Source organism: Klenkia terrae (assembly GCF_900491935.1).
Lineage (GTDB): Bacteria > Actinomycetota > Actinomycetes > Mycobacteriales > Geodermatophilaceae > Klenkia > Klenkia terrae.
This window is the reverse complement of the sequence record NZ_UEXK01000004.1, coordinates 3,453,752-3,551,564: the sequence shown is the minus strand read 5'-3', so window position 1 is coordinate 3,551,564 and position 97,813 is coordinate 3,453,752. Positions and strand designations below refer to the sequence as shown.

Here is a 97,813-nt window from a genome sequence, read left to right as displayed (position 1 = left end):
CGTCGGATGTGTATAAGAGGCAGGCCGTCGACGAGGCCGTGAAGACCGCCGTCCTCGAGCTGCTGGCCGAGCGCGGCTGGGACGGCATCTCCATGGACGCCGTGGCCGCCCGCGCCAAGGTGGGCAAGGCGAGCATCTACCGGCGGTGGTCCTCCCGGGTGCAGATGGTCGCCGAGACCATCGGGGAGCTCAACCGCGGCGAGGCCGCCGCACCGGACACCGGCACCCTCCGCGGCGACCTGCTCGAGGTGGTCGGGGCCATGGTCCTCACGCTGCGCGGACCGCTCGGGGACGCCTCGCGGGCACTGATCGGCGTGCTGCCGCACGAGCCGGACCTGGCCGCGGCCTTCCAGGAGGGTTCGCTGGGGGTCTGGCGGGACACCTTCCGCCAGGTCTTCGGCGCCGCGGTCGCCCGCGGCGAGCTCGACCCCACGCGCCTCGGCACGGCCGCGGCCGAGGCCGGGCCGGCCGTGGTGATGCAGCGCTGGCTGGTCCTCGGTCGACCGCTGGACGACGACCTGGCCCAGGAGGTCGTCGACGACGTCATGCTCCCGCTGCTGACCCGCTGATCCCCCGGGACCGGGCCGCCGCCACGACGAGGTCGACGACCAGGTCGTGGTCGAGCACCGTGGAGTCCAGCACCAGGTGGTAGTGCCGGGCCTCCGCGGGGTCGCAGCGGTGGAAGTGCCGCACGTAGGCCGTGCGGGCCCGGTCGGCGGCCACCAGCTCCCGCCGGACCTGGTCCTCGGGACGGCCCAGGTGGGCCACCGCGGCCCGCAGCCGGCGGCGCTCCGGGCCGTCGAGGCGGACGTGCAGCGCGTCGGGGCGGTCCCCGAGCACCAGCGCGGCGGCCCGGCCCAGCACCACTCCCCCGGCGCCGTCGGCGATGTCGGTGACCACCTGGTCGGTCTGCTCCCGGTAGCTGCGCTCGTCGGGCACCGCGGAGGCCGGCAGCACGCCGCCGACCGGGTCGGGCATGGTGCCCAGCGAGGCCACCACCCGCCACAGCCCGCGCACGACGCTCTCGTCGTTGGCCTCGGCCTCCTCGACCGGCACCCCCAGCCGCAGCGCGACCTGGGCCGGGATGACCCGGTCGTGGAACGGCAGCCCCAGCCGCTCCGCGATCGCCGGGGCGATCTCCGCACCACCGCAGCCGAACGTGGCCGACACCGTCACGATCCCCATCAGGACCCCTCCTCCAGGTTTTTGCCCAGGAACACCGCGCCCGGCGCGTCGGCGTAGACCCCGTACCCGGCGACCGGTGTGTACCCGGCACGGGCGTAGAGCGCCAGCGCCTCGGGTTGCCGGTCACCGCTGTTGAGCACCACCCGCCGGTGGCCCGCCGCCGCCGCGGTGGCCTCCAGGCGGGTGAGCAAGGCGTCGGCGACGCCGCGACGGCGGGCCTCCGGTGCCACGTACATCCGCTTGACCTCGACGGTCCCGGCGTCGTGCACCCGCCAGGCCCCGCACCCGACCGCGCGGCCGTCGACCTCGGCGACCAGCAGCAGCCCGGCCGGCGGCAGCACCTCGGCGGGGTCGACCTCCATGGCGTCGCGGCCGCCGTACCGGACGACGTACTCCTGCTGGACCGCCTCGACCATCTGCTGCACCTGCGGGTCGTCGTAGCCGGCGGCGCGCAGCACCAGCCCCTCAGAAGGAGACATGCCCGGTGCCCTCCCCCAGCCCCTCGGCGACGTCGGCCCCGTCGATGCCGTCGACCCGGACGCCGGGCGGCCCGGCCTCCACGACACCGATCCGGACGAACCCGGCCGGCAGGTCGGCGGCCGCCGGGAAGGTGGCCAGCAGGGCGTGGTCCTCCCCGCCGGTCAGCACCCAGCCCAACGGGTTCACCCCCGTCGCGGCCGCCACCTGGGCCAGCTGCCCGGCCGGGTCCACGAAGGACTCCAGGGTGCCGCGGTCCAGGTCCAGCAGCACCCCCGACGCCGCGGCCAGGTGCCCGGCGTCGGCCAGCAGGCCGTCGCTCACGTCGCACATCGCGGTGGCGCCGGCGTCGGCGGCCGCCGGCCCGGCGGCGTAGGGCGGGGTCGGACGGCGGTGCGCGGTGACCGGCCCGTGCGGTGAGGTGAACCCGCGGCGGAGCACCGCCCCCCCGCACGCCGACCAGCCCAGCCGACCGGCGACGGCCACGACGTCCCCCGGCCGGGCGCCGTCCCGGGTGACCGGGGCGCGACCCTGCAGGTCGCCGAGCACGGTCACCGACAGCACGACCGACGCGCTGTCCGGGGCGCTGGCCACGGTGTCCCCGCCGACGACGGCGGCGCCGTGCGGTGCGCACTCGGCGGCCATCCCGGTGGCCACGCCCTCCAGCCAGCTCGTCGGCGTGCCGGCCGGGCAGGCCAGCCCGACCAGCAGCGCGGTGGGCACCGCACCCATCGCGGCGACGTCGGCGAGGTTGGCGGCCGCGGCCTTGTGCCCGACGTCCTCCGCCGAGGACCAGTCCCGGCGGAAGTGCCGGCCCTCCACCAGGACGTCGGTGCTGGCCACCACGCGGCCGTCCGGGGTGCGGACGACGGCGGCGTCGTCCCCGGGCCCGACGTCGGCCAGCGCGGCCGTCCCGGCCCGGGCCACGACCCGGTCGACGACGGCGAACTCCCCCACCTCGCCGACGGTGTCCGCGGTGCCCGCCGGGGGGCGAGGGCGCGTCACCGGGCGCTCCCGGTCGCTGGGGTACGTTGCCGTCCAGGCCGCCGTCCGGCGGCAGCGCCGCCCTGCCCGAGGAGGGTTCTCCAGTGGTCCACGCCTACATCCTGATCCAGACCGAGGTCGGCAAGGCCGCCGCGGTCGCCCAGACCATCAGCGGGATCGACGGCGTCACCAAGGCCGAGGACGTCACCGGCCCCTACGACGTGATCGTGCGCGCCGAGGCCGGCTCGGTCGACGAGCTCGGTCGCCTGGTCGTCGCGCGGGTGCAGTCGGTCGACGGGATCACCCGCACGCTGACCTGCCCCGTCGTCAACCTCTGAGGCCGGTCCGCTGAGCGACCAGCCCGACCCGGGCACCACCGAGCCCGACAGCGCCGACAGCACCGACACCGTCGAGGCCGAGAGCATCGACGCCCCGGCCCCGCCGGACCCGGTCCGGCGGGCGGCGATCGTGGCCACCGCGGTCGCCGTGCCGGTGGTCATCGTGCTGCTGGTGCTGATCCGGGTCCTCGGCCCGGGCAGCTCGGACGACGATGCCGCGGCCGACGTCTCGGGGGCCACCCCGACCCAGCGCGATGAGAGCCCGGTCGAGGTGGAGACCCCGCCGATCACGCCCGAGGCCGACGCCGCCTGCCCCGCGCTGATGAGCCAGCTCCCCTTGGAGCTGGCCGGGTCGACGAGTCGACGTGTCGACTCGGACTCGCCCTACGCCCACGCCTGGGGCGACCCGGCGCAGGTGCTGATCTGCGGCGCCGACGCCCCGGCCGGGTTCGTCGTGGGTGGGCCCCAGCTGATCCAGGTCAACGGCGTCCAGTGGTTCGTCGACACCACCGACCCCACGGTCAACGTGTGGACCGCGGTCGACCGCACGGTCCCGGTGGAGATCTCGGTGCCGGCCAGCCAGGACGGGTCCATCCCCACCCTGCTGAGCCCGGTCATCGCCGGGGCGATCCCGTACGCCGAGCCGCAGCCCCGGTGACCCAGCGCTGTCCCTGCGGGACCGGGCTCACCTACGGCGAGTGCTGCGGCCGGCTGCACGACGGGACCGCCGCGGCGGGCACCGCCGAGCAGCTCATGCGCTCGCGCTACAGCGCCTTCGTCGTCGGCGACGCTGCGTACCTGCTGGCGACCTGGCACCCCGACACCCGACCGCCGTCGCTGGACCTCGACGGGGACACCCGCTGGCTGGGCCTGGACGTGCTGGCCGTCGAGGGCGGCGGCCTGCTGGCGGCCGAGGGCACCGTGGAGTTCCGCGCCTCCTACCGCGCCGACGGGGGGCGGGACGCCCAGCACGAGCACAGCCGGTTCACCAAGGTGGCCGGTCGCTGGCACTACCTGGACGGGGTCTCGCTGGGCTGACCGTTCCGCCCCGCTCAGCCGCGGGGCAGCCGGTCCAGCTGCTCGTCGACCAGGTCCTCCACCTCGGCGAGCGCGGCGTCGGAGGTGTCGCCGACGACCGCGACCGACACGGTGAACGGGCCGTGTGCGCACCAGGCGAAGGCGGCCGGCCCGGTCAGCCCGCTCTCCTCGGCCGGCTCGTCCACCGACAGGGTGGCGCAGCCGTCGGGGAGCTGCGCGGGGGTGCGGTCGGGGTTGCCGCCGTAGTAGTCGGTGTCGTTGCGGGCGAGGTCGGCGGCGTAGGAGGCCGCGCCCGTCGTCCCGTCGAACTGGTCGAGGAAGACCGAGGTGAGGCCGCCCTCCTCGCGCCAGAACCGCTCCCAGCCCCAGCGGTAGCCGTAGTCGGTGAGCACGTCGGCCTCGCGCTGCGCGTCGTCGGCGTAGCCGGCCACGTCGTCCAGCGTCTTGGGCCCGGCGGGCGGGTCCAGCTCGTCGTCGGGGACCCGCGGCAGGCCGGACGGGACGTCGGTGAGCACCAGGTCGCCGAGCCCGGCCGCGTCGCCGGGCAGGCCCCCCACGCTGGCGGTGGCCACCGGCGTGGCCGTGCCCGGGACCGCTGCAGAGCACCCGGTGGCCAGCAGCCCGACCAGCACGAGACCGAGCCGGCGGGTCACCCCTGGGCGAGGGCGCCGGCGACGAGCCGGTCGACCAGCTCGGGGTAGGTGACGCCGGAGGCCGCCCACATGCGCGGGAACATCGAGATGGGCGTGAAGCCGGGCATGGTGTTGACCTCGTTGACCACCAGCTGGTCGGCGCCGGTGACCGGGTCGGTGCCGAGGAAGAAGTCCACCCGGGCCAGGCCGCGGCAGTCCAGCGCGAGGTAGGCCCGGCGGGAGACCTCCTGCACGGCGGCGGTCTGCTCGGGCGTCAGGTCGGCGGGCACGTCGAAGTCGACGGCGTCGTCGAGGTACTTGGCGTCGAAGTCGTACCAGTCGACGCCGGCCTTGAGCCGGATCTCCGCGGGCAGGCTGGTGTCGGGCAACCCGCCCCCGACGGCGGCGAGGACGCCGCACTCCACCTCGCGGCCGGGGACGGCGGCCTCCACGACGACCTTGGTGTCCACGGCGGCGGCGGTGGCCACGGCGGCGTCGAAGTCCGCCCAGTCCGAGACCTTGGTGATGCCGATGCTGGACCCGGCCCGCGAGGGCTTGACGAACACCGGCAGCCCCAGCCGCTCGCGCTGGCTGGCCGACAGCGCCGACGGGTCGGTGGTGAGCGCCCCCGCGGCGTCGCGCAGCACGACGTGGTCGCCCTGGGTGATGCCGGCCGCGGTGAGCAGCTTCTTGGTGAACTCCTTGTCCATGGACGCCGCCGAGGCGAAGACGCCGGAGCCCACGTAGGGCAGCCCGCTCATCTCCAGCAGGCCCTGGATGGTGCCGTCCTCGCCGTAGGCGCCGTGCAGCACCGGGAACACCACGTCGACGTCGGTCAGCCGGCCGAACGCCTCGCCCGGCTCCAGCACCGACAGCCCGCGGCCGGCCGGGTCGCCGACCAGGGACACCGCCGTCCCGCCGGTGACCTCGGGCAGCCGGCCGCCGGAGATGGCCAGCGGGGAGCCGTCGTGCAGCACCCAGCCGCCCTCGCGGGTGATCCCGACCGGGACCACCTCGTAGCGCTCGGGGTCGAGCGCGGCCATCACGCTGCCGGCGGAGACGCAGGAGATCGCGTGCTCCGCGCTGCGCCCGCCGAAGACGACGGCGACCCTGGTCCTGCGTGTCTCGGTCATCGCCCCGGACCCTATCGGCCGGGGTCAGACCAGGGCGTCCAAGGCGGTGGTCAGGTCGGCAACCAGGTCGGCGGTGTCCTCGATGCCGCAGGAGAACCGCACGAACCCGTCGGCGACGGCGTCCCCGCCCCACTGCGCGCGGCGGTCGACGGTGGAGTGCACGCCGCCGAAGCTGGTGGCCGCCAGCCACAGCCGGCTGTGCCGGACCAGGGCGTGCACGGCGGCCTCGTCGGCCAGGGTCGCCGACACCACGCCGTTCATCCGGAGCATCTGCCGGGCGGCGATCTCGTGGGAGGGGTCCCCCGGCCGTCCGGGCCAGCGGACCCCGGTGGCGGCCGGGTGGTCGGCCAGCAGCTCGGCGACGGCGGCCGCGGTGGTGGCCTGCCGGGTCAGCCGGAGGTCCAGGGTGCTCATCGACCGGTGGGCCAGCCAGGCGTCGAAGGCACCCGGCCCGTTGCCGGTGCGGTCCCGCCACGCCTTGAGCCGGGTCTGCAGCTCACGGCCGCGGTCGGTGCGGGCGGTGGACACGTGCCCCATCAGCAGGTCGCTGTGGCCGGTCAGCGCCTTGGTGTCCGCGCCGATGGTGAGGTCGGCGCCCAGCGCGAGCGGCCGCTGGCCCAGCGGGGTGGCGGTGGTGTTGTCCACGGCCAGGACCGCGCCGGTCGCCCGGGTCGCGGCGGCCACGGCGGCGATGTCGCAGACGTCGAGCTCGGGGTTGGACGGCGTCTCCAGCAGCACCAAGGCGGCGCCGTCCAGGTCCCCGCGGGCGGCCGCGTCGGCGATCTCCAGGGTGGGCACCTGCTCGACCACGACGCCGAACCGGGCCAGCTCGCCGTCGCCCAGGGCGCGGGTCTGGTAGTAGCCGTCGCTGGGGATGACCACCCGGTCACCGGCCCGGAGGACGGCGAACATCGCCGCGCTGATGGCGGCCATGCCGGTGGCGAAGGCCAGGCAGTCCCCGCCGTCCAGGTCGCCGACGGCCTCCTCGAACACGCGCAGCGTGGGGTGCCCGGGCCGGGCGTAGAAGTCGGCGGCGTAGGGGTCCTCGCCCAGGTGGTACGGGGCGGCGAAGACGGGGCTGGGCCGCAGCGGGGTGCCCGGGATCGGGGGCTCGTCACCACCGCGGACCACGCGGGTGCCGTCGGACCAGCTCACTCGGACTTCGCCTCCCTGCTCATGATCTCCCGGACCATCTGGGCCGGGGACTCCCCTTCGTGGCACACCCGGACGACGGCCTCGGTGATCGGCACGTCGACGCCGTGCGCCCGGGCCAGGTCCAGGACCGACCGGCAGGACTTGACGCCCTCGGCGGTCTGCCGGGTGGCCGCGATCGTCTCCTCCAGGCTCATGCCCTGGCCCAGGTGCTCGCCGAACGTGCGGTTGCGCGACAGCGGCGAGGAGCAGGTGGCCACCAGGTCGCCGAGCCCGGCCAGCCCGGAGAAGGTCAGCGGGTCCGCGCCCAGGGCCAGGCCCAGCCGCATGGTCTCGGCCAGCCCACGGGTGATCAGCGAGGCGCGGGTGTTGTCGCCGAAGCCGAGCCCCTCGGCGACGCCGGCGGCCAGGGCGATGACGTTCTTCACCGCGCCGCCCAGCTCGCAGCCCACGACGTCGGGGTTGGTGTAGGGCCGGAAGTAGCGGGTGTGGCAGGCCGCCTGCAGCGCCTCGGCGCGGTCGGTGTCCGAGCAGGCGATGACGGTGGCCGCCGGCTGCTCCTCGGCGATCTCGCGGGCCAGGTTGGGACCGCTGAGCACCGCGACCCGGTCCGCCGAGGCGCCGGTGACCTCGCAGATGACCTCGCTCATCCGCCGGGTGCTCCCCAGCTCGATGCCCTTCATGAGCGACAGCAGCGTGGCGCCGGGAGGGATCAGCGGTGCCCAGGCGGAGAGGTTCTCCCGCAGCGACTGCGACGGGATGCTGAGGACGACGACGTCGGCGCCGTCCAGGGCCTCGGCCGGGTCGTCGGTGGCGCGGAGGCGATCGGGCAGCGTGATGCCGGGCAGGTAGTCGGCGTTCACCCGGTCGGCGGTGATGGCCCGGGCGAGCTCGGGACGGCGGGCGTGCAGGGTGACGTCGGAACCGGCGTCGGCGAGCACCTTGGCGAACGTCGTCCCCCAGCTGCCCGCGCTCAGCACCGCGGCGCGGGTCACGCGGCGCCCGCCGCGCCGGGCAGGTCGCCCGGGGTGCGGCCGGGCCGCGGGTGGATCGCGACCGGGGGCGTGGTGCCGCGGATCTCGCCGAGCTGGTCGCGGACCCGGCCCATGAGCCGGTCGGTGGTCAGCTGGAGCAGCTCGGCCGACAGCGGGCGGCCGGTGCGCACCTGGTCCCGCAGGTCGGCGATCTCGACCGGCTCCCCCACCAGGTAGTCGGCGCGGGTGCGCAGCCGCAGGTGCAGCTTCTTCGCGTGGTAGTCGTGCACCCGCTGCGGGCCCCACTGGGCGAGCGGGACGACGACGGCGTCGGTGGTGAGGGCCAGACGGGCGGCGCCGGTGCGCGGCTGCATGGGCCACCAGTCGGGGTCCCGGGTGACGGAGCCCTCCGGGTAGATGATCACGACCTCGCCGGCGGCCAGGGCCTGCTCGGCGGCGCTCATCGAGGACTGCGCGGCCGAGGTGCCGCGGTAGACCGGGATCTGGCCGGCGGCGCGCAGGATGGTGCCGGCCAGGCCGGTGAACACCGCGGACTTGGCCAGGAAGCGCGGGACCCGGCCGGCATCGTAGACCAGCATCGCGCAGGCCAGCGGGTCCAGGACCGAGACGTGGTTGGCGACCAGGAGGACCCCGCCGGTGGCCGGGATGCGCTCGGCGTGCCGGAGGCGGAGGTCGTAGATCAGGCCGCAGACCGGCCACACGACGAGCAGGCACATCGTCAGCGCCCAGTCCAGCTTCGGCCGCGGCCGCCACCGTCGCCGCGGCCAGGAACTCCCCGGACCGGGGACGGCGTCAGGACTCACCCGGTCAGTTTGCCCCGTCAACCACCGGACCAGGTCGCACGGGGGTTGACGCGCGCCGGGTGGGCCAGCACGTTGTGCCCGTGACCGCCCTCCGGGAGAGCCCGGCGCCCGCCCGCACCTCCCCGCCGACGGGCCGCGGTCGCCGCCGCCGTGCTGCTGGTGCCGGCCGCGGTGTACGGGTGGGCGGTCGTGCTGCCGTGGGTGCGCGGTGAGGGGCTGCTGCAGACCGAGGGCCGGGTCCTGGACCTCGTCTCCCCCGCGCTGGCCCTGCTGGGGGCACTCGTCGCGCTGGTGCTGAGCGGGACTGCGCTGCTGTCGGCCGCGCGGCTCGGCGGCGGCTCCGTCGGGCGCGGCACGGTGGTGGTGCACGTCGTCGTGGCGGCCGTGGCGCTGGGGCTGCTGGCCTGGTTCCTGTCCCCGGCGGGTGCTGCGCTGCACGCCGCGCAGTTCGACTGACCCCGACGGTCAGCCGCCCCCGCCACCACCTCCGCCGCCGAGCATCCAGCTGCTGCGGTTGACCGCGCCGCGGGTGTCGGAGGCCGGGCCGTCGCCGTCGGCGGCGTACCAGCCCTCCCGCCGGCGCCGCACCGCCCGACGCAGGAGCAGTGCGCCGACGACCACCAGGACCAGCACGACGACGCCCGTCACGACGAGCTCCCCCACCGGGATCATGTTCCGACCCTAGGGCTGGCCGAGGTGCTCGGCAGGGAACAGCAGCACGACGAACGGTGAACGCTGCACCCGGGCCGCCGGGCCGCCGGGCCGCCGGGCCGCCGGGCCGGTCGCGGCCGATCTCGGCCCGCGCAGGTCAGAACGGCGGTGGGTCTGCGGCGGGGTCGTAGGGCGGTCGCGGCTCGTCGAGCAGGTCGAGGACCTCGCCCATCGCCGGGGGCCTGGTCGTGCGGGTGGTGCCGCCGGGGGTGGTGACGTGCAGGGTGCCGTCGGGGTCGATGGCGAACCGCCAGCCGAGCGCGTGGGTCTTGAGGCGGTGGTGCCGTCGGCAGAGCATGGCCAGGTTGCTGACGCAGGTCGGTCCACCGCGTTCGGGGTCGTGGTGGTCGTAGGGGATGACGTGGTCGGCGTCGCAGGCGCGGGCGACTTGTCGGCAGCCGGGGAAGCGGCAGTGCCGGTCGCGGGCGCGCAGGTACCGGTACTGGGCGGCGGTCGGTGTGTAGCCAGGTGCCGGTGGTGGCGGTCCGAGTCCACGCCCGCCCTTCGCAGCGGCGACCAGCTCCTCGGGGGTGGCGACGGCGAGCAGTCGGCCGCGCTCGCCGGTGATGGTGAGGTCGAGGTCTCCGCCGTCGGGGTGCGTCAGGCCGAGGGCATCGATCCGTTGCAGCAGCGACCGAACCGCGGCCGGGGTCACCGGTAGCCCGCCGACGTGCCCTACCCGACTGCCGCCGCGGGCCGGGGTGTCCTGGCGTGCCTGGTCCCCCGAGGGCCTTGGGTCCCGCGTTGCCGGCTCGGCGTCGGCGTCGGCGTCGGCCGCCTCTTCTTCGGGCGCCTCTTCTTCGGCCTCTTCGTCCTCGGCCGCTCCGTCATTGGCCGCGTCGTCGCTGGGAACGGTGCCCTCGGCTGTTGCCGAGTCGGCCTCCGCCGGGGCGTCGGGGAGGAGGTCGGCGAGGTCGGCGTTGATGGTCACGTGAGCGACCGCGGGGTCCTGGGCTTCCCAGGGGCGGGTGATGAGGGTCGCCACCAGTTCGGTCTCGATCTCCCCGGCCCGGCGGTCGTCACCGTCGGCCTTGCGCTCCCGCGCGAACGCCGCCAGTTGTGCCTTCACCAGCTTCGCGGTCGCAGCCTCCATCCCGGCCACCCGCACGTCGGCCAGGCCGTCGCCCGTCCCCTGCACCCGCCCCCCGGCCTCCCGCTTGCGCAACTCGCGCCGCCGGTCCGCCGCCGCAGGGTCAGCAGCGATCAGCGCGGCCTCGAGCCGGTCCCGCAACGTCGACGGCGCGCACCCAGCCGCGGCCCACGCCACCCCGCGCGCGGCGACGGCATCGACGATCGCGTCGTCGACCGGGCCGCCCCACGACCGGGCCTGGTAGCGCAACGCCCGCACGATCGCCTTGGCGCGGGTCTCGTCGATCCGCTGATCAGCCAACGCCTCCCAGACCGCCGGGAACTGCCGGACCAGGGTGAGGTCGTCGTCGACCAGGTACCGGGCCGACCCGACGGACATGTTCAGCAGCACCGCGACCTCATCGGGCAGGAAGTCGTCAGCGGCTTGGACCGAGGGGTCGAGGTCCGGGTCGGCGTCGGGGCGGGTGTCGGTCCGGGCGCCTGGCGCGAACGGGAGGGGCTGGCGGGCGCCCAGGGTGGCTTTGCGCTCGATCAGGCCGGCGCGGTACGCGGCCAGGGCCGACATCTGCTTCTGCACCGACGCCAGCTCCGCATCGAGCTCGGTACCGGAGAGCCCGGCGGCGGCCGCGAGCTCGGTCAGCCGCGGGACCGGCGCGGCGTCGACGGGGACGGCGGTGACGTAGGGGGTCACCTCCACCCGGAACCGTCGCGCCGTCGCTGTCATGGACCTAGTCCACCAGAGGGGTCTGACAGAAACGGGCTGCAGAACGGGCCGCTGACCAGCTAATTCTGTGTTCGGAACCCCTCACCGGGGGTGATCGAAGGGGTTCGGTGGCTCTGCGCCGAGAGTGGTTCGCGCGGAGCCTCCGCCGGGTTGAGAGGTGCAGAGCTGGCGCCGGCGCCGGTCCAGGACCTGCGACCGGCGGCAGCCCCCCGGCACGATGGCCCGGGCCAGAGAGCATCGACAAGACGGACCACGCGAGGACGGGGCACCGGGACAACGGCTCGACGGCAGCGGACTCGGGCAGGGACCCGGGGCATGAACAAGGCTGCGGGCGCCCGCAGCGACCGGGGCATGAGCAAGGCCGCGGGCATCCGCAGCGACCGGAGCATGACCAGGGCCGCTGGCTCCCTCAGCGAACGGGGCGCGACCGGGGGCGGAGTCCAGGCGAGGACGAGACCAAGGACGGAGGCCCCCGGCGGCACGGACGGGCTCGATGACCGGCGCACGGGCAAGGCCGCGGACGACCGCAGTCACCAAGACAAGGCCGAGGGACGCCCGAAGGCACCTATGAGGACCTGTACCGCGGCCCGGCCCGGCCCTCGGCCGAGCGCAGGACCCGGGCGGCCGGCGGGGCAGGGCCGCCCGCGGAGATCCGGGTCAGGCGTCGAGGTGCAGGGAGATGTGGCAGCGTTGCGCAGGTGCAGCGCTGGTCGGTCGTCGTCCCCGCGAAGCGGCTCGCGCTGGCCAAGACCCGGCTGGGGCCCACCGGCGGCCGCGCCGAGCACGAGGCGCTCGTCCTCGCCCTGCTCGGCGACACCCTCGAGGCCGCGGCGGCGGCGCCCTCGGTCGGCGCGCTCTGGGTGGTGACCGACGACCCCCGGGCAGCCGCGGTCGCCGCCCGCCTGGGCGCCCGCGTGGTGGCCGGTGAACCCGCCGGTGGCCTCAACGCCGCGCTGCGGCACGGCGCGGCCGCGACCGGCGCCGCCTGGGTCGCTGCGCTGAACTCCGACCTCCCCGCCCTGCGCCCGGCCGAGCTGGACGACGCGCTGACCCGCGCCGCCGCCGTCCCCCGCTCCTTCGTCGCCGACGCCGAGGGCACCGGCACCACCCTGCTGGCCGTCACCACCGGAGACCTCGCGCCGTCGTTCGGGCCCGGCTCGGCCGCGGCGCACGCGGCGTCCGGGGCCCTCGCGCTGGACGGCGACTGGCCCGGTCTGCGCCGCGACGTCGACACCGCCGAGCACCTCGCGGCGGCCCGGGCACTGGGCGCCGGGCCGCGCACCCGGGCGGCCGAGCACGAGGCCTGTGCGTGAACACCAGCCGTTCACCGGCGTAGGAGAAGATGTCGCGGTGTCCGAGACCCAGACCGAGACGGCCCAGCACGCCGACCGCTTCCTGAACCGCGAACTGTCCTGGCTGGACTTCAACGCCCGGGTGCTCGAGCTCGCCGAGGACCCGGACGCCCCGCTGCTCGAGCGGGTCAAGTTCCTGTCGATCTTCGCCAGCAACCTCGACGAGTTCTACATGGTCCGGATCGCCGGGCTGAAGCGCCGGCACAGCACCGGTCTCACGATGCGCTCCCCCGACGGGCTGACCATCCGCGAGCAGCTGTCCCGCATCGCCGCCCGCACCCAGGAGCTCGTCGCCCGGCACGCCGCCGTCTTCGTGCAGGACGTCGCGCCCCGCCTGGAGCAGCACGGCATCCGCATCGTGCACTGGGGCGAGGTCGCCGACGGCGAGTCGATGCGGCTGCGCGAGTACTTCCGCGACCAGGTCTTCCCGGTGCTCACCCCGCTGGCCGTGGACCCCGCGCACCCGTTCCCCTACATCTCCGGCCTGTCGCTGAACCTCGCGGTGTCCGTGCGCGACCCCGAGACCGGCGCCCCGCGGTTCGCCCGGGTCAAGGTGCCCGACAACGTCCCCCGCTTCGTGCCCGTGGTGACCGAGGACGACGAGTCGGTCTTCCTCCCCCTCGAGGACCTCATCTCCGCCCACCTCAACCAGCTCTTCCCGGGCCTGGAGGTCATCGACCACCACCTGTTCCGGGTCACCCGCAACGCCGACGTCGAGGTCGAGGAGGACCGCGACGAGGACCTGCTGCAGGCCCTGGAGCGCGAGCTTGCCCGCCGCCGGTTCGGTCCCGCCGTCCGGCTCGAGGTCACCGACTCGATGGACCCGCAGATCCTCGACGTCCTGCTGCACGAGCTGGAGGTCTCCCCCAACGACGTGCTGCACGTGCCCGGGCTGCTCGACCTCGCCGCCCTCATGGCCCTCTACGGGCTGGACCGCCCGGAGCTCAAGGACGACCCGTTCGTGCCCGGCACGCACCCCCGGCTGTCCGAGGGCGAGACGCCCAAGAGCGTCTTCGCAACACTCCGCGAGGGCGACGTGCTGGTCCACCACCCCTACGACTCCTTCGCCACCAGCGTGCAGCGGTTCATCGAGCAGGCCGCCGCCGACCCGCTGGTGCTGGCGATCAAGCAGACGCTGTACCGCACCTCCGGTGACTCCCCGATCGTGCAGGCCCTCATCGAGGCGGCCACCGCGGGCAAGCAGGTCGTGGTGCTCGTGGAGATCAAGGCCCGCTTCGACGAGGAGGCCAACATCAGCTGGGCCCGCTCGCTGGAGCGCGCCGGCTGCCACGTCGTCTACGGCCTGGTGGGCCTGAAGACGCACTGCAAGACCGCCCTGGTGGTCCGCCGGGAGAACGGGGTGCTGCGCCGGTACTGCCACATCGGCACCGGCAACTACAACCCGAAGACCGCCCGCATCTACGAGGACCTCGGCATCCTCACCGCGGACCCGCGGGTCGGCGCCGACCTCACCGACCTGTTCAACACCCTCACCGGCTACTCCCGGCAGACCACCTACCGCTCGCTGCTGGTGGCCCCGCACGGCGTCCGCGCCGGGCTGCTGGAGAAGATCCGCCGCGAGGCCCGGCACGCCGCCGAGGGCCGCCCGTCGGGCATCCGGATCAAGGTGAACTCCCTCGTGGACGAGGAGCTCATCGACGCCCTGTACGAGGCCTCGGGCGCCGATGTGCCGGTCGAGCTGTGGATCCGGGGCATCTGCGCCCTGCGGCCCCAGGTCCCCGGGCTCAGCGACAACATCCGGGTCCGGTCGATCGTGGGCCGCTTCCTCGAGCACTCCCGGGTCTGCAACTTCCTCAACGACGGGTCGCCCGAGTGGTGGCTGGGCAGCGCCGACCTCATGCACCGCAACCTGGACCGCCGGGTCGAGGTGCTGCTGCGGATCAGCGACGTGCACGCCACCGAGCAGCTGCAGCGCATGTTCGACGGCGCCATGGCCGACGACGTCCGCAGCTGGCAGCTCGGTGCCGACGGCAGCTGGACCCGGACCGGGCAGCGCGACTTCCAGGCGCGGGTGATGGCCGGTGAGCTCGCTGGCTGAGCGCGTGCAGCCCGCCGCCGGCGGTGCCGTCTGGCGGCGGGGTGCGGGCGGGGTGCTGGAGACCGCGGTCGTGCACCGGCCCAAGTACGACGACTGGTCGCTGCCCAAGGGCAAGCTCGACCAGGGCGAGCACCCGCTGCAGGCCGCGGTCCGCGAGGTCGGCGAGGAGACCGGTCTGCAGGTGGCCGTCGGACGGCGCAGCGTGCAGACCCGGTACGTCCACCGGCACGGCCCCAAGCGGGTGGACTACTGGACGATGCAGCACGTGGCCGGCGACTTCGTGGTCAACGACGAGGTCGACGAGCTGCGCTGGCTGCCGGTGCCCGCGGCGACCGAGCTGGTCACCCACCCGCACGACGCCGCGGTGCTGGCCGACCTGGCCCGCACCGACGTGCCGCGGTCGCCGACCCTGCTGCTCGTCCGGCACGCCAGCGCCGGCGAGCGCAGCGACTTCGACGGACCCGACTCCGGCCGCCCGCTGGACGGCCGCGGTCGGTCTCAGGCCGCCCGGCTCGCCTCGGTGCTGACCGCCTTTGCGCCCACCGAGGTGCTCGCCGCTCCCCCGGTCCGCTGCGTCCAGACCGTCACCCCGCTGGCGGCCGCCCTGGGCGTGCCGTTGGGCCAGGTGCCCGAGCTCGGCGAGGACGGCTTCGGCGACGACCCGCAGGCCGGCATCGACCTGGTGGAGAGCTGGCTGGAGCCGCGCCCGCAGCCCGGGGTCACCGTGGTGTGCAGCCAGGGCGGCGCGATCCCCTCGGTGCTCATGGCGCTGGGCGTCCGCTACCCGGGGACGGCGGGCGCGCTGTGGCCGCCGTCGGCCAAGGGCAGCGTCTGGGTGCTCGGCGGCCGGCCCGGGGCGCTGCTGTCCGACTACTACCGCGACTTCCCGGCCGACCCGGACGCCCCGGCCTGACCCGGGGCGCCGGCGCTCAGCCGCGCCGGCGTCGTCCGACCGCGACACCGCCGGCACCCAGGAGCACCACGGCCACCGCGACCCCGATCGCCACGCCGGAGCCGCTGCCCTCGTCCTCCGGGGTCTCCGCGGCGGCCTCGGCGGGCCGGGCCGGGACCGGCTCGGGGGTGGCAGCCGCGGGGCTCGGGGCCGCCGCGCTGCTGGGTGCCGGCTCCGGTCCGACGGGTGCGGCGACCGGGCCGGCGTGGTCGAAGGCGACCGTGCCGGTGAGGTCGTGCCCGTCGGCCGAGGTGACCGACCAGGTGATGGTGTGCGGGCCGGTCGCGGTCGGCGCCACCGGGACGGTGACCGCGCTGCCCTCGCCGGTGGCCGTCCCGGTGCTCACCACGGCGCCGTCGGGACCGGCGACCGTCACCTCCGGGCCGCGGACCGACCCGCTGAAGGTCAGCGTGACCGCCGACAGCGGCTCGGTGACGGTGCTGCCCTCGGCCGGGCTGGACGAGGTCAGCGAGGTGTGCGCCTGGGCGGTGCCGGTGGCCCCCAGCCAGCAGGCGAGCAGCAGGAGCGGGAGCAGCAGGACCCGGCGGGGTCGGGTGGTGGGCACGGAGGGCCTCTCGGTCGCGTGTCGGGGATCCACCGGGTTGGTCGTCGTCCGCACCCCGCTGGTTCCCGGCCGGGACGACCGGAGGCCGCCGTCCCGGGTCGGGACGACGGCCTCCGGGCCGGGCGCGGCGGTCAGGCCAGCGTGCGGGGCTTCCACGAGGGGCGGGCGGCCTCGAAGGCGTCGATGTCGTCCAGGTGCCGCTCGGTGAGCCCGATGTCGTCCAGGCCCTCGAGCAGCCGCCAGCGGGTGTAGTCGTCGATCTCGAAGCCGCTGACCCGGTCGGCCCAGCGGACCTCCTTGGCGACCAGGTCGACGGTCACCGGCAGGGTCGGGTCGGCCTCGCAGGCGTCCTGCAGCGCCTCGACGTCGGCCGGCGGCAGCACCACGGTCAGCAGCCCGGACTTCGTCGAGTTGTTGCGGAAGATGTCGGCGAACCGGGCGCTGATGACCACCCGGAACCCGCCGTCCAGCAGTGCCCAGTTGGCGTGCTCGCGGGAGGAGCCGGTGCCGAAGTCGGGGCCGGCCACCAGGACCGAGGCGTCGGCGTACTGCGGCTGGTTGAGCACGAAGTCGGGCTCGTTGGTGCGCCAGGCGACGAACAGGCCGTCCTCGAAGCCGGTGCGGGTGATCCGCTTGAGGTACTCGGCCGGGATGATCTGGTCGGTGTCCACGTTGCTGCGCCGCAGCGGGGCCGCGGTGCCGGTGTGGGTGGTGAAGGCGTCCATGCTCAGGCTCCTGCGGGGACGAGGTCGGCCGGGGCGGTCAGCTTCCCGGTGATGGCGGTGGCCGCGGCGACGGCGGGCGAGACCAGGTGGGTGCGCCCGCCCTTGCCCTGCCGGCCCTGGAAGTTGCGGTTGGACGTCGAGGCCGACCGCTCGCCGGGGGCCAGCTGGTCGGGGTTCATGCCCAGGCACATCGAGCACCCGGCCCCGCGCCACTCGGCGCCGGCGGCGGTGAAGACGGCGTCCAGGCCCTCCTCCTCGGCCTGCTGCTTGACGAACACCGACCCGGGGACGACGAGCATCCGGGTGTCGGCGGCGACGTGCTGGCCGCGCAGCAGCTCGGCGGCCACCCGCAGGTCCTCGATCCGGCCGTTGGTGCACGACCCCAGGAAGACGGTGTCGACGCTGATGTCGCGCAGCGGGGTGCCGGCGGTCAGGCCCATGTAGGCCAGCGCGGACTCCGCGGCCGCCCGGTCGGACTCGTCGGCGAAGGACGCCGGGTCGGGCACCGCGGCGCCGATCGGCAGGCCCTGGCCCGGGTTGGTGCCCCAGGTGACGTAGGGGGTCAGCGATGCGGCGTCGATGACGACCTCGCGGTCGAAGACGGCGTCGTCGTCGGTGCGCAGCTCGCGCCAGGCGGCGACGGCGGCGTCCCAGTCCTCGCCGGTGGGGGCGTGCTCGCGCCCGGCCAGGTAGGCGAAGGTGGTCTCGTCGGGGGCGATCAGCCCGGCGCGGGCACCGGCCTCGATCGACATGTTGCAGATCGTCATCCGCGACTCCATCGACAGGCCCTGGACGGCGCTGCCCCGGTACTCGATGACGTGGCCCTGCCCACCGCCGGTCCCGATCTCGGCGATGACGGCCAGGATGAGGTCCTTGGCGCTGACGCCCACCGGCAGCTCGCCGTCGACCCGGACCGACATCTGCTTGGCCGGCCGCTGGGTCAGCGTCTGGGTGGCCAGCACGTGCTCGACCTCGCTGGTGCCGATGCCGAAGGCCAGCGCGCCGAAGGCGCCGTGGGTGGAGGTGTGGCTGTCGCCGCAGACGATCGTCATGCCCGGCTGGGTCAGGCCCAGCTGCGGGCCGATGACGTGCACGATGCCCTGGTCGCGGGTGCCCATCGGCGCCTGCCGGATGCCGAACTCCGCGGTGTTGGTGCGCAGCGCCTCGACCTGCGCCCGGCTGACCGGGTCGGCGATGGGGGCCAGCAGGTTCGTCGTCGGGACGTTGTGGTCCTCGGTCGACATCGTCAGGTCGGGACGGCGGACCGTGCGCCCGGCGGCCCGCAGCCCGTCGAACGCCTGCGGGCTGGTGACCTCGTGGACGAGGTGCAGGTCGATGTAGAGCAGGTCCGGCTCGCCCTCGGTGCGCCGCACCACGTGCTGCTCGTAGACCTTCTGCGCCAGGGTCTGCCCCACGGCTGCGCCTCCTCAGGCTCGGTTGCATCTCATTGGATGGGATGCAAGTATCAGCTCGTGGGACAGCCTAACCCCGTCGGCGTGCTGGACAAAGCGGTCTCGATCCTGCACGCCGTGGCGGACGAGCCGGCGAGCCTCGCGGAGCTCGTCCAGCGCACCGGTCTGCCCCGTGCGACCGCCCACCGGCTGGCCGTGGCCCTGGAGGGTCACCGGCTCGTACGGCGGCTCCCGGACGGTTCCTGGGCCCCCGGCGCGGCCCTCGCCGAGCTCGGCCGCGGCGGCACCGACCTGGCCGACCGGCTGGCCGACGCCGCCGGCCGGCACCTGGTCACCCTGCGCGACGCCAGCGGCGAGAGCGCCCAGTTCTACGTGCGGGACGGCTCGGCCCGGGTCTGCGTCGCGGCCGCCGAGCGGCTCACCGGCCTGCGCGACACCGTGCCGGTCGGCGCCCGCCTGCCGATGACCGCCGGCTCCGCCGCGCACGCGCTGCTCGCCTTCTCCCCCGCCGACGAGGTCACCCCGCTGCTGTCGGCGTCCTCGTTCACCGCCCGCACGCTGCTCGACGTCCGGCGCCGCGGCTGGGCGCACAGCGTCGCCGAGCGCGAGCCCGGGGTGGCCTCGCTGTCGGCGCCGGTGCGCGACGCCGGCGGCGCGGTGCTCGGCGCGGTCTCGGTCTCCGGGCCGGTCGAGCGGCTCGGTCGCCGGCCCAGCCCGGACGTCGTCGGCGCCGTGCTGGACGCCGCCGCCGCGATCGGCCGCGCCGTCCGCTGACCGGTCAGGCCGGCCGGCGGGCCACCAGCAGCGCCTGCGGGTGCGCGGTCCACATCGGCGGGAAGCTCAGCTCCGCGACCGGCTCGAGCCCGGCGTCGGCGAGCACCGTCGCCATGGCGGCCGGCTGCCACAGGTGCGTCGTCCAGGTGATGCCGTCGACCCCGTAGGCCACGGTGCGCTCGACCTCGCCGTCCCCCACGTGGGTGCCCCACACCAGCTGGCCGCCGGGCACCAGCGCGCGGGCCAGGGTGGCCACGACCTCGGCGACCGCCGGCCGCGGCAGGTGGAACAGCGACCACCAGGCCAGCACCCCGCCCAGCGACGCCGGCGCCGGGTCCAGCTCGGTCGCCGAGCCGACCTCGAACCGCAGGTGCGGGTGCAGTCGGCGGGCGTGGGCCACCATCCCCGGCGACAGGTCGACCCCGGAGACCTCGACCCCCAGCCCGGCCAGGTGCGCCGTCACCAGGCCGGGACCGCACCCGACGTCCAGCACCGGCCCCAGGTCGCGCACGTCCTCGGCGACGGCGGCCAGCGCGGCCCGCAGCCAGGGGTGCGGCCCCAGGTCACCGGCGGCCATCTCGACGTAGGCGTCGGCCACCCGGTCGTAGGACGCCCGCAGGCCGGGGAGGTCGGTCACGGTGCTCAGCCCGGGAGGTCCGCGGCCCAGGCGAGGAAGGACGCCGCCTGCGGGCCGTCGAGCACGGCGACCGCGACCAGCGGGGCGTCGCCCAGGACCAGCGCCCAGGAGTCGGGCGGCAGGTGCCCGAGGTCGTCGTGCATCGCCGACCCGGGGCCCGCGGCGCCCGGCCGGCACAGGAAGGCCAGCGGCGGGACGGCGGACTCCGCGATGCCGGCCCGACCGCGCCCGACCGCGCGGACGTCGGAGGCGTGCAGCTGCACCCGGACCCCGCCCGCGGTCAGCACCACCGACGGGACGTCGCGACGGCGCTCGACCGGCAGCGGCGCGAACTCGGCCCGCACCGCGGCGCCCTGCCAGGGCACGACGGGGGCCGGGGGCACGGTGGGACGGCGGCGGAACCCGAACACGGAGGACCCCTCAGGCGACGCGGTGCGCGCCGGGCGAGGGGACGGCGACGAAGGTGCGGTAGCTGCCACCGGCCGGCTGGACGGCGGCGGTGACCGCGTCCAGGTCGGCGGTCTCCACCAGCACGATCGCCGAGCCGCCGAACCCGCCGCCGACCATCCGGGCACCGTGCGCCCCGGCGGCCAGCGCGGTGTCCACGACGGCGTCCAGCTCGGGCGTGGAGATCTCGAAGTCGTCGCGCAGCGAGACGTGCCCGGCGGTCAGCACCGGGCCGATCGCCCGCGGGTCGCCCCCGCCGGTGAGCATGCCGACGACCTGCAGCACCCGCTCGTCGTCGGTGACGATGTGCCGGGCCCGGCGGCGCAGCACGTCGTCGGCGAGCGCCTCGACCGCCTCCGGGGTGGCGTCGCGCAGCGCGGGGACGCCCAGCGCCTCGGCCGCCCGCTCGCACTCCCGGCGGCGGTCGCCGTAGCCGCCGTCGGCGTGGGAGTGGGTGTGCCCGGTGTCGACCACCAGCAGCGCGAGGCCGGCGGCGGCGAGGTCCAGGGGCACCTGCTGCCGGCTGCGGTCCCGGGTGTCCAGGAACAGCGCGTGGCCGGCCTCGCAGAGCAGCGACGCCGACTGGTCGAGGATCCCGGTGGGCGCGCCCACGAAGTCGTTCTCGGCCCGCCGGGCGATGTCCACCAGCGCGTCCAGCGGCAGGTCCGGCCGCAGCAGGTCGCGCAGGGCCAGGGCCACCGAGCAGGTCACCGCGGCCGAGGAGGACAGCCCGGCCCCGGCGGGGACGTCGCCGTCCACCAGGACCGAGAGGCCCCCGGGCAGCTCGAACTGCTCGGCCACGCCGGCCACGTACCCGGCCCAGCCGGCCGGGTTGCCGGCGCGGACCTCAGTCATCGGCAGCTCGACCACGGCACCGGGCTGCTGCACCGAGGCGATCCGGAGCAGGCCGTCGGTGCGGCGGGCCACCGAGGCCAGCACCCGGTGCGGCAGCGCGATGGGCAGCACGAAGCCGTCGTTGTAGTCGGTGTGCTCGCCGATCACGTTGGCCCGCCCCGGGGCCAGCCACACGCCCTCGGGGTCGGCGCCGAACACGTCCCGGAACGTCGTCGGGGAGGTCACGGCACGACCACCGCACGCAGGGCGTCGGCCGCGCCCTCGGGCGAGGTGTCGGACACGAAGGCGCCCATCCCCGACTCGGAGCCGGCCAGGTACTTCAGCTTGCCCGGGGCCCGCTGGAAGCTGAACAGCTGCAGGTGCAGCCACCACTGCTCGCGGCCGGCGTGCACGGGGGCCTGGTTCCAGGAAGAGATGTAGTTCATCGGCTCGTCGAACCGGTGCGCGAACCGGCCGAGGACGTCCAGGTACACCTCGACGAACGCATCGCGCTCGGCGTCGGTCAGGGTGGCGACGTCGGGGACCCGGCGGTGCGGGAAGAGCTGCAGCTCGTAGGGCCAGCGGGCAGCTGCCGGCACGAACGCCGTCCAGTGCTCGTTGGCCGCGACCACGCGCGGGCCGGAGCGCTCGGCGGCCAGCACGTCGGCGAACAGGTCGCCCTCGTAGGTGGCGACCTGGCCCAGGATCTTCTGCACCCGGGGGGCGAGGAACGGGTAGGCGTAGACCTGCCCGTGCGGGTGGGCGAGGGTCACCCCGATCTCCTCGCCGTGGTTCTCGAAGAGGAACACCTGCTCGACGCCGGGCAGCGCGGACAGCGCCTCCGTGCGGTGCGCCCAGGCGTCGACCACCAGCCGGGCGCGCTCGGCCCCGAGGTCGGCGAACGAGCGGTCGTGGTTGCTGGTGAACACGATGACCTCGCAGCGCCCCTCCCCCGGCCGCAGGGCGACCAGCGGGTTGCCCTCGGCGTGCGCGGGGACGTCCCGGTCGACCTCGGTGGACAGCGACGGGAACCGGTTCTCGAAGACCGCGACCTCGTAGTCGGCCTCGGGGACCTCGGTGGCCCGGGCCGGCGTCGAGGCGCACAGCGGGCACTGGTCGGCCGGCGGCAGGAAGGTGCGGGTCTGCCGGTGTGCGGCGATGACCACCCACTCCCCCAGCAGCGGGTCCCAGCGGACCTGCGAGCGGGTCGCCACCGGGGGCAGGTCGCGGGGGTCCACCGCCTCGCGCGGGGTCGGGACGCTGTCGAAGTACACGATCTCCCGGCCGTCGGCCAGGTGACGAGTGGTCGCGATCACGATTGTGAACGCTAACACCGGCCCGGCCGCACAGCGACGACCGGGCCGGGACGTCCTCAGATCGTGGCGACCGAACCGGCGTCGACGCGGTAGTTGCTGCCGTTGACGAAGCTGGCCCGCTCGGAGCACAGGAACGCGATCACCGAGGCGACCTCCTCGACCTGGCCGCGGCGGCCCAGCTCCATGCCCGGCCGCTCGTCGGCGAGGAACGACTCGACCGCCTCGTCGAACGAGGTCCCGTTCTCGTCGGCCCGCTTGGTCATCATCGCGTCGGTCATCGGCGAGGCGATGAAGGCCGGGGACACGGCGTTGACCAGCACGCCCTCGGAGCCGTAGCTCTTGGACAGGCCCTTGGTCAGGCTGAGCACGGCGGCCTTGGCGGCGCAGTAAGGCAGCTCGTCGACGTAGGGCTGGACGGCGTCCTCGCTGGCCAGCAGCACGATCCGGCCCCAGCCGGCCGAGCGCATGCCGTCGACGAAGGCCCGGACGACGCGGACCACCGAGAAGAAGTCGATCTCCAGGGTGGACCGCCAGCCCTCCTCGTCGATCTCGTGGAAGAGGCCCTGCGCACCGGTGATGCCCGCGGCGTTGACCAGGATCGCCGGGTCCCCGACGGCCTCGGTGACGGCGGCCTTCAGCCGGGCGACGTCCTCGGGGTCGGTGAGGTCGGCGGCCACCGCGGTGACGTCGCCGTCCAGCCCGGCAGCGGCCTCGTCCAGCGCCGCCTGGTCCACGTCGGTGATCACCACCCGCACGCCCTCCGCGAGCAGCAGCCGCGCGGTCTCCAGCCCGATGCCGGAGTCGGCGCCGGTGACCAGTGCCGTGCGTCCGCTGATGCCGAGGTCCATGGGTGCTCCTGTCGTGGGCACCCTCGCTGGGTGCGTCCGGGGGCTCCTGTCCCCCGGACGCACCAGGCTCAACCCAGGGCGTGACCGGGCACTCAGCCCTTGGCGGCCACCTCGGCGGCGTAGCGCTCGGTCATCGTGGCGACCGCCTGCATCTGCTGGGCGGCGTAGTCCTCCCGCTTGCCGCTGGCCCGATCCTTGGCCCCCAGGGTGGCCTCGGCGTGCGTGGTCTGTCCGCCCTGGAAGTGCGGGAAGACGTGCTGGGCGATGAGCTCGTAGGACCGCCGGGTGGCCTCGGGGTTGGCCCACTCGTGGGCCAGCAGCAGCATGGCGCCGAACCCGCCGGACTGGTCCCACAGCTTCTGCACCTGCTTGCGGGCGTCCTCGACGGTGCCGATCGCGCCGATGCCGGCGTCGTTGATGAAGTCGATCATCTCCTTGACGTCGCCGCCCTCGACCGCCATCTGCGGGAAGGCCGCGGTCTTCTGGAAGTACCGGAACCAGCTCTCGATCCCGAACTGCACGTCGGCGTAGGCCTGCTCGCGGGTCTCCGCGATGTGCATGAGCCCGACCAGCCGCCAGTCCGCGCGGGACACGGTCTGCCCGTTCGCCTCCGCCCGCTCCTCGACGACCGACCAGTGGTGGGCGAGGGCGTCGAAGCCGTCCGGCGACAGCGTCGCGCCGATCGACAGCAGCCCGATGCCGTGCGTGCCGGCCTGCCGGGGACCGGTCGGCGAGGCGACCGCGGCGACGGCCACGTCGAACAACGGGTCGCTGTAGGGCCGCAGGTGCAGCCGGGCGTCGACCAGGGTGTGCGTGCGGGTCGTCGCGGTGACCGTCTCGCCGTGCAGCAGCCGCATGATGATGTCGAGGTTCTCGGCCAGCAGCTCGCGGGTGTCGGTGGGGTTGAGCCCCAGCATCATCGAGTCCGTCGGCAAGGAGCCCGGACCGCAGCCCAGCATCACCCGGCCGCGGGTCAGGTGATCCAGCATGACCATCCGCTCGGCCACCCACAGCGGGTTGTGGTAGCTGATCGAGGTCACCCCGGTGCCCAGCTTGATGCGCTTCGTGCGCTCGGCGGCCGCGGCGATGAAGATCTCCGGCGAGGCGATGATCTCGCTGCCGGCCGAGTGGTGCTCGCCGATCCAGGCCTCGTCGTAGTCCAGCCGGTCCAGGTGGGCGACCAGCTCGAGGTCGCGCTGGATGGCCGTCGTGGGGTTCTCCCCCGCCGGGTGGAACGGGGCCAGGAAGATGCCGAACCGGAGCCTGCTCATGTGGTCCTCCGCGCTGAGGGGTTGAGACCTCGATCACAGACCACCGCCGGGCCGCCCGTCAACGGTTGCACCCTGTTGCACAGGTGGGCCCAGGAATGCCGAGAGCCCCCGACCCGGGTGGGTCGGGGGCTCTCGAGGTGTAGCCCCGAAGGGATTCGAACCCTCGCTACCGCCGTGAGAGGGCGGCGTCCTGGGCCGCTAGACGACGGGGCCAGAACTGCAGTGCTGATCGTACAGAGGAGATGGAGCGTTCCTCGCTGGGGTACCAGGACTCGAACCTAGACTAACGGAACCAGAAACCGTCGGGCTGCCAATTACCCCATACCCCATGGGCTGTGCTGTTGTGCGGGCCTTGCGGCGCCGTCGAAGACACTACCCGATGGGTCCGCGCGCCTCACGCACCCCCCTGCCGGGACCACCGCGCGTCGGGTTCGGGGCCGCCGTCGGCGGGGACCGGCGCGGGCAGCGGCGGCGCCGGCACCCAGGTGGGCGCCCAGGCCACCGGCGCCCGGCGCAGGTCGACAGCGGGGCTGAGCAGCTCCGGCGCCAGCGTGCGGCGCGCGGCGCCCACCAGGGCCACGTAGGCCCCCATGGCGACCGTGTCCAGCAGGACCACCAGCAGGAACACCCCGGCCGGCGGCGACTGCGTCGAGACCCCGCCGCCCACCGCGCCGGACAGGACGAAGACCGCCACGTTGTTCACCGCGTGCAGCACGATGGCCGCCTCCAGCCCGCCGGTCAGCCGGGTCACCCACGAGGCGGCCAGCCCGAACACGAAGCGGTCCAGGAAGGTCAGCACATCCGGCGGGGCGTGGGCGGCCGAGAACAGCGCCGCGGTGAGGACGGCGGCCACCACCGCGCCGGTGCGCTCGGTGCGGAACCAGGCCGCCACCAGCTGGCTCAGGTACCCGCGGAAGACGTACTCCTCGGCCGCGGACTGCAGCGGGGTGGTGAGCAGGACGACGACCAGCAACCAGACGTAGCCCGGTACCGGACCGGTCACCGTCGTCCCGGGCTCGAGCAGCGAGATGCCGATGGTGACCACGACGCCCACGCCGAGCGTGGCCACCGCCCGCCACGTCAGCGGCACCAGCAGCCGCCAGCGCAGCTTCCCGGTGACCGACGAGGACCAGCCACGCCCGAGCCCGTGGGCGACCGCCCAGGCCGCCCACACGATCGGGATGGCCACGATCAGCGACAGGTTGGTCAGCAGCAGCACACCCGGGTCGGTGAGCTCGAGCAGGTCGGCCACCGGCACCAGGCCGGTCAGCAGGACCGCCAGGACGACGAGCACCGACGCCACCGCGTAGAGCACGCCGAACATCAGCAGGCCCAGCAGCGGCCGCCACCAGGCCCAGTCCCGGGTGCGCATCAACCACGCGTAGGGCCGCGGGACGTCGAACGGCGGCGCCCCCGGCGGGGTGACCGGCCGCCCGGCCCGCACCGGCGCGGGCGGGACGGCGGGCGGGGGGGCCTGCACCCAGGACCGCGGCACCTGCTCGGCCGCGCCCCACGGCCGGGTGGCCGGCGGGCCGACGTAGGACCACCCCTGCTCGGTCACGCGGTCGCGACCTCCCGGGCCGCCGCCAGGCGGGCCAGGGTGACCTCGCGGCCCAGCAGCTCCATCGACTCGTACAGCGGCGGGCTGACCGTGCGGCCGCTGATCGCCACCCGCACCGGGCCGAAGGCCTGCCGGGGCTTGCGGCCCAGCTCCTCGACCAGCGCCTGCTTCAGGGCGGCCTCCAGGTCCGGCGTCGTCCACGCCGGCAGCGCCGTCAGCGCGGCCGTGGCGGCGTCCAGCACCTCGACGGCGTCCGGGCCGGTCAGCTGCTTGGCCACGGCGGCCTCGTCGAGCACGACCTGGTCCACGAACAGGAAGCCCAGCAGGCCCACCGCCTCGCTCAGCACGACCATCCGCTCCTGGGCCAGCGGGGCGATCGCGTCCAGCACCCGCTGCTGCTCGGCGGTCGGCGTGGCCTCGACCAGCCCGGCACCGGCCAGGTACGGCGTGACCCGGGTGACGAACTCCTCGACCGGCAGGGCCCGCAGGTGGGTGGCGTTGATCGCCTCGGCCTTCTTCAGGTCGAAGCGGGCCGCGTTGGGGCTGACCCGGGTGACCTCGAAGGCCTCGACCAGCTCGGCCGGCGAGAACACGTCGCGGTCCTCGGCGATGGCCCAGCCCAGCAGCGCCAGGTAGTTGACCAGGCCCTCGGGCAAGAAGCCGCGCTCGCGGTACAGGTCCAGGTTCGACGTGGGGTCGCGCTTGGAGAGCTTCTTGTTGCCCTCCCCCATGACCAGCGGCAGGTGCCCGAAGCGCGGGGTACCGGAGGCGACGCCGATGTCGGTGAGCGCGGTGTACAGCGCCAGCTGGCGCGGGGTGGAGGAGAGCAGGTCCTCCCCGCGCAGCACGTCGGTGATGCCCATCAGGGCGTCGTCCACCGGGTTGACCAGCGGGTACAGCGGCTGCCCACCGGCCCGGGCGAGGACGAAGTCCGGCACGGCGCCGGCGGCGAAGGTGACCTCGCCGCGGACCAGGTCGTGCCAGGACAGGTCGGTGTCGGGCATCCGCAGCCGCAGCACCGGGGACCGGCCCTCGGCCCGGAAGGCCGCCTTCTGCGCGTCGGTGGTCTCCCGGTCGGCGCCGTCGTAGCCCTGCTTGGGGTCCTGCCCGGCGGCGACCCGGCGGGCGGCGACCTCCTCGGGGGTGGAGAAGGACTCGTAGGCGTGCCCGGCGTCGACCAGCTTGCCCAGCACGTCGGCGTAGATCTCGCCGCGCTCGGACTGCCGGTAGGGCCCGTGCGGGCCGCCGACCTCGGGGCCCTCGTCCCACTCCAGGCCCAGCCAGCGCAGGCTGTCGAGCAGGTGGCGGTAGGACTCCTCGGTGTTGCGCGCGGCGTCGGTGTCCTCGATGCGGAAGACGAACTGCCCGCCGGTGTGCTTGGCGTAGGCCCAGTTGAACAGCGCGGCCCGCATGACGCCGACGTGCACCGTGCCGGTCGGCGAGGGGCAGAACCGGGTCCGGACCGGCGTCGTCCCTGAGCTGCTGCCGGGGGCCGTCACGAGGCGGTGGAGGCGGTGTCGGCGCCGGTGACGCTGTTGGTCAGCTCGCCCAGGCCCTCGATCGCGCAGGTGACCGAGCCACCGGCGCGCAGCGGGCCGACCCCGGCCGGGGTGCCGGTGAGCACCACGTCGCCGGGCAGCAGCGTCATGACCTGGGAGATGTAGGAGATCAGGGTGGGGATGCCGAACAGCAGCTGGCTGGTGCGGCCGTCCTGGCGCAGCTCGCCGTCCACGGTGCAGGTGACCTGCAGGTCGGCCGGGTCCTTGCCGATGCCGGCCAGGTCGGTCTCGATCCAGGGCCCGATCGGGCAGAACGAGTCGAAGCCCTTGGCGCGGGTCCACTGGTTGTCCGCGCGCTGCATGTCCCGCTCGGTGACGTCGTTGCCGATCGTGTAGCCGAAGATGCTGGCCACCGCCTGCTCCTCGGTCACGTGCCGGGCGCCGCGGGCGCCGATGACCACGGCCAGCTCGGCCTCGTGGTGCACGTTGGTGCTGCCCGGCGGGATGCGGATGGCGTCGCCGGGCCCGATCACCGAGGTGGAGGGCTTGAGGAAGAGCAGCGGCTCCTTCGGGGCATCACCGGTCTTCATCTCGGCGACGTGGTCGGCGTAGTTCTTGCCGACGCACACCACCTTGCTGGGCAGGATCGGCGAGAGCAGCCGGACGTCGGCCGCGGCGTGCCGCTGGCCGGTGAAGCTGATCTGGCCGAACGGGTGGCCCTCGATCTGGGCGACCTGGCCGTCGCCGTCGAGGACGCCGAAGGACATGCCGGTGGGTGAGGCGTAACGGACGATGCGCACGGGTCGAGGCTACTGGCGTGCGGTCGGGCCCGTGCCGGGCCAGGATCGGCGGGCATGGCAGCCCGCATCACCTCCGTCGCCGTCGACGCCGTCGACCCCGCCCGCCTGGCCCGCTTCTGGGCCGACGTCCTGGGCTGGGAGGTGACCGGCGAGGAGGACGGCGTGGTCAGCCTCGGCCCGCCCGGTCAGCCCGAGAAGGGCCCGGTGCCGGGGCTGGACTTCCTGCCCACCCCCGACCCCACCCCGGGCAAGGTGCGGCTGCACCTGGACCTCAACGCCACCGACCGGGACCAGGACGCCGAGCTGCAGCGGCTGCTGGACCTCGGCGCGACCCGGGCCGACGTCGGCCAGGGACCGCGCACCGAGGAGATGACCTGGTACGTCCTCGCCGACCCGGAGGGCAACGAGTTCTGCCTGCTGGCCTCCACGGTGAGGTGATGGAACGGCCCCGTCGCAGGGACCCGCGGCGCGCGGAGCGCGTCGTGGGGGGCGACGGGGTCCTTCTGTCAGCGCACCGTGACGGCGTAGGTGAGGGCGTCGACCATCGCCAGCCAGGAGGCCTCGACGATGTTCTCGTGCACCCCGACGGTGGTCCACTCCCCCGCCTTGTCCGCGGTGTCCACGAGCACCCGGGTGGTCGCGCTGGTGCCGCCGGTCCAGCCCAGGATGCGGACCTTGTAGTCGGCCAGCTCGACGTCGGCCAGCTGCGGCCAGCGGCCCACCAGGGCCGACCGCAGCGCGGTGTCCAAGGCGTTGACCGGCCCGTTGCCCTCGCCGACCGTGACCACCCGCTCGGTGCCGCCGAGGCCGTCGGGCAGCAGCACCTTCACCACCGCCTCGCTGACCACCTGGCCGTCGGGGCGGTGCTCGACGGTGGTGCGCCAGCTCTCCAGCTCGAACAGCCGCGCCGGGGCGTCGGGCAGCTCGCCGCGCAGCAGCAGCTCGAAGGAGGCGTCGGCGGCCTCGTAGGACCAGCCGCGGGCCTCCCGCTCCTTGACGGCAGCGACGACCCGGCCGACGGCGTCCCCCTGCCCGGCCAGGTCGACGCCGAGCTCGCGGCCCTTCAGCTCGACCGAGGCGCGGCCGGCCATCTCGGTGACCAGGATGCGCATGTCGTTGCCCACCACGACCGGGTCCAGGTGGTTGTAGAGCTCCGGGCTGACCTTGATGGCGCTGGCGTGCAGGCCGGCCTTGTGCGCGAACGCCGAGGCCCCGACGAAGGGCTGGTGGTCGTCGGGGGTGAGGTTGGCGAGCTCGGCGATCGCGTGGCTGACCCGGCTCAGCTCGGGCAGGCACTCCGCGGGGACGACCGGCAGCCCCATCTTGGTGACCAGGTTGCCGATCAGGGTGAAGGTGTCGGCGTTGCCGGCCCGCTCGCCGTACCCGTTCGCCGTCCCCTGGACCTGGGTGGCGCCGGCCTCGACGGCGGCCAGGCTGTTGGCGACGGCGCAGCCGGTGTCGTCCTGGCAGTGGATGCCCAGCTGGCCCTCGACCCGGGCCCGGACGTCGGCGACCACCCGGCCGACGCCGCTGGGCAGCATCCCGCCGTTGGTGTCGCACAGGACGCCGACCTCGGCGCCGGCGGCGAAGGCAGCCCGCAGCACGGCGACCCCGTGGTCGGGGTCGAACGCGTACCCGTCGAAGAAGTGCTCGCAGTCGACGAACACCCGCCGGCCGTGGCCGACCAGGAAGGCGACGGTGTCGGCCACCATCGCCAGGTTCTCCTCCGGCGTGGTGCGCAGGGCGTCCCGGACGTGCCGCAGGTCGGACTTGGCGACCAGGCAGACCACCGGGGCGCCGGAGTCCAGCAGCGCCCGCACCTGGGCGTCGTCCTCGACCGCCACCCCGGCCTTGCGGGTGGCCCCGAACGCGACCAGCACGGCGTGCCGCAGCTGCAGCTCGGTGCGGGCCCGGGCGAAGAACTCGGTGTCCTTGGGCAGCGCCCCGGGCCACCCGCCCTCGATGTAGGCGACCCCGACGTCGTCGAGCAGCCGGGCGACGGCGAGCTTGTCGGCCACCGAGTACGTGATGCCCTCGCGCTGGGCACCGTCGCGCAGGGTGGTGTCGAAGACCTCGACGACGGGGCGGACGGGGGTCTGCTGCTCGGTCACGGCGTGCCTCTCGGGGGGTGTGCGGGTCCGGACACGAAAAAACCCCCCGGGGTACGGAGGGTCGGCGCGCAGTCGGGGAGGTGACTGCGCGCTAGGTGATGATGATCGTGCCGGCGGTGTGCATCGCCGCAGATGGTCGCACCCGGGGTCCGCGAGGAGCAAGCGCGGGCGCGCACCCGCGGTGCGGGTGCGCGCCCGTGGAGCGGCGGTGCGGTCGGTGCGGGGTCAGCCCGAGGCGAGGGCGGCGAGGCGGTCGCCGACGTCGCTGGTGCGGATCGGCTGGGCCCTGTCCCGGGTGGACAGGTCGAAGGCGACGGCGGCGTTGACCTTGCGGGCCTGCTCGCTGCGGCCCAGGTGGTCCAGCAGCAGGCCCACCGACAGCACGGTCGCGGTCGGGTCGGCCTTGCCCTGCCCGGCGATGTCGGGCGCCGAGCCGTGCACGGGCTCGAACATCGAGGGGTTGGTGCCCGAGGCGTCCAGGTTGCCGCTGGCGGCCAGCCCGATGCCACCGGTCACCGCGGCGGCGATGTCGGTGACGATGTCACCGAAGAGGTTGTCGGTGACGATCACGTCGTACCGGCTCGGGTCGGTCACGAAGAACATCGCCGCGGCGTCCACGTGCTGGTAGGCCACCGTGATGTCGGGGAACTCCGCGGCGACCTCCTCCACCGTGCGCGACCACAGCGACCCGGCGTGGGTGAGCACGTTGGTCTTGTGGATCAGCGTCAGGTGCTTGCGCGGGCGGGCCACGGCCCGCTCGAAGGCGTACCGGACGACCCGCTCGACGCCGAAGGCGGTGTTCAGGCTGACCTCGGTGGCCACCTCGTGCGCGGTGTCCCGGCGCAGCACCCCGCCGTTGCCGACGTAGGGCCCCTCGGTGCCCTCGCGGATGCAGAGCATGTCGATGTCGCCGGGGGCTGCCAGCGGGCTGGTGACGCCGTCGTAGAGCTTCGCCGGGCGCAGGTTGACGTGGTGGTCGAGCTCGAACCGCAGCTTGAGCAGCAGCCCCCGCTCGAGGATGCCGCTGGGCACGCTGGGGTCCCCGACCGCGCCGAGCAGGATCGCGTCGTGGCCGCGCAGCTCGTCGAGCACCGTGTCGGGCAGCAGCTCCCCCGTGCGCTGCCAGCGGGCAGCTCCCAGGTCGTAGTGCGTGGTCTCGACGTCGGGGGCCACCTCGCCGAGGACCTTGAGGCCCTCGGCCACCACCTCGGGGCCGATGCCGTCTCCAGGGATCACTGCCAGGCGCATGGGGTCAGAGGCTAGTGCCCGGCCGGTCCACCGCCGTACCCGGACGCACCGACGCCCCCCGCAGGTGGCTCCTGCGGGGGGCGTCGGGTCGTGCGGTGCGGGCGTCAGCCCGCGGGCGGTACCTCGGTGGACGCCGGGGCCTCGGACGCCGGGGACTCGGTCGCCTCGGCCGCCGGCGGCTCGGTCACCTGCTCGTCCGGCGGCGTCGTCGGGTCCACCGGGGTGGAGTCCGCCGGCGGCACCGTCGTGACCGTGGCGTCCCCGGCCGACGGCGCGATGGCCACCGACTGGGTCCGGCCGACCGCGCCGCTGTTCTGGCTCAGCACGACCATCGCGCCCTTGTCCCCGCCGACCGCGGTGTCCGCGGCGTAGGAGGCGGCGTCCTGGGTGACGGCCAGCTGCGTGCCGTCGGTCGCCGGCACCATCAGCGCGGACTCGCCGTCCACGTCGAAGGACAGGCCCGGGGCGGTCGGGTCGAAGCTCATCGCCTGGGGCGCGAGCTCGGTCCCGGCCGGGGTGCTGACCGTGCCGACGTCGTCCACCGTGCCGTTGTAGCTGGCCGACTGGACGCCGAAGGTGATCCGGCCCGACACCTCGGGCAGCGCCGACAACGGCACGCCGAGGACCTGGACGTCGGAGTCGAACGCGTTGGTGTCGACGAGCCCGTCGTACAGGTTCATCGGCGCCACGTACGGCTCCCCGCCCGGGCCCACGAGGTTGTAGTCCCGGTCGGTGATGACGACCAGCGGGATGTCGTAGTCCGCGATCCGGGTCGTGGTGACCTGGTAGTCCCAGAGCCCGTCACCGGTCGCGTCGAGGTAGACGCCGTAGTTCACGGCCGTCTCCGCCGAGGTGAACCGGCCGTGCGCGGAGACCGCGAAGTACAGGCCGGCGTCGTCGCCGAACTGCTGCACGTCCGAGGCGACCCCGACCGCGGCCAGGTCGACCGAGCGCTCGAGCTCGGTCTTGTAGCAGCTGCTGGAGACCGTCGTGGTGCACTGCGCCATCTCCGGGCTGGTGCCGAGCTGCTCGAACCCGCTCACCAGGGAGGTGTAGCTGTTCGGGTCCAGCGGCTCGCCGTTGGCCACGCCCTCGCCGGCGAGGGTGATGGTGGAGCCGTCCTCGTCGGCCGACGCGGTCAGCGTGGAAGCCGGCTTCGGGTTGGCGTGCACCGGCACCCGCAGCGTCTCGCCCCGGTTGTTGTTCGGGGTGAGGACGACGCGGCCGCTGGCCTCGCCGAGGAACTGGCGGCCGTCGTCGGTGACGACCGTCGGGTCGGCGACCTTGAGCAGGTCGTCCTGGGTGGCGGTCATGGTGATCGTCACCGTGCGGCTCTGGCCCGGGGGCACGGTGAGCCGCTGGGCGGACAGCGCGTAGCGGACGCCGGGCTGCTCGACGAGCGCGTCGTAGCTGACCCGGTAGACGGCCGCCCGGGTGCCCTTGTTGGCCACGGTGATCGTCTTGGTCGCCGACACCTGCTCCTGGTCGACCTCGACGACGCCGAAGGAGGCGGTGACGACGCCGGACCCGGCCTCGGCGTAGGCCAGCACCGTGTTGTTCAGCGCGGCCTCGGCGTCGATCCGGCCGGCGCCGACCCGGTTGGGCCCGTACACGTCGCCGGTCTGGTCCGGTCCGGTGTAGAGGTCGTGGCCGGCGGTGTTCATCAGGTCGGCCTTGACCTCCTCGGTGGTCCACTCCGGGTGCGCCGCGCGGATGAGCGCGGTGACCCCGGCGGTGACCGGGGTGGCCATCGAGGTGCCCGACAGGCTCTCCCCGCCGCTGCCCTCGCCGACGCCGGCCGAGTAGAGCGTCACGCCCGGTGCGGTGACGTCGGGCTTGGCGCCGTCCTCCTGGCGCACCCCGCGGGAGCTGAACGAGGCGAGCAGGTCGACCTGCTCGGGGCTCGTGGCGGTCGCGGCGTCGCGCAGGCTCGGCCCGAAGGTCACGGTGACGGTCTGACCACCGCCGACGGCGTCGCGCAGCGCGGCCCCGTCGGTGGCCGGCACCAGGATGCCCGGGATCTGGGCGACCCCGGTGATGCCGGTCTCCAGCAGGTCGTCGTCGCCGATGATCATGAATCCGGCGGCGCCGGCGTTCACCGCGTTGGTGCCCTTGGCCACCGATCCGCAGGCGAAGCCGTCGGCCTCGATCAGCAGGATCTCCCCCGCCGCGTAGCCGGCCGGCAGCGGTGCGCAGGCCGACTCGTTGCCCGCCGGGGCGTAGACGAGGTCACCGGTGACGTCGGGCTTCGTGGCCCCGGCGTCGTCGGTGTCGCTGTAGGCCTGCGAGCGCAGCCCGGGCCGGACGCCGTCCACGACGCCGTCGGGTGCGGTGACCTGCCAGCCGTCGAAGACGCCGTAGCCGTCGTTGCTGGCGGCCACGCCGATGCCCCGGGGGGCGTTGCCGGGCGAGCCGCCGATGTCGTAGCTGTCACCGGCGTTGCCGGCGGCCAGGACGGCGAGCATGCCCAGCTGCATGGCCTGGTCGATGGCCATGGAGTCGGCGTCGTCGGCCAGGCCGTAGTCCGAGCCCAGCGACAGGTTGACGACGTCCAGGTGGTCGCTGGGGTCACCGTCCTGGTTGGGGTCCAGCGCCCACTCGATGGCCTGCATCGTCACGTCGGTGGAGCCGTCGCAGCCGAAGACCTTCAGGGCGTAGAGGTCGGCGCCGGGCGCCATGCCCGGCCCGATCCGCAGGTCGGCGGGGACGCCGCCGTCGTAGCCCGCGGTGTAGGTGCTGCCGTCGGCGTTCACGCCGTACCCGGCCGAGGTGCCGGCGACGTGGGTGCCGTGGCCGTTGCAGTCCAGCGGGTTGGGGTCGGGCATGGCGACCGGCTGGTAGGCCGGGCTGCTCGGGTCGGCGTTGTAGCTGTCGCCGACGAAGTCGTAGCCGCCGACCACCTTGGCGTTCGGGAAGATCCCGGCCGGGGCGGGCTGGGCCTCGTAGGACTGCAGGGTGTCGTACTGGTCGACGCTGCCGCTGCCGCCGAAGTCGGTGTGGGTGTAGTCGATGCCGGTGTCGATGATGCCGATCGACACCCCCTCGCCGGTGTTGCCGAGGTCCTGCCAGGCCTGCACGGCCTGCACGACCGACGCGGCGCCGGTGTTGCTGACCTGCTTGGGCGTGATCGGGTGGACCGCGACGACGTCGGGCAGCGCGGCCAGGGCCTCGTAGTCGGCGGCGTCGGCACGGACGGCCACGCCGGAGAGCACCGTCGAGGTGGTGTAGAGCACCTGGGCGTCCGGCACGGCCGCCGGCACGTCCGCGGCCACCTGGGCGGCCGCGGCCTCGGCGGCCGGCTGGGCGGCCGCGGCTGCGGCTCCCGCGGCCGCCTCGCCGGAGCCGGGCAGGACGTCGGTGAAGACCTCCGAGGTGGAGGGGGTGCTCGTCTGGACGAAGAAGGAGGCCGGACCGCTGGCGGGCAGGCCCGCCGGTCGGCCGCCGTCGAGGCGGGCGGAGAGGGAGTCCTGGACCTGCTGCAGCTGGTCCGGGGTGAGCGAGAGCCGCTCCTGCCCGGCCCGGGCCGCGATGTCGTCCGGGGAGGCCGAGGCGATGCCCGCGCCCCCCGTCATGGTGAGGGCCGCCGCGATCGCGACGATCCCGCTCCGGGCGAGGACGCGGTGGCGTCCGTCCCCGGTGGTGGTTGTCCTGGGAACCACGTGCACCCCTGTCGGCGTTGAAGGTGGGTCTGGCGGTGCCGGTGCCTGCTCCCCGCCGCTGCGGCACCGGTGTGCGTCCACGGTGGTCGTGAGCAAGGCTTCGGACCATGGCCCGTTCGGCCCACCGCCGGTGCGTGTAATTCGGCAGATGGCCCAGTGCCGTCACCGCGACGCCGGGCCACGGCAGGCGGCACCGGCCCGCCGCGCGCCGAGCGTCATCCGGCCCACCACAGTTGCGCCGTGTGCCGAGTGACGCAGCGTTCAACGACCATCGGCTGTCAGCTACCTGTCCCCCGTCTGGCCATCCCCTGGCCCGGGACGACGGACGGCGCCGACCCCCGTGGGGGGTCGGCGCCGTCGGTGCGGTGCGGTGCGGGTGGGGTCAGAGCGGGTTCAGGTCGGCCGCGCGGGCCTCGCGTGCACCGATCTGGGCGGCGATGTCGGCCAGCAGGTCACCGCTGACCTCGCTGTCGACGGTGACCGCCATGAGCGCGTCCCCGCCCTGCGTGGTCCGGCTGACCTGCGCGCCGGCGATGTTGATGCCCGCCGCGCCGAGGGCGGCACCGACCGTGCCGACCACGCCGGGCCGGTCGGCGTAGGTGAAGAACAACAGGTAGCCCTTGGCCTCCAGGTCCACCTCGAAGCCGCCGACCTCGGTCAGCTTGGGCACCTGGTTCTTCCCGTACAGCGTGCCCGAGACGGTGACGGCGGTGCCGTCGGCCATCGCGCCGCGCACGGTGATCAGGTTGCGGTAGTGCGGGCTCTCCACGTCCTGGGTCAGGGTGACGTCCAGACCGCGGGCCTCGGCCAGCAACGGGGCGTTGACATAGCTGACCTGCTCCTCGACGACGTCGCTGAACACCCCGCGCAGCACCGCCAGCTGGACGACGGACACGTCGAACTCGGCGATCTTGCCCAGCACCTCGACCGACACCGACTGGGCCAGGCCACCGGCCACGGCGGTGAAGACCCGGCCGAGCTTCTCCGCCAGCGGCAGGCCCGGACGCACGTCCTGCGCCACGATCCCGCCGGCCTGCACGTTGACCGCGTCCGGGACGAAGTCGCCCTGCAGGGCCAGCCGCACGCTGCGCGCGACCGCCGTCCCGGCCTTGTCCTGGGCCTCGGTGGTCGAGGCGCCCAGGTGCGGGGTGACCACGACGTTGGGCAGCGCGAACAGCGGGCTGTCGGTGCACGGCTCCTTGGCGTAGACGTCGATGCCGGCCGCACCGACCTGGCCCGAGCGCAGCGCGTCGGCCAGCGCCGCCTCCTCGACCAGCCCGCCGCGGGCGGCGTTGACGATGATCACGCCCTTCTTGGTCATCGCCAGCTGCTCGGCCCCGATCATCCCGAGGGTCTCGGGGGTCTTGGGCAGGTGGATGGTGATGAAGTCCGACTCCCGGAGCAGCTCCTCCAGGGACACCAGCCGGACGCCGAGCTGGGCCGCGCGGCCGGGCTGGATGTAGGGGTCGTAGGCGATGAGGGTGACGCCGAAGGCGGCCAGCCGCTGGGCGACCAGGACGCCGATGCGGCCCAGGCCGACCACGCCGACGGTCTTCTCGGTGACCTCGACGCCGCTGAACTTCGACCGCTTCCAGGTGCCCTCGCGCAGCGAGGCGTCGGCGGCCGGGATGTGCCGCGCGGCGGCCAGCAGGAGCGCGATGGCGTGCTCGGCGGCGCTGACGATGTTGGAGGTCGGCGCGTTGACGACCATGACCCCGCGGGCGGTGGCGGCCGGGACGTCGACGTTGTCCAGGCCGATGCCGGCCCGGGCGACCACCTTCAGGTGGGGCGCCGCGGCGAGCGCCTCGGCGTCGATGGTGGTCGCGCTGCGCACCATCACGGCGGCGGCGTCGGCGAGGGCGGGCAGCAGCGCCGCACGGTCGGCGCCGTCGACGTGCCGGATGTCGAACTCGGAGCCCAGCACCTCCAGCGCGCTGGGGGCGAGCTCCTCGGCGATCAGGACGACGGGCGCAGGGGTGGTCACGGGTGGACAGCCTAGGACCCGCAGGTGGGGGGCGTGCTTGCCCCTCCCTCCGGCGCCCGCCATCCTGACTGCTCACCACCGGTCGCCCCGCAGCGTGACCGGTCCCGCACGGAGGAGAGCAGTGAGCGAGCACCAGGGAGACCAGGGCCGGTCGGAGACGACCCCGTTCGGCGACGGTGGCCGGGGGCAGGACGGCCAGAGTGCTCAGCAGCAGGGCGGGTACGGGCAGAGCAGCTACGGGCAGCAGCCCGATCCCTACGCGCAGCCCCAGCCCTACGGCCAGTCGCAGCCCTACGCCGGCTACGACCAGTCGACGGCCTACCAGCCCCAGGGGTACCAGCCGCAGGGCTACCAGGCCCAGGGCTACCAGCAGCAGGGCTACCAGCCCGCCGGGTACGGCCAGCAGCCCTACGGCTACGGCCCGGCCACACCGGCCAAGCCGGGCTCGGTCGTCACCGCTGCGGTGTTCGGGTTCATCTTCGGGGCGCTCGGCGTGCTCGTCTCGGGCCTGGCCCTGATCGGGTCGGCCGTCGCCATCGGTGCCGGCGCGGGTTCCAGCGACGAGTTCGACCTGGTCCCGGGGCTCAGCAGCATCGTCGGGGCGGCCATCGGCCTCTTCGTGGTCGCCGCGCTGCTCGCCCTCGCCTGGACCGTCGTCATGATCTGGGGCTCGGTCTGGGCGTTGTCGGGCCGCAGCCGGGTCATGCTGATCGTCGGAGCGTCGATCTCGATCGTGGTCACCGGCATCGGCCTGGTCGGCAACCTGGCCAACCTCGGCGACGACTTCGGCAGCACCAGCGGCGGGGACGTCGTCCTCAGCCTGGTGTTCTTCGCGGTGGCCGTGGCCATCGTCGTGCTGCTCTGCCTGGCGCCCTCGGCCCAGTTCTTCGCCGCCCACCGCGCCCGCCGCGGTCGCTGAGGTGACCGCACCCGCCCCGTAGTTCGGCCTGCCTTCAGGGGCCCGCCGCGAGCTTGCGAGTGGTGGGTGGAAGGCAGGTCCTTCTACTGCTGCCGGGGCTGAGCGGGTTGTCCTACGGCCTGGCCGGCAGCATCGGGGCCTTCGTCGTGGGCGGGCTGTACCTCCTCCTGTCCGCGGCGACGGTCTACGGCTCGGTGCAGCTGTTCCGCGGCCGCGACGCCCGGCTGCTGCAGGTGGTCGGTCTGGTGCTGGTCGCGGTGTGGCTGGTCAACCTGGTGCTGGCCGTCGTCCTGGTCGGCACCGTCGACGTGCTGTCGGTCCTGCTGCTCGTGCTGGCCGTCGGGGTGGTCGTGACCACCCGCCGTCCCGAGGTCCGCGCCTTCGCCGCGTGAACGCACGACGGCCCCGCACCCTGGGTGCGGGGCCGTCGTGACCGGGTCAGCGCTGGGCGGTGCCGGTGTAGTCGTCCGAGGCGGAGACCCAGCTCATCAGCCCGCGCAGCTGACGGCCGGTCTCCTCGATCGGGTGCGCCTCGGCGGCGGCCCGCTTGGCCGTGAAGTCCGGGGCACCGGCGTCCTGGTCGGCGATGAAGGCCGCGGCCCAGGTGCCGTCCTGGATGTCCTTGAGGACCTGGCCCATCGTCTCCTTGACGCGCGCGTCCACCACCCGGGGGCCGGAGGTGTAGTCGCCGTACTCGGCGGTGTCGGAGACCGACCAGCGCTGCTTGGCGATGCCGCCCTCGTACATGAGGTCGACGATCAGCTTGAGCTCGTGCAGGCACTCGAAGTAGGCGATCTCGGGCTGGTAGCCGGCCTCGGTCAGGGTCTCGAACCCGGCCTGCACCAGCGCGGACATGCCACCGCAGAGGACGGCCTGCTCACCGAAGAGGTCGGTCTCGGTCTCCTCGGCGAAGGTCGTCTTGATGACACCGGCGCGGGCACCGCCGATGGCCTTGGCGTAGGACAGCGCCAGCGCCTGGGCCGAGCCGGAGGCGTCCTGCTCCACCGCGATCAGGCAGGGCACGCCCTTGCCGTCGGTGAACTCGCGGCGCACCAGGTGGCCCGGGCCCTTGGGGGCGACCATGGCGACGTCGACGCCGGCCGGGGGCTTGATGTAGCCGAAGCGGATGTTGAAGCCGTGGCCGAAGAACAGCGCGTCGCCGTCCTGCAGGTTGGGCTCGATCGACTCGGTGTACAGCTTCCGCTGCACGTGGTCCGGCGCCAGGATCATGATCAGGTCGGCCTCGGCGGCCGCCTCGGCGGGGGTGACGACCCGCAGGCCCTCGGCCTCGGCCTTGGCGCGGGACTTGCTGCCCTCGGGCAGGCCGACGCGCACGTCGACGCCGGAGTCGCGCAGCGACAGCGAGTGGGCGTGGCCCTGGCTGCCGTAGCCGATGACGGCGACGGTGCGCCCCTGGATGATCGAGAGGTCGGCGTCGTCGTCGTAGAAGATCTCGGCGGCCATGCGGTGGGGCTCCTTGTCTAGGTGGGGGTTCGAGCAGGTTCAGGAGGCGGAGCGCAACGTACCGGCGCCGCTCATCGAGCGCGGACCGCGGGCCAGGGCGACGGTCCCGGACTGGGCCATCTCCTTGATCCCGAGCGGTGCCAGGACGGCGAGCAGCGCCTGCAGCTTCTCCGGGGTGCCGGTGGACTCGACGGTCACCGTGTCGGTGTTGACGTCGATGACCTTGGCCCGGAACAGCTCGACGGTCTGCAGCACCTGGGCCCGGTCGGCCAGCGGTGCGCGGACCTTGACCATGAGCAGCTCGCGCTGCACCGAGGCGCCGTCCAGCTCGACGATCTTGATCACCTCGATCAGCTTGTTCAGCTGCTTGGTGATCTGCTCCAGCGGCTGGCTCTCCACGTCGACCACGATGGTCATCCGGGAGAGGTCGGGGTTCTCCGTCGGGCCGACGGCCAGGGACTCGATGTTGTAGCCGCGGCGGCTGAACAGCGCCGAGACGCGGGCCAGCACACCGGACTTGTTCTCGACCAGGACCGACAGGGTGTGGCGGGGCATCAGACCGGGCCTTCCGTGTAGACCGGGCGGACGTCGCGCGCGGCGAGGATGTCGTCGTTGCTGGCGCCGGCGGCGACCATCGGCCAGACCTGGGCGTCGGAGCCGACCACGAAGTCGATCACGACCGGGCGGTCGTCGATCTCCATGGCCGCGGCGATGGTGGCGTCGACGTCCTCCGGCCGCTCGCAGCGCAGCCCGACGCAGCCCAGCGCCTCCCCCAGCTTCACGAAGTCCGGGATCCGGATCGGCTCGATGTCGCCGCCGCCGGAGCCGCGGTTGTGCAGCCGGGTGTTGGAGTAGCGACCGCCGTAGAACAGGGTCTGCCACTGCCGGACCATGCCCAGGTTGCCGTTGTTGATCACGGCCACCTTGATCGGGATGCCCTCGATCGCGCAGGTGGCCAGCTCCTGGTTGGTCATCTGGAAGCAGCCGTCGCCGTCGATGGCCCACACGGTGGCCTCGGGGCGACCGGCCTTGGCACCCATGGCGGCGGGGACGGCGTAGCCCATCGTGCCCAGGCCGCCGCTGTTGAGCCAGGTGCGGGGCTTCTCGTACTTCACGAACTGGGCGGCCCACATCTGGTGCTGGCCCACACCGGCGCAGTAGACCGCGTCCGGGCCGGCGATGGCGCTGAGCCGCTCGATGACGTACTGCGGGGACAGCGCGCCGTCCTCGGGCAGGTCGTAGCCCAGCGGGTAGGTCTCGCGCCAGCGGTCGAGCTGGGCCCACCAGGCGGACAGGTCGGGCCGGCCCTGCTGCTCCTGCAGCGTGGTAAGCGCGGCGACCAGCTCGGTGATCGTCTCCTTGGCGTCGCCCACGATCGGGACGTCGGCCTTGCGGTTCTTGCCGATCTCGGCCGGGTCGATGTCGGCGTGCACCACCAGGGCATCCGGGGCGAAGCTCTCGAGCTTGCCGGTGACCCGGTCGTCGAAGCGGGCGCCCAGCGCGATGAGCACGTCGGCCTTCTGCAGCGCGGCGACCGCGGTGACGGTGCCGTGCATGCCGGGCATGCCCAGGTGCTGGGCGTGGCTGTCGGGGAACGCGCCGCGGGCCATGAGGGTGGTGACGACGGGGGCGCCGGTCAGCTCGGCGAGCTCGGCGAGCACCTCGCTGGCCTCGGCCTTGAGCACGCCACCGCCGACGTAGAGCACCGGCTGCCTCGCGGCCTGGATGACCGCGGCGGCCTCGCGGACCTGCTTGCCGTGCGGGCGGGTGGTCGGCTTGTAGCCGGGCAGGTCGATCCGCGGCGGCCAGACGAAGTCGGTGGTGGCCTGCAGGACGTCCTTGGGGACGTCGACCAGCACCGGGCCGGGCCGGCCGGTGGAGGCCAGGTGGAAGGCCTCGGCGATCCGCTGCGGGATCTCGTCGGCGCTGGCGACCAGGAAGTTGTGCTTGGTGATCGGCATCGTGATGCCGCGGATGTCGGCCTCCTGGAAGGCGTCGGTCCCGATGAAGCCGCTGGCCACCTGCCCGGTGATCGCGACCATCGGCACCGAGTCCATGTAGGCGTCGGCCAGCGGGGTCACCAGGTTGGTGGCGCCGGGGCCCGAGGTGGCGATGCAGACGCCGACCCGGCCGGTGGCCTGCGCGTACCCGGTGGCGGCGTGCCCGGCGCCCTGCTCGTGGCGGACCAGGACGTGGCGCACCGAGGAGTCGAACAGCGGGTCGTACAGCGGCAGGATGGCCCCGCCCGGCAGCCCGAACCCCAGGTCGACGCCGACGGCCTCGAGGGAGCGCACGAGGCTCTGCGCACCGGTGATGCCGGTGCTCGGCCGCGTCGGGTCGAGCACCGACCCGTCGGTGGTCTCGACCCCGACGGTCGCCTCGGCGGCAGCCTGGGTGGGGGCGTCGACCGCCGCGGGATCGGGCGCGAGGGACGTCGGTGGGCTGGTGGTGGTGCTCATGCGGGGCGGGTCTCCCTGGGCGCGGGGGTGGGTGTGCGGTCGGGCTCGGCCAACAAAAAACCCCTCGTGCCAGGAGGCACGGAGGGGTGAGCGCGTCGGTCGGTGGACCGACGCGCTAGTCGATGACTACGAGGAGGACGGGACGCAGCACGCCCGTACTGTGCGCCCGGGCAACCCCCCGCGTCAACCACCGCGTCCCACTCACCGGGACGGGGGCATCCGCTCCGTGGGACGGGCTGCGGGACCCGGGGTCACCCGGCGTCGACCCGCCCGACCTGGCCGGGGCCACAGGTGGCCCCGGCCGGCGTCCAGGCAGGCGACGAGCGCGGGCAGGGTCAGCGGCCGGGACAGCAGGAACCCCTGGGCGAAGCCGCAGCCCATCGTGCGCAGCACGGTCAGCTGGCTGGGCGTCTCGACGCCCTCGGCGACCACGTCGATGCCCAGGTCACCGCCGATGCCGATGACCGAGGCGCACAGCGCACGGGTCTGCACCTCCTTGTCCACCCGGGCCAGGAAGGAGCGGTCGAGCTTGACGACGTCGATCGGCAACCGGGTCAGGTGCGCCAGCGTGGAGGACTCCGCGCCGAAGTCGTCCAGGGCCAGGTGCACGCCCATCAGCCGCAGGGCGGCGAAGTCCGCGGAGATGGCCGGGTCCTCCAGCAGCGCGGTGCTGCCGGTCACCTCGACCACCAGCCGCTCGGCGGGGAAGCCGGTGGCGCGCAGGGCGGTGGAGACGTCGCCGACCACTGTGCCGCTGGCCAGGTGGACCGGGGAGATGTTGATGCCCAGCCGCAGCGGGGCGCCGTGCTCGGGCAGGGCCGCCGCGGCCAGGGTGGCCTCGTGCAGCACCCAGCGCTGCAGGTCCCCGACCAACCCTGCGCGCTCGGCGACCGGGATGAACTCCTCGGGCTCGAGCTCGCCGAACACCGGGTGGTCCCAGCGGACCAGTGCCTCGACGCCGGTGACCTGCTGCTCGGTGAGCGAGACGATCGGCTGCCAGACCAGGCCCAGCTCGCCGCGCGCCCGGGCACCCACCAGGTCCGCCCGCAGCCGCTCGCGGCGGTCCCGGGCCTCGCCGAGCAGCGGGTCGTAGCGCCGCACGGAACCGGGCCCGGCCTGCCGGGCGCTGCGCACGGCGAGCTCGGCGCGGTCCAGCACGGTCTCCGAGCCCAGCCCGGCGACCAGCGGCACCAGGCCGACGGCCGCGCTGAGGTCCACCAGGCCCAGCGGGGTGACGACGGGCTGCTCCACCACCGACAGGCAGCGGGAGGCCACCCGGTCGGGCTCGGTGCCCTCGCCGTGGGCGAGCACCGCGAACACCTCGGCCCCGACCCGGGCCACCAGGTCGTCGCCGCGGACGGTGGCGCGCAGCCGACGGCCGATCTCGACCAGCGACAGGTCGACCACGTCGCGGCCGACGTTCTCCCGGGCGGCGGTAAGCCCCTCGACCTCGAACAGCAGCAGGGACACCTGCGACACCTCGCCCGCGGCGGCCAGCTCCTCGGCCAGCGCGATGACGTGCGCCGCCCGGTTGGGCAGCCCGGTGACCGGGTCGGTGAAGGCCAGCGAGCGGAGCTCGTCCTCGGCGTGCAGCCGGACGGTGACGTCGCGGCAGTGCAGCACCAGGTCGCCCACCGCGGCGTCGGCCCGCAGGTCGGTGACCCCGGCCTCCCACACGCGCCAGCTGCCGTCGGCGGCGGGCAGCCGGAAGCTGCACAGCCCGCCGAGCGCGGCGGCGGGGCCGTCGGGGTCGCTGAGCCAGGCGCGGACGGTCTCGACGTCCTGCGGGTGGACCCGGTCGACGAGCAGGGCCCCCACCAGCGGTCGGCCGGCGGCCTGCGCGGGGTCGGCCAGGGCCGGCGCGGCCCAGGTGGTGACGCGCTGCTCGTCGAGCACGAGGACGGCGTCGCTGCTGGCCCGGACCACCTTGCGGAAGTAGGCCTCGCTGCGGCCCAGCCGACCGGCCCAGCGCACCTCGTCGCCGACCACGACGACCCGGTGCACCCCGGTGAGCAGCAGTCCCACCGCGACCGCGACCAGGGCGGCCGGCGTGGGGGTGGCGACGAACAGGGCCGAGGCCAGCAGCAGGACGGCGGCGACCACCATGACGCCGTGCGGCAGCAGCTGGCCGGCCAGGGTGATGCCCTGGGTGAGCTTGCGGGCCCCACCGACGCCGGGGGCCGGTCCCCCGGCGGTCCCCGGGGCGTCGCCCGGGTCGGTCGTCGCGGCCAGGACCAGCAGGACCAGCCCGAGCAGGAGGACCGCCCGGCTGGCGGTGCCGAGCAGGCCGAAGGAGCCGGTGGAGACCACGACGGCCAGGCAGTCGGCGACGGTGAGCGCAGCCAGCCCGGCCAGGGTCACCCCGGCGGTGGTGCGCCGCGCCGGACCGGCCGCGGTGACGAAGGTGAGCCCGGTGCCCAGCAGGAGGGTGGCGGCCAGGCAGCTGGCCTCCAGCGCCAGCCGGGCCGGGCCGCCGGGCGACAGCTCGCGGACGAGCGGGCCGACCACGAGCAGCTGGGCCAGGACGAAGGCGGCGGTGCAGAACAGGGCGTTCTCGACCAGCAGGCGCGCACCGCCGGCGCGCAGCCGGCCGCGGCCGAGCAGGGTGAGGACGGCGACCGCCCCGAGCAGGTGCGGGAGGACCGAGGCCGCCGTGCGGGCCGGGTCCACCGACCCGGGGGCGGGGTCCAGCAGCTCGGTGGACGCCGACACGACGACCCCGGTGAGCAGCGCGGCCGCCACCAGGCGCCACCCGCGCGCCCGGGCGCAGGTGCGCCGACCGACCCGGGCCAGCACGACGGCGGCGAGGACGGCGACGGTGACCACCACGGCGTCGGAGACCGGCCGGCGCGCCCCCGGCGGGAGCAGGAGGGCGCCGCCGAGCAGGGTCAGGAGCGCCAGACCCACCAGGGGTGCCCAGCGCCGGATGCGGTCCACATCCCGGATGTCGGCAGCGGCGGACCCGGCCCGCAGCCCTGCCGGGGTGTTCTCACCCCTTAGGGCTGCGGGCCCTCCCCCGCGTCAGCCGCAGATCGCGCCCTGCGCCGCCGACCCGACGAGCTTCGCGTACTTGGCCAGCACCCCGCGGGTGTAGCGCGGCGCCGGCGGGGCCCAGCCCTCGCGGCGACGGGCGAGCTCCTCGGCGTCCACGTGCAGGTCCAACGTGCGGGCGGCGAGGTCGAGCACGATGCGGTCGCCGTCCCGGACGAACGCGATGGGTCCGCCGTCCATGGCCTCGGGGGCGATGTGGCCCACGCACAGGCCGGTCGTCCCGCCGGAGAACCGGCCGTCGGTCAGCAGCAGCACGTCCTTGCCCAGCCCGGCGCCCTTGATCGCACCGGTGACGGCCAGCATCTCGCGCATCCCCGGGCCGCCGCGCGGGCCCTCGTAGCGGATGACGACGACGTCGCCGGACTTCAGGGTGCCCTCGGTGACGGCCTGCATCGCGCCGGCCTCGCCGTCGAACACCCGGGCGGTGCCGTCGAAGACCTCGGCGTCGAAGCCGGCGCTCTTCACCACGGCGCCCTCGGGCGACAGCGAACCGCGCAGGATGGTGAGCCCGCCGGTCTTGTGGATCGGGTTGTCCATCGCGTGGATGATCGCGCCGTCGGGGTCCTGCGGGGCGATGTGCGCCAGGTTCTCGGCCATCGTCTTGCCCGTGACGGTGAGGCAGTCGCCGTGCAGCAGGCCGGCGTCCAGCAGCGCCTTCATCACGACCGGCACGCCGCCGATGCGGTCGATGTCGGTCATGACGAACCGGCCGAAGGGCTTCACGTCGGCCAGGTGCGGGGTCTTGTCCCCGATCCGGTTGAAGTCGTCGAGGGTGAGGTCGACGTCGGCCTCGTGCGCGATGGCCAGCAGGTGCAGCACGGCGTTGGTCGAGCCGCCGAGGGCCATGACCACGGTGATGGCGTTCTCGAACGCCTCCTTGGTCATGATGTCGCGGGCGGTGATGCCCTGGCGGAGCAGCTCGACGACGGCCTTGCCCGACTCCACGGCGTAGCCGTCGCGGCGGCGGTCCGGGGCCGGCGGGGCGGCGCTGCCGGGCAGGCTCATGCCCAGGGCCTCGGCGGCGCTGGCCATCGTGTTGGCGGTGTACATGCCGCCGCAGGCACCCTCGCCTGGGCAGGTCGCCTTCTCGATCTCGGTCAGCTCGTCCCGGGTGATCTTGCCCGCGGCGCAGGCACCGACACCCTCGAAGACGTCGATGATCGTCAGGTCCCGGTCACCGAGCTTGCCGGGCATCGTGGCGCCGGCGTAGAGGAACACCGCGGCCAGGTCCAGGCGGGCGGCGGCCATGAGCATGCCGGGCAGGGACTTGTCGCAGCCGGCGAGCAGGACGGAGCCGTCCAGCCGCTCGGCGAACACGACGGTCTCGACCGAGTCGGCGATGACCTCGCGGGAGACCAGCGAGGCGCGCATGCCCTCGTGGCCCATGGAGATGCCGTCGGAGACGGAGATGGTGCCGAACTCCAGCGGGAAGCCGCCGCCCTCGTGCACGCCGGTCTTCACGGCCTTGGCCAGCCGGTCCAGCGAGAGGTTGCAGGGGGTGATCTCGTTCCAGGACGAGGCCACGCCGATCTGCGGCTTCACCCAGTCGTCGTCGCCCATGCCGACGGCGCGCAGCATGGCGCGGGCCGGGGCGCGGGAGTCGCCGTCGGTCACCTCGAAGGACCGGGGCTTCATCGAGGAGGTGCTGGCGGGCGGGTTCTCGACGGTCGTCACGACCGTGGATGGTATGCCCGGCCCGTCTGGGACGATCGGGCCGTGGCTGTCGCGCGGATGAGGATGAGCCGGGTGGCCCTGGTGCCGGTGCTGGTGCTGGCGGTCTGCACGCTGCCGGTGGCGACCGCGGCCTGGTGGGGCGCCCCGCTCCTGCTGGTGCCGCTGCTGGTCGCCGTCTGGGTGCTCCGGGTCGGGGTCGACATCGGCCCGGCCGGGATCACCCCGCGCACGCTGCTGCCCGGCGCGACGGTGCCGTGGGACGACGTCGCCGGCCTCCGGGTGGGCGAGGACCAGGAGCTGTGGCTGGTGCGCCGCACCGGCACCGAGGTCCGGCTGCCCGTCGTCCGGGCGCGGGACCTGCCCCGCCTGGCCGCCGTCTCCGACGGCCGCATCCCCGACGTCGGCTGACCGCGCTCCGGCTTCGTCGGCTTCGGCAAAGGAACCTCTGCACCCCCTGAACGGCCGGTGAGGGGGTGCAGAGGTTCCTCTGCCAGGGCCTCAGTAGGCGTCGACGACGTTCACCAGCGGCTGACCGGCGAGGACGCGCTGCAGCTGGTCGGCGACGGCGGCCGCGGCGCGGGCGTTGGTGTCGGGCACGGCACCGGCGACGTGCGGGGTGAGCAGCAGCCCGGGCGCCGACCACAGCGGGTGGCCCTCGGGGAGCGGCTCGGGCTCGGTGACGTCCAGGGCAGCCCGGAGGCGCCCGGAGGTGAGCTCGGCCAGCAGCGCATCGGTGTCGACCACGACCCCGCGGGCGGCGTTGACCAGCAGCGCGCCGTCCTTCATCGCGGCCAGGAAATCGGCGTCCACCATGCCGACGGTCTCGTCGGTGACCGGCACGATGAGGACGACGACGTCGGCCGCGGGCAGCAGCTCGGGCAGGTCGGCGGTGGCGCGGACGCCGTCCCGGGCGGTGCGGGCGACGTAGGTGAGGTCGACGTCGAAGCCGGCGAGCATGCGGCCGATCAGCTGCCCGATGTCCCCGGCCCCGACGACCAGGACCTTCGCCCCGACCATGGAGTGCTCGGTTCCGAACGACCACCGGCCGGCGTCCTGCTCGCGGGTGAAGTGCGGGATGCCGCGCTGGGCGGCGAGCGCGGCGGCCACGGCCCACTCGGCCGTCGCCGGGGTGTGCGCGCCGCGGGCGTTGCAGAGCACGACCCGCTGGGGCAGCCGGCCGGCGAACTTCTCGGCGCCGGCGCTCATCAGCTGCACCAGCTGGAGGTCGGGCAGGCCGTCCAGGAAGCCGTCGGGGATGCCGGACCCACCGGCCGGCACCCAGACCTGGGCGCGGGCGGCGTCCCCGGTCGGGGCGCCCTCGGTGGGGTCGACCCGGTGCGCCCGGACCCGGGGGTCGAGCTGCTCGAGGTGCTCGGCCAGGCCGCGGGAGGGCACCAGGACGTGCAGCTCCGCGTCGTCGGGCAGGTCGATGATCAGGCTGTCGGGCACGGGACCAGACGTTAGGGGGACCGCCCGCGGACGGCGATCCGGGACACCGCCGGTGCGTACCCTGGGCGGGGTGACCCGGGGAGCTCGCGCACTGCTGGCCGCGGGCGCCTGCCTGCTGCTGGCCGGCTGCGGCGGCGGCTACACCCCCGCCGGTCCGTTCCGCGAGGTGCAGGAGGCGCCGGGTCCGCAGGTCGGCCCGCCGTCGGACACCACGCCCGCGCCGGCCCCCGGCGACCCGTCGACCCCCGGCTCGGAGCAGGAGGAGGCCGGCGACCCGAACGTGCTGGCCACCGACCTCGCCGTCCCGACCGGGCTGGTGCTGCTGCCCGACGGCACCGGGATCGTCGCCGAGCGCGAGACCGGTCGCCTGCTGCAGGTCTTCCCCGACCGCTCCCCCGCCCGCGAGCTGATGGTCGTGGCCGGGGTGGACGCCACCGGCGACGGCGGCCTGCTGGGCCTGGCGCTGTCGCCCACCTTCGCCGAGGACGGGCTGTTCTACGCCTACCTGTCCACGGCGACGGACAACCGGGTGGTCCGCTTCCCGATGGGCGGTGCCCCGAACCCGGTCGTCACCGGCATCCCGCGGGGCGAGACCCGCAACGGCGGTGGCCTGGTGTTCGGCGTCGACGGCACGCTGTACGTAGGCACCGGCGACACCGGCAACGCCCCGCTGGCCCAGGACCCGGCGTCCCTGGCCGGCAAGGTGCTCGCCTACGACGTGTTCGGCCAGCCGGTGGGCGCCAGCGCGGTCTACAGCTCGGGGCTGTCCAACGTGCAGGGGCTGTGCCTGGACGCCGAGGGTGCCGTCTACGCCACCGACGACTCCGCCACCGGTCCCGACGAGTTCGACGCGCTCATCCCCGGCGGCGACTACGGCTCCCCGGTCGCCATCCCGGGCGCGAACCCCGCGGTGCTCACCGTCCCCGCCGAGACCGGCGGGCTGGCCGGGTGCGCGGTGTCGGGCAGCTTCGTCTTCCTCGGCGCGCTGGACGGCCGGCAGGTCGTGCTGGCCACCCTCGGGCCCGACGGCGCCCCGGTCGCTGACCCCGAGCCGTTCCTCCCCGACGAGTACGGCCGGCTCCGGACCGTGGTGCTCGCCCCCGACGGCGCGCTGTGGATCACCACCTCGAACACCGACGGGCTCGGCACCCCGGCCGAGGACGACGACAAGGTGCTGCGCATCCAGCCGCCCGCCTCGGAGCAGACCAGCCCGCTGTAACGACTGTCGCCCTCCGGGCTCCGACCGCGGTCAGGTGCCGTACCCGGCTGGTGTGGAGCGCGTCCTCGCCATCCTCGGCGCCCCTGCGGGCCACCTCGTCAGCCGGGAGCTGCGCGTCGGCTCAGCTGGTACACCACGTGGGCGCGGGTGTCGGCGGGGTTGTCCGGCTCCAGCTCGCCCTCGGCCACGCGGGTGAACCCGGCCGCCTCCAGGGCGCGCCAGGACGCGTAGTTCTCCGCGTGCACCGGGACGACGACGTCCTGGGCGTCCGGGTGGTCGGCGAAGCCCCGCTGCACCGCGGCGCGGATGAGCCCGGCGCCCAGGCCGCGACCGCGGTGGCCCGCCGTCCCGACGAGGTAGTCGATGCTCAGCGCGCCGGCCGGCACCGGGTGCACCGGCGCGAGCTCGGCGGCGTAGGACGGCTCGTGGGCGAACCGGTAGACCTGGACGAAGCCGAACGGCTCGCCGTCGGTCAGCCCGAGGTAGAGGGCCGTGGGGTCCGCGCCGTCGATGGACGGGCCGTAGCGGGCCTCGACCTCACCCGGGTCCTCGGCCCACCAGCGGGCCACCAGCGGCTCGGCCAGCCACGCAGCGAGTAGACCGAGGTCCGCTCGCTGCAGTGGCTGCAACGAGATCACCCGCCGAGCACCCGTTCCTCCAGCATCCGCCGGACGGTGGCTGCATCGGCCTTGCCGCGGGTCTCCTTCATGACGGCGCCCACCAGGGCACCCAGCGCCGCTGTCTTGCCGCCGCGCACCTTCTCCACAACGTCGGGCGCCCCGGCGATGGCGGCGTCGACGGCGGCCCCGAGCTCGTCGGACTCCCCCATCACGGCCAGGCCGCGGGAGTCCACGACCTGCTGCGGCGAGCCCTCGCCGGCGAGCACGCCGTCGAGCACCTGGCGGGCCAGCTGGTCGTTGACCGTGCCGGCCGCGACCAGTGCGGTCAGCTCGGCCACCTGCGCCGGGGTGACCGCCAGGTCGGCGAGCTCCACGCCGTCGTCCTTGGCGCGGCGGGACAGCTCGCCCAGCCACCACTTGCGGGCATCGGCCGGGTCCGCGCCGGCAGCGACGGTGTCGGTCACCAGGCCCAGCGCACCGGCGTTGACCAGCCAGGCCATCTCGGTGTCGGAGATGCCCCACTCCTCGCGCAGGCGTGCCCGGCGGGCGGCCGGCAGCTCGGGGAGGTCGGCCTGCAGCTGGGCGACCCAGTCGGCGTCGGGGGCCATCGGCACCAGGTCGGGCTCGGGGAAGTACCGGTAGTCGGTGGCCTCCTCCTTGCTCCGGCCGGCCGAGGTGGACCCGGTGTCCTCGTGGAAGTGCCGGGTCTCCTGCAGGATCCGCACGCCGTCGTCCAGCAGGGCGGCCTGGCGGCGCATCTCGTAGCGCACCGACCGCTCGACCGAGCGCAGCGAGTTGACGTTCTTGGTCTCGGTGCGGGTGCCCCACTCCAGCGACCCGGTCGGGGCCAGCGAGGTGTTCACGTCGCAGCGCAGGTTGCCCTGCTCCATGCGGACCTCGGAGACGCCCAGGGCCAGCAGGATCTCGCGCAGCTCGGCGACGTAGGCGCGGGCGACCTCGGGGGCCTTGGCGCCGACGCCGGGGACCGGCCGGGTGACGATCTCGACCAGCGGGATGCCCGCCCGGTTGAAGTCGACCAGCGAGTGGTCGGCGCCGTGGATGCGGCCGGTGGCGCCACCGACGTGCAGGTTCTTGCCGGTGTCCTCCTCGAGGTGCACCCGCTCGATCTCCACGCGGTAGGTCTCGCCGTCGACCTCGACGTCCAGGTGCCCGGCCGTGCACAGCGGCTCGTCGTACTGGCTGGTCTGGAAGCCCTTGGGGATGTCGGGGTAGAAGTAGTTCTTCCGCGCGAACCGGCACCAGGTGGCGATCCGGCAGCCCAGCGCGAGGCCGATCCGGATGGTGGCCTCGATGGCGGCGGCGTTGGCCACCGGCAGCGCGCCGGGCAGGGCCAGGCAGACCGGGCAGGTGTGCGAGTTGGGCTCGGCGCCGAAGGTCGTGGCGCACCCGCAGAACATCTTCGAGGCGGTGCCCAGCTCGACGTGGGTCTCCAGGCCGAAGACCGGCTCGTACCGGGCGACGACGTCGTCGAACTCGAGCAGACGGTCGGTGCTCACTTCTCCCCCTGCTTCCTGGCTGCTTCTCGGGTCTCGGCGCGGCCGGTGACCACGGCACCGACGGCGGTGAGCACCCCGAGGACGATGAACACGGCGAACACGGCGCGGCCGGTGGTCGCCCACAGCACGACGCCGGCGAGGACGACGAACGCGGTCAGACCCCACGCGGCCTTGAGGGCGTTGCTCACGCCGAGGCCCCCAGCTGGCTCAGGAACGTTCCCCCGCGGGCGGCGTCCTGCGCTGCCTCCAGCGCTGCGGCGACCCGGTAGCACCGGTCGTCGGCCAGCGCCGGCGCCATGACCTGCAGGCCGACCGGCAGCCCCTCGGAGAGCCCGCACGGGACCGAGATGGCCGGGGTGCCGGCCAGGCTCGCCGGCAGCGTGCACAGGTCGGCGGCGTACATCGACAGCGGGTCGTCGACCCGCTGGCCGATCGGGAAGGCCACGATCGGGGACGTCGGGCTGACCAGCACGTCCACGGCCCCGCCGTCCGCGGCGAACGCCGAGACGAAGTCCCGGCCGATCAGCGTGCGGACCTTCTGCGCCTGGCCGTAGTAGGCCTCGTAGTAGCCCGAGGACAGCGCGTAGGTGCCCAGGATGATGCGGCGCTTGACCTCGGGGCCGAAGCCCTTCGCCCGGGTGAGCGCCATGACCTCGTCGAGGTCGCGGCTGCCGTCGTCCCCGACCCGCAGGCCGTACCGGACGCCGTCGAACCGCGACAGGTTGGACGACGCCTCGGACGGCGCGATCAGGTAGTAGGCGGCCAGCGCCAGGTCGAAGCTGGGGCAGGAGATCTCGCGGACCTCGGCGCCCAGGGCCCGCAGCTGGTCCACACCCGCCTGGAACGCGGCCAGCACGCCGGCCTCGTAGCCGTCGGTGTGGCCCTCGCCGCCGAGCTCGCGGACGACGCCGACGGTGACGCCGGACAGGTCGCCGGTCGCCCCCTGCCGGGCCGCCTCGACGAACGGGGCGGCCGGGGCGTCGATGCTGGTGGAGTCGCGCGGGTCGTGGCCGCCGATGACCTCGTGCATGAGGGCGGCGTCGGCGACGGTGCGGGCCATCGGACCGGCCTGGTCCAGGCTCGAGGAGAACGCGATCAGCCCGTAGCGGGACACCGAGCCGTAGGTCGGCTTGTGACCGACCAGGCCGGTGACGGCGGCGGGCTGGCGAATCGAGCCGCCGGTGTCGGTGCCGATCGCCCACGGCGCCAGGTGGCCGGCGACAGCGGCCGAGGACCCGCCGGAGGAGCCGCCGGGGATCCGGTCGTGGTCCCACGGGTTGCGGGTCGGGCCGTAGGCGGAGTTCTCGGTGGAGGAGCCCATCGCGAACTCGTCCATGTTGGTCTTGCCCAGCAGCACGGTGCCGGCGGCCTTGAGGCGGGCGGCGACGGTGGCGTCGTAGGGCGGCGTCCAGCCCTCGAGGATCTTCGAGCCGCTGGTGGTGGGCACGCCCTCGGTGACCACGACGTCCTTGAGGGCCACCGGGATGCCGGCGAGCGGGCCGAGCTCGTCACCGGCCGCGCGGCGGCGGTCCACCTCGCCGGCGGTGGCCAGCGCGGTCTCGCCGTCGACGTGCAGGTAGGAGTTCAGCGTGCCGTCGGTGGCCGCGATGGCGTCCAGGTGGGCCTGGGTGATCTCCACGGCGCTGGCGCTGCCGTCGGCCAGGGCGGCCCGGAGCGCGGTGACGTCGAGGCGGGTCAGGTCGGTGCTCATGCTTCTTCCTGCAGGATGCGCGGCACCCGGAACCGGTCGTCCTCGGCGGCGGGCGCGCCGGAGAGCGCCTGGTCGCGGGACAGGCTCGGGGCGACGACGTCGGGGCGGTACACGTTGGTCAGCGGCACCGCGTGCGTGGTCGGCGCGACGTCGGCCGTGGGGGCGTCCTGCACCCGGGCGACGGCGCCGAGGACGACCCCGAGCTGGTCGGCGAAGAGGTCCAGCTCCTCGTCGGTGACGGCGAGCCGGGACAGCTGCGCGAGGTGCGCGACGTCGTCCCGGGAGAGGCTGCTGCTGTCCGTGCTCATGCGGTGGCGGGCCCCAAGTCGGTCGGCTGGGTGTCGGTGGACGTCGGGAGCACCGGGCTCCCGACCCTGGGAGTCTACGTGGGCGGGCCCACGGGCCCCGGCCCGCGAGCCGGGTTGGCCCTGGCGGGGGCCGATGGGGCAGGCTGACCGCTGCCCGCGATCGACGGAGATCGACACCCGGCGGTCCTGCGGAGGTGCCCGTGTCCTACCTGCTCCGTCTCGTCGTCCCCGACCGCCCCGGCATCCTGGGCGCGGTGGCCACCGCGCTGGGCCTGGCCGGCATCGACATCGTCTCGGTCGACGTGCTCGAGCGCGGCGGTGGGGTGGCCGTCGACGACATCGTGGTCGAGCTGCCCGAGGACCGGGTCGCCGACGGCCTGATCACCGCGGTGATGACCGTGCCCGGCGTGCAGGTGGAGTCGCTGCGCCCGTTCTCCGGGCAGCTGGACACCCACCGCGAGCTGGAGCTGCTGGAGTCCCTGGGCCGGGCCGGCGGCGGGACGGCGACCCTGCTCGCCGACGAGCTGCCCCGGGTGCTGCACGGCGGCTGGGCGGTCGTGCTGACCGGCACCCCGGACGACGTCACCGTGCTGGCCGCCTCCGAGGCGGCCCCCGGGCTGGCCGACCTGGTGCTTCCCTGGTTGCCGCTGCGGACGCCGGTGCTGCTGCCCAGCGAGGCCGACTGGGTGCCGGCCATGTGGCAGGACATGGCCGTGGAGATGATGGCCGCACCCTTCGACGGCGGTGCCGCGGTGCTGCTCGGCCGCTCGGGCGGGCCGGCCTTCCGCCGCTCGGAGCTGCTGCGGCTGGCCCACCTGACCGGCATCGCCGCCACCGTCGCCCAGCTGCCGCCTGCCTGAGCGGGATCCCGCCTCCGGCGGGACCTCAGGACGGGGTCGGGTCCTCGGGCACCTCGTCGACTGTCCCGGTCTCCTCGACGGGGGTCTTCTTCTTCCGGGGGGCCCGCTTCTTCGGGGCGGGCCGCTCGCCGTCCGGCTCGGGTGCGGGCTCGGGTTCGCTGCCGTCGCCGATGGTGGCCACCGCACGGGCGGCGTCCGGGCCCTGCTCGAGCAGCACGGCGAAGCCGTCGTCGTCGAGCACCGGCGCCTTCACCTGGACGGCCTTGTCGTACTTGCTGCCCGGGTCGGCCCCGACCACGACGAAGCCGGTCTTCTTGGACACCGAGCCGGTGACCTTGCCGCCCTGGCCCTGGATGGCCGCGATCGCCTCGTCCCGGCTGTGGTCGCGCAGCGACCCGGTGACCACCACGGTGACGCCGGTGAGCGGGCCGGGACCGTCGTCGGAGGCCTCGTCCTCCATCCGGACGCCGTCGCGGCGCCACTTCTCGACCACGCCGAGGTGCCAGTCGACGGCGAACCAGTCGCGGACGGCGGTGGCGATGGTCGGGCCGACGCCGTCGGCGGCGGCCAGCTCCTCCTCGGAGGCGGCCATCAGCCGGTCCATCGAGCGGAACTCCCGGGCCAGCGCCTGCGCGGCGGTGGGCCCGACGTGCCGGATCGACAGACCGACCAGCACCCGCCAGAGCGGGACGTCCTTGCGGGTCTGCAGGTTGGTCAGCAGCCGCTGACCGTTGGCTGAGAGCGTGCCGTCCTTCTTGGTGAAGAACGGCGCGGTCTGCAGCTGCTCGGCGGTGAGGGCGAAGACGTCTCCCTCGTCGGCCAGCAGCCCGCTCTCCAGCAGCGAGGTGGCGGCCTCGTAGCCGAGCACCTCGATGTCGAAGGCGCCGCGCCCGGCGACGTGGAACACCCGCTCCCGCAGCTGGGCCGGGCACGAGCGGGAGTTGGGGCAGCGGATGTCGGCGTCGCCCTCCTTCTCGTGCCGCAGCTCGGTGCCGCACTCGGGGCAGTGGGTGGGCATGACGAACGGGTGCGCGTCAGCGGGCCGGACGTCGACGACCGGGCCGAGGATCTCCGGGATGACGTCCCCGGCCTTGCGGATGACCACGGTGTCGCCGATCCAGACGCCCTTGCGCTCGACCTCGCTGGCGTTGTGCAGGGTGGCCAGCTGCACGGTGGAGCCGGCGACCTTGACCGGTTCCATGTAGCCGAAGGGGGTGACCCGGCCGGTCCGCCCCACGTTGACCCGGATGTCCAGGAGCTTCGTGGTGGCCTCCTCCGGCGGGTACTTGAACGCGATCGCCCACCGGGGCGCCCGGCTGGTGGACCCGAGCCGACGCTGCAGCGCGACCTGGTCGATCTTGACGACCACGCCGTCGATCTCGTGCTCGACGGCGTGCCGCTGCTCGCGGTAGCGCTCGATGTAGGCCCAGACCGCCTCGAGGTCGGGCACGACCTCGTAGCGCTCGCTGGTGGGCAGTCCGAAGGACTTGAGCCGCTCGTAGGCCTCGGACTGGCGCTCCACCTCGAAGCCGGTGCGGGCGCCGATGCCGTGCACCAGCAGGCGCAGCGGACGGGTGGCGGTGACGCGGGGGTCCTTCTGCCGCAGCGACCCCGCCGCGGCGTTGCGCGGGTTGGCGAACGGCGCCTTTCCGGCCTCGACCTGCGCGGCGTTGACCTCGGCGAAGGCGGCCACCGGGAAGTAGACCTCGCCGCGCACCTCGACCAGCTCGGGGACGTCGCCGGTGAGCTGCTGCGGCACGTCGGCCATGGTGGCCACGTTGGCGGTGACGTCCTCGCCGGTGACGCCGTCGCCGCGGGTGGCCGCGCGCACCAGCCGGCCGCGCTCGTAGACCAGGTCGATGGCCAGGCCGTCGATCTTGAGCTCGCAGAGGTAGCCGGCACCGGCCGCGCCGTCCCGGTCGGCGCGCGCGGCCCAGGCCGACAGCTCGTCGGAGTCGAAGGCGTTGTCCAGGCTCTGCATGCGCTCGAGGTGGGTGACCGGGGAGAACGTCGCGCCGAAGCCGCCGTTGACCTTCTGGCTGGGCGACTCCGGGGTGACCAGGGCCGGGTGCTCGGCCTCCAGGGCCTTGAGCTCGCCCATCAGCTCGTCGTACTGGCCGTCGCTGACCTGCGGGGCGTCTTTCACGTAGTACGCGAAGGCCAGCCGGTCGAGCTCCTCGGACAGCTCGATGTGCCGGTGGCGGGCGCCCTCGGGGACCTCGGTGACGTCGGCGCGCTCCTGGGCTGCACCGACCTCGGGGGTGGCGACGTCGTCCTCACTGCTCACGTCCAGGACGCTAGTCGGCACCCCCGACATCCTCAGTCCGGGAGCAGGTACTTGGCCGCCTCGCGGACGTGCGCCAGTGCTCCCCGCGCGTAGGCCGGTGTGGCGCCGGCCAGGCCGCACGCCGGGGTGAGGGTGACCGAGCGGTGCAGGTCCTCGGCCGGGAAGCCCAGCTCGTTCCACCAGGCCTGCAGGCGGGTGGCCGTGGCCTTGGGTGCCGGCAGCCCCGTGCCGGTGCCGGGGACGACGCCCAGGAACAGGTGGGTACCGGCGTCGACGGCGGTGCCGACGGCGTCGAGGTCCTGCACCAGGCCGTGGTCGAAGGAGACCGCGTCGGCGCCGGACGCCCGCAGCAGACCCAGCGGCGCGCGCGGTGCGCAGCAGTGCACGACCGTGCGGGAGCCGAGCGCGGCGAGGAACCCGGCGAGCTCCTCCTGCACGACCTGGGCCTCGACGGCGGCCAGCTTGCCGAAGCCGCTCTGGGTGGGCAGCCCGCCCATGAGCACAGCCGGCAGGGACGGCTCGTCGAACTGCACGATGACCTCCGCGCCGGGCAGCCGGGCGGCGACCTCGGCCACGTGGGCGCGCAGCCCCTCGGCCAGGGACTGCGCGATGTCCCGGCGGGCGCCGGCGTCGGTGACGGCCCGGTCGCCCCGGGTGCGCTCCAGGCCTGCGGCCAGCGTCCACGGCCCGGTGGCCTGCACCTTGAACGGCCCGGTCCAGTCGGCGGCGACGTCGTGCAGGGCGTCCAGGTCGCGGGCGAGGAACTCGACGGCCCGCTGCAGGTCCCGGCCCGGCCTCGGCACCAGGCGCCAGCCCGCCGGGGTCAGGTCGACGTAGACGTCGACGAGCAGGGCCGCGCTGCGCCCGAGCATGTCGGCGCCGGGGCCGCGCGCGGGCAGTTCGGGCAGGTGGGCGAGGTCGGGCAGCTCCCCCACCACGAGCCGGACGGCCTCGGCCGGGTCGGTGCCGGGCAGTGACCCGACGCCGGAGGCCGGCCCCCACGCTGTCGCGGGAGCCGGCCTCTGGTCGTCGGTGCTGCTGGTGCTGTCGTGCTCGGGACTACTCGGTGACGCCACGCCCGCGACGGTAGCCCGCAGCTGTGGCGACCACGCCGGCCAGCAGCAGGCCCGCGCCGAGCGCGGTCAGCTGCCCGGTGGCGGCGCCGGTGTTGGCCAGGTTGCCGGCCGCGATGCCGTTGCCGGGGTTGGCGACCGGCTGGGTGCCGGGCGTGCCGGGTGCGCCCGGCGTCGCGCCTCCTTCACCAGGGGTGCCGCCGGTCCCGCCCGGGGTGGAGGTCAGGTCGCAGGGACCCAGGCCCGACCCGTCGTCGTCGTACGTCGCCGCCGGGTTCAGCGAGTTGGCCCGGTCCACCGCCGGCGGGGTCACCGGGGAGCCCGCGAGGACGTAGGCGTTCAGCGCATCGACGTCGTTGCCGCCGGTGACGACCGTGGAGCCGGGGGCGACGTAGGTGGTGAAGGCCTTGAAGCTGTCACCACCGGTGATCAGGAACGAGTTCGCAGCGACCGTCAGCGTGCCGCTGGCCGGGAGCGGCGCACCGTCCAGGGTGATGTTGCTGACCCGCTGACCCAGCGGCAGGCGGTCGTCGAAGTCGTAGCGGAGGTTCGACGACACCGACAGCTGCAGGAAGTTCACCGTCGTCGGCCGGGCAGCCCACTGCTGCTCCAGGATGGCGTCGATGGCCGCGACGTCGAGCTCGACGGTGTTGACCGTGTTGCTGAACGGCTGGGCGGCGAAGGTCTCCGCGAAGTTGATGTTGCCGTTGGGGTCACCCGCTCCCGACGACGCGCAGTTGATGTCGGCCCTGATGCCTCCCGGGTTCATGAAGGCGACGTCCACGTCGGGGCCGCCGAGCGAGGCGACGGACCGGGCGTAGGCCAGCTGGGAGTCGGCGATGAGGTTGCCGAGCGAGGACTCCGAGTCACGGACCGCGGCACCCGCCCGGTAAGCCCGGTCGAGGTCACCGGTCTGCGACCCGACCTGCACGCTGCCTGCCTCGGACGCACGCGCCTCCCAGTAGTCGACGATCGCCTGCACCGTGGGATCCGGGGTGACGCCGGTCCGCAGCACCGGCACGTTGGTCGCGACCGAGGTCGTGCGGTCGACGTCGCCGTCGGCCCCGAGCTCGAGCCGGATGTCGCTGATCACCTTGCCGTAGAAGCCGGCCTGGGTGACCAGTCGGTTGCCGTCGGAACCGCCGGGCAGCGTGCAGTTGTAGGGCACGTGGGTATGGGCACTGACGATGAAGTCCACCGCCGCGCCGTCACCCGTATTGATCGCGGCGTTGATGCCGGCGATCGGCGTCCCGGCGAGCGCGCCCGCGCAGCCGTTGTAGGACTGCGGCGCGCTGGGCACGGACCCACCCTCGTGGATCAGGACGCCGATGGCCTCGACCGGTCCACCCGGGAAGGCCGGGTCGGTGAGCAGGTCGCTGTAGTAGTTGATCGTCTCGGCCTCGTCCAGGAACGTCAGGCCTGCGATCCCGTCGGGGCTGACGATGTTCGCGGTGTCGCTGGTGACGACGCCGATCAGGGCGACCCGCTTGTTGTCCCCTGCGTCGAGCAACTCGTACGGCGGCAGGATCGGGGCGTCCGCGATCGTCGTCCCCTCGACGACGTTGGCCGCCAGGTACGGGAACTCGGCGCCCTCGAACTCGTGGCCGTCGTCCCCGAAGCACCCGTCGACACCGGGGGTGACCCCCTCGCACGCCGTCACGTCGTCGGAGAAGTCGTCGTCGGTGGCGGCGGAGACCCGGTAGAGCTCCTCCTGCCCCCGGTCGAACTCGTGGTTGCCGACCGCCGACACGTCCAGGCCCATGGCGTTGAGGACCTCGATGGTGGGCTCGTCGCGGAAGACGCTGGAGTTGAACGGCGAGGCGCTGATCAGGTCACCGGCGCCGACGAAGTACGAGGCCCCGTTCCCGCTGGACGCGGCGAAGGCGGCCTGCCGAGCCTGGACGGCGGCGGAGATGTAGGCGGCCCCGCCCACGAGCTCGGTCCCGTCGTCCGCCGTCCCGGCGACCCCGTCCGGTCCGTTGCCCGTCCCGGTGGTGAGCAGCTGCCCGTCCCCACCGCTCTGCGGTGCGATCCGGCCGTGGAAGTCGTTCATGGCGATGAACTGGACCTGGGTGTCCCCAGGTGCAGCTGAGGCGGCCGACGGGATGCCGACGACGGCGCTCCCGGCCACGAGGGCGAGAGCGAGGGTGAGGCGCGTTCGGCGCAAGGGTCCTCCTGGGACGGGCCCGAACCGTGGGTGACGGATCGGTCACAGAGCATGACTAAGTAGCGCGGCGAACCATCTCGCCCCGCGAAACGTAGCCCGCAGCTCTGACGAACCCAAGGGCCGGCTGTGAACCGACCCCCAGCGTTCCCCGTCCGGAAACCCCCCCGCCGGCGTGGGGGCGCAGTACCGGGGCGGGCGCGCGCTCAGGCCGGGATGAGCAGCCTCAGACGGGCTGGCGCACCCTCGTGCGGTGCACGGCGGCCTGGCCCAGCACCCGGTCGCCGCGCTCGGCGTCCGGCTCGTAGAGCACCGCCGACTGCCCCGGTGCCACCCCGCGCTCGGTCGCGTGCAGCGCGATCACCAGCCCGTCCTCCCCCGCGGAGACCGTGCAGGGCACGGGCGTGCCGTGGGCACGCAGCTGCACCACGGCCTCCAGGGGCAGCACCGGCGCCGGACCGGTCCAGGAGGGCCGGCCGGTGACGACCTCGTCCACCCCGGTCTGCTCGGCGGTGCCGACGGTGACCGTTCGGGTGACCGGCTCGATGCCCAGCACGTAGCGCGGGCGCTGGTCGCCGACGGCGATGCCCAGGCCCTTGCGCTGCCCGATGGTGAACCCGTGGGTGCCCTGGTGCTCCCCCACCGTCGCCCCCGTCGCGGCGTCGACGACCGGTCCGGGCGCAGCACCGAGCCGGCGGTCCAGGAAACCCCGGGTGTCGCCGTCGGGGATGAAGCAGATGTCGTGGCTGTCGGGCTTGGTGGCCACCGCGTAGCCCCGCTGCGCGGCGATCTCGCGGACCCGCTCCTTGGTCATCGACCCCAGCGGCAGCACCGTCCCGGCCAGCTGCCGCTCGGTGAGCACGCCCAGCACGTAGCTCTGGTCCTTGGCGGCGTCGACCGAGCGGCGCAGCTCGCCGTCGGCCAGCCGCGCGTGGTGGCCGGTGACCACGGCGTCGAAGCCCAGCGCCAGCGCACGGTCCAGCACGGCGGTGAACTTGATCTTCTCGTTGCAGCGCAGGCAGGGGTTCGGCGTCCGGCCGGCGGCGTACTCGGCCACGAAGTCGTCGACGACGTCCTCGGCGAACCGGTCGGCCATGTCCCAGACGTAGAACGGGATGCCCAGCTCACCGGCGACCCGGCGCGCGTCGTCGGCGTCCTCGACGCTGCAGCACCCGCGCGACCCGCTGCGCATCTGCTGCCGGTGCTGCGACAGCGCCAGGTGCACGCCGGTCACCTCGTGCCCGGCCTCCACGGCGAGCGCGGCGGCGACGGCGGAGTCCACGCCCCCGCTCATCGCGGCGACGACCCTCATGCCGACCGCCGACCCAGCCCCGCCCGGCGCGCGCGCTCGACGACCGGACCGATGACGGCCAGGACGGCGTCCACGTCGGCGTCGGTGGAGGTGTGGCCCAGGCTGAAGCGCAGCGAGCTGCGGGCCCGGTCCGGGTCGGCACCGGTGGCCAGCAGCACGTGGCTGGGCCGGGCGACCCCGGCCGAGCAGGCCGAGCCGGTGGAGCACTCGATGCCGTTGGCGTCCAGCAGCATGAGCAGGGCGTCGCCCTCGGCGCCGGGGAAGGACAGGTGCGCGTTGCCCGGCAGCCGGCCGGGACCGCCGGCGACGACGGTGTCCAGCGCGGGTCCGTTCAGCTGGACGTCGGGCACCCGCTGCACGACACCGGCGACCAGCCGGTCGCGCAACGCGGCCACCCGGGCGGTGCGCTCGAGCCGGTCGGCGACCGCGGTCGTCGTGGCGACGGCGAGGCCGACGATCGCGGCGACGTCCAACGTGCCCGACCGGACGTCGCGCTCCTGGCCACCGCCGTGCAGCAGCGGCGTGCACTCGGCGTCCCGGCGCAGCACGAGCAGCCCGGCCCCCATCGGCCCGCCGAGCTTGTGCCCGGTCATGGTCAGCGCGTCCACCCCGCTGGCGGTGAAGTCCACCGGCACCTGGCCGACGGCCTGCACGGCGTCGGTGTGCAGCGGGACGCCGACGGCGTGGGCCACCGCGGCCAGGGTGGTGAGGTCGCTGACCGCGCCGATCTCGTTGTTGGCCCACATCACGCTGGCCACGGCGACGTCCGTGCCGTCGCCGAGGGCGGCGGCCAGGGCGTCGGCGGTGACCTCGCCGGTGGCCGAGACGTCGAGCCAGGTGACCTCGGCGCCGTCGTGCTCCACCAGCCACTCGACGCTGTCCAGCACGGCGTGGTGCTCCGCGGGGCTGACCACCACGCGGGTCCGGCGCGGGTCGGCGTCGCGGCGAGCCCAGAACAGGCCCTTGACCGCCAGGTTGTCGCTCTCGGTGCCGCCGCCGGTGAACAGCACCTCGGACGGGCGGGCGCCCAGGGCCTCGGCCAGGCGCTCGCGGGACTGCTCGGCGGTGCGCCGGGCCTCCCGGCCGCTGGCGTGCAGCGACGACGCGTTGCCCACCCGGGCCAACTGCTCGGTCATCGCCGCGACGGCCTCGGTCGTCATCGGCGTGGTCGCCGCGTGGTCGAGGTAGGTCATGACGTCGCCAGGGTAGTCGCGGCCGACGGGGCGGCCGCCCGGTCGTCCACCGGGCGGGAGCGACCGGCGACCACGCAGCCGACCGCGGCCACCGCCGTGCACCCGGCCACCCCGGCCAGCACGGCCGCGGTCAGCGGCACCGCACCGGCCGACGCGGCCGCCAGCAGCACCCCCACGCCGCCGATGCACAGCGCGCTGCCGGTGACGTCGGCGATCTGCAGCGCGGCGGAGTCCGCGCCCCGGCGGTGCTCCGGCGACTGCTCGAGCAGCAGCACGCCCAGACTGCTCATGCCCAGGCCCATGCCCAGGCCGGCCACGGCCCAGGTCACGTAGGTGGCCCAGCCGTGCAGACCGGCCACGGCGATCAGCGCCGTCCCGGCCACCCCGGTCGTGACCAGCACGAACCCGGTCTGCAGCAGCCGCACCCGGGACATGTCCGGTCGACGGCCCTGCAGCGCCGAGGCCAGCGACCACCCGAGTGCACCGGCGGTCAGCGGGATGCCGGCGGTGGTCGCCGGGTAGTCGTGCAGGGTCGTCAGCGAGAACGGGATCAGCGCCTCGACGCCGAAGAACGCCCCGGCGAGCAGGCCGCGGGAGGCCACCACCGACGGCAGTCCGCGGGCGGCCCGGCCGGTGCCGGTCGGCAGCAGCCGGCGCAGCCCGAGCACCAGGGCGACCAGCCCCAGGACGGCGACCGGGACGGCGGGGAGGTCCATCCGCTGGCCGGCGTACTGCAGCGCGCCCACCCCGGCCCCGGCCAGCACCGCCCACCACCGCCGGGAGGCCACGGCCGGTGCGCCGCCCTCGGGGACGGCCAGCCCGCGCAGCGCCGGCAGCACCAGCACCAGCCCGGCAGCGACCAGCGGCAGGATGCCGAGGAACACCAGCCGCCAGGACGCCAGCGAGGTGACCAGGCCGGACACCAGCGGCCCGACCAGCGCGGGGACCACCCAGGCCGCCGACAGCGCGCCGAACAACGCCGCGCGCAGCTGCGGGGCGTACGCGGCCCCGGCGACGACGTACAGCGAGACGGCGATCAGGCCGCCACCCAACCCCTGGACGGCGCGGCCGGCGACGAAGAGCCCCATGTCGACCGCCGACCCCGACGCCACCAACCCGGCGGCGAAGATGCCCACACCCCACAGCAGGGCCACCCGGGCGCCCCGGCGGTCGCCGACCTCACCGCCGAGCACCATGCCGACCACCTGGGCGACCAGGAACGCGGTGAACGGCCAGCCGTACCAGGCCAGCCCGTCCAGCTCGGCCACGGCGGTGGGCATCGCGGTCGCCACGGCCATCGCCTCGAACGCCACGAAGGAGACCAGCACCAGCAACCCGACGGTGGTCGACCGGTGCGCGCGGTCGAAGACGCCGATGTCGCTCACCCCGGGGGCAACCCGGGCACGGGCTCGGAGCTTCCCGGCACCGAGCTCCCCGCCAGCAGGGCACGGACCGCGTCGAGGGTGTCGGCGTCCCCCGGCTCCTTGTCCGGGCGGTAGCGCAGCACCCGGGCGAACCGCAGGGCCACCCCGCCCGGGTAGCGGGGACTGCGCTGCACGCCGTCGAGCTCGATCTCCACCACCAGCTCGGGCCGCAGCAGCACGGTGCCGCCCCGCTCCTCGCGCACGAGGTCGGGGAAGGTCGCGGTCTGCCAGGCGAGCAGCTCGTCGGTCATGCCCTTGAACGTCTTGCCGACCATGACCGGCTCACCGCCGTCGGGGTCCCGGGCGCCCAGGTGGATGTTGGACAGCGACCCGGTGCGCCGGCCGTAGCCCCACTCGGCGCCGATGACCACCAGGTCCAGGGTGTGCACCGGCTTGACCTTGCGCCAGGCGCTCCCCCGCCGTCCGGCCGCGTACGTGCTGCTCAGCGCCTTGACCACGACGCCCTCGTGCCCGGCCGCGAGCGACGCGGCGGAGAACTCGGCCGCCTGCTCGGCGCTGGGCCGGACCACCCCGGGCATGCGGTGCCCCGGCGCGACCCGGCCCAGCGCCTCCTGCCGCACCGACAGCGGCTCGTCGACCAGGTCGGTGCCGTCGACGTGCAGGCAGTCGAAGAAGAACGGCTGCAGCAGCAGCTCGCCGGCGTCGGCCCCGAAGCGGGCGGCGGTCTCCTGGAACGGCCGCGGCCGGCCGTCGTCGGTCAGCGCCAGCGTCTCGCCGTCCAGCACCAGGGTCGTCGCCGGCAGGCCGCGCACCACCTCGACCAGCTCGGGCACCCGGGCGGTGATCTCCTTGAGCGTGCGGGTCCACACCCGCACGTCGTCGCCGTCCCGGTGCACCTGGATCCGGGCGCCGTCCATCTTCTGCTCGACCACCACGTCGCCGTCGCCGAGGGCGGCGGCCAGGTCGTCGGCCGGGGAGGCCAGCATCGGGCGCAGCGGACGACCGACCTGCAGCCGGACGGCCTCCAGGGCCGGCACGCCCGCGGTCATCGCCAGCTCGGCCACCGCCGGCAGCTCGCCGGACAGGAAGAAGGCCCGCCGGACGACGGCGGACGGTGCGTCGGCGGCCGCGGCGACGGCATCCAGGACGACGCCCTCCAGCGCCCCGTGCCGCAGCTCGCCGCCCAGCAGCCGGAGCAGGAAGGACTGCTCGTCGGCGGTGGCCCGGCCGAACAGGTCGCCGAGCAGCTGCGCCCGGCGGGCGGTGGACCCGGTGCCGCCGACCCCGGCGAGCTCGTCGAGGGCCGCCTCGACCTCCGCCACCGCCAGCGAGGGCTCGGCGGCCGGTGAGGCATCGACGCCGGACAGCGTGCGCCAGCCGGCGCCGAGCTTGCCCTGCCGTGTGCTGCCGGACAGCCAGGCGGTGACCGGCCCGACCTCGTCGGGGGCGGCCGTGCGCAGCAGCTCGGCGACCGCCGCGCTCTTCGCCGTCCGGGCGCGGGTGGCGCCGACGGCGGCGGAGGTGGTCACGACGTCGGCGAGGAGCACGACCCATCCTCACGCGCCCGCCCCGTCCCCGCACGCGCGACGAGCGCCGACCCCCGTGGGGACCGGCGCTCGTCGGGGCGGTGCGGTGCTACTTGCGGGCGGTGATCTGCTGCGTCGCCGCGGGGACGACGGTGTTCAGGTCGCCCACGACGCCGAAGTCGGCGAGCTCGAAGATCGGCGCCTCGGGGTCCTTGTTGACCGCGACGATGGTCTTCGAGGTCTGCATGCCGGCCCGGTGCTGGATAGCCCCGGAGATGCCCACGGCGATGTACAGCTGCGGGGACACCGTCTTGCCGGTCTGCCCGACCTGGAAGGAGTGCGGGTAGAAGCCCGAATCCACCGCGGCGCGCGAGGCACCCACGGCCGCCCCGAGGGAGTCGGCGAGGCCCTCGATGACGGAGAAGTTCTCCGCCGAGGCCACGCCGCGGCCACCGGAGACGATGATCGCGGCCTCGGTGAGCTCGGGCCGGTCGGACTTCTGCTCCACCACCCGGTCGGTCACCCGGGTCTGCTTGGCGGCGTCGGAGATCGACACCGCGACCTGCTCCTCGGCAGCCGCGCCCGGGGCGGGCTCGGGGGTGACCGAGTTGCCGCGCAGGGTGTAGATCGGGGTGCCGGTGGTGACCTTGGAGTGCACGATCGTGCCGCCGGCGAAGGCCACCTGGGTGGCGGTGCCGTCGGCGGCGATGTCGGTGACGTCGGTCAGGAACCCCGACCCCGTCTTGATCGCCAGGCGGCCGGCGATCTCCTTGCCCTCCGGGGTGGAGGGGATGACCACGGCGGCCGGGGACTTCTCGGCGACGAGCTGCGCGAGCACCTCGGCCTTGGGGGCCACCAGGTAGGCGTCGATGTCCTCGGACTCCCCGACGTACACCTTGGCGGCGCCGTACTCGGCGAGGGCGCCCTTCACCGACGCCGCGGTGCCCGGGGCACCCAGCACGACGGCCGAGGGCTCACCGAGCGCGCGGGCGGCGGTGAGCGCCTCGAGCGTGGTCTTGCGGACACCGGAGCCGTCGGGGGCGACCTCGACCAGAACCAGAACTTCAGCCATGACTGTCTCTCTTCCTCGAGCTACCGGGTCAGACGATCTTCTGGGCGGCCAGGTAGCCCACGAGCTTGTCGGCGCCGTCGCCCTCGTCGGTCACCTTCACGCCCTCGCCCTTGGGCGGGCGGCCGGCGAAGTCCAGCACCTGGCTGGTCGCGGACGCGAGGCCCACGGCGGAGGCGTCCACGCCGATGTCGGCCAGCGAGACCGTCGACACGGGCTTCTTCTTCGCCGCCATGATCCCCTTGAACGAGGGGTAGCGGGGCTCGTTGATGGTGTCCCAGGTGCTCACGATCGCCGGGGTCTGCGCCTCCAGGGCCCAGAACCCGCCGTCGGTCTGCCGCTCGACCTTCAGCGTCGAGCCGTCCACGGTGAGCTTGCGGGCACCGGACAGGTGCGGGATGCCCAGCCGCTCGCTCAGCAGCGCGGGCATGACCGAGACCTGGCCGTCGGTGGACTCCGCACCGCAGATCACCAGGTCGTACTCCAGCTGGGACAGCGCCGCGGCGATGACCGCCGAGGTCTGGATGGCGCACGAGCCGTGGATGGCGTCGTCGGTGACGTGCACCGCCTTGTCGGCACCCATCGACAGCGCCTTGCGGATCGCGTCGGTCGCACCGGCCGGGCCGACGGTCAGCACGGTGACCTCGCCGCCCTGGGACTCCTTGACCGTGAGCGCTTCCTCGATGGCGTACTCGTCCATCTCGTTGATCACGTTGTCCGCGCTCGCGCGCGCGACGGTGTTGTCCGAGCTGTCCAGCGAGCGCTCGCTGCCGGAGTCGGGGACCTGCTTCACAAGAACGACGATGTTCATCGCACCTCCGCGGGGGCGTTCGGGGTGGCGCGGGCACACGGGTGCCCGCTCTGGCTCCGATGATGGACGTTACCCGCCGGTAACGTGGCGGGGGCAGCTCAGGTGCCGGTGACCCCGCTCACGGCCAGCGGCCGGTCACGGCGAAGTGCTCCAGCACCTCGGTGTGCGGTGCCAGGTCCATGCCCTGGGCCGCGACCCAGTCGTCGGAGTAGTAGGTCCGGGCGTACCGCTCGCCGCCGTCGCAGAGCAGCGTGACCACGCTGCCGGAGCAGCCCGCGGCGACCAGCTCGGCGACCAGCTGGAAGGCCCCCCACAGGTTCGTGCCCGTGGACCCGCCGGCCCGCCGGCCGGTCACCTTCTCCAGGTGGCGCATCGCGGCCAGCGAGGCGGCGTCGGGCACGCAGAACATCCGGTCGACGATGGTCGGCACGAACGAGGGCTCGACCCGGGGTCGGCCGATGCCCTCGATGCGGGACGGGCGGCCCACCGCGGCGGGGTCGCCGTCCCGCCAGCCGGGGAAGAACGCCGAGCCCTCGGGGTCCACGACGGCCAGCCGGGTGGGCAGCCGCCGGTAGCGCAGGTAGCGGCCGATGGTCGCGCTGGTGCCGCCGGTCCCCGCGCCGACCACGACCCACTCCGGCACCGGGTTCTGCTCGGCGGACAGCTGCTCGAACACCGACTCGGCGATGTTGTTGTTGCCGCGCCAGTCGGTGGCCCGCTCGGCGTGGGTGAACTGGTCCAGGTAGTGCCCGCCGGTCTCCGCGGCGATCCGGCGGGCCTCGTCGTAGACGGTGCCGGGGTCGGCGACCAGGTGGCAGCGGCCGCCGTGGAACTCGATCAGCGCGATCTTCTCCGGGCTGGTCGAGGCCGGCATGACCGCGACGAAGGGCAGCCCCAGCATCCGGGCGAAGTAGGCCTCGCTGACCGCCGTCGAGCCGCTGGAGGCCTCGACCACGGTGCCGCCCTCGCGGATCCAGCCCGAGCACAGCGCGTGCAGGAACAGCGAGCGGGCCAGCCGGTGCTTGAGGCTGCCGGTGGGGTGGGTCGACTCGTCCTTGAGGTAGAGCTGCACCCCCCACTCGGGCGGCAGGGGGTAGACCAGCAGGTGGGTGTCGGCGCTGCGCCGGGCGTCGGCCTCCACCAGCGCGACCGACCGCTCCAGCCAGGCCCGCCCGACGTCGTCGCAGCGGTCCAGGTGGGCGGGCCGGTCGCTCATCGGCCGGTGAACGTGGCCTTGCCGGGACCGTCGGCGAGGAACGAGGCCATGCCGTTCTTCTGGTCCTCGGTGTCGAACAGCCCGGCGAACAGCTCGGACTCCAGGGCCAGCCCGTGGTCCAGCGTGCCGTCCAGGCCCTCGTCGATGGCCCGCTTGGCCGCGGCCAGCGCCAGCGGCGGGCCGGCGGCGAACTTGCGGGCCATGGCGACCGCGGCGGCGTAGACCTGGTCGTCGGGGACGACGGCGTCGGCCAGACCCAGGTCCAGGGCCTCCTCGGCGCCCACGTGCCGGCCGGTGAACACCAGGTCCTTGGCCTTCGCCGGCCCGACCAGCCGGGCCAGCCGCTGCGTGCCGCCGGCGCCGGGGATGACGCCCAGCAGGATCTCGGGCTGGCCGATCTTCGCCGACTCCCCCAGCACCCGGAAGTCCGCGCAGAGGGCGAGCTCGTAGCCACCGCCCAGGGCGTACCCGGTGATCGCGGCGACCACCGGCTTCGGGATGCGGGCGACCTCGCGGAAGGAGCTGGTCAGCTCGCGGCCCCAGGCGACCATCGACGACCCGGTCAGCTGGGACATCGCCTTGATGTCGGCGCCGGCGGCGAACACCCGCTCGCCGCCGTAGAGCACCACCGACCGGACGTCTGCCCGGCTGCCGGCCTCCAGCGCCGCGGCCCGGACCTCCCGGTGCAGCTGCTCGTCGATCGCGTTCATCTTCGGGCGGTCCAGGCGGATGGTGCCCACGCCGTCCTCGACCTGCAGCGTCACGAACTCGGGCTCGGCCATGCGGTGCTCCTCCGGTGGGACGGCGTCGTCACCGCCCACCGTATGCAGCGTCAGCTCTCGGTGGCGCGGCGGGCGCTGTAGCGGCCGCGGACCCGGCCCAGCGCCAGCGGCAGGCCGAAGGTGTCGCTGAGCAGCGGGGCGGTGACGACGTCGTCCACCGGGCCGGCCGCCACCACCTCGCCGCCGCGCAGCAGCATCGCGTGGGTGTAGCCCGGCGGGATCTCCTCCACGTGGTGGGTGACCAGCACCTGAGCCGGGGCGTTCGGGTCGCGGGCCAGGTCGGTCAGCCGGGAGACGAGGTCCTCGCGGCCGCCCAGGTCCAGGCCGGCGCCGGGCTCGTCGAGCAGCAGCAGCTCGGGGTCGGTCATCAGCGCCCGGGCGATCTGGGTGCGCTTGCGCTCCCCCTCGCTGAGGGTCCCGAAGGGCCGGTTGGCATAGGGCGCGACGCCCCACTGCTCCATGAGCATCCCGGCGCGGGTCAGGTCGTGGATGTCGTAGCGCTCGCGCCAGCGCCCCACCACGGCGTAGCCGGCGGACACGACCACGTCGCCGACCCGCTCGGCCGGGGCGATCCGCTGGGCGAGGGAGGCGCTGGTCAGCCCGATGCGGGGGCGCAGCTCGAAGACGTCGACGGCGCCGAGGGTCTCCCCCAGCAGCTCCACCGTGCCCCGGGTCGGGTGCATCTGCGCCGAGGCCAGCTGCATCAGCGTGGTCTTGCCGGCGCCGTTGGGGCCCAGCAGCACCCAGCGCTCGTCCTCCCGCACCGTCCAGTCGACCCCGCGCAGGAGGTGGGTCGTCCCCCGTACGACGTCGACGTCGGAGAGCTGGACCACCGGAGGGCTCGTCACACCCCCATCCAACCAACCCCGGCGCCCGCCTCCGCGGCGCGCACCCCGGTGTCGGGCACGATGCGGGGATGGCAGATCGAGCAGCTGGTCCGTCGTCCGAGGTGTGGCCGGGCAGCCCGGCGCCGCTGGGGGCGCACTGGGACGGCACCGGGACCAACGTCGCGCTGTGGACGGCGGGGGCCTCGGCGGTCGACCTGTGCCTGTTCGACCCCGACGGCACCGAGCACCGGCAGCGACTGCAGGAGACCACCCACCAGGTCTGGCACGGGCGGCTGCCCGGCGTCGGGCCCGGCCAGCGCTACGGCTACCGGGTGCACGGCGGCTACGACCCCTCCTCGGGCGCCCGGTACAACCCGGCCAAGCTCCTGCTGGACCCCTACGCCCGCGCGGTGGACGGCGAGCTGACCCTGGACCCGGCGTTGTTCGGCTACGCCGGCGGCCACCCCGACGCCGGCTCCCCCGACCCGCTGGACTCCGCGCCCTTCGTGCCGCGCGGGGTGGTCATCCACGACTCGTTCCCGTGGGCCGGCGACGCCCCGCCGCGCACCGCCTGGTCGGACACCGTGATCTACGAGGTGCACGTCAAGGGCGCGACGATGCGCCACCCCGACGTCCCCCCGGCCCTGCGCGGGACCTACGCGGGGCTGGCCCACCCGGCCTTCGTCGAGCACCTGGTGTCCCTGGGCGTGACGGCCGTCGAGCTGCTGCCGGTGCACCACTTCGTCTCCGAGCCGCACCTGCTGCGCCGCGGGCTGACCAACTACTGGGGCTACAACACGCTGGGCTACTTCGCCCCGCACGCCGCCTACTCCTCCGCCGGGACCGGCGGGGCGCAGGTGACCGAGTTCAAGGCCATGGTCAAGGCGCTGCACGCCGCGGGCATCGAGGTCATCCTCGACGTGGTCTACAACCACACCGCCGAGGGCGACCACACCGGCCCGACGCTGTCGTTCAAGGGCATCGACAACAGCGGCTACTACCGCCTGGCCGGCGGGGAGCCGGCCCGCTACACCGACTACACCGGCTGCGGGAACACCCTGGACGTCCGCCGTCCGCAGGTCCTCGCGCTGCTGATGGACTCGCTGCGCTACTGGGTCACCGAGATGCACGTCGACGGCTTCCGCTTCGACCTCGCCTCGGCGCTGGCCCGCTCCTTCCACGACGTGGACCGCCTGTCGGCGTTCTTCGACGTGATCCACCAGGACCCGGTGGTCTCCCAGGTGAAGCTGATCGCCGAGCCGTGGGACGTCGGCGAGGGCGGCTACCAGGTCGGCAACTTCCCGCCGCTGTGGACCGAGTGGAACGGCAAGTACCGCGACACCGTGCGCGACGTGTGGTCCGGGGCGCACGTCGGCGTCCGCGACCTCGCCTACCGGCTGACCGGGTCCAGCGACCTGTACCGCTCCGACGGCCGCCGTCCCTTCGCCTCGGTCAACTTCGTCACCGCCCACGACGGCTTCACCCTGCGCGACCTCTACACCTACGAGCGCAAGCGCAACGACGCCAACGGCGAGGAGGGCCGGGACGGCGAGAGCCACAACCGCGGCTGGAACGCCGGCGTCGAGGGGCCCAGCGACGACCCCGCGGTGATCGAGGTCCGGGCCCGGCAGGTGCGCAACGTGCTGACCACGCTGCTGCTGTCCACCGGTGTCCCGATGCTCACCGCCGGGGACGAGCTGGGCCGCACCCAGGAGGGCAACAACAACGCCTACTGCCAGGACAACGAGCTGTCCTGGCTGGACTGGGGCGCCATCGACGCCGACCTCTGGACCTTCGCCTCGCGGCTGATCGCGCTGCGCCGGCAGTCCCCGGTGCTGCGCCAGGAGGCCTTCTTCGACGGCCACGAGGTGCCCGGCTCCGGCGGCACCCGCGACCTGGCCTGGTTCGCCCCCGGCGGCGGCCAGCTCAGCACGGAGGACTGGTACGACACCGGCCTGCAGACCATCGGCATGTACCTCGACGGACGCGGCATCCGGGCCCGGGACGAGCGCGGCCGGCCGGTCGTCGACGACTCGTGGCTGGTCTACCTGCACGCCGGGCCGGCCGAGGTCACCGTCCACCTGCCCGGCCCGCCGTGGGCCGACGCCTACGAGTTCGTCGTCTCCACCGAGTACCCCACCGGCGCCCCGCCGCGCCCCGCGGTCGTGGCGCCGGGCCCGATCACGATGCCCAGCCGGAGCGTGTGGGCGCTGCGGGTGGTCCGCCGCCCCTGATCGACGTCGAGGGCCCACCCCCGGGTGGGGATGGGCCCTCGGCGTCGGGCGACGGGTGAGGCTATTCGGCGGGCTGCTCGAAGGTGATGACGGTCCAGCCCAGCAGCAGGCGGTCGCCGTCGGACAGGGCGTGCGCGACGCCGGGCTCGAGCTGGGTCCACTCGGTGGCCTCGGGGCCGGCGACGTGGGTGCCGTTGAGCGATCCCAGGTCGACCAGGGAGACCTCGCGGCCGGCCCGCTGGATCGCGGCGTGGGCGGAGGACAGCACGTTCTGGGTGTCGGCGATCGGCACCGGCTTGGCGGTCCCGGAGGTCACCAGCTCGTGGCCGCCGGGACGGCGGCCGAGCACCAGGTCGCTGTCGACGTCGACGACCATGCCGTCGTCGAAGCGCAGCACCGGGGCGGCCGGCGGGTCCGGCGCCCAGAAGGCGGTGGCCGCGCCGGCCTGGGCGACCGGCTGCGGCTCGGAGACCGGGGCGGCGGCCGGGGCGCTGAAGCCCGCGTCCGAGCTCGCGGTGAAGCGCTCGGCGGCCGGCGCGGCCTGCGGCGCGGGGACGGCGACCGACACCGGCGTGGCGGCGGTGAGCTGCAGGGTGGCCCCGCTGCCGGGGACGGTGCCCTCGACCAGGTCGAAGGCCACACCCGGCGGCACCGGCGACGGGGAGGAGCCCGGGCCGACGTACAGGCTGGAGCCCAGGTCGAAGCCGCTGGCCAGGGTGCAGCCGCCGTCGGTCGGGCGACCGGAGACCGGGACGCCGTCCACGGCGGGTTGGCCCTTGCCGGCCCACAGCGCCACGCCGGCGCCGGAGCCGTCGGCCGAGTCGGTCAGCACCAGGGCGAACGAGGCGCCGCCGGAGGCGAGCGCGGACACCTGCCCGGCGACCGCGGTGAGCACCCGGTCGGCGCCGGGGCCGGAGACCCCGAGGCAGGCGTGCAGCGTCGCGACGAGGGCCGGCGAGCCGGGGGCGTCCACCCACAGCAGGCCACCGGCACGGCGGGCGACGACGTTGTCTCCGGGGAGAACCTCACAGCGGTCGGGCATGGCGGCCACACTAATGAGCCCGGCGCGCCCGACGCCGCCACGCGGGTCAGCCACGCCGGAGCGTGACCATCGACATGGTCCCTTCGTCACCGCCAGTCACGGCAGTCTCACCCGGTGGTCAGCACGGGGCCGATCCGTCCATCGACCGCCGGCCGACGGTGGACGAACCGGCCCCGGGATGACCATCAGGCGTTGGTGACCACGCCCAGCTCGGCCGGGGTGGCCAGCGCCGGCGACGACGGCAGCACCCGCACCGTGTAGCCGAAGGCGCCGGTCCGCTCCAGCAAGATGGTGGCGGTGAACCAGTGCCGGGAACCCTCGGTGGTGTCGTGGGCCATGTCCACCGCGGTGACCTCGTGCAGCCCGTCGGTGTCGTCGACCCGGCCGTAGGCGGCCTGCACCTGCACGTCGTCCGGGACCAGCCCGGGCAGCTCGACCTCGGCCCGCAGGTCGATGGTGGACCCGATCTCCGGGGTGTCCCCCACCCCGGTGGCCTCCACGTGGGCCACCCGGACGCTGCCCCAGTTGCTCACCACGTGCGCCCGCCAGGCCGCCTGCTGCCGGGCGACCTCGTAGCCGCCCTCGGCCAGCGCCCGGGCGGACCCGGCGGCCGGCACGTACAGCTTGCCCACGTAGTCGGCGACCATCCGGCTGGCCAGCACCTTCGGGCCGAGCTCGGTGAGGGTGTGCTTGACCATCTCGACCCAGCGGGTCGGCACGCCGTCCCGGTCGGTCTCGTAGAACCGCGGCAGCACCTGCTTGTCCAGCAGGTCGTAGATCGCGGTGGCCTCGACGTCGTCGCGCCGCTCGGGGTCCTCGACGCCGTCGGCGGTCGGGATCGCCCAGCCGTTCTGGCCGTCGAACCACTCGTCCCACCAACCGTCCTTGATGGACAGGTTCAGCCCGCCGTTGAGCGCGGACTTCATGCCCGAGGTGCCGCAGGCCTCCAGCGGCCGCAGCGGGTTGTTCAGCCAGACGTCGCAGCCCCAGTACAGGTAGCGGGCCATCCCGATGTCGTAGCCGGGCAGGAAGGCGATCCGGTGCCTGATCTCCGGGTCGTCGGCGAACTTCACCATCTGCTGGATCAGCTGCTTGCCGCCGTCGTCGGCCGGGTGGCTCTTGCCGGCGATGACCAGCTGGATCGGGCGCTCGGGGTCCAGCAGCAGCGCCTTGAGCCGGGCGGGGTCGCGCAGCATCAGCGTCAGGCGCTTGTAGGAGGGCACCCGCCGGGCGAAGCCGATGGTGAGCACGTCGGGGTCGAAGACCGAGTCGGTCCAGCCGACCTCGGCCTCGGCCGCGCCGCGGGACAGCGCGCTCTCCCGGACCCGGCGGCGGACCTCCTCGACCAGCCGGCCGCGCAGCAGGCGGCGGGTGCTCCACAGCTCGCCGCTGTCGATCCGGTCCACCTGGTCGAAGCGGACCGGGCCCTCGACGTCCACCGGGTCGCCCTGGCTGGAGGTCTGGGTGCCCAGCTCGACGAGCTCGCGGGCGGTCCAGGTGGCGGCGTGCACGCCGTTGGTGATCGAGGAGATCGGGACGTCGTCGGGGTCGAAGCCCGACCACAGGTAGCCGAACATGTCCCGGCTGACGTGCCCGTGCAGCTCGCTCACGCCGTTGGCCCGCTGACCCAGCCGCAGCCCCAGGTGGGCCATGTTGAACTTGGTCGGGTCCTCTTCGGCGCCCAGAGGGAGCAGGTCGTGGACCCCCACGCCGAAGCCGGCGAAGTACCGCTCGACCAGGGCCCGCGGAAACCGGTCGATGCCGGCCGGGACGGGCGTGTGGGTGGTGAAGACCGTGCCGCCGCGGACCGCCTGCAGCGCCTCGGCGAAGGACAGACCGTGGGACTCGGTGAGCTCGCGGATCCGCTCGATGCCCTGGAACCCGGCGTGGCCCTCGTTGGCGTGGAACACCTCGGGCTGCGGGGTGCCGGTGAGCGCGCAGTACGCCCGGACGGCGCGGACGCCGCCGATGCCCAGCAGCATCTCCTGGCGCAGCCGGTGGTCCTCGCCGCCGCCGTAGAGCCGGTCGGTGACGCCGCGCTCGGCGGGGGTGTTCTCCTCGATGTCGCTGTCGAGCAGCAGCAGGGACACCCGGCCGACCTGGGCCCGCCAGACGTGGGCGTGCAGCGTGCGGCCCTCGGGCAGCGGGACGGCGATGACGACCGCGGCGCCGTCGGCGTCGCGCAGCAGCTTCACCGGCAGGCCGTGCGGGTCCAGCGCGGGGTAGTGCTCGAGCTGCCAGCCGTCGGCCGACAGCCCCTGGGAGAAGTAGCCGGCCCGGTAGAGCAGGCCCACGCCGATCAGCGGGACGCCGAGGTCGGAGGCCGCCTTGAGGTGGTCACCGGCCAGGATGCCCAGACCGCCCGAGTACTGCGGGAGCACCTCGGTGATGCCGAACTCGGCGGAGAAGTAGGCGATGCTCGCCGGCGCCGCGTCGCCCAGGGACTGGTACCAGTGCGGGGCGTCCAGGTACTCCTGCAGGTCGTCGGTCACGTCGGACAGCCGGCGGAGGAACTTGCGGTCCTTGGCCAGCGCGGCCAGCCGCTCGGCGGACACCTCGCCCAGGACCCGCACCGGGTCGTTGCCGCAGGTGACCCACAGGTCGGGGTCGACCGCCTCGAACAGGTCGCGCGTCTCGGGGTGCCAGGACCAGCGCAGGTTCATGACCAGCGGGGCCAGAGGGAGCAGCGCCTCGGGGAGCGCTGCGCGGACGGTGAGTCGTCGGAGAGCTCGCACGCGCCGACCCTAGCGGCCCCGGGCGACGGCCCGAGGGCTCCGCGGAGGCCCTGTGGACGGGCCCGGGAGGGGTGATCAGGTCGATGTGCCCTTCGGGTCCCGCGCCGATAGCGTGACAGGGGTGACTGGCCGCGCTGACCTCCGTCTGGGCATCACCGACATCGAACCCGTCGTGGCGTGCGGGAGCTTCTCCTCCCGCGCCGTCGTCGGCGAGCACGTACCGATCACCGCCACCGTGTTCCGCGAGGGCCACGACGCGGTGGCCGCCAACGTGGTCTGGAGCCCCCCGGCGACCCCGGGCAAGCGGGCACCGAAGGCCCCGCTGCGCCGGATGCGCGCCTACTCCGACCAGCCCGACCGCTGGATCGCCACCGTCGTCCCCGACCGCGAGGGCCTGTGGACCTACCAGGTCGAGGCCTGGGACGACCCGATCGGCACCTGGCACCACGCCGTCGAGGTCAAGGTCGAGGCCGGCCAGGGCCCGACGGACCTGGCCAACGACCTGGAAGAAGGCGCACGGCTGCTCGACGAGGTCGGCAAGACCGTCCCCCGCGAGCACCGCAGCGCGGTCGCCGCGGCCGCGGTGGCGCTGCGCGACGAGGGCCTGGAGCTGTCGGCCCGGCTGGCACCCGCGCTGGCCCCGGCCATGACCGACCTGCTCGACACGTACCCGGTGCGCCGGATGGTCACCCGGTCCCCCCGCTACGAGGTGTGGGTCGACCGGGTCACCGCGCTGTTCGGCTCCTGGTACGAGTTCTTCCCCCGCTCGGAGGGCCCGGTCGTCGACGGCCGGCCCACCCACGGCACCTTCGCCGACGCGGCGAAGCGGCTGCCGGCGATCGCGGCGATGGAGTTCGACGTCGTCTACCTGCCGCCGATCCACCCGATCGGCACGGTCAACCGCAAGGGCAAGAACAACACCCTCACCACCGAGGACGGCGACGTCGGCTCGCCCTGGGCCATCGGCAGCGCCGACGGCGGGCACGACGCGGTGCACCCGGAGCTGGGCACCATGGCCGACTTCGAGGCCTTCGTCGCCCGCACCCGGGAGCTGGGGATGGAGGTGGCGCTGGACTTCGCGCTGCAGGCCGCCCCCGACCACCCGTGGGTGACCTCGCACCCGGAGTTCTTCACCACCAAGCCCGACGGCACGATCGCCTACGCGGAGAACCCGCCGAAGAAGTACCAGGACATCTACCCGATCAACTTCGACAACGACCCGGCCGGCATCTACGCCGAGGCCCGCCGAGTGCTGCAGGTCTGGATCGACGCCGGGGTCAAGGTGTTCCGGGTCGACAACCCGCACACCAAGGCGATCAACTTCTGGCACTGGATCATCTGGGACGTCAAGAAGAGCCACCCCGACGTCCTCTTCCTGGCCGAGGCCTTCACCAAGCCGGCGATGATGCACCAGCTGGCCCGGGTCGGGTTCACCCAGAGCTACACCTACTTCACCTGGCGCACGGAGAAGTGGGAGATCGAGCAGTACGGCCGCGAGCTGGCCGGCACCGCGCACTACATGCGGCCCAACTTCTTCGTGAACACCCCGGACATCCTGCATGCGTCGCTGCAGTTCGGCGGCCCGCCGATGTTCAAGATCCGCGCCGTCCTGGCGTCGATGATGAGCCCGACCTGGGGCGTCTACTCCGGCTTCGAGCTCTTCGAGCACGTCGCGCTCAAGCCGGGCAGCGAGGAGTACCTGGACACCGAGAAGTTCCAGTTGCGTCCCCGTGACTACGAGGGTGCCGTCGCCGCCGGCCGGTCGCTGGCGCCCTACCTCACCCGGCTCAACCAGGTCCGCCGCCAGCACCCCGCGCTGCAGCAGCTGCGCACGCTGACCTTCCACCCGATCGACAACGAGAACCTGCTGGTGTTCTCCAAGACCGACCCGGGCTCGGACGACGCCGTCCTGGTCGTGGTCACGCTGTCCAGCCAGCACACCCAGATCGGGACGACGGCGCTGGACATGGGCGCCCTGGGCCTGGAGTGGTCCGACCGGTTCACCGTGACCGACCAGATCACCGGCGCCGAGTACGAGTGGGGCCAGTTCAACTACGTCGAGCTGGACCCCTACCGCGAGCCCGCGCACGTCTTCACCGTGACCCGGCACGCCCCGCTGGGCTGACGCCCGCCCCCCCTCCTCCGCCACCCCACACACCCCGAGAGTCGAGGACCGACCTCCCCATGACCGTGCCCGTCCCCAACGCCGCCCGACCGGGTCTCCCCACCCCCGGCGCCGACCCGGAGTGGTACAAGCGCGCCGTCTTCTACGAGGTGCTCGTCCGCGGCTTCGCCGACAGCAACGGCGACGGCATCGGCGACCTCCGGGGCATGATCGGCAAGCTCGACTACCTGCAGTGGCTGGGCGTCGACTGCATCTGGCTGCCCCCCTTCTTCGCCTCCCCGCTGCGCGACGGCGGCTACGACGTCGCCGACTACACCGCGGTGCTGCCGGAGTTCGGCGACATCGAGGACTTCACCGAGCTCGTCGCCGAGGCGCACAGCCGCGGCATGCGCGTGATCATCGACTTCGTCATGAACCACACCTCGGACCAGCACCCCTGGTTCCAGGCCAGCCGCAACGACCCCGAGGGTCCCTACGGCGACTTCTACGTGTGGAGCGACGACGACACCGAGTACGCCGACGCCCGGATCATCTTCGTCGACACCGAGGTGTCGAACTGGACCTTCGACCCGGTCCGCAAGCAGTACTTCTGGCACCGGTTCTTCAGCCACCAGCCCGACCTGAACTTCGAGAACCCGAAGGTGCAGGAGGCGATCATCGACGCCCTGCGCTTCTGGCTGGACCTGGGCATCGACGGCTTTCGGCTCGACGCCGTGCCCTACCTCTTCGAGGAGGAGGGCACCAACTGCGAGAACCTGCCCAAGACCCACGCCTTCCTCAAGGAGGTCCGCTCGGTCGTCGACGCGGAGTACCCGGACCGCGTGATGCTGTGCGAGGCCAACCAGTGGCCCGCCGACGTCGTCGAGTACTTCGGCGAGGACGGCGACGAGTGCCAGATGGCCTTCCACTTCCCGGTGATGCCGCGGCTGTTCATGGCCGTCCGGCGGGAGCAGCGCTTCCCGATCTCGGAGATCATGGCCCAGACCCCGGCCATCCCGGACAACTGCCAGTGGGGCATCTTCCTGCGCAACCACGACGAGCTGACCTTGGAGATGGTCACCGACGAGGAGCGCGACTACATGTGGGGCGAGTACGCCCAGGACCCCCGGATGAAGGCCAACATCGGCATCCGGCGCCGGCTCGCCCCGCTGCTGGACAACGACCTGGACACCCTGGAGCTCTTCACCGCCCTGCTGCTGTCGCTGCCCGGGTCGCCGGTCATGTACTACGGCGACGAGATCGGCATGGGCGACAACATCTGGCTCGGTGACCGGGACGGCGTCCGCACACCGATGCAGTGGAGCCCGGACCGCAACGGCGGCTTCTCCACCGCCGACCCCCAGCGGATGCACCTGCCGCTGGTCGCCGACCCGGTCTACGGCTACCAGGTCACCAACGTCGAGGGCCAGCTGCGCAACTCCAACTCGCTGCTGCACTGGACCCGCACGCTGATCTCGGTGCGCAAGGAGCACCCGACGTTCGGCGTCGGCAGCTTCGCCGAGATCGGGTCGCGCAACCCCACGGTGCTCACGTTCGTCCGCGAGTTCGGCGACGACGTCGTGCTCTGCGTGAACAACCTGTCGCGGTTCCCGCAGCCGGTCGAGCTGGACCTGCGCCGCTTCGAGGGCTACACCCCGGTCGAGCTGACCGGGCGGGTGGAGTTCCCGCAGATCGGCGTGCTGCCCTACATGCTCACGCTCTCCGGCCACGGCTTCTACTGGTTCGAGCTGTCCAAGCCCTCGGCCCCGGCCACCGAGGAGGACGACGACGCCTGGGAGACCGCGACCAGCTCCAGCGTCGCCCAGTCCCTGCTGGACGCCGGGGTCGTCGGGTCCACCGAGGACCCACCGGGCGGCACCGGTGGCCTCGGCGTCGAGGGGGGCAACCGATGAGCGCGCTGACCGACCTGCTGGCCGATTGGATGCCCGGCCAGCGCTGGTTCGCCGGCAAGGGCCGCACCTGGGCCTCCGTCACCGAGGACGGGTTCTTCCTGGACCAGGGCACCCCCGCCCTGTCGGTGCACCGGGTGCACGTGACCTACACCGACGACGTCTCCGAGACCTACCTGGTCCCGCTGTCCTGGCGCAGCAGCCAGGACGACGACCTGGCGCACGCCTACGTCGGCGCGGTCGGGGACAACCACGCCTACGACGGCATGCGGGACCGCGAGGCCACCGTGCCGTGGCTGACCCACCTGGTGGCCGCCTCGACCGTCGGGCCGCTGCACTTCCACCCGGCCGGGGTGGCCTACATCCCCGAGGGCGTCCCCGGCGACCTCATCTCCGGCGAGCAGTCCAACACCTCCCTGATCTACGGCGAGACCGCGATCATGAAGCTGTTCCGCCGCCTGGAGCCCGGGCTCAACCCCGACGTCGAGGTGCACGACGCCCTCCGGACGACGGAGAACCCGCACATCGCCCCGCTGCTGGGCCACGTGCAGATCGAGGGTGCGACCGAGGGCGAGGAGCCGGCCACCGTGGCCTTCCTGCAGGCCTTCGTGCCCAACGCCAGCGACGGCTGGCGGCTGGCCACCTCCAGCGTGCGCGACCTCTACGCCGAGGCCGACCTGCACGCCGACGAGGTGGGCGGGGACTTCGCCGGCGAGGCCGAGCGGCTGGGCGAGGCCACCGCCGCGGTGCACCGCGACCTGGCCCGGGTGCTGCCGACCGCCGACGTCGGCACCGACTGGTACGGCGAGCTGGCCAGCCAGCTCACCGCCCGGCTGGACGCCGCGACCGCGATCGTCCCGGAGCTGGCCGAGCACGCCGAGGGCCTGCGCACGCTGTACGCCGCGGTCGCCGACCTCACCGACCCGGTCACCGCCCAGCGGGTGCACGGCGACCTGCACCTGGGCCAGGTGCTGCGCACCACGACCGGGTGGATCGTGCTGGACTTCGAGGGCGAGCCGGCCCGGTCGCTGGCCGCCCGCCGCGAGCTGGACTCCCCGCTGCGCGACGTCGCCGGGATGCTGCGGTCCTTCGACTACGCCGCCCGCCACATGCTGGTCGAGCAGCCCGGGGACCCGCAGCGGGCCTACCGGGCGCAGGAGTGGGCCGAGCGCAACCGCAGCTCGTTCTGCGCCGGCTACGCCGCGGCCAGCGGCACCGACCCCGCCGGGTCACCGCTGCTGCGGGCGTTCGAGGCCGACAAGGCCGTCTACGAGTGCGTCTACGAGGCGCGCAACCGCCCGCACTGGCTGATGATCCCGTTGACCTCCCTGGCCCGGCTCGCCAGCAGCTGACCGACCCATTCATCCGTGCCCCCGGGCACGCAGGCAGGACGGAGCTCCCATGACGACCCAGGACCAGCCGCACGACCCGCTCGACCCCGACGACCTGCAGCGCGTGGTGACCGAGAAGACCGAGGCCTTCCAGGCCGAGCTCGAGCAGGCCGAGCGGGACAGCCCCAGCGTGACCGGGACCGGCGTGACCGCCACGCCCGTGGTCGCCCCGGCCCCGATCGCCGAGCCCGGCAACCCGTCGGCCCCCTCGGCGCCCCAGCCCGAGCCCCCGGACGACGACCCGGCCGAGGTCTCCCACCCCGAGCCCCGCGAGGACGGCACCCACGCCGGCACCGGCGGGGACACCCCGGCCCGGACGGCGGACCTGAGCCCGGCGTCCACCAGCCCGGACGCCGACGACGCCCCGGCCGACCCCCCCGCCGGTGCGCCGGACGCCGCGCCTGCGCCCGAGCCCGAGCCGGCCCAGGAGCCCGCCCCCGACCCGGCGCCCGGCGAGGACCCGGCACCCGCCGACGACCACGCCGCCGTCGTCCCGGCCGGGGTGGCCTCCCCGCGCCGCACCCGCTCGGCGTCGTCGTCGGCACCGGTGGAGCCGACCCTGGTGGCCGGCGAGCCGGTCGACGGCGAGGCCGTCCGGGCCGTCGTCGAGGGCTGGTCTCACGACCCGCACGGCGTGCTGGGCACCCACCAGGTCGGCGAGGGCTGGGCGGTGCGCACGCTGCGTCCGGACGCCGTCTCGGTGACCGTGGTGGACCAGGACGGCAGCCGGTACGACGCCACCCAGCTGCACGGCGGCGGGGTCTACGAGGCGACCCTGCCCCAGCAGCCCGGCGACTACCGGGTCGAGGTCGTCTACGGCGACGGGCAGGGCGGCACGACCACCGTGCTGGCCGACGACCCGTACCGCTGGCTGCCCACCCTGGGCGAGGTCGACCAGCACCTGATCCGCGAGGGTCGGCACGAGCGGCTGTGGGAGGTGCTCGGCGCGCACGTGCGCAGCTACGACACCCCCGGCGGCATCGTCTCCGGCGTCTCCTTCGCCGTCTGGGCGCCCAACGCCCGCGGCGTGAAGGTGACCGGTGACTTCGACTGGTGGCAGGCCCGCGCGCTGCCGATGCGCTCGCTGGGCTCCTCGGGGGTCTGGGAGCTGTTCGTGCCCGGCGCCGAGGTGGGCCAGCGCTACCGCTTCCACGTGCTCGGCGCCGACGGGGAGTGGCGCGAGAAGAGCGACCCGATGGCCTTCGCCACCGAGGTGCCCCCGCTCAACGCCAGCGTGATCACGACGTCCACCTACGAGTGGGGCGACGACGACTGGCTGGCCGACCGTGCGCAGGGCAACTGGCACGAGCGCCCGGTCAGCGCCTACGAGGTGCACGTCGGGTCCTGGAAGCAGGGCCTGTCCTACCGGCAGCTGGCCGACGAGCTGGTCGAGTACGCCGTCTACGCCGGGTTCACCCACCTGGAGTTCATGCCGGTCGCCGAGCACCCCTTCGGCGGGTCGTGGGGCTACCAGGTCAGCGGCTACTTCGCGCCCTCGGCGCGGTTCGGCGTGCCCGACGACTTCCGCTACCTGGTGGACAAGGCCCACCAGGCCGGCCTCGGCGTCCTCATCGACTGGGTGCCGGCGCACTTCCCCAAGGACGCCTGGTCGCTGGGCCGCTTCGACGGCACCGCGCTCTACGAGCACGGCGACCCCCAGCGCGGCGAGCAGATGGACTGGGGCACGTTCGTCTTCGACTTCGGCCGCTCCGAGGTCCGCAACTTCCTGGTCGCCAACGCGCTGTTCTGGTGCAAGGAGTTCCACGTCGACGGCCTGCGCGTCGACGCGGTGGCCTCGATGCTCTACCTGGACTACTCCCGCAAGGAGGGCGAGTGGACGCCCAACGTCCACGGCGGCCGGGAGAACCTGGAGGCCGTGGCCTTCCTGCAGGAGATGAACGCGACGGTCTACCGCGAGGTCCCCGGCGTGATGACCATCGCCGAGGAGTCGACCGCGTGGCCCGGCGTCACCCGGCCCACCTACCTGGGCGGCCTGGGCTTCGGCTTCAAGTGGAACATGGGCTGGATGCACGACTCGCTCGGCTACGTCGAGAAGCAGCCGGTGCACCGCGTCTACCACCACAACCAGCTGACGTTCTCCCTGGTCTACGCCTACAGCGAGAACTACGTGCTGCCGATCAGCCACGACGAGGTCGTCTACGGCAAGGGCTCGCTGCTGCGCAAGATGCCCGGTGACCGGTGGCAGCAGCTGGCCAACGTGCGCGCCTACCTGGCCTACATGTGGGCCCACCCCGGCAAGCAGCTGCTGTTCATGGGCCAGGAGTTCGCCCAGGACGGCGAGTGGGCCGACTCCCGCTCGCTGGACTGGTGGCACCTGGACGACCCGGCGCACCGTGGCGTGCTCTCCCTGGTGGCCGACCTCAACGGTCGGTACAAGGAGAACGAGGCGCTGTGGAGCCAGGACGTCGACCCGGCCGGGTTCCAGTGGATCGACGCCAACGACTCCGCGGGCAACGTGCTGAGCTTCCTGCGCTACGGCAAGGGCGGGCAGGCGCTGGCCTGCGTGGCCAACTTCGCCGGCACCCCGCACACGGGCTACCGGATCGGGCTGCCGCGGGGCGGTCGCTGGCGCGAGGTGCTCAACACCGACGCCGAGGCCTACGGCGGTTCCGGCGTGGGCAACCTGGGCGGGGTGGACGCCGTCCCCGAGCCCTGGCACGGCCAGCCGTTCTCGGCCACGGTCAGCGCACCGCCGCTGGCGACCACCTGGTTCCTGCACGAGGGCTGACCCCTCCCCGGGGGCACGTCCGACCGGACGTGCCCCCGTCGGGGTGGCGGGACGCGGTGTCGTCGCGCGCGGGCGCAGCGTCGGCCATGATGTGCACTCCGTTCGGAGACCGCCGGACCGAGGAGAACGGGAGTCCATGTCCTCCACGACCCGCTCGGTGGCGCTCACCGCCGGCATCCTGTCCCTGGCGCTGACGCTGGCCGGCTGCGGCACCACGCTGGTGTCCGGCCAGGCCTCCTCGGCCGAGCCGCCGATCACCGATGTCGCACCCGCCGACTTCCCGATCACCGGGGCGGCCGAGACCGAGGCCGACGTCACCGCGCGCAACGCGCTGGCCGACCTCAACGACTTCTGGGCGCAGCAGTTCCCGGACGTCTACGGCGAGGACTTCCCGGCGCTGACCGGTGGCTACTTCTCCGTCGACCCCGGTGACGTCGACGAGTCGCTCTACCCCGGCGGGGAGATCGGCTGCAGCTCCGCGCCCGAGGAGGTGGAGCAGAACGCGTTCTACTGCCCGCCCGACGTCGGCGCCTCCAACGAGGACTCGATCAGCTACGACCGCGCCTTCCTGCAGGAGCTCGCCGACCAGTACGGCCGCTTCCTGCCCGCGCTGATCATGGCCCACGAGTTCGGCCACGCCGTGCAGGGCCGGGTCGGCTACCCCGCGGGCGACACGTCGATCAACGTGGAGACCCAGGCCGATTGCTTCGCCGGCGCCTGGACCAAGTGGGTGGCCGACGGCAACGCGATGCACGAGACCATCCGGGCCCCCGAACTCGACGGCCTGCTGGCCGGGTACTTCATCGTGCGCGACCCCCCGGGCACCGGCACCGAGGACAGCCAGGCGCACGGCTCGTACTTCGACCGGGTCTCGGCCATCCAGGACGGCTTCGACGGCGGGGCCGCGGCCTGCCGGGACAACTACGAGTCCGACCGGGTGTTCACCCAGGCCGAGTTCACCGACGAGCAGGAGTACGAGAACAACGGGAACCTGCCGCTCGACGAGGTCCCCGGCCTCATCGACCAGTCCCTGCCGATCTACTACGACGACTCGTTCCCCGACGACCTCGGCACGGACTTCGTCGCCCCGACCATCGAGCCCTTCGACGGCACGGCGCCCTCGTGCGCGGGGATGAACACCGACACCAACGCCGGCTTCTGCCCGGACGAGGACATCGTCTACTACGACCAGACCGACCTGGCGGCACCGGCCTACGAGGAGATCGGCGACTACGCCGTGGTGACCGCGGTGGCCATCCCCTACGGCATCGCGGCCCGGGACCAACTCGGCCTGTCCACCGACGACGAGGACGCCATCCGCTCGGCCACCTGCCAGGCCGGGGCCTTCTCCGGCGCTGCGCTGTACGGAGAGGTTGCGACGGAGGTGGACGGTCAGCCGGTGGGCATCACGCTGTCACCCGGCGACTTCGACGAGGCCGTGCAGTTCCTGCTGGCCTACGGCAAGGACCCGACGGTGTTCCCGGACCTCGGCATCTCCGGCTTCCAGCTGGTCGACGTCTTCCGGCAGGGCTTCCTGTACGGCCTCACCGCCTGCGGCCTGCAGGCCTGATCCGCTGATCCCGGGGACCGCGGTCCCCGGGATCGGCGGGTGTCAGAAGAGGGCGGCCGACAGCTGACGGCGGGCGGCGCCGACCCGGGGGTCCTCGTCGCCGACCACGCCGAACAGCTCGACCAGGTGGATGCGGGCGGCGTCCCGGTCCTCGCCGGCGGTGCGGCGGACGACGTCGAGCAGCCGGCCGAAGGCGCCGTCGATGTCGCCGGTGCCGAGCAGGAAGTCCGCCGCCCGGGTCTGGGCGGCGACGTCGTCGGGCGCGGCGTCGGCCTCGACCAGGGCGTTGGGTCCGGCGGCCTCGGCGCGGCGGAACAGCTGCACCTGCTTGATGGCCACCGAGGCGACCGGGTGGGCCGGCTCGACGTCCAGGATCTGCTGGTAGGCGGCCTCGGCGCCGGCCAGGTCACCGGCGTCCAGCGCGGCCTCGGCGGCGTCCAGCCGCGGGTCCTCGGGCTCCTCGGCCTCGGCCGGCTCACCCCCGGGCAGCCCGCCACCGGTGGTGGCGCCGACGAGCTCGGTGACGAACTGCCGGGCCTGCTCCTCCGGGATGGCGCCGCTGAACTCGGCGACCAGCTGGCCCTGCCAGACGGCCTTCACCGCCGGGATGCCCTGCACCCGCAGACCCTGGGCGAGGTTGGGGTTGGCGTCGACGTCGACCTTGGCCAGCACCCACGCTCCGCCGCCCTCGGCGGCGAGCTTCTCCAGCACCGGGGACAGCTGCTTGCAGGGCCCGCACCACTCGGCCCACAGGTCCAGGACGACGGGCACCTGGAAGGACCGGTCGATGACCTCGGTCTGGAAGGTGGCCTCGTCGACGTCGACCACGGTGCCGCCGGGCGCCCCGGCCGGTGCACCCGGTGCCGGCGGCGGGGCGGCGGCGGCGCGGGCCGCGGCGTCGGACCGGGCCTTGACCGCGGCCAGGTCGACCGCGCCGGCCAGCGAGGCGGCCAGCTGGGCCTGCTGCGCGGCGGCGCGGGGGTCGGTGGGACCGGGTCGAGCGGGGCGGTTCGGCTGCATGGCCCCCATGATCCCACCGCCGGGCGCCGACCTCCTGGTGAGCCGTCCTGCGCAGGGTGAGCATCCTCACGACCGGTTGCCGGACCCCCGGGGACGCTGCCTACGGTGGCTGTCCCCGGTCGGGTCGAGCGACCCACCGGGATCCGCCGGGACACCACCGAGGTCCGCAGCGGGCAGTTCCCCGTCGGCCGCACGCGGCACGCGGGATCCAGGATGCGCCGGAGCGCAGCTGCCCCACGACCCCCCGGGCCGACCACCGCCGCGCGCGGCGTCGGCCGGGTCCTGCCCCCGGCGGGCGATCCACGAGAGGACGGCCTGCTCCTCCATGGCCCTCACCACCACCCGCTCCGCCCGCCTGCGCCGCACCGGCCAGGTGTTCCTCACCGGTGTCGCCGCGACCCTCGCCGTCGGGTTCGCCCCCGGCGCGGTGGGGACGGCGTCCGCCGCCCCGGCCGCCGTCACCGCCCCCGCCGCGCCCGCGTCGGGCGTCGTCGCGCCCACGCCGGCCACCCAGGTCGCCGTCGACCACGCGATGGCCCAGGTCGGCAAGGGCTACGCCTACGGCGGCAACGGCCCGGACGCCTACGACTGCTCCGGCCTGACCACGCAGTCCTTCGCCGCCGCCGGTGTCGAGCTGCCCCGCCGCAGCGCTGACCAGGCCACCGTCGGCACCCCGGTCGACCGCGCCGCCCTGCTCCCGGGTGACCTGGTCTTCTACTACTCCCCGGTGAGCCACGTGGGCATCTACATCGGCAACGGCCAGATCGTGAACGCGCTCAACTCGAGCACCGGCGTCATCGTGAGCAGCGTCGACATGCCCGGCTACGCCGGCGCCTCCCGCGTCGCCTAGGGACCTCGCCCTCCGCAGCGTCGACCAGGGGACCTGATCGAACTCCGTCCTCCCCCACCAGCGCTGGTGAGGGAGGACGGAGTTCGATCAGGTCCCCTGGTCGACGCTGCGCGGGGCGGGCGGCGCTGGCGACGCGCGCGGCGCCGGTCTAGCCGGTGCCGTCGTCGCTGCCCACGTGGCCCCCCGGGGAGGAGTTGAGGGCGTTGCCGTTCTACACGTCTGCCGCGGACGACGCCACGCGGCTCACCGGGGAGTAGNGCGGGGCGCAGGGGCGGGAGGTCGCGGACGCCGAAGACCTTGCGCAGCGCCGTCTGGGCCGCGTTGTCCCCGCACATGCCGTGGACGGCGGGGCCCGGCGGGGTGGCCGCCGAGGCCAGGAAGACGTTGTCCAGCGGCGTGGAGTAGGTGTTCCACCGGGGGACCGGGCGCAGCAGCATCTGCCGCAACGACGCCTCGCCGTTGGAGATGTCCCCGCCGAGGTTGTTCGGGTTCCAGTCCTGCATCTGCGGTGCGGTCTTGGTCGCCCGGGCCAGGATCGTGTCCCGGAAGCCGGGGGCGAACCGCTCCACCTGCGCCTCGATCTCGGTCGTCATGTCGACCGTCGAGGCGTGCGGCACGTGCACATAGGCCCAGAACACGTGCTTGCCCTCGGGCGCCCGGGTCGGGTCGACCACGGTGGGCTGGACGGCGAGCACGTAGGGCTTGTCGGTCAGCCGCCCGGCAGCCGGCGCGGCCTCGCCGGCGATGGTCTCGGCCAGCGTGCCGGCGATGTGCACCGTCCCGGCCCGGCGGACGTCGGGGTTGGTCCAGGGCACCGGGTCCGACAGCGCCCAGTCGATCTTGAAGACGCCGGGGCCGTGGTGGTAGCGCCGCACCCAGCGCCCGTAGCCGCCGGGCAACCGGTCCCCGGCCATGGACACGAACGCCTCGGGCGTGGTGTCCAGCAGCACCGCCGGGACGCCGTCGAACTCGCGCAGGTCGGTGACCTCGTGGCCCAGCTCGACCGTGCCGCCCTGCTGCTCGATCGCGGTGACCATCGCGTCGGCCATCCGCTGGGTGCCGCCCTCGGGCAGCGGCCAGCCCCGGTGGTGGGCCAGCATCGACAGCACCAGGCCCAGCCCCGCGGTGGGCGGGCGGGTCAGGTCGAGCATGCCGTGCGCGGCCGCCCCGCCGATCAGCGCGCGGGCGTGCTCACCCTCGAAGGCCTTGTGCGCCAGCCACCGCACGTTGGGCAGCGCGTTGAGCGCGAACCGGGTGATCGCCGGGATGCTGCTGGTCGGCAGCCGGCGGAAGGCCGAGGACAGGAAGAAGTCGATGACGTCGTCCCCGTGCTCGACCAGCTGGGCGAACAGCCGGTGGTACGCCGCGCCGTCGGCACCGAGCCCCGCCGCGGTGCGGTCCAGCGAGCGGTAGGCCACCGCGGCGTCCCCGCCGTCCAGCGGGTGGGCGTAGGCCACCTCCGGGTGCAGCATGCGCACCCCGCGCGAGGCCCAGTCGAACTCGCGGAAGAACGGCGAGGCCACGCCCATCGGGTGCACCGCGGAGCAGATGTCGTGGGCGAACCCGGGGAGGGTGACCTCCTCGGTCCGCATCCCGCCGCCGGCCCGGTCCGCCCGCTCGACGACCTGCACCTGCAGCCCGGCGGCCGACAGGCGCAGCGCGGCGGCGAGCCCGTTCGGTCCGGCTCCGACGACGACGGCATCCGGCTTCGAGCTCATGGGCCCCAGTCTCCCCCGATGGGGGTCACAGCCGCCCGACGAGCTCGTCGGCCGCCGTCCACGGGTCGCACTCCCCCGCCACCACCCGGTCGGCCAGCGCGTCGATCGCGGCCGCACCGCCCACGTCGCCCATCCGGCGGCGCAGCTCGCCGACCGCGATGGCCTCGATCTCCCGCGCCGCGCGGACCCGGCGGCGCCGGTCCCCCTCGCCCGAGGCGGCCAGCCACTCCCGGTGCTCCTGCACCCGGGCCAGCACGTCGTCCACGCCCTCGCCGCGGGAGGCGACGGTGCGCACCACCGGCGGCTGCCAGCCGGGGTCCACGGCCATGCTGAGCATCGCCGTCAGCTCGCGGACGGTCCGGTCGGCGCCGTCCCGGTCGGCCTTGTTGACCACGAACACGTCGGCCACCTCGAGGATGCCGGCCTTGGCCGCCTGGATGCCGTCGCCCATGCCGGGGGCGACCAGCACCAGTGTGGTGTCGGCCAGGGAGGCCACCTCCAGCTCGGACTGGCCCACCCCGACCGTCTCCACCACCACGACGTCGCAGCCGGCGCCGTCGAGCACCCGCAGCGCCTGCGGCGTCGCCCAGGACAGCCCGCCCAGGTGACCGCGGGAGGCCATCGAGCGGATGTAGACCCCTGGGTCGTCGGCGTGGGCGCCCATCCGCACCCGGTCGCCGAGCAGGGCACCCCCGGAGAACGGGGACGACGGGTCCACCGCGAGCACGCCGACCCGCAGGTCTCTGGCCCGCAGGCCGCTGACCAGCGCGGTCGTGGTCGTGGACTTGCCGACCCCGGGCGACCCGGTGATGCCGAGCACCTGGGCCCGGCCGGTGTGCGGGGCCAGCGTGGCCGCGACCTCGCGCAGCGCCGGGCTCTCCTGCTCGACCAGCGAGATCAGCCGGGCGACCGCGCGCGGGTCGCCGTCCCGGGCGCCGGCGACCAGTGCGCCGACGTCCGGGGAACGGCGTCCCACCGTCAGGCGGCGGGGACGTGCAGGACCAGCGCGTCGCCCTGGCCACCGCCGCCGCACAGCGCGGCGGCACCGACGCCGCCACCCCGGCGCTTGAGCTCCAGCGCCAGGTGCAGCGCGATCCGGGCGCCGCTCATGCCGACCGGGTGGCCCAGCGCGATCGCGCCGCCGTTGACGTTGACCTTCTCCGGGTCCAGGCCGAGCTCGCGGGTGGACACGATGCCGACCGCGGCGAACGCCTCGTTGATCTCGACCAGTTCCAGGTCGGTCGGGCTGATGCCCTCACGGGCGCAGGCCTTGGCGATGGCGGCCGAGGGCTGCTGCTGGAGCGTGGCGTCCGGCCCGGCCACGACGCCGTGCGCGCCGATCTCGGCCAGCACGGTCAGGCCCAGCTCGGCGGCCTTCGCGGCGCTCATCACCACGACGGCGGCGGCGCCGTCGGAGATCTGCGAGGCCGTCCCGGCGGTGATGGTGCCGTCCTTCGAGAAGGCCGGCTTCAGCTTGCCGAGGGTCTCGGTGGTGGTGTCGGCCCGGATCCCCTCGTCCTCGCGGAACTCGATCGGGTCGCCCTTGCGCTGCGGGATGGACACCGTGACGATCTCGTCGTCGAACAGGCCGTTCTTGTGCGCGGCCGCCGCCCGCTGGTGGCTGGCCGCGGCGAAGGCGTCCTGCTCCTCGCGGGTGAGCTCGTAGCGGCTGTTGGCCTGCTCGGTCAGCAGCCCCATCGCGACCTGGTCGAAGGTGTCGGTCAGCCCGTCGTGGTTCATCGAGTCCACCAGCTTGGTGTCCCCGAACTTCACGCCGGTGCGGCTGGTCGGCAGCAGGTGCGGCGCCTGGGTCATCGACTCCATGCCGCCGGCGACGACGACCTCGAACTCACCGGCGCGGATGAGCTGGTCGGCCAGGGCGATGGCGTCCAGGCCGGACAGGCAGACCTTGTTCAGCGTGAACGAGGGCACCGACATCGGGATGCCGCCGGCGACCGCGGCCGGGCGGGCCGGGTTCTGGCCGGCGCCGGCCTGGATGACCTGGCCCATGATCACGTACTCGACCTGGTCGCCGCTGATGCCGGCCTTGTCCAGGGCGCCCTTGATGGCCACGCCCCCGAGGTCGGCGGCGGAGAAGTCCTTGAGCGAGCCGAGCAGCCGGCCCATCGGGGTGCGGGCGCCGCCGACGATCACGGAGCGGTTCTTCGCTGCGGGCTGGGTCATGCCGTCCTCCACTCGGTACGGCCACCCTCGTCGGCGGCCTCGTCCGACTCCCGAGCGTAGGGCGCCCGTGGAGCCGGTGCCGCCGCCCTGTGTGCAGGGTCACGCCGGCCGGGCAGGTGCGCGGTACCGCCGGTCACGGCAACATGCCCGCATGAGCGTCGACGGAGCCGCACTGCCCACCGAGCTGTTCACCACCATCGACCACGTCGGGATCGCCGTCCCGGACCTGGACGAGGCGATCGCCTTCTACGACCGAGCCTTCGGCATCACCTCGGTGCACGAGGAGACCAACGAGGAGCAGGGCGTCCGCGAGGCCATGCTGGCCGTGGGCGACGGGGAGACCCGCATCCAGCTGCTCGCGCCGCTGACCCCCGAGTCCACGATCGCCAAGTTCATCGGCCGCTCCGGGCCGGGTCTGCAGCAGCTGGCCTTCCGGGTGACCGACGTCGAGGCGGTCAGCGCGACCCTGCGCGAGCGCGGCCTGCGGCTGCTCTACGACGAGCCCCGCCGCGGCACCGCCGGCAGCCGGGTCAACTTCGTGCACCCCAAGGACGCCGGCGGGGTGCTCGTGGAGATCGTGGAACCGGCCACAGACCACTGACAACGGGGCTACCCGCCAGTAACATCCCTCGCCGCACCACTCCGAGCCAACGACGACCCGGGAGCACAGCGTGAACGAGATCAGGGACGCGATCCTCAACGACGACCTCGCCGACATCGGGGGGCTGGGCGTGCCCGGGTCCTACCGCGCGGTGCTGGTGCGCAAGGACGAGCAGGACATGTTCGAGGGGGTCGACTCCAAGGACAAGGACCCGCGCAAGTCCCTGCACGTCGAGGAGGTGGCCACCCCCGAGCTGGGCCCGGGCGAGGCGATCGTGGCGGTGATGGCGTCCTCGGTGAACTACAACACCGTCTGGACGTCGATCTTCGAGCCGGTGAGCACCTTCGGGTTCCTGGAGCGCTACGGCCGGCTGTCCGACCTCACCAAGCGGCACGACCTGCCCTACCACGTGGTGGGCTCGGACCTGGCCGGCGTCGTGCTGGCCGTGGGTCCCGGGGTCAACCGGTGGAAGGCCGGGGACGAGGTCGTCGCGCACTGCCTGTCCGTCGAGCTGGAGGACCCGGCCGGCCACGACGACACGATGATGGACCCGCAGCAGCGCATCTGGGGCTTCGAGACCAACTTCGGCGGCCTGGCCGAGCTGGCCCTGGTCAAGAGCAACCAGCTGCTGCCCAAGCCCGCCCACCTCACCTGGGAGGAAGCCGCTGCCCCCGGGCTGGTCAACGCCACCGCCTACCGGCAGCTGGTCAGCCACAACGGGGCGAACATGAAGCAGGGCGACACCGTCCTGATCTGGGGCGCCTCGGGCGGGCTGGGCTCCTACGCCACCCAGATGGCGCTCAACGGCGGCGCCATCCCGGTCTGCGTTGTCTCCAGCCCGGAGAAGGCCGAGATCGTGAAGAGGATGGGCGCCGAGCTGGTCATCGACCGCTCCGCCGAGGGCTACAGGTTCTGGAAGGACGAGCACGAGCAGGACCCCAAGGAGTGGCAGCGGTTGGGCAAGAAGATCCGCGAGCTGACCGGCGGCGACGACATCGACATCGTCTTCGAGCACCCCGGCCGGGAGACCTTCGGTGCCAGCGTCTACGTCGCCAAGAAGGGCGGCACGATCGTCACCTGCGCCTCCACCAGCGGCTACCTGCACCAGTTCGACAACCGGTACCTCTGGATGAACCTCAAGCGGATCATCGGTTCGCACTTCGCGAACTACAAGGAGGCCTACGAGGCCAACCGGCTCATCGACAAGGGCCTGATCCACCCGACCCTGTCGAAGGTCTACGGGATGGAGGACGTCGGGCAGGCCGCCCGCGACGTCCAGACCAACACCCACCAGGGCAAGGTCGGCGTGCTCACCCTCGCCCCCACCGAGGGCCTCGGCGTCCGGGACACCGCCAAGCGCGAGCAGCACCTGGACGCGATCAACCGCTTCCGCGGACTCTGAGCGACCGGGCCGGTCCGCGGCTGTGAGAACGCTGCGGACCGGCCCGTCACATCCCGGCCGACCCCGGCGTTCTGGAAGGATGGCCCCATGAGCGACCCCCACGCCGAACTGCTCCCGCTCCGCGAGGCCACGTACTCCTTCGAGGTGGTCCGCAAGGGGTACCACCGCGACCAGGTGGCCGAGGCCATCGAGCGGCTGGACGCAGATCTGCGGGTCACCATGGCCGACCGGGACGCCGCCGCGGCCCGGTCCTCGGAGCTCGCCGCCCAGCTGTCCGCGCTGCACCAGGAGATCGAGGGCCTGCGCCGCAAGGCCGCCTCGGCCGGGGCGCCGACGTTCGAGAACATGGGCGAGCGCATCTCGCACATGCTGCGGCTGGCCGAGGAGGAGGCCGCCGAGGTCCGCCGCAGGGCCGCCGAGGAGGCCGACGCGATCCGCGAGCGGATCACCGCGGAGGAGAACGCCTCGGTGCAGCGGCAGGCCCAGGCCGGCGCCGAGGCCGAGCGCGTGGTCGCCGAGGCCAGGCACGAGGCCGAGCAGATCTCCACCAAGGCCCAGGCCCGCGCCGACGAGCTGGTCACCAAGGCGCAGGAGCGGGTGGCCCAGCTCGACACCGACTCTCAGGCCCGGCGGACCAAGATCGAGGAAGACTTCGAGATCGCCCAGCGCGCCCGGCGCAGTGAGGCCGCGCGCCTGGAGGACGAGCGGGAGAAGGCCTCGGTCCAGGCCGCCCAGCAGCGGACGGCCGAGGCCGCGCAGAAGGCCGCCGCCACGGTCGCGGCCGCCGAGGAGGAGGCCGCGGCGATCCGCCGGCTCCGGGACGAGCTGGCCTCCCGGCTGCACCAGGTGCGCAGCCTGCTGGGCCGCCTGCCCGAGCTCGGCGACGCCACCCCGGGTTCCGGCGACGGTCCGGCCCCCGCGAAGACCCCGCCCACGACCGGGTCGACGGCCTCGGGGACGGCGCAGGCCGGCCCCACCGCCACGGCGAAGCCCGCGCAGGGGACCCCGCCCGCCCAGGCCGCGAAGCCTGCTGCCGCGGCACCGGCCCAGCGCACCCAGCCGCCCACGCAGGCCACCCCGGTCCCCGCCGGCACCGCGGCTCCCGCGCAGCCGTCGGTGCAGCGTCCCTCGCCCGCCCCGTCGGCGGGCGGCCCGGCGACCGCCGTCCAGCCCGCGGTCCGCTCCGTGCCCACCGGCAGCCAGCCCGCCCAGCGGGGGGACGCCGACCGCAGCTGAGCCCGCGCCCCACTACCCGGGGGTGGCCGGCGGTGACCCTGCGTGTCAAGGTCATCACCACGAGGACGGCGACCGCGTGTCGTCCCGCCGCCACCGGAGGGGGATGCCGTGGCCACCTCCGTCGAGGCCAGCAGCGTCGGGACCAGCTCGGCGGCAGCCGGCAGCGCCGAGACCGGCACCGCCCGGCACCGCTCGGGCCGGCGGCCGCGGGGACGCTGGTCCCTGCTGGCCCCGCTGGCCGCGGTCGTGGTCGCCGGGGTGGTGTCCGCCCGGGCGCTGCGCAGCTCGCCGCTGGCCGACGACGGAGCGCTCACCGCGCCGGCCTGGGACTGGCTGCACGGCGGTCCGGCGCCGGACCTGCTGACCCCGGACGGACTGGCCATCGCGCACACCGCGGCCTGGGCCTGGGTCACCCGCTCCTTCGAGCGTGACCTCGGGCTGGCCGCGGCCGGCCGAGAACTGCTCTGGGCCGCCGTCGTGGTCTCCTGCCTGCTGCTCTGGCGGCTGGCCCGGCGGGCCCGGCTCGGCGACGCCGGCGCCTGCGTCGCCGTCCTGGTGTTCGGCGCCGTCCCCGGGCTGGTCATGGTGCACGCCGTCAGCGCCCCGGCGGCCTGGGCGGTGCCCTGGATGCTCGTGGCCGCCTGGCTGGCCGTGGGGCGCCGGCGGCGCCCGGTCCGCGCCCTGGGCTGCCTGGCCCTCGTGCCGGCGGTGCTGCTGGCCCCCGACGTCCTGCTGCTGGTGCTCGCCGGCGCCGCCGGCGCGCTGGCCACGGGCCGGATCGGACGGCGCTGGTCGCCCCGGCTGCGCACGGTGCTCGCCGGGCTCCTGGCCCCGGTGTTCGTCGGGCTGGTCCTGCTGCTCCCCCGGTGGGACCCGCAGCCCGACGTCCTCGCCCCGTGGGCGGCCGGTGAGACCCGCTCGGTGCTGCTCACCGCCGGCCTGCTGACCGCCGGGGCCCTGGCCGCCTGGCTGCTCCCCCGCTGGCGCCCGCCGGCCGGCGCGCTGGCGGTCACCACGCTGGCCGCGATCGCGCCCCCGGGCCGGTTCTCCGCCCTGGTGGTCTGCCTGCCGGTCGGCGCCCTGCTGGTCGGCGCGCTCGCCCAGGAGCTGGTCCGGGCCCCGGCGCTGCGGCCGCTGCGACCGGTCCTGGCCGTGGCCACGACGGTCGCCCTCGTCGCCGGGCTCGTGCTCGCGGCGGTGACGCTGCGGACCGCCCCGGTGGACGACTTCGGGGCCCGGGACCGGCAGGCCCTCGTCGACTGGCTGGCCCAGCAGCTGCCGGCGGGCACCGCGGTCGCCGCGGACGGCCTGCTGGCCCAGGACCTCCGCAAGGACGGGATCCCGATGGGCGAGGGCGGGCTGCAGGTGGTGCGCGGCGCCCCGGGTCCGGTGCCCGACGACGTCGTCGTCGCCCGGTTCGGGGACGCCGAGACCGGCCTGGTGGTCCTCGACCCCGACCGCCGCACCCCCGACGCCGACCAGCGGGCCCTGCGGCGGCAGCTGTCCGGCGCCCTGCTGACCAACCCCACCACCGCCGACGCCGGCCAGGCCACCGGCGCCCTGCTCTCCGGCGACGTCGACCCCCGGCTGCTGACCCTGCTGGCCGGGATCGCCGCGCAGTACGGGGTGGGCATCTCCGCACTGCCGGCGGTGCCGGGCGAGCTGGGCACCTCCGTGCGGTACGCGGTGGTGGACTCGGTCGGCGGCACCCGCGTGGTCGACGACGCCGCCCTCCGCGAGCAGGTGCGCGGCTGGCTGGCCGCCCAGTTGCCGCCCTTCGCGCCGGACCTGGTCGAGGTCACCGACGACGGGATCCGGGTCGGCTACGACTACGCGTCCGACCCCGACGGCCTGCTGACCGGATCCGGTAGCTGAACCGGTCCGTCCGGTAGCACAGAGTGCGGGTCGGACCGGTACGTTCACCTGCGTAGTGCTGTCGTCACCCAGGAGGAACCCATGACCGTCCGACGCGGCCTCGCCGTCCTCCTGCTGGCCGGGCTCGCCTCCCTGCTCGGTGCCGCCCCCTCCGCGGGCGCCGCCGACACCGGGATGCTGCGGCTGGCCCACCTGAGCCCGGACACCCCGTCGGTCGACGTCTACGTCGACTCCGTGTCCTCCCCCGACACCGGCATCGTGCTCAGCGGGGTCGGCTACGGCACGGTCTCGGGCTACCAGTCCGTGCCCGCCGGCACCTACACGGTCTCCATGCGGTCGGCCGGTGCGCCGGTGACGTCGGCCCCCGTGCTGTCCACGACCGTGACCGTCGACGCGGGCGCCGCGTTCACCGTCGCCGGCGTGGGGCCCTTCGCCCAGCTGGGCCTGGAGGTCCTGGACGACGACCTCACCCCGCCCGCCCAGGGCCAGGCCCGGGCCCGGGTGGTCAACGCCTCCCAGACGCTGACCCCGGCCTCGGTCGGGCTGGTCGGTGGTGAGTCGCTGTCGGCCGACCTGGCCTTCCCCGAGCTCACCGACTACGTCTCGCTGCCCGGCGGCGCCACGACCCTGCAGGTGGCCGGCTCCTCGGGCACGCCGACCGACATCCCGGTCGACCTGGCCAGCGGCTCCTCCTACACGGTGCTGCTGCTCGACGGCGACGCCGGCGTCCAGGTGCAGACGGTCCTCGACGCGGCCAGCCCCGGCGTGGTGCCGACCGGTGGCGTCGAGGCCGGGGCCGGCGGCTCCGCCGGGTCCACCGTCCCGCTGGCCCTGGGCGGCGTCGCGCTCGTCGCGCTGGTGGGGTCGGGTCTCGCCGCAGGCCGCCGGCTCCCCCGGCGCGGTGCCGCGGCGCGGCACGCCGCGCACTGACCCCCCCGCCCCCGGTTAACCTCCGCCGCTGGGCGTCCCCGGTGGGCCCGT

82 protein-coding genes and 2 tRNA genes are annotated in these 97,813 nt (G+C 74.2%); 27 read left to right on the top strand and 57 right to left on the bottom strand.

Annotation, left to right across the window (positions count from 1 at the left end; all coding sequences use genetic code 11):
* The coding region (locus LFA75_RS17700; protein WP_318250023.1) for a TetR/AcrR family transcriptional regulator at window positions 1-569 on the top strand (569 nt) is incomplete at its 5' end.
* Here LFA75_RS17700 and LFA75_RS17695 read toward each other — a convergent pair.
* Genes LFA75_RS17695 through LFA75_RS17685 form a run of 3 tightly spaced genes read right to left on the bottom strand, consistent with a single transcriptional unit; the run spans window position 544 to window position 2,667 of the window.
* The gene (locus LFA75_RS17695; RefSeq protein WP_225234915.1) at window positions 544-1,185 is read right to left on the bottom strand and encodes a cytidylate kinase-like family protein; all 642 of its coding nucleotides are present in this window, start codon (window positions 1,183-1,185) and stop codon (window positions 544-546) included. The genes LFA75_RS17700 and LFA75_RS17695 overlap by 26 nt on opposite strands.
* Complete coding sequence (locus LFA75_RS17690; RefSeq protein WP_225234914.1) at window positions 1,185-1,664, bottom strand: GNAT family N-acetyltransferase; 480 nt, start codon at window positions 1,662-1,664, stop codon at window positions 1,185-1,187. Before LFA75_RS17690 ends, LFA75_RS17695 begins: the two co-directional genes overlap by 1 nt.
* The gene (locus LFA75_RS17685) at window positions 1,651-2,667 is read right to left on the bottom strand and encodes a thiamine-phosphate kinase (RefSeq protein ID WP_225234913.1); all 1,017 of its coding nucleotides are present in this window, start codon (window positions 2,665-2,667) and stop codon (window positions 1,651-1,653) included. Before LFA75_RS17685 ends, LFA75_RS17690 begins: the two co-directional genes overlap by 14 nt.
* Window positions 2,668-2,750: 83 nt before the next feature.
* Between LFA75_RS17685 and LFA75_RS17680 the strand changes: the two genes are divergently transcribed.
* The 3 genes from LFA75_RS17680 (at window position 2,751) to LFA75_RS17670 (ending at window position 4,022) form a co-directional block, all read left to right on the top strand.
* The gene (locus tag LFA75_RS17680; protein ID WP_091242759.1) at window positions 2,751-2,984 is read left to right on the top strand and encodes an Lrp/AsnC family transcriptional regulator; all 234 of its coding nucleotides are present in this window, start codon (window positions 2,751-2,753) and stop codon (window positions 2,982-2,984) included.
* A gap of 130 nt (window positions 2,985-3,114) precedes the next feature.
* Window positions 3,115-3,642, top strand: a complete 528-nt coding sequence (locus LFA75_RS17675) for a DUF3515 domain-containing protein (RefSeq protein ID WP_225234912.1) — start codon at window positions 3,115-3,117, stop codon at window positions 3,640-3,642.
* Window positions 3,639-4,022 carry a YchJ family protein gene (locus LFA75_RS17670; protein WP_225234911.1) on the top strand — a complete coding sequence of 128 codons (384 nt, stop codon included), beginning with the start codon at window positions 3,639-3,641 and terminating at the stop codon, window positions 4,020-4,022. Before LFA75_RS17675 ends, LFA75_RS17670 begins: the two co-directional genes overlap by 4 nt.
* 14 nt (window positions 4,023-4,036) lie before the next feature.
* Here LFA75_RS17670 and LFA75_RS17665 read toward each other — a convergent pair whose 3' ends face one another.
* From LFA75_RS17665 to LFA75_RS17645, 5 genes are read right to left on the bottom strand one after another with little or no spacing between them, the layout of a single operon-like run.
* Window positions 4,037-4,675, bottom strand: coding sequence for a DUF7373 family lipoprotein (locus LFA75_RS17665; protein ID WP_225234910.1), 639 nt, complete (start codon window positions 4,673-4,675; stop codon window positions 4,037-4,039).
* Complete coding sequence (locus LFA75_RS17660) at window positions 4,672-5,787, bottom strand: D-alanine--D-alanine ligase family protein (protein WP_225234909.1); 1,116 nt, start codon at window positions 5,785-5,787, stop codon at window positions 4,672-4,674. Before LFA75_RS17660 ends, LFA75_RS17665 begins: the two co-directional genes overlap by 4 nt.
* A gap of 24 nt (window positions 5,788-5,811) precedes the next feature.
* A complete protein-coding gene (locus LFA75_RS17655; protein ID WP_225234908.1) occupies window positions 5,812-6,942 on the bottom strand; it encodes a cystathionine gamma-lyase in 1,131 nt (376 codons plus the stop codon).
* Complete coding sequence (locus LFA75_RS17650; RefSeq protein ID WP_225234907.1) at window positions 6,939-7,934, bottom strand: NAD(P)H-dependent glycerol-3-phosphate dehydrogenase; 996 nt, start codon at window positions 7,932-7,934, stop codon at window positions 6,939-6,941. Before LFA75_RS17650 ends, LFA75_RS17655 begins: the two co-directional genes overlap by 4 nt.
* Complete coding sequence (locus LFA75_RS17645) at window positions 7,931-8,737, bottom strand: lysophospholipid acyltransferase family protein (RefSeq protein WP_225234906.1); 807 nt, start codon at window positions 8,735-8,737, stop codon at window positions 7,931-7,933. Before LFA75_RS17645 ends, LFA75_RS17650 begins: the two co-directional genes overlap by 4 nt.
* Before the next feature lie 150 nt (window positions 8,738-8,887).
* Here LFA75_RS17645 and LFA75_RS17640 point away from each other — a divergent pair, with 150 nt between their 5' ends.
* The gene (locus LFA75_RS17640; RefSeq protein WP_225234905.1) at window positions 8,888-9,193 is read left to right on the top strand and encodes a hypothetical protein; all 306 of its coding nucleotides are present in this window, start codon (window positions 8,888-8,890) and stop codon (window positions 9,191-9,193) included.
* Window positions 9,194-9,202: 9 nt separating this feature from the next.
* Here the strand turns inward: LFA75_RS17640 and LFA75_RS17635 are convergent, their stop codons facing one another.
* Together LFA75_RS17635 and LFA75_RS17630 are read right to left on the bottom strand one after the other, a co-directional pair.
* Window positions 9,203-9,409 carry a hypothetical protein gene (locus LFA75_RS17635; protein ID WP_225234904.1) on the bottom strand — a complete coding sequence of 69 codons (207 nt, stop codon included), beginning with the start codon at window positions 9,407-9,409 and terminating at the stop codon, window positions 9,203-9,205.
* A gap of 136 nt (window positions 9,410-9,545) precedes the next feature.
* Window positions 9,546-11,261 (bottom strand): HNH endonuclease signature motif containing protein, encoded by a 1,716-nt coding sequence (locus LFA75_RS17630; RefSeq protein WP_225234903.1) that lies wholly within the window; start codon window positions 11,259-11,261, stop codon window positions 9,546-9,548.
* A 698-nt stretch (window positions 11,262-11,959) separates the two neighbouring features.
* Between LFA75_RS17630 and cofC the strand changes: the two genes are divergently transcribed.
* The 3 genes from cofC to LFA75_RS17615 are packed head-to-tail and all read left to right on the top strand — an operon-like array spanning window position 11,960 to window position 15,585.
* Window positions 11,960-12,574 (top strand): 2-phospho-L-lactate guanylyltransferase, encoded by a 615-nt coding sequence (gene cofC / locus LFA75_RS17625; RefSeq protein ID WP_225234902.1) that lies wholly within the window; start codon window positions 11,960-11,962, stop codon window positions 12,572-12,574.
* Window positions 12,575-12,611: 37 nt separating this feature from the next.
* Window positions 12,612-14,672 carry an RNA degradosome polyphosphate kinase gene (locus tag LFA75_RS17620; protein WP_263639388.1) on the top strand — a complete coding sequence of 687 codons (2,061 nt, stop codon included), beginning with the start codon at window positions 12,612-12,614 and terminating at the stop codon, window positions 14,670-14,672.
* On the top strand, window positions 14,656-15,585 hold the full coding sequence (locus LFA75_RS17615) for an NUDIX hydrolase (protein ID WP_225234900.1): 930 nt from the start codon (window positions 14,656-14,658) through the stop codon (window positions 15,583-15,585). The genes LFA75_RS17620 and LFA75_RS17615 overlap by 17 nt, the downstream gene beginning before the upstream one ends.
* A 16-nt stretch (window positions 15,586-15,601) precedes the next feature.
* On the opposite strand, the gene LFA75_RS17610 is transcribed toward LFA75_RS17615, so the two are convergent.
* The 3 genes from LFA75_RS17610 to leuC form a co-directional block, all read right to left on the bottom strand.
* Window positions 15,602-16,189 (bottom strand): copper resistance CopC family protein, encoded by a 588-nt coding sequence (locus LFA75_RS17610; protein ID WP_225234899.1) that lies wholly within the window; start codon window positions 16,187-16,189, stop codon window positions 15,602-15,604.
* Window positions 16,190-16,320: 131 nt separating this feature from the next.
* Window positions 16,321-16,914 (bottom strand): 3-isopropylmalate dehydratase small subunit, encoded by a 594-nt coding sequence (leuD, locus tag LFA75_RS17605; RefSeq protein ID WP_225234898.1) that lies wholly within the window; start codon window positions 16,912-16,914, stop codon window positions 16,321-16,323.
* A 2-nt stretch (window positions 16,915-16,916) separates the two neighbouring features.
* Window positions 16,917-18,329 carry a 3-isopropylmalate dehydratase large subunit gene (gene leuC, locus LFA75_RS17600; RefSeq protein ID WP_225234897.1) on the bottom strand — a complete coding sequence of 471 codons (1,413 nt, stop codon included), beginning with the start codon at window positions 18,327-18,329 and terminating at the stop codon, window positions 16,917-16,919.
* A gap of 81 nt (window positions 18,330-18,410) precedes the next feature.
* Between leuC and LFA75_RS17595 the strand changes: the two genes are divergently transcribed.
* On the top strand, window positions 18,411-19,100 hold the full coding sequence (locus LFA75_RS17595; protein ID WP_263639387.1) for an IclR family transcriptional regulator: 690 nt from the start codon (window positions 18,411-18,413) through the stop codon (window positions 19,098-19,100).
* 4 nt (window positions 19,101-19,104) lie between these two features.
* Here LFA75_RS17595 and LFA75_RS17590 read toward each other — a convergent pair whose 3' ends face one another.
* The 11 genes from LFA75_RS17590 to LFA75_RS17540 form a co-directional block, all read right to left on the bottom strand.
* On the bottom strand, window positions 19,105-19,737 hold the full coding sequence (locus LFA75_RS17590) for a class I SAM-dependent methyltransferase (RefSeq protein WP_225234895.1): 633 nt from the start codon (window positions 19,735-19,737) through the stop codon (window positions 19,105-19,107).
* Between the two features lie 5 nt (window positions 19,738-19,742).
* Complete coding sequence (locus LFA75_RS17585; protein WP_225234894.1) at window positions 19,743-20,147, bottom strand: hypothetical protein; 405 nt, start codon at window positions 20,145-20,147, stop codon at window positions 19,743-19,745.
* Between the two features lie 10 nt (window positions 20,148-20,157).
* Window positions 20,158-21,264 (bottom strand): galactokinase, encoded by a 1,107-nt coding sequence (gene galK / locus LFA75_RS17580; protein ID WP_225234893.1) that lies wholly within the window; start codon window positions 21,262-21,264, stop codon window positions 20,158-20,160.
* Window positions 21,261-22,334: a galactose-1-phosphate uridylyltransferase gene (galT, locus tag LFA75_RS17575; protein WP_225234892.1), complete on the bottom strand. Its 1,074-nt coding sequence runs from the start codon at window positions 22,332-22,334 to the stop codon at window positions 21,261-21,263. Before galT ends, galK begins: the two co-directional genes overlap by 4 nt.
* Before the next feature lie 56 nt (window positions 22,335-22,390).
* Window positions 22,391-23,182 (bottom strand): SDR family NAD(P)-dependent oxidoreductase, encoded by a 792-nt coding sequence (locus LFA75_RS17570; protein WP_225234891.1) that lies wholly within the window; start codon window positions 23,180-23,182, stop codon window positions 22,391-22,393.
* Between the two features lie 92 nt (window positions 23,183-23,274).
* Window positions 23,275-24,453, bottom strand: a complete 1,179-nt coding sequence (locus tag LFA75_RS17565; protein ID WP_225234890.1) for an LLM class flavin-dependent oxidoreductase — start codon at window positions 24,451-24,453, stop codon at window positions 23,275-23,277.
* Between the two features lie 140 nt (window positions 24,454-24,593).
* Window positions 24,594-24,666: transfer RNA gene (locus LFA75_RS17560), tRNA-Glu, on the bottom strand.
* 44 nt (window positions 24,667-24,710) lie between these two features.
* Window positions 24,711-24,782, bottom strand: a tRNA-Gln gene (locus LFA75_RS17555).
* A 65-nt stretch (window positions 24,783-24,847) separates the two neighbouring features.
* Complete coding sequence (locus tag LFA75_RS17550; RefSeq protein WP_225234889.1) at window positions 24,848-26,014, bottom strand: CPBP family intramembrane glutamic endopeptidase; 1,167 nt, start codon at window positions 26,012-26,014, stop codon at window positions 24,848-24,850.
* The gene (gltX, locus tag LFA75_RS17545) at window positions 26,011-27,513 is read right to left on the bottom strand and encodes a glutamate--tRNA ligase (RefSeq protein WP_225234888.1); all 1,503 of its coding nucleotides are present in this window, start codon (window positions 27,511-27,513) and stop codon (window positions 26,011-26,013) included. Before gltX ends, LFA75_RS17550 begins: the two co-directional genes overlap by 4 nt.
* Window positions 27,510-28,313 (bottom strand): fumarylacetoacetate hydrolase family protein, encoded by an 804-nt coding sequence (locus tag LFA75_RS17540; RefSeq protein WP_225234887.1) that lies wholly within the window; start codon window positions 28,311-28,313, stop codon window positions 27,510-27,512. Before LFA75_RS17540 ends, gltX begins: the two co-directional genes overlap by 4 nt.
* A 54-nt stretch (window positions 28,314-28,367) precedes the next feature.
* Between LFA75_RS17540 and LFA75_RS17535 the strand changes: the two genes are divergently transcribed.
* Window positions 28,368-28,751: a VOC family protein gene (locus LFA75_RS17535; RefSeq protein ID WP_225234886.1), complete on the top strand. Its 384-nt coding sequence runs from the start codon at window positions 28,368-28,370 to the stop codon at window positions 28,749-28,751.
* 68 nt (window positions 28,752-28,819) lie between these two features.
* Here LFA75_RS17535 and cimA read toward each other — a convergent pair whose 3' ends face one another.
* The 4 genes from cimA to serA form a co-directional block, all read right to left on the bottom strand.
* Window positions 28,820-30,424 carry a citramalate synthase gene (gene cimA / locus LFA75_RS17530; protein WP_225234885.1) on the bottom strand — a complete coding sequence of 535 codons (1,605 nt, stop codon included), beginning with the start codon at window positions 30,422-30,424 and terminating at the stop codon, window positions 28,820-28,822.
* A gap of 225 nt (window positions 30,425-30,649) precedes the next feature.
* On the bottom strand, window positions 30,650-31,672 hold the full coding sequence (locus tag LFA75_RS17525) for a 3-isopropylmalate dehydrogenase (RefSeq protein WP_225234884.1): 1,023 nt from the start codon (window positions 31,670-31,672) through the stop codon (window positions 30,650-30,652).
* Between the two features lie 104 nt (window positions 31,673-31,776).
* Window positions 31,777-35,244, bottom strand: a complete 3,468-nt coding sequence (locus LFA75_RS17520) for a S8 family serine peptidase (RefSeq protein WP_225234883.1) — start codon at window positions 35,242-35,244, stop codon at window positions 31,777-31,779.
* A gap of 469 nt (window positions 35,245-35,713) precedes the next feature.
* Window positions 35,714-37,315: a phosphoglycerate dehydrogenase gene (serA, locus tag LFA75_RS17515; RefSeq protein ID WP_225234882.1), complete on the bottom strand. Its 1,602-nt coding sequence runs from the start codon at window positions 37,313-37,315 to the stop codon at window positions 35,714-35,716.
* Between the two features lie 121 nt (window positions 37,316-37,436).
* Here serA and LFA75_RS17510 point away from each other — a divergent pair, with 121 nt between their 5' ends.
* Window positions 37,437-38,234 (top strand): hypothetical protein, encoded by a 798-nt coding sequence (locus tag LFA75_RS17510; protein ID WP_225234881.1) that lies wholly within the window; start codon window positions 37,437-37,439, stop codon window positions 38,232-38,234.
* A gap of 62 nt (window positions 38,235-38,296) precedes the next feature.
* Window positions 38,297-38,626, top strand: a complete 330-nt coding sequence (locus LFA75_RS17505) for a hypothetical protein (RefSeq protein WP_225234880.1) — start codon at window positions 38,297-38,299, stop codon at window positions 38,624-38,626.
* 46 nt (window positions 38,627-38,672) lie between these two features.
* On the opposite strand, the gene ilvC is transcribed toward LFA75_RS17505, so the two are convergent.
* The 5 genes from ilvC to ilvD form a co-directional block, all read right to left on the bottom strand.
* Window positions 38,673-39,698, bottom strand: coding sequence for a ketol-acid reductoisomerase (gene ilvC, locus LFA75_RS17500; RefSeq protein WP_225234879.1), 1,026 nt, complete (start codon window positions 39,696-39,698; stop codon window positions 38,673-38,675).
* 39 nt (window positions 39,699-39,737) lie between these two features.
* The gene (ilvN, locus tag LFA75_RS17495; protein ID WP_225234878.1) at window positions 39,738-40,253 is read right to left on the bottom strand and encodes an acetolactate synthase small subunit; all 516 of its coding nucleotides are present in this window, start codon (window positions 40,251-40,253) and stop codon (window positions 39,738-39,740) included.
* Window positions 40,253-42,157, bottom strand: coding sequence for an acetolactate synthase large subunit (locus LFA75_RS17490; protein WP_225234877.1), 1,905 nt, complete (start codon window positions 42,155-42,157; stop codon window positions 40,253-40,255). Before LFA75_RS17490 ends, ilvN begins: the two co-directional genes overlap by 1 nt.
* 201 nt (window positions 42,158-42,358) lie before the next feature.
* Complete coding sequence (locus LFA75_RS17485; protein WP_225234876.1) at window positions 42,359-45,064, bottom strand: putative bifunctional diguanylate cyclase/phosphodiesterase; 2,706 nt, start codon at window positions 45,062-45,064, stop codon at window positions 42,359-42,361.
* 114 nt (window positions 45,065-45,178) lie between these two features.
* Window positions 45,179-46,882 (bottom strand): dihydroxy-acid dehydratase, encoded by a 1,704-nt coding sequence (ilvD, locus tag LFA75_RS17480; RefSeq protein ID WP_225234875.1) that lies wholly within the window; start codon window positions 46,880-46,882, stop codon window positions 45,179-45,181.
* 42 nt (window positions 46,883-46,924) lie between these two features.
* Between ilvD and LFA75_RS17475 the strand changes: the two genes are divergently transcribed.
* Complete coding sequence (locus tag LFA75_RS17475; protein ID WP_225234874.1) at window positions 46,925-47,290, top strand: PH domain-containing protein; 366 nt, start codon at window positions 46,925-46,927, stop codon at window positions 47,288-47,290.
* 90 nt (window positions 47,291-47,380) lie between these two features.
* On the opposite strand, the gene LFA75_RS17470 is transcribed toward LFA75_RS17475, so the two are convergent.
* Window positions 47,381-48,331, bottom strand: a complete 951-nt coding sequence (locus LFA75_RS17470) for a 2-hydroxyacid dehydrogenase (protein WP_225234873.1) — start codon at window positions 48,329-48,331, stop codon at window positions 47,381-47,383.
* A gap of 70 nt (window positions 48,332-48,401) precedes the next feature.
* Between LFA75_RS17470 and LFA75_RS17465 the strand changes: the two genes are divergently transcribed.
* Window positions 48,402-49,550 (top strand): PQQ-dependent sugar dehydrogenase, encoded by a 1,149-nt coding sequence (locus LFA75_RS17465; RefSeq protein ID WP_225234872.1) that lies wholly within the window; start codon window positions 48,402-48,404, stop codon window positions 49,548-49,550.
* Between the two features lie 98 nt (window positions 49,551-49,648).
* Here the strand turns inward: LFA75_RS17465 and LFA75_RS17460 are convergent, their stop codons facing one another.
* The 5 genes from LFA75_RS17460 to gatC are packed head-to-tail and all read right to left on the bottom strand — an operon-like array spanning window position 49,649 to window position 53,706.
* Complete coding sequence (locus tag LFA75_RS17460; protein WP_225234871.1) at window positions 49,649-50,188, bottom strand: GNAT family N-acetyltransferase; 540 nt, start codon at window positions 50,186-50,188, stop codon at window positions 49,649-49,651.
* The gene (gene gatB / locus LFA75_RS17455) at window positions 50,185-51,687 is read right to left on the bottom strand and encodes an Asp-tRNA(Asn)/Glu-tRNA(Gln) amidotransferase subunit GatB (RefSeq protein WP_225234870.1); all 1,503 of its coding nucleotides are present in this window, start codon (window positions 51,685-51,687) and stop codon (window positions 50,185-50,187) included. The genes LFA75_RS17460 and gatB overlap by 4 nt, the downstream gene beginning before the upstream one ends.
* Window positions 51,684-51,875: a hypothetical protein gene (locus LFA75_RS17450; protein ID WP_225234869.1), complete on the bottom strand. Its 192-nt coding sequence runs from the start codon at window positions 51,873-51,875 to the stop codon at window positions 51,684-51,686. The genes gatB and LFA75_RS17450 overlap by 4 nt, the downstream gene beginning before the upstream one ends.
* Window positions 51,872-53,398: an Asp-tRNA(Asn)/Glu-tRNA(Gln) amidotransferase subunit GatA gene (gene gatA, locus LFA75_RS17445; protein WP_225234868.1), complete on the bottom strand. Its 1,527-nt coding sequence runs from the start codon at window positions 53,396-53,398 to the stop codon at window positions 51,872-51,874. Before gatA ends, LFA75_RS17450 begins: the two co-directional genes overlap by 4 nt.
* Window positions 53,395-53,706, bottom strand: coding sequence for an Asp-tRNA(Asn)/Glu-tRNA(Gln) amidotransferase subunit GatC (gatC, locus tag LFA75_RS17440; RefSeq protein WP_225234867.1), 312 nt, complete (start codon window positions 53,704-53,706; stop codon window positions 53,395-53,397). The genes gatA and gatC overlap by 4 nt, the downstream gene beginning before the upstream one ends.
* 200 nt (window positions 53,707-53,906) lie before the next feature.
* Here gatC and LFA75_RS17435 point away from each other — a divergent pair, with 200 nt between their 5' ends.
* Window positions 53,907-54,566 carry an ACT domain-containing protein gene (locus LFA75_RS17435; RefSeq protein ID WP_225234866.1) on the top strand — a complete coding sequence of 220 codons (660 nt, stop codon included), beginning with the start codon at window positions 53,907-53,909 and terminating at the stop codon, window positions 54,564-54,566.
* A 25-nt stretch (window positions 54,567-54,591) separates the two neighbouring features.
* Here the strand turns inward: LFA75_RS17435 and ligA are convergent, their stop codons facing one another.
* The 12 genes from ligA to LFA75_RS17375 form a co-directional block, all read right to left on the bottom strand.
* Window positions 54,592-56,853, bottom strand: a complete 2,262-nt coding sequence (gene ligA, locus LFA75_RS17430) for an NAD-dependent DNA ligase LigA (RefSeq protein ID WP_225234865.1) — start codon at window positions 56,851-56,853, stop codon at window positions 54,592-54,594.
* Between the two features lie 32 nt (window positions 56,854-56,885).
* Entirely contained in the window at window positions 56,886-57,929 is a 1,044-nt protein-coding gene (locus LFA75_RS17425; protein ID WP_225234864.1) for a methionine synthase, read from the bottom strand.
* On the bottom strand, window positions 57,913-60,093 hold the full coding sequence (locus tag LFA75_RS17420) for a bifunctional metallophosphatase/5'-nucleotidase (protein ID WP_225234863.1): 2,181 nt from the start codon (window positions 60,091-60,093) through the stop codon (window positions 57,913-57,915). The genes LFA75_RS17425 and LFA75_RS17420 overlap by 17 nt, the downstream gene beginning before the upstream one ends.
* Before the next feature lie 223 nt (window positions 60,094-60,316).
* Window positions 60,317-61,402, bottom strand: coding sequence for a tRNA 2-thiouridine(34) synthase MnmA (gene mnmA / locus LFA75_RS17415; RefSeq protein WP_225234862.1), 1,086 nt, complete (start codon window positions 61,400-61,402; stop codon window positions 60,317-60,319).
* Window positions 61,399-62,595, bottom strand: coding sequence for a cysteine desulfurase family protein (locus LFA75_RS17410; protein WP_225234861.1), 1,197 nt, complete (start codon window positions 62,593-62,595; stop codon window positions 61,399-61,401). The genes mnmA and LFA75_RS17410 overlap by 4 nt, the downstream gene beginning before the upstream one ends.
* Window positions 62,592-63,980: an MFS transporter gene (locus LFA75_RS17405; RefSeq protein WP_225234860.1), complete on the bottom strand. Its 1,389-nt coding sequence runs from the start codon at window positions 63,978-63,980 to the stop codon at window positions 62,592-62,594. The genes LFA75_RS17410 and LFA75_RS17405 overlap by 4 nt, the downstream gene beginning before the upstream one ends.
* A complete protein-coding gene (locus tag LFA75_RS17400) occupies window positions 63,977-65,527 on the bottom strand; it encodes an ATP-dependent DNA ligase (protein WP_225234859.1) in 1,551 nt (516 codons plus the stop codon). The genes LFA75_RS17405 and LFA75_RS17400 overlap by 4 nt, the downstream gene beginning before the upstream one ends.
* Before the next feature lie 88 nt (window positions 65,528-65,615).
* Window positions 65,616-66,578, bottom strand: a complete 963-nt coding sequence (locus LFA75_RS17395) for an electron transfer flavoprotein subunit alpha/FixB family protein (RefSeq protein ID WP_225234858.1) — start codon at window positions 66,576-66,578, stop codon at window positions 65,616-65,618.
* A gap of 28 nt (window positions 66,579-66,606) precedes the next feature.
* Complete coding sequence (locus tag LFA75_RS17390; RefSeq protein WP_225234857.1) at window positions 66,607-67,368, bottom strand: electron transfer flavoprotein subunit beta/FixA family protein; 762 nt, start codon at window positions 67,366-67,368, stop codon at window positions 66,607-66,609.
* A 136-nt stretch (window positions 67,369-67,504) separates the two neighbouring features.
* Complete coding sequence (gene cds1 / locus LFA75_RS17385; protein WP_225234856.1) at window positions 67,505-68,602, bottom strand: L-cysteine desulfhydrase Cds1; 1,098 nt, start codon at window positions 68,600-68,602, stop codon at window positions 67,505-67,507.
* A complete protein-coding gene (locus LFA75_RS17380; protein WP_225234855.1) occupies window positions 68,599-69,384 on the bottom strand; it encodes an enoyl-CoA hydratase/isomerase family protein in 786 nt (261 codons plus the stop codon). Before LFA75_RS17380 ends, cds1 begins: the two co-directional genes overlap by 4 nt.
* A gap of 50 nt (window positions 69,385-69,434) precedes the next feature.
* Window positions 69,435-70,217 carry an ABC transporter ATP-binding protein gene (locus LFA75_RS17375; RefSeq protein ID WP_225234854.1) on the bottom strand — a complete coding sequence of 261 codons (783 nt, stop codon included), beginning with the start codon at window positions 70,215-70,217 and terminating at the stop codon, window positions 69,435-69,437.
* Window positions 70,218-70,300: 83 nt separating this feature from the next.
* Between LFA75_RS17375 and glgX the strand changes: the two genes are divergently transcribed.
* Window positions 70,301-72,445 (top strand): glycogen debranching protein GlgX, encoded by a 2,145-nt coding sequence (glgX, locus tag LFA75_RS17370; RefSeq protein WP_225234853.1) that lies wholly within the window; start codon window positions 70,301-70,303, stop codon window positions 72,443-72,445.
* 61 nt (window positions 72,446-72,506) lie between these two features.
* On the opposite strand, the gene LFA75_RS17365 is transcribed toward glgX, so the two are convergent.
* Entirely contained in the window at window positions 72,507-73,487 is a 981-nt protein-coding gene (locus LFA75_RS17365; protein WP_225234852.1) for an FHA domain-containing protein, read from the bottom strand.
* A 185-nt stretch (window positions 73,488-73,672) separates the two neighbouring features.
* The gene (gene glgP, locus LFA75_RS17360) at window positions 73,673-76,222 is read right to left on the bottom strand and encodes an alpha-glucan family phosphorylase (RefSeq protein ID WP_225234851.1); all 2,550 of its coding nucleotides are present in this window, start codon (window positions 76,220-76,222) and stop codon (window positions 73,673-73,675) included.
* A 121-nt stretch (window positions 76,223-76,343) separates the two neighbouring features.
* Between glgP and LFA75_RS17355 the strand changes: the two genes are divergently transcribed.
* The 5 genes from LFA75_RS17355 (at window position 76,344) to LFA75_RS17335 (ending at window position 85,946) form a co-directional block, all read left to right on the top strand.
* Window positions 76,344-78,347 (top strand): alpha-1,4-glucan--maltose-1-phosphate maltosyltransferase, encoded by a 2,004-nt coding sequence (locus tag LFA75_RS17355; protein WP_225234850.1) that lies wholly within the window; start codon window positions 76,344-76,346, stop codon window positions 78,345-78,347.
* Between the two features lie 59 nt (window positions 78,348-78,406).
* Window positions 78,407-80,239, top strand: a complete 1,833-nt coding sequence (treS, locus tag LFA75_RS17350) for a maltose alpha-D-glucosyltransferase (RefSeq protein WP_225234849.1) — start codon at window positions 78,407-78,409, stop codon at window positions 80,237-80,239.
* A complete protein-coding gene (locus LFA75_RS17345; RefSeq protein WP_225234848.1) occupies window positions 80,236-81,588 on the top strand; it encodes a maltokinase N-terminal cap-like domain-containing protein in 1,353 nt (450 codons plus the stop codon). Before treS ends, LFA75_RS17345 begins: the two co-directional genes overlap by 4 nt.
* Window positions 81,589-81,637: 49 nt before the next feature.
* The gene (gene glgB / locus LFA75_RS17340; protein WP_225234847.1) at window positions 81,638-84,376 is read left to right on the top strand and encodes a 1,4-alpha-glucan branching protein GlgB; all 2,739 of its coding nucleotides are present in this window, start codon (window positions 81,638-81,640) and stop codon (window positions 84,374-84,376) included.
* Window positions 84,377-84,512: 136 nt separating this feature from the next.
* Window positions 84,513-85,946 carry a neutral zinc metallopeptidase gene (locus tag LFA75_RS17335; RefSeq protein WP_225234846.1) on the top strand — a complete coding sequence of 478 codons (1,434 nt, stop codon included), beginning with the start codon at window positions 84,513-84,515 and terminating at the stop codon, window positions 85,944-85,946.
* Between the two features lie 42 nt (window positions 85,947-85,988).
* Here the strand turns inward: LFA75_RS17335 and LFA75_RS17330 are convergent, their stop codons facing one another.
* Window positions 85,989-86,966: a tetratricopeptide repeat protein gene (locus LFA75_RS17330; protein ID WP_225234845.1), complete on the bottom strand. Its 978-nt coding sequence runs from the start codon at window positions 86,964-86,966 to the stop codon at window positions 85,989-85,991.
* A 325-nt stretch (window positions 86,967-87,291) separates the two neighbouring features.
* Here LFA75_RS17330 and LFA75_RS17325 point away from each other — a divergent pair, with 325 nt between their 5' ends.
* Entirely contained in the window at window positions 87,292-87,816 is a 525-nt protein-coding gene (locus LFA75_RS17325; protein WP_225234844.1) for a C40 family peptidase, read from the top strand.
* Here LFA75_RS17325 and LFA75_RS17320 read toward each other — a convergent pair.
* The 3 genes from LFA75_RS17320 to LFA75_RS17310 are packed head-to-tail and all read right to left on the bottom strand — an operon-like array spanning window position 87,813 to window position 91,718.
* Entirely contained in the window at window positions 87,813-89,534 is a 1,722-nt protein-coding gene (locus LFA75_RS17320) for a phytoene desaturase family protein (protein ID WP_225234843.1), read from the bottom strand. The genes LFA75_RS17325 and LFA75_RS17320 overlap by 4 nt on opposite strands.
* Window positions 89,535-89,559: 25 nt before the next feature.
* Complete coding sequence (gene meaB / locus LFA75_RS17315) at window positions 89,560-90,510, bottom strand: methylmalonyl Co-A mutase-associated GTPase MeaB (RefSeq protein ID WP_225234842.1); 951 nt, start codon at window positions 90,508-90,510, stop codon at window positions 89,560-89,562.
* A gap of 2 nt (window positions 90,511-90,512) precedes the next feature.
* On the bottom strand, window positions 90,513-91,718 hold the full coding sequence (locus LFA75_RS17310) for an acetyl-CoA C-acetyltransferase (protein ID WP_225234841.1): 1,206 nt from the start codon (window positions 91,716-91,718) through the stop codon (window positions 90,513-90,515).
* Between the two features lie 151 nt (window positions 91,719-91,869).
* Here LFA75_RS17310 and mce point away from each other — a divergent pair, with 151 nt between their 5' ends.
* The 5 genes from mce to LFA75_RS17285 all read left to right on the top strand — a co-directional run bounded on the left by mce (window position 91,870) and on the right by LFA75_RS17285 (window position 97,762).
* The gene (gene mce / locus LFA75_RS17305; RefSeq protein WP_225234840.1) at window positions 91,870-92,319 is read left to right on the top strand and encodes a methylmalonyl-CoA epimerase; all 450 of its coding nucleotides are present in this window, start codon (window positions 91,870-91,872) and stop codon (window positions 92,317-92,319) included.
* A gap of 70 nt (window positions 92,320-92,389) precedes the next feature.
* Complete coding sequence (gene ccrA, locus LFA75_RS17300) at window positions 92,390-93,721, top strand: crotonyl-CoA carboxylase/reductase (RefSeq protein ID WP_225234839.1); 1,332 nt, start codon at window positions 92,390-92,392, stop codon at window positions 93,719-93,721.
* Between the two features lie 87 nt (window positions 93,722-93,808).
* Window positions 93,809-94,957 carry a coiled-coil domain-containing protein gene (locus LFA75_RS17295; RefSeq protein WP_225234838.1) on the top strand — a complete coding sequence of 383 codons (1,149 nt, stop codon included), beginning with the start codon at window positions 93,809-93,811 and terminating at the stop codon, window positions 94,955-94,957.
* Between the two features lie 108 nt (window positions 94,958-95,065).
* Window positions 95,066-96,832, top strand: coding sequence for a hypothetical protein (locus LFA75_RS17290; protein ID WP_225234837.1), 1,767 nt, complete (start codon window positions 95,066-95,068; stop codon window positions 96,830-96,832).
* An 81-nt stretch (window positions 96,833-96,913) separates the two neighbouring features.
* Window positions 96,914-97,762 (top strand): DUF4397 domain-containing protein, encoded by an 849-nt coding sequence (locus LFA75_RS17285; RefSeq protein WP_225234836.1) that lies wholly within the window; start codon window positions 96,914-96,916, stop codon window positions 97,760-97,762.
* Window positions 97,763-97,813: the final 51 nt, after the last annotated feature.

Coding starts and splice junctions, on each gene's coding strand:
- gatC (WP_225234867.1), bottom strand. CDS start 53,706: ATGAGCACGGACAGCAGCAGCCTCTCCCGGGACGACGTCGCGCACCTC.
- LFA75_RS17365 (WP_225234852.1), bottom strand. CDS start 73,487: ATGCCCGACCGCTGTGAGGTTCTCCCCGGAGACAACGTCGTCGCCCGC.
- LFA75_RS17285 (WP_225234836.1), top strand. CDS start 96,914: ATGACCGTCCGACGCGGCCTCGCCGTCCTCCTGCTGGCCGGGCTCGCC.
- LFA75_RS17310 (WP_225234841.1), bottom strand. CDS start 91,718: ATGACCCAGCCCGCAGCGAAGAACCGCTCCGTGATCGTCGGCGGCGCC.
- ilvC (WP_225234879.1), bottom strand. CDS start 39,698: ATGGCCGCCGAGATCTTCTACGACGACGACGCCGACCTCTCGATCATC.
- LFA75_RS17325 (WP_225234844.1), top strand. CDS start 87,292: ATGGCCCTCACCACCACCCGCTCCGCCCGCCTGCGCCGCACCGGCCAG.
- gatA (WP_225234868.1), bottom strand. CDS start 53,398: ATGAGCACCGACCTGACCCGCCTCGACGTCACCGCGCTCCGGGCCGCC.
- LFA75_RS17565 (WP_225234890.1), bottom strand. CDS start 24,453: ATGAGCAGGCTCCGGTTCGGCATCTTCCTGGCCCCGTTCCACCCGGCG.
- glgB (WP_225234847.1), top strand. CDS start 81,638: ATGACGACCCAGGACCAGCCGCACGACCCGCTCGACCCCGACGACCTG.
- LFA75_RS17570 (WP_225234891.1), bottom strand. CDS start 23,182: ATGGACCTCGGCATCAGCGGACGCACGGCACTGGTCACCGGCGCCGAC.
- LFA75_RS17630 (WP_225234903.1), bottom strand. CDS start 11,261: ATGACAGCGACGGCGCGACGGTTCCGGGTGGAGGTGACCCCCTACGTC.
- treS (WP_225234849.1), top strand. CDS start 78,407: ATGACCGTGCCCGTCCCCAACGCCGCCCGACCGGGTCTCCCCACCCCC.
- LFA75_RS17395 (WP_225234858.1), bottom strand. CDS start 66,578: ATGGCTGAAGTTCTGGTTCTGGTCGAGGTCGCCCCCGACGGCTCCGGT.
- LFA75_RS17520 (WP_225234883.1), bottom strand. CDS start 35,244: ATGACGGGGGGCGCGGGCATCGCCTCGGCCTCCCCGGACGACATCGCG.
- LFA75_RS17410 (WP_225234861.1), bottom strand. CDS start 62,595: ATGACCTACCTCGACCACGCGGCGACCACGCCGATGACGACCGAGGCC.
- LFA75_RS17660 (WP_225234909.1), bottom strand. CDS start 5,787: ATGACCGAGACACGCAGGACCAGGGTCGCCGTCGTCTTCGGCGGGCGC.
- leuD (WP_225234898.1), bottom strand. CDS start 16,914: ATGGACGCCTTCACCACCCACACCGGCACCGCGGCCCCGCTGCGGCGC.
- LFA75_RS17525 (WP_225234884.1), bottom strand. CDS start 31,672: ATGCGCCTGGCAGTGATCCCTGGAGACGGCATCGGCCCCGAGGTGGTG.
- glgX (WP_225234853.1), top strand. CDS start 70,301: ATGGCAGATCGAGCAGCTGGTCCGTCGTCCGAGGTGTGGCCGGGCAGC.
- cds1 (WP_225234856.1), bottom strand. CDS start 68,602: ATGAGCGACCGGCCCGCCCACCTGGACCGCTGCGACGACGTCGGGCGG.
- mce (WP_225234840.1), top strand. CDS start 91,870: ATGAGCGTCGACGGAGCCGCACTGCCCACCGAGCTGTTCACCACCATC.
- LFA75_RS17330 (WP_225234845.1), bottom strand. CDS start 86,966: ATGCAGCCGAACCGCCCCGCTCGACCCGGTCCCACCGACCCCCGCGCC.
- mnmA (WP_225234862.1), bottom strand. CDS start 61,402: ATGAGGGTCGTCGCCGCGATGAGCGGGGGCGTGGACTCCGCCGTCGCC.
- LFA75_RS17490 (WP_225234877.1), bottom strand. CDS start 42,157: ATGAGCACCACCACCAGCCCACCGACGTCCCTCGCGCCCGATCCCGCG.
- LFA75_RS17535 (WP_225234886.1), top strand. CDS start 28,368: ATGGCAGCCCGCATCACCTCCGTCGCCGTCGACGCCGTCGACCCCGCC.
- LFA75_RS17335 (WP_225234846.1), top strand. CDS start 84,513: ATGTCCTCCACGACCCGCTCGGTGGCGCTCACCGCCGGCATCCTGTCC.
- LFA75_RS17695 (WP_225234915.1), bottom strand. CDS start 1,185: ATGGGGATCGTGACGGTGTCGGCCACGTTCGGCTGCGGTGGTGCGGAG.
- LFA75_RS17635 (WP_225234904.1), bottom strand. CDS start 9,409: ATGATCCCGGTGGGGGAGCTCGTCGTGACGGGCGTCGTCGTGCTGGTC.
- LFA75_RS17295 (WP_225234838.1), top strand. CDS start 93,809: ATGAGCGACCCCCACGCCGAACTGCTCCCGCTCCGCGAGGCCACGTAC.
- LFA75_RS17380 (WP_225234855.1), bottom strand. CDS start 69,384: ATGGCCGAGCCCGAGTTCGTGACGCTGCAGGTCGAGGACGGCGTGGGC.
- ilvN (WP_225234878.1), bottom strand. CDS start 40,253: ATGCCCCGCCACACCCTGTCGGTCCTGGTCGAGAACAAGTCCGGTGTG.
- LFA75_RS17345 (WP_225234848.1), top strand. CDS start 80,236: ATGAGCGCGCTGACCGACCTGCTGGCCGATTGGATGCCCGGCCAGCGC.
- LFA75_RS17690 (WP_225234914.1), bottom strand. CDS start 1,664: ATGTCTCCTTCTGAGGGGCTGGTGCTGCGCGCCGCCGGCTACGACGAC.